Here is a 110,170-nt window from a genome sequence, read left to right on the forward strand (position 1 = left end):
CCGGCCCCTGCCCCGTCTGCCGCAACCCTGCCCCCACCGCCCCTGCGCTGATGCCTGCGGTCCCCCTCCCCCATCGGGGGGAGGAATAGTCGCGTCAACCGACCAGCCTACACCGCCCCCGGACCAGGGCGGGCAAAACGCTGCGGGAAACGGGAAGGGCGTTGAAGGCGCGCGGGATATCGGGCGGTAACTCGGATAGAGGGCCCGCCGCGGCCCATCAGAGTCCAGACTGGCCAGCAAGGAAATCTGAGTGAACGACGGCCCAACCTCGACCACGCTCCCGCTGAATTTCCAAGAACCAAACGGCACCGTCAGACTGTTACATCATAAACTACAAGTCACTTTGGAAACCTGTCGATCCCGCTTCGAACCCTGTTGGATGCAGTACGCACAGCACCACCAAACTTGTTGTTATAACCTTTGCATATAAGGGCAAATACACCATAAGCTAGCATCGTGTATAGAAATGGAAAAGCAATTTTCTCAAATAAGTTCTCGCCAGGTTGGTATACGAAAAATATTACCAGATAGAATACGGAAAGCCCAAATATTTTAATCAGCACCTTCTTCATGGACACCTCCACCCTTCGAACGCCCGCCTCGGACGACTGCCACTGGGTTAGCCTAGTGCTCGAAGGAGAGCGCCACAATGGTCGCCGCTTGCCGGCTTTGCTCGACGGCAGGTTGTGACTGGCGACCCCGGCAGGACTCCAACCTGCGACCTCGGCTTTAGGAAAGCCTTGCTCTATGCAGCTGAGCTACGGGGCCGTCGCGGGGTGACCTAGCGGGTCGCGCGAAACAGGGGAAGCGCCAGGACGGTTTCGGCATCGAAAAACCTGCGGGACCACCAGCGGCGGCGCTCTCCGATTGTGGTTAATCAGCATTAAGATACAATATGTTGCGGTGAACAAACCCCGAATCAGGGCGAGTCAGTGATTCGGTCCCGATTCGTTTCGCGCTTGTTCCACAGGCCGTGTCACGCGCGTTAATCGCCCTTCGGCGACGGGCCGGTACGATTACCCGGTTGAGTCCGGTCGTGACCCGCCCCACCTTTATCGCGTCATGAACGATCGCCTTACAGGACAGTCGGCAGCGCAGGTCGTGGCGGTGCTGGGCCCGACGAATACCGGGAAGACCCATCTGGCGGTCGAGCGGATGCTGGGCCATGCGACGGGCATGATCGGCCTGCCGCTCAGGCTTCTGGCGCGCGAAGTCTATGAGCGGATCGCGAAACAGCGGGGCGCGGCCTCGGTGGCGCTGATCACGGGCGAGGAGAAGATCGTCCCGGAGCGGCCGCGCTATTTCGTCTCGACCGTCGAGGCCATGCCCATGGACCGGGCGGTGGATTTTGTGGCGGTCGACGAGATCCAGCTGGTGGCCGACCCCGAGCGTGGGCATTTGTTCACCCACCGGCTGCTGCATGCCCGGGGTCGGTTCGAGACCATGTTCCTGGGGGCCGGGACCATGGCGCCCCTGATCCGGCGGTTGGTGGCCAATGTGGAAATCCGCGAGCGCGAGCGGCTGTCGCAGCTGGCCTATGCCGGGCCGTCCAAGCTGACCCGGTTGCCGAAGCGGTCGGCGGTTGTCGCCTTCTCGGCCGAGCAGGTCTATGCGATCGCCGAGCTGTTGCGCCGCCAGAGGGGCGGGGCAGCAGTGGTCATGGGCGCGCTCAGCCCCCGCACCCGCAACGCCCAGGTGGCCCTGTTCCAGTCGGGCGAGGTCGACTTTCTGGTTGCCACCGACGCCATCGGCATGGGGCTGAACATGGATGTCGACCATGTGGCCTTTGCCGGATTGAAAAAGTTCGACGGGCGGCGGACGCGGCACCTGCATGCGCATGAGATCGGCCAGATCGCCGGGCGGGCCGGACGGCACCTGCGCGACGGCACCTTTGGCGTGACGGCCCAGGCGCAGGACCTCGATCCCGATCTGGTCGAGCAGGTGGTCGAGCACCGGTTCGACCCGGTACGGGCGGCGGAATGGCGGAACGGGCGGCTGGATTTCGACAGCCTGCCCGCCCTGATCCGCGCGCTGGAGACGCGGCCGGACCATCCGGGACTGGTGCTGTCGGCGCCGGCGCTGGATGAGGTGCTGCTGAGGCGGGCCGCGCGCGAGGAGGATGTGCAGCGCATCGCCCGGTCGCGCGGCAGTCTGATGCGGCTGTGGGACTGCTGCCAGATGCCCGACTTTCAGAAGACCACGCCGGAGCAGCATTTCCAGCTGGTCATGCATCTGTTCGAGGCGCTGACCGGGCCGGGCGGCCGGGTGACGGAGGACTGGTTTGCGGGGCGGTTCGCGGCGCTGGATCGCGATGAGGGGCAGATCGACCGGATCTCGGCGCGCCTCGCCGGGGTGCGGACGCTGAGCTACATCGCCAACCGGCCGGGCTGGCTGGAGGCCGCGGAGCATTGGCGCGAGCGGACCCGGGCGCTGGAGGACCGGTTGTCGGATGTGTTGCACGAGCGGCTGACCGCGCGCTTCGTCGACCGGCGCACCACGGTGCTGATGCAGGCGCTGAAGGATTATGGCGAGGCCGACACCCAGGTGTCCGAGGACGGCGCGGTCTCGGTCGAGGGGCAGGCGGTCGGCCGGCTGACCGGCATCAGCTTCAAGGCCGAAGCGGGCGCCAGCGCGCTGGAGACGCGGGCGCTGGGCCGGGCGGCGCGACAGGCGGTGGCACCCGAGGTGGAGCGGCGGCTGGGGCGGCTGGCGGCCGAGCCGGATGAGGCCTTTGCCCTGTTGCCCGACGGGACGGTGCTGTGGCGCGAGGCGCGGGTGGGACAGGTGATCCCCGGCGATCCGCTGGCGCCCCGCATGCGGCTGGACGGCGATCTGGGCTCGGCCCGGGTGCGCGAACGGGCGCTTCACCGGCTGGAAGCCTGGCTGGCGGCCGAGGCGACGCGCGCGCTGCGCCCGCTGTACCGGCTGCAGCGGGCGGTCGAGGGCGGGACGCTCAAAGGCCTGCCGCGCGGCATCGCCTGGCGGCTGATCGAGGCCGGGGGCCTGATCGACCGGCGCGAGGTGGAGCGGGATCTGGCGGCGCTGAGCCAGGTTGAGCGGCGAACGCTGAAGACCTTTGCCGTGCGGGTGGGGGTGCATTCGGTCTGGCTGCCGGGGGTGCTGAAGGCGCGGGCGCAGACCTTTGCCGGGGCCTTTGCCGCGTCGCCGATGCTTCAGGCGGGCAAGACGCCGGTGCTGGCCCCCGCCGGGCCGATGACGGTACGCGCCCTGTCGGCCCGGGGCCTGCGCGCCGTGGGCCGCTGGCTGGTGCCGGCCGAGGCGCTGGAGACGATGGCCGGGCTGCGGACGCAGGCGGCCGGGCGGCTAACCGAGGAGGCTCTCGGCCAGCTGGGGTGGAGCGCGGAGCAGGCGAAACAGATCATTCCGGCGCTGAAAACCGCCCGGGTACAAAAGCCGGATGTGCCCGGCAAGGCGCGGCCGCCAAAGGATTCGCCCTTTGCGGCCTTGGCGGTGCTGACCGAACGCCCTGCGCCGGCCCGCCGCAAGCCCGCCCGCCGCCGGCGCAAGGCTGCGGGCAAGGGATCGGGCCAGGGACCGGCATGACCGACAGCGCCGATGTCTGTCGCCTCGACGTCTGGCTGTGGCGGGCGCGGTTCGCGCCGACCCGGTCCGAGGCGGCGGCCCGGGTCGAGGCGGGGCGCATCCGCCTGACCCGCGCGGGCATCCAGACGCGGATGTCCAAGCCGGGGTTCAGGGTGCGCACGGGCGATGTGCTGATGCTGATGCGCGGGCCGGAACTGGTCGAGGTCCGGATCCTGGCCCTCGGCAAAAGAAGAGGCCCGCCGGCGGAAGCGGCGGCCCTGTATGAAGACCTGAACCGGCCCCCGCTGGCGAGCCCCGACGGTTGACACTTTGGCCGTCGGGGGCCATCTGCCCGGTCCGGCCCTCCGGCTGATCCCTCGACCCCCGGTTTCGTTCATGACCTACATCGTCACAGACGCCTGCGTGCGCTGCAAATTCATGGATTGCGTCGAGGTGTGCCCGGTCGACTGCTTCTATGAGGGCGAGAATTTTCTGGTGATCGCGCCGGACGAATGCATCGACTGCGGCGTCTGCGAGCCCGAGTGCCCGGTCGACGCGATCAAGCCCGACACCGAGGACGAGCCCGACGGCAAGTGGCTGAAGATCAATGCCGACTTCGCAAAGGTTTGGCCCAACATCACGGTCAAGGGCACACCCCCCGCCGACGCTGAAGAGTTCGAGCGAGAGACCGGAAAGTTCGAAAAATACTTCTCGGAAAAGCCGGGCAAGGGCTCCTGAGGGCCTATTTGCGCAACAGGCGCGCGAGCTTTGGCCCCAATCCGGTCACAATATGCCCCTCGCCCGTGGTCCCGCTTGGGGATATTTTGAATTTTCCGCTTTTTGTGATAGATTGATCTCATTCGGTCGGATGGCCCGCGAGACGTCTCGCACCATCCGGAGTAACGATAGAACCCCGACGTAAACCGGGGCGGCCAGAGGTTTGGTGATCCGTTTCCGCATCTGAGATCGACAGTCCGCCGGTGCCGTCTTGCCGGGCAGGACAGGTCGTCTGTGATGCCGAGATGAATTGCGATCGTCTGCGTCCGTGAAAGGAAATGACATGACGAGCAAGAGTGGTCTTGAATTCAAGGTTGGCGACGCGGTCGTCTATCCGGCTCATGGTGTCGGCAAGGTGGCCGCCGTGGAGACCCAGGAAGTCGCGGGCATGAGCCTGGAAGTCTATGTCGTGACCTTTGACCACGAGAAGATGACCCTGCGCGTGCCGACCAACAAGGCCAAGACCGCCGGTCTGCGCTCGCTGGCCGCCGAGGATGTGGTCAGCCGGGCCCTGACCACGCTGAAGGGCCGCGCCCGCATCAAGCGCACCATGTGGTCGCGCCGGGCCCAGGAATATGAGGCCAAGATCAACTCGGGCGACCTGATCTCGATCGCCGAGGTGGTGCGCGACCTGCACCGCGCCGACACCCAGCCGGAACAGTCCTATTCGGAGCGTCAGCTGTACGAATCGGCCCTGGACCGCATGGCCCGCGAAGTCGCCGCCGCCAACCGCATCGACAAGGACGCCGCCGTCGAGCTGCTGGCCAAGTCGCTGAGCGCCAAGAAGGCCCCGCCGGCCCCGGCCGCCGCCGAAGCGGCCTGATTTCAGGCCACAGGCTGAAAAGAATGAGGGCCCCGGAGCGATCCGGGGCCTTTTTTCGTGTGTGGCCTCAGCCGGCCTCGAGCGATTCCAGCCAGGCGATCAGGTCGCGGATCTGGTCGGGTTGCAACTCGACCTGGGGCATGGCGGGGTGGGCGGTGGTCAGGCCCTCGGCCAGGGCTTCCTCAAGGAAGCGGACGGGATAGCGGGTGTGCAGGTCGCGGAACGGCGGAGCCTCGGCCATGGGGCTGGCGCCGGTCGGGCCGACGGCATGACAGGCGGCGCACCGTTGTTGCGCCAGGGCCTCGCCCCGCAGGACGGCTGCGGGATCGGTCTGCCGGGCGGGGGGCGGTGCCTCCGGCGCGGTCGAGCAGGCGGCGAGGACAACCCCCGTAAGGACGATGACGGTCAGACGCGGGTGCATGCGGGACATCCTTTGCGGCGATTGCGGCGTTGAGCCCGACAGCCTCGCCCGACCCTTGACGTGGATCAAGGTGGGGGTGAAGCACGTTCGGCAAGAGTGACCATGACAGCCACGGCGGCCGGACCTGGCCCCCCTGCAGGAGCATCCCATGACCTCGACCCTGACCCACATCCGTCTTGAACTGGCGCGCGAGCCCGGCTCGCCGGCCGGCAATCCGCAGGACGGCTGGGACATCGTCGCGGTTCTGGACGCGGACGGCAGGCTGGACCCCGCCGGTTGCCGCGATCAGGCCGGGCGCCTGCATGTGCGCCGCTTCGAGAGCAATCAGACGGTCGCCACCGGCACCCTGCGTCAGGGGCCCGGCGGCAAGTGGCTGCTGGATCTGGCGCCCGAGGATGCGCCCGACGCCACCGGCTTTCGCTTTGGCGAGGAGCGCTTCGTCCCGGGCGAATACGTCAGCCTGATCGACGCGGACGGCGAGACGCACACCTTCGTGGTCGCCAGGTCCGCGCCGCTGTAATCAGAAATATTCGGCGCCGGCCGGGCAGGTGGCGCTGATCCGGCGGGCATTGATGCTGGCCGGGATATAGGGCGTGCCGCGCGCCAGCTGGGCGCCGCCGTTGAAGCGGAAGCTCTCCGGCGCATACGGACCGCTGAGGCGGACGCGCACGGTGCGGTTCTTGGGATCGCGGCAGGTGCCCTCGAAGCGGGCCTGGCCATTGGCGACTTCCCGCACCGGATAGGTGCAGGTCCAGCGCCGGGTCGACAGGCCGCTGAAGAAGCGGGTGATCTCGCTGGGGCGCACGCACTTGGTCTCGGTGTCGCGGACGCCGAGGGCGCTGGTGGTATATTCCCAATACCCGGGTTGCGGCGTGCCGGAGGCCTGGGGCGAAGTCGCCGAGGACGGCACTGTCATCATCAGGCCCAGCACCAGGGCACCGCCCGCGACCGGCAGTGTCCGGGACATCCGCCGGGTCGGGCGGGGGGTCGGGATTCGTGTGTTCGTCATGTCAGCCCTCTCTGGAAGCTCCGGGGATCGATATATGACCTGACTATGTGTCCGCAATTGAACGGGGGCTGAACGATCCGTAATTGTGCGGTCGGGGCAAGCGGATTCCCCCCGCCGGAATCCCCCGCGCGCGGCCTTGACGCCCGGCCCCCTCCTCCTCTATACGACCGCCTCTCGCGCGGGACAGGGTTTCGCGTGCACCCAATGTTTCGCGCCCGGTGTCTTTTTGCACCATGGCGCCAATGAGGATCAGTCCATGTCGCGTCGTTGCGAACTCACCGGGATCGGCCCGATGGTCGGCCATTCGGTCAGCCACTCGAACATCAAGACCAAGCGCCGGTTCCTGCCGTCGCTGAAGACCGTCAAGGTCGCGTCGGACGCCTTGGGCCAGACCTTCAGCCTGCGTATCTCGAACGCCGCCCTGCGCACCCTGGACTACAAGGGTGGCCTGGACGCCTTCATCGTCAAGGCCCGCGACGAAAAGCTGTCGACCGCCGCCCAGCGCATCAAGCGCCAGGTGAAGGCCAAGCTGGCGGAACAGCAAGCTTCCTGATCCCCGCAGATCAGCCAGATTTCGGAAAGGCCGGTGGAAACACCGGCCTTTTCTTTTGTGGTCCGCCCTCTAAGGTTCCGGTCTTCCTGTGACAGGCCTGCCGGAGACGCCCGTGACCGTATCGTTCCGCCCCCTACTGGTCTCGATGGCCGCGCTTGGCCTGAGCTTTGGCGCGAGCGCCCCCGTGCTGGCGCAGGAGGCGGGCGAACAGCGGACCTCGACCGCCTTCACCATGGACACGGGCGGGCCGCGCACGCCGGAGCAGCTGGCCATGCGGTTCGACGTGGCCGATCTGGCGATCAAGGTCATGCCGGACGAGAAGGCCATCGAGGGGGTGGCCACCCTGACCTTTACCGCCACGGCACCGCTGGACCGGCTGGTGGTCGAACTGGACACCCGGTTCGATGTGTCGGAAGTCGCCATCGACGGGCGGCCGCTGTCGCCGGGGGACTGGGTCAATCCGGAAGGCCGGATGACCATCACCCTGCCAAGCCGCCTCAGCGAGGGGCAGTCGGTGGACCTGCGCATCACCTATGCCGGCCAGCCGCATGTGGCGCGCAATGCGCCCTGGGACGGCGGCTTTGTCTGGTCGCGCGCGCCGGGCGGAGAGCCGTGGATCGCCACGGCCGTCCAGGGTGACGGCTGTGACCTGTTCTGGCCCTGTATCGACCATCCGATGGCCGAGCCGGGCCGGGTCGACCTGCACATCACCGTGCCCTCGAACCTGTCGGCCCCGGCCAATGGGCGCTTCCTCGGCAAGGAGGACCATGGCGACGGCTGGACCACCTGGAACTGGACCGCGCGCCAGCCCAACAACTATGCCATTTCGCTGACGGTCGGCCCCTATGTCGAGATCGCCGGGACCTATGAGAGCCGGTTCGGCAACACCATTCCCCTGCATTTCTGGCACCTGAACAGCACCGATCCGGCCAAGGCTGCGGCCCTGTTCGCCGAATTTCCCGAGCAGCTGGCCTTCTTCGAGGCCACGGTCGGGCCGTTCCCGTTCGGCGACGAGAAGATGGGCGTGGTCGAGACCCCGCACCTGGGCATGGAGCACCAGACCATCAATGCCTATGGCAACAACTACCGCAAGGATCACAACGGCTATGACTGGCTGTTGCAGCACGAGCTAGCGCATGAGTGGTTCGGCAACCAGCTGACCAACGTCAACTGGGACGACATGTGGCTGCACGAGGGGCTGGGCACCTATATGCAGCCGCTCTATGCGGGCTGGCTGAACGGCGAGCAGTATTATCAGGCGGGCCTGCTGCAGCAGCGGCTGGGGCTGGCCAACCGGTTCCCCGTGGTGTCCGGCAGCGATCTGACCGAGGAACAGGTCTATGAGGGCGACCGCGGCCCCGGCAATGACATCTATTACAAGGGCTCGCTGATCATGCATTCGCTGCGGATGCTGATCGGCGATGAGGCCTTTTTCGAATCCGTGACCCGGCTGGTCTATGGCCGCCCCGACCCCCGGCCCGGCAATTTCGAGCCGCGCTTTGCCTCGACGCCCGACTTTCTCGCCATCATCAATGAGGTAACCGGGCAGGACCTCGGCTGGTTCTTCAACGGCTATCTGTATCAGGCGGCCCTGCCCGACCTGATCAGCCGACAACAGGGCGACCGGCTGATGCTGGAATGGGTGGTCGGCGACGGCAGCGTCTTCCCCATGCCGATCGAGGTGTCGGTCGACGGGCGCGTGCAGACGGTGCCCATGACGGGCGGCCGCGGCGAGGTCCGGGGTGTCGGTCCGCACAGCCATGTGCTGATCGACCCGCAGAACAAGGTGCTGCGCCGCCTGGACAATATCGATGAGTTCGAGGCCTGGGCTGCGACCCAGCGTCGGCGGTAGGGGTCAGGCCCCGGGCATCAGGCCAGGGGCGTCAGGGCTCGAGCTCGATATCCCAGTAGAGATAGTCGAGCCAGCTGTTGTGCAGATAGTCGGGCGGGAAGCGCCGCCCGGCGTCCTGGAGCTGCCAGGCGTTCGGCCGGCGCGGCGCGTGGCGGATCGGCATGCCGGCCTGTTGCGGGGTGCGGCCGCCCTTTCGGAGGTTGCAGGGCGGGCAGGCGGCCACGATGTTTTCCCAGGTCGTGCGACCGCCGTGCGAGCGGGGCACCACATGGTCGAAGGTCAGTTCACCCGCCTGGCCGCAGTACTGGCAGGTGAAGCCGTCGCGCAGGAAGACGTTGAAGCGGGTGAAGGCGGGCGAGCGGTCCTGATCGATATAGGTCTTCAGCGACACCACGCTGGGCAGCTGGAATTCCATCGAGGGGCTGCGGACGACCTTGTCGTAGACCGAGACCACATCGACGCGGTCCTGCCAGACGGCCTTGATCACATCCTGCCAGGGCCAGATCGACAGGGGATAATAGGACAGGGGCCGGAAGTCGGCGTTAAGCACCAGGGCAGGCCAGCCGGAGGGCGTGCGGGGCGCCGTCATCCGACCGGGCTGGACCCCGGCCAGTTCGGCACCGGAAAGAGCGGTCAGGGAGCGGGACATCATCCCCCTCCGTTCCGCACGACATATGGACAAGCGACCGGACTGAAGACGACTTCCTCCACGCTGATGGACGAAGTTTATCGTCGATTCGAGGCCACCGCCATGACGAACAGATGTCGGTTCCGTGAAGTCGCTCTCAGGGCGCGCGGACGCGGGCCGGGAAGGACGGCAGGCTCCAGCCCCAGACGAGGGCTCCGGCGCGCAGGGCGAAGCCGAGCGGCATGGCCAGCAGGGCGGCAGGCACATTGCCGAGGCCCAGCAGCTTGAACCCGACAAAGGCCACCGCCGCGAGGATGGCCGCCGTGACCGTGATCTCGCGCCGCAGCAGGATCGAGGGCTGGCCCGCCAGAAGGTCCCGCACCACGCCGCCGAAACAGGCCGTCAGCGTGCCCATGACGATACAGATGAGGGGGCTGGCACCCAGCGCCTCGGCCTTGGCCGCGCCCATCACGCCATAGGCGGCCAGTCCGACGGCATCCAGCCACAGCAGGGCGCGGAACCGCCATTCGGGCCGACCCACGATCCAGACCACCAGCGCGGCCGCAAGGCACACCGCCACATATTTCCAGTCCACGACCCAGAAGACCGGCACATCCAGCAGGACATCGCGCAGGGTGCCGCCCCCGACCCCGGTGATGGCGGCAAAGAAGCCGAGGGTGACCAGATCGTGCTTTTCCCTCGCCGCCGCGAGCGCGCCTGTGGCCGCGAACACCGCCACGCCCGCATAGTCGAGCAGATAGAGATTGGGCAGGATCGGCTGGCTGAGAGTCTGAAGGAGGGGCGCTTCGATCATGCGACGTCTTCCAGGGAAATTTCACCGCGCTTGACGGCACCATACCAGCCCCACAGCAGATGTGCCGCCACCGACCGGTGCGGACGCCAGACCTCGGCCCGGGCGTAAGCCTGTTTCTGGGTGGGCCGCGCCTCGATCCCGTCGGCCCAGCGCATGGCCTCCTGCAGGGCCACGTCGCCGCCGGGAAAGACATCCGTGCGGCCCTCGCAGAACATCAGAAAGGTCTCGGCGGTCCACAGGCCGACGCCCTTGATGGCGGTCAGCGCCGCGATGGCCGCGTCGTCGTCCAGACGCTCCAGATGGTCGAAGTCGATGCGGCCTTCGGTGTGGGCGCGGGCGATCTCGTGACCATAGCGCGCCTTTTGCCCCGACAGCCCGAAGCTCCGGAACTGCTCGGGCGAGTGAGCCAGGACGGTTTCCGGCGTGATCTGGCCGAGACCCTCGCCCACCCGGCGCCAGATGGAGGCCGCCGCGGCGACCGACACCTGCTGCTCGACGATCATGCGGAACAGCCCCTCGAAGCCGCCGGTGCGCAGCCGCCATTCGAACGGCGGCACGGCCTCGACCACGCGCGCCAGCATGGGGTCGGCGGCGGCCAGCGCCTGTCGCGCGGTCAGGATGTGGTCGGCCGTCGGTGCGGTCGGCATGGCTTGGCCTTGGTGACAGGGTCCGGACCGCGATCTAGGGTCGGCCCATGTCCAGTCTGGCCGAAGTTCGCCCTGTGATCACCCCCGAATCCGGCCTCGGCGGCCGGAATCCGCGAGCGCCCCGGGCATGACGCTGGTTACGCGCTTTGCCCCCTCGCCCACGGGTCGGCTGCACATGGGACATGCCTTTTCCGCCCTGACCGCCTGGAGGGCGGCGCGGGAGGCCCGGGGGCGATTCCTGCTGCGCATTGAGGACACGGACTTCACCCGCTGCCGGCCTGAATACACCGAGGCCGTGTTCGAGGACCTGTCCTGGCTGGATCTGGACTGGGAAACGCCGGTGCGGCGCCAGTCGGAGCATCGGGCGGACTACGACCGGGCGCTCGAACAGTTGCGCGATCGGGGGCTGCTGTACCGCTGTTTCCGCACGCGAAAGGAGCGGCTGGCGCTGGCGGGACTGGCGCCCCATGCGGATGATCCGGCGGACCTCGCGGCCTTTACCGGCGGACCCCATGACCCGGACGAGGAAGCCCGGCGGCTGGAGGCCGGAGAAGCCTTTGCCTGGCGGCTGTCGCTGGACCGGGCCCGGGCGCTGCTGGGCGATCTGTCACGCCTGCGCTGGACCGAGGAGGGCGTCGATCCCGGCACTCACAGCGCGCGGCCCGAGGCGCTGGGGGATATGGTCATGGGGCGCAAGGACATCGGCGCGGGCTATGTGATCGCCTCGGTCATCGATGACGCCGCGCAGGGGATCACCCATGTGATCCGGGGCGCGGACCTGATCCCTATGACATCGGTCCAGCGTGTCCTTCAGGCGCTATTGCAGCTGCCGACGCCGATATACCGTCATCATCCACTGTTACTGGATGAGACCGGCAAGCGGTTTGCCAAGCGGGACGGGGCCATCACGCTGGCGCAGATCCGGGCGGGGGGAACCTCACCCGCCGACCTCAGGGCCCGCCTGGGCTTTTCCGACAGATCAGGAAGTGACGCATGAGTCTGGACCGACGTTCATTGATGGCCGCCCTGGGGGCCGTGCCCGCCGTCAGCCTGCCGACTCTGGCGCGCGCTCGCACGGGCGATGCGACTGTCGAAGCCGCGCTGGACAGTGTGTTCGAACGCTTTGCCCCGGTCGGCTTGGGGGCGGCGATTATCTCTCGTGAAGGACTTGTCGGGTCGGGCGTGCGCGGACCGCGCCGCAAGGACGGGACCGAGCCGGTGCGGACCACTGACGCCTGGCATCTGGGGTCGAATACCAAGGCCATGACGGCCGTGCTGTTCGCGCGTCTGGTCGAGCAGGGGCTGGCGAACTGGGACCTGAAGATCGTCGATGCCCTGCCCGGCGCGCACGACCCGGCCTGGGCGGAGGTCAGCGTCGTCGAGCTGATGCAGCATCGCGCGGGATTGAGGGACGGTGATGCGCTGGGGCAGGCCTGGCTCATGACAGCGCGGGGCGACCCCGCGACCCTGCCCGAACAAAGGCTTGCGGTGGCGCAAAAGGCGCTCGCCTCTGCGCCCGATGGCACGCCCGGCCGGTTTCTGTACGGCAATGCCAACTATATGGTCGCGGCCGCCGCCCTTGAGGCGATCACCGGTCAGGACTGGCAGGCGATGATGGTGGAGCAGGTGTTTGACCCGCTCGGCCTCACCTCAGCCGGGTTCGGGGCACCGCCTGAACCCGCCCCCTGGGGGCACCGGGAGGTGGGAGGGCGGGTGACCCCCCTGCCGCCCTCGCATCCCGGCTCGGACAATCCGGCGGCCATGGGTCCGGCCGCGACCGTGCATATGACGCTTGAGGACTATGGCCGTTTCCTTGCCGTGTTCCTCAACGATGGGCGGCCGCTGCTGCAACGGGAGTCCATCGCACAGCTGACCCGACCGGCCGAGGGGCCACCGCCGGCCTATGGCTGTGGCTGGATCGTGCTGGACCAGCCCTGGGCCGGCGCGGACGGCACGACACCGGGCCGGGTGCTGGCCCACGATGGCTCCAACACAATCTGGTATGCCAGCGCGATGGTAGCCCCCGCACGTGGTCTGGCCCTGATCGCCGTCAGCAATGACGGGACGGCCGGGGCGCAGGCCTGTCCGGCCCTGCTGCGCGCCCTGATCGCGGGGCTGCCGGTCGCGGAAGCCGGCGGGGTCGTCTAGGCTGATCGCATGAAGCGTGATCTGGCCGACTTCTGGAATCTGTTGTGGGAGGCGGCGCTGGGTCTGTGCGCGGCCTTTGCCATGCTGAACCTCTTTGCCCCGCCGCAGGACCTGCCGTGGAAGCCGCTGGATCTGGACCGCCCGATCGGTCAGGCGACGGCGGCCAAGGTCGCCGATTTCGAAATCTCGCGCCTCGCCGCACCCGAGGAGGTCCGCGGGGTGACCGAGGCCTGTATGCAGGTGCTGCGCGACGCCGGCGTCGAGGTCGAGCGCGCGCCCGACCGGGATGACGGCGGTTTTTGCGTCGTGCGGGGGGCGGTGCGGATCACGGGGGGCGATGTCACGCCGCTCAGCCCCGGCGGGCTGGTGATGCAGTGTCCGCTGGCGGTGCGCTATGTCATCTGGGACCGGCAGGTCCTGCGCCCGGCCGCGCGGGAGACCTTCGGCAGCGAGGTGGCCAGCGTCCAGAACTTCGGCACCTATTCCTGCCGCCGTATCTATGGCCAGGAGGACCCCGGGGCGCGGCCCAGCGAGCATGCCCGCGCCAATGCCCTGGACGTCGCGGCCATCCGGCTCGAGGACGGACGGGTCGTCAGCATCGCCTCGGACTGGCGCGGAACCGGCCCCGCCGGGCCCGATAGCCGGAGCTTCCTGAAGCGGCTGCGCGACGGGGCCTGTCGCGTTTTCTCGACTGTCCTGACGCCCGATTACAATGAGGCGCACGCCGATCACCTGCACCTGGACGGGGCCCCGCGCGGCCTGTGCGCCTGATCCGCTCCCCTGTTGGGCGAATCAATTCCGGTTGACCAAAAGGCCCTGACGCGAGACAACGCTGTCGCAGCCCGGATTTGCGCGGTGTCCAAAGCCGCGGGTCGCTCCTTCGCCTGAACGAGCTTTATCCAGACGGGTTGACGGGCCCCCAGCAGGGGGTCCGCCTGGAAAGCGCGTTTACGGAGACGCATTATGGCGACCGGTACGGTCAAATGGTTCAACCCCACCAAGGGGTATGGTTTCATCCAGCCGGATGGCGGTGGGTCGGACGTGTTCGTCCACATCACGGCCGTCCAGCAAGCCGGCCTGGCCGGTCTGGATGACAACGCCAAGGTCGAATACGAGCTGGAATCCCAGCGCGGCAAGACCTCGGCCGTGGGCCTCAAGCTCCTCTAGGAGCGACTGAGGTTTCAGACCTTCGCGGGCGCGGACTCTTCGGGGTCCGCGCCCGTTTCAATTGCGCGGACGGTCCACGGCCCCGTCCGGCACCATGATCGGTCCCGCCGGTGGGGTCAGGCGGCTGGCGCGCTGGGCGAGGACGACGCCGATCAGCACCAGGACGCCGCCGATGGCCTGAACCGGGGTCAGGGCCTCGGCAAAGATCCACCAGCCGAGGAGAGCCGCGACGACCGGCTGGATCAGGATGGTGACGGCGGTGACCGAGGCGGGCAGCCGGCCCAGCGCCCAGGCAACGCCGCCCTGCCCCACCACATGCATCAGGCCGAGGCCCGCGCAGGCCATCCAGCCGCCCGGCCCGGCGGGCACAATGTCTTCCCCCAGCGCCAAAGCGATCAGGAGCAGCAGGGGCGTGCCGACCAGCGTCGCCCAGAAGGTCACCTTGAGCGCGCCCGCCGTGCGCCGCGCGGCCTTTACCGCGAGGAAATAGGCCGCGTACCAGACCGCGACCGACAGCGAGAACAGGTCGCCCAGAAGGGGGTTGGTGCCCTGCCCGCCATCGGCGCCTGCGGCCATGGCAAAGGCCCCGGCGACCGCCAGACCCAGCGCCAGAACGAAGCTGCGGCCCGGGCGCTGTTTCCAGACGATCCAGGCGAACAGGGTCACGACCACGGGCGTCAGGTTGCAGAGCACCGTGGCATTGGCGACCGAGGTCATGACAATGCCGTAGTGCCAGAAGGCCAGATCCAGCACGAAGAACAGCCCGGCCAGCAGCATCCAGCGCGAGGGTGTGCCGAGACCCCGCCCCTCCCCGCTCCCCCGCGTCGCGGTCAGCAGCGTCAGCAGCGGCAGGGCAAACAGGAACCGCCAGAAGCCCGCCGCCGCAGGACCCGTCTCGGTCAGCCGCACGAGGATGGGGGCGAGGCCCAGCACCATGGCGGCCAGCACCAGCACCGCCAGCGGAAAGGCCGCATGGCGGGTCAGGGCAACAACAGAGGCCGGGGCGCGGATCATGGCGCCCTCTATCCCTTCTCATCGGGGCCGGGAAGGCGCTATCAGAAGGCATGACCGCTCCGCTTCCCGACGCCGGCCAGAACTGGGTCGACCGCCATGCGCCCGAGGGGCTGAAGCCGTGGCTGAAGCTGGGGCGGTTCGACCGGCCGATCGGCATCTGGCTGCTGCTGCTGCCCGGCTGGCAGGGGATCATGCTGGCGGTCGCGTCGCTGGGGTCGGTTGCGCCGCCGTTGGTGCTGGCCTGGCTGGCGGTCGCGTTTGCGGTGGGCGCCTGTCTGATGCGGGCGGCGGGCTGTGCGTTCAACGACATCGTCGATCGCGACATCGATGCGAAGGTGGCGCGAACGGCGGCCCGGCCGGTCGCGTCAGGACAGATATCGGTGAAGGGGGCGTGGGCGTTCGTGATCGGCTGCTGCCTGATCAGCCTCTTGATCCTGCTGACGCTGAACCTGACCGCGGTGATGCTGGGCGTGGCGTCGCTGGCGCTGGTGGCGGCCTATCCCTTCATGAAGCGCATTACCTGGTGGCCGCAGGCGTGGCTGGGCCTGACCTTCAACTGGGGTGCCCTGATGGGGTTTGCGGCCATCTCTGGTGGCTTCGGCTTCGCGGTGTGGCTGATGGAGCTGCGCGACAGCGTGGTGCTTGCGCAAGATCTGGGCCCCGAAGGTTTCTGGATGCTTCGGGAGGGCGTGGTCACCACCGCCGCCCTGCTGCTCTACCTTGGCGGGGTGTTCTGGACGCTGGGCTATGACACGATCTACGCGCTGCAGGACATCGAGGACGATGCGCTGGCGGGGGTCAAATCGTCGGCCCGGCGGCTGGGCGGCAAGGTCCGCGACGGCGTTGCCTTCTTCTACCTGCTGGCGGCGATCTTTTCGGCCGGTGCGGCGGCGGTTGGCGGGCTGTCGCCGCCGTTCTGGATCGGCTGGCTGGCCTATGGCGCGCATCTGGTCTGGCAGGTGCGCAACGTCCGGGCGGATGATCCCGAGGGCGCGCTCCGCCTGTTCAAATCCAACCGGGAGGCGGGTGTGCTGTTGTTGATCGCGCTGGGCCTTGGGGCGGTCCCGATCGGGGGCTAGACTGGGGCGAACCCAGGAGTTTTGCATGCGTCCCTCCCCGACCCAGACCCTCCGCCTGTCGCTGATCCTGCTGGCCCTGCCGCTGGCGCTGGCGGCCTGTAACCGCGACCGCGAAGAGGCCGCCCCGGCCGAGGTGGCAGCCGATGCCGGCACGGCCGCGCTGGAGACCCCGGCGGCCTCGCCGTCGAACCTGACCTTTGCCGACAAGACCGAGCACGCCACCGTCGCCCTGACGCTGCCCGAGGGAATCAAGGCCGAGCCCGACCTGCACGCCCGGACCTATGCCGAGGAGGTCCGCGGCCTGCGCCAGTTCGAGGAGGGGGCGCTGGCCGCCCGCACCGAGGCCGAGGGCGATGAGGGCATGCCGCCGTTCGAGAAGACCGTCACCGTGACGGTCGCCGGTCAGACCGACCGTCTGTTCAGCCTGCGCCGCGAGGCCTTTGACTATTCGGGCGGGGCCCACCCCAACACCCTGACCACGGGTATCGTCTGGGACCGGTCGCTGAAGCGGGTGATCGGCGCGCCGGAGCTGTTCCGGAAGGGGGCGGACCTGACGGCGCTGGATCAGGCCCTGTGCACGGCGGTGAATGCGGCCCGCCGTGCGCGGGTGCCGGATGCCCGGACGATCACCCTGGAGGGCCGCGATGGCTGGGCCTGTCCTCGCGCGGGCGAGACGCCCTTTGTGCTGGCGCCGGGGGATCAGGCGGGCAAGGCCGGGGGGCTGATCTTTCTGATCGGGCCTTATCAGGTCGGGCCGGGCGTCGAGGGCGGCTATGAAATCGTCATCCCCCAGACCGCCTTCAAGAGCATGATCGCCACGGCCTATGCGGGGGAGTTCGCGGGCCAGCCGCGGCGGACGGGGGACGTCACGCCGCGCTGACGGTCGCGCCTACTGTGCGAGGAAGCGGTCGACGATCTGGCTGAACCGCTCGGGCTGGTCGGCCATGATGAAGTGGCGGCTGTCATCGACCCGGATCAGGGTAACGCCGGGCAGGTCAGCATAGTCGCGCTGCCACATGGAGTCCGCCGTGGTACGCGGCGCGCCGCCGTTTTCATCCGCCGCATAGACGGCCCAGACCGGCGTGGTCATGGCGGGAAGGCCGGGGCGAAGGTCGGTCAACATCACGTCACGGATGGCGGCGGCCATGGCTTGACGGTCGGAGGTCACGCTCCACTCGACCAGGGCCTTCCGGGTAGCCGGATCATTGGCGTAGCCGACCGCACCGCGTTCCTGGCCTGCGCGGAAGGTGGTTTGATCGAGAGTGAGCATGGCTGCAGCGGCCTGCTCGGCATAGGGGCGGGCAGAGTCGACCGTCATCCCGGGGCCGAACAGGGCCGAGAAGAAGGGCAGGCTGTCGACGCTCATCACCTTGCCGACCAGGGCGGGGTATTGCTGGGCCAGCATCAGGGCGCTCATCCCGCCCATGGAGTGACCGATGACGGCGGGGGTCTCAAGACCGGCCTCGTCGATATAGCGGGCCAGTTCGTCGATCACCGGCTGGACAAAGGGGCCGTCGCCGTGGACCCAGGGCTCACCCGCGAAGCCGGCCAGCTGGACCATGTGGACACGGTGGGTGGCGGACAGGCGCTCGGCCTCGGCGCGCCAGACCTCCCGCGAGGAGGCATAGCCGGGGATGAAGATGACGTCGGGGCCTGAACCCAGCACCTCGACCGACAGCCGCTCCGAGGTGAAGGCCGGTGCGGTTTGCGCGGTGGCCATACGCGGCGCCATCAGGCTGAGCAGACCCCCGGCCAGCAGCAGGGCCGAGGCGAGGAACAGGGCGCGCAGAAGAGAGCGCCCCCGAAGGGAACGGAAGTTGTGCATGGGAGTGTCCTTGAGGTTTGCCTGAACGCTCAGGCGTGCGGGTTTTCGAAGATGTCTTCCACCGGGCGGTCGAACACCACGGCGATGCGATAGGCGAGGTCGAGCGAGGGGTCGTGCTTTTCGGTCTCGAGCGCATTGACCGCCTGACGCGAGACCCCCAGTTCCTGGCCCAGCTGTTCCTGGGTCCAGCCGCGCTCGACTCGGAGCAGTTTCAGCCGGTTCTTCATCAGCGGCTGCTCCGGATGAAGATGGGCATGAAGCCCATCAGCCCCCAGAAGACGACATAGACCCACCAGCCCTCGACGTGGGGGGCCCCGGCGAACTTCTCGGCGAACCCCCAGAAGACGCTGAGGGCGAAGGTCAGGCCGGCGGCGAGGATGAAGCGCCTGGCCGTGACGCCGGCAACGAACTCGTCGCTGTCGCGGATGAAGGCCAGGGTCGCCCAGATCTGGCCGGCCACCGGCGCCGCGACCGCCGCGGCAAGGATCCAGCCGCTGACCCCGCCGATGGCATCCAGCGCGCCGCCGACGGCCAGCAACAGGGCCACGACATAGCCGAGCATGAAGAATACGGTTCGAAAGGTGTAGGCCTTGGCAGCAGATGTCATGTCACGTCCTCCTGACTGAATGTAAGGACTACCTTACACCATCGCCGTGTAATGTCAACCTGACTTTTCGTCAGGAGTGCGTGACTTTTGTCCGTTGTCGAAAAGGACGGTAGACTGGGCCATGCCCGCCGCGCCTCGCATTGCTCCGCAACAGCTGTTCGCGCCCGAGGACTGGGCGCCGTTCAGGGCGCGCAGTGTGGTGGCGGGGCCACTGCTGGTGGTGCATTGCTGGGGGGTGATCGCGCTGGCCGTGGCGCTGGGGGTGTGGATCCCCTGGCTGATCCCGCTCAGCGTCATGATCATCGGCACGCGCCAGCTGGGGCTGGCCATATTGATGCATGAGGCGGCGCACGGCGGCCTGTCGCGCAATCTGAAGCTCAATGATTTTCTCGGCCACTGGCTGTGCGCCGTGCCAGTGGGGGCGTCACTGGCCAGCTATCGCCCCTATCATCTGGCGCACCACAGGTTTGCCCAGCAGGCGGAGGACCCGGACCTGATACTGTCGGCCCCCTTCCCCGTCAGCCCCGCCTCGCTGCGGCGCAAGCTGATCCGCGACCTGACCGGCCAGACCTTCTTCAAGCAGAGGGTGCTGCTGCCGCTGGCGGCCCGCGCTCAAGCAGCGAGGCTCCGCGAGCCGAGCGATAGCGCCCCTAAAAGGCCCACCGACGACCACGCTTACGAGGCGATTGTGACGGGGCGGTCGATCCTGCCCTTCCTGCTGGTCAATGCAGCGCTGCTGGCCGGGTTTGCGGTGGCGGGCGTCTGGTGGGCCTTTTTCGTGCTGTGGCTTCTGCCGATGGCGACCTGGTTTCCGATGGTCACCCGCATCCGCAACATCGCCGAACACGCCTGTGTCGAGGGCTCGGCCGAGGATGCGTTTCGCGCCGCCCGCACGACCCGGGCGAACTGGCTGGAGCGCGCCTTCATCGCCCCCTACTGGGTCAATTTCCACGTCGAACACCACCTGTTCATGCATGTGCCCTGCTGGAAACTGCCCGCCCTGCACCGCGCCGTCCATACCCGGCCCGAGGGCGAGCGGATGGAGGTGGCGGGGGGCTATGCCGAGGTGTTGAGGGCGGCGACGGCTCGGCGGGAAGCGGACGCTGCGGTGGTCGGCTAAGGGCGGCTAGCTGACCAGCTGAATTTAACCCCGATGAACTTGGGCAGCAGGAACGCCATCACAATGTAATCGAGGATGAAAAACGGAGTTAGAACCATCGCAGGAGTGGGTATCCAGCTCCCTCCAACGAGAGTGAAAAACAGCCAGTGCACCAAGAAATATGATGCGATAGTGACCCAATAACCCACGTGCCTATACGCCTCTCTGTAAGAGATCGCCGTGACGACGATTGCGTAGCCGGAAACACTCAGAAGATACGCGACATCGACATCCAACCCACACTTCGACAGTGCAAACCATGCGCCGAAGATCAACGGGATAAGCCATAGATTATGCCGCTTTCTGAGGGTGTGAAACCGCAGATCAGTGGTAGTGTTCATGGTTCAATTCGTATCGTTCTGTGGGATTGTCCGCAACGAATTGAGAGTCAACCATGACATCTCACCCGACCCTGGTCCCTCGCCCCCTTCAGTCCCCGCGCGTATGGCCCCGCTTGGCCCGCTCCGCCAACGGCTCTAACCTTCCCCCCATGACCCGTACCCTGATCCTGTCCGGTATCGCCGTCGGCCTGGCCCTGGCCGGCGCCACGGCGGCTGAGGCGCAGAGCCTGCCGCCGCCCTATGTTGCGCCGCCGCCGCGTGCGGGGGCCCTGCCGCCGCCTGGGGGCTATGCGGCCGAGCGGCATCGCTATGAGATCGATCGCCAGCGGGCGGGGGCCGACTTGCGTCAGGCCGAGGCCGAGCGGGGCCGGGCCGAGGCCGCGCGCATCGTCGCCGATCTGGAACGCCAGCGGCAGACGCCGGTGCTGATACCGCCCGTGGCCGTGCCGCCCGGCACACCGGCACAGGCCCGTGCCCGCCGCGAGGAGGTCGAGGCCCGCACGGGCGGGATCGACCGCTGGCTGGACGGCGAGGACTGAGGCCCGGCCTCGTGGCATCCCTTTCTCGCGACCCGCGTTCGGCATAGGCTGGAACGGCAAAGCGGGAGGGCACCATGCGCTGGAGAGGCGGACAACGCGGCGGCGGCGGGATCGAGGATCGTCGGGGCATGGGCGCGGGCGGGATCGCCGGCGGCGGGCTGGGCGTCATGGTGCTGGCGGCGATCGGCTATCTGGTGTTTGGCATTCCGCCCGAAACCACGACCCAGGTGGCGACCCAGTTGGGTGCTGCGGGCAATCAGGCCGAGGGCGAGCGCGGCACGCCGGAGGATGATGCGGGCCTGTTCGTCGATGTGATCGGCGGCAATGTGAATGCCGTCTGGTCGGACCTGCTGATGGGATACCGCCCACCGACGGTGGTGCTGTACGAGGTCGGGACCGGCACGGGCTGCGGCTATGGCCAGTCGGCCATGGGGCCGTTCTACTGTCCGGCGGATCAGACCGTCTATCTCGACCTGGGTTTCTGGCAGCAGATGCAGACCCAGCTGGGCGCATCGGGCGCCGACTTCGCCAAGGCCTATGTGATCGCCCATGAATTCGGCCACCATGTGCAGACCCTGACGGGGGCCTCGGACGATGTGCGGCGGGCGCAGGCCCGGGCCACCAGCCAGGCCGAGGCCAACCGCTTTTCCGTGGCGCTGGAGCTTCAGGCCGACTGCTATGCCGGGGTGTGGGCCGCCAATGCCGCGCGCCTGTCGGGCGGCGAGGTGGCGCTGCGGCCCGGTGATCTGGAAGAAGGACTGAAGACCGCGGCGGCCATCGGCGACGATGCCCTGCAGCAGCTTGGCGGCGGTCGGGTGTCGCCCGACAGCTTTACCCATGGATCGTCCGAGCAGCGGGTCACCTGGCTGCGCCGCGGCTATGAGACCGGCGACCCGGCGGCTTGCGACACCTTCCGGGGTTACTGAACCACCGTCAGGTCGACATGGGTGGCGCGATAGAGGCCCCCGCCGCCGATGTCGAGCAGCAGGCCCTGATCCCGGAAGGCTGCCATGCCGAGCAGGGCCGAGGGGATGCCGGGCATGCCGACCGCGCCATAGACCGGCACATCGACCTCGCGGAAGGTGCGGCCCACAGCGCGCAGGTGGGAAACCGTCAGGATGTCGGCGGTGATCTGGCCGCCCAGCACCAGACTTTCGCCGGTGCCGGCCGGACGTCCGTCCAGAATGCCCGCGGCCTCGGCGGCAGGCTGGCTGAGGCTGAGGATGGAGGAGGCCCCGGTGTCGACCACGGCATCCAGCGTATGGCCCTCGACCTCCACCGGGGTGATCAGGGCGGTGCCGCGCCGCCGCACGGCCACCCGGGACCAGCGGGCGTCATGGACCACAGCCTGCCGCTCCATCAGCCGCATGCGGCGCTCGACCAGGTCGACCTCGAGCGCCAGAAGTTTCAGCAGGTCCTGCCCCAGGATCAGCGGGGCGGACAGGCCCTCTTCGTCCGCCAGCGGGCCGAGGTCGAGGATGGCGCAGCGCAGGCCGCTGAGCGACAGGCCCTCCATCGCCATGTCCAGCCGCACGCCCTTGCCCATCTGGGGCTGGCCGCCCACGCCATAGGCCAGGAGGGGGATGTCGAACAGCGGCCGCGGGCCGAGCTCGGCCTCGATGGCGCCGTGGAAGCGCCGGTCGATCACCGAATACTGGGCGCCGCTGTCGATCAGGGCATTGACCGTCTGGCCGGCGATGCGGACCGGGATGGTGGGGCTGAGCACGCGCGCGGCAAAGCCGATCCAGGGGGTGGTCGCACCCTCGGCGAACGCCAGGCCCGGCGCGCTCCACAGGACATTGTCCTTCAGCCACCAACCGCCCCCGAGGGCGCCGGCGATCACACCCGTCCGGATCAGGAAGCTGCGTCGGTTCATGAGGCTCCGTTCGGACCGAAAGGCACGATCTTGTTGTCGGCATCATGGCCGATGTCGGCCGCACCCAGATACGGGATGCCGGACCTGAGGCACCAGTAGCGGACGATTTCCTCGGGTGTCAGGCCGAACTCGGGCTCGTTCGGTGTGATGTCGCTAACCCGGCCGAGACGAAAGCCCGCGATGCGCCGGATGGAGGCCTGACCCGTCAGATGGAACATCATCCGGTCGATCCGGTAGAGAGCCTCGGACACCTCCTCGATCATGACCACATGGCCGGTCAGATCGGGCTCGATCGCCGTGCCGACCAGCTGATCGAGGATGGTCAGGTTGAAGGCGACGGTCGGGCGTCCGTCGAGGCTGGGTTCGAGCCCCGAGGTGGTGCCCTTGATCAGCCAGTCGAGCGCGCGGTCGATGGCCCCGGCACCCTCGCGGCGCGAGACATCGGCGACCATCGGCCCGTGGGCGACATGGGCGAAGCCCTCCCTGTAGAGGGTGGCCAGCAGGCTTCCGGCGTCGGAATAGCCGAGGTAGCGCTTGGCCCGGGCCTCGGGCTTCAGGCCAGCGCGCACCGCCTCGGCCACGCGGCAGGAGCCATAACCGCCGCGCGCAAACCAGACGGCATCGAAGCGCGGATCATTGGCCATCTCCAGAAAGGCCCGGGCGCGGAGACCATCATCCCCGGCGAAGTGGCCATGCCGGGCGAAACAGGCGGGATGGAAGACGACCTTGACGTCCCCGCCGGGAAAGCGGGCCTCGACATGAGCGTCCAGCCGCGCGGCGGTCGCCTTGCTGAAGCGCGACGAGGCCGCCACGACACCGATGCGGGTCACCGATCCCATAGTGTGTTTTCCCTGATGGACGGGCGGTCGGACAAATCGGGCTCCCGGCTCTGGCGTGCGGTGCGCCCCGTGCTAGTCAGGGCCTTCCTCCGACACTCCCCGGTTTCGCCTCCATGAATCAAGACGCCAATCCAGCCGGCTCCTATTTCTTCTGCGGCATCGGCGGGTCGGGCATGCTGCCGCTGGCGCTGATCCTGGCCGCGCGGGGGGCCCGGGTGTCGGGATCGGACCGGTCCCATGACCAGGGCCGGAGCCCGGACAAGTTCGCCTGGCTGGAAGGTCAGGGCATCGCGCTTCACCCGCAGGACGGATCCGGCGTGACCGATCCGGGAACCACCGTGGTGGCCTCGGGCGCCGTCGAGGACACCGTGCCGGACATCGCCGCCGCCCGCCGGGTAGGCGCCCCCGTCGTGACCCGGCCACAGATGCTGTCGGACCTGTTCAATGCCGCCGACCGGCGCGTGGGCATTGCCGGCACCAGCGGCAAGTCGACCATCACCGGCATGGTGGCCTGGATCCTCGACCAGGCGGGCCTCGACCCGACGGTCATGAACGGCGCCGTGATGACCGACTTCGTGCGCGAGGACACACCCTTTGCCGCGGCCCGCATCGGCAACCCGGACCTGTTCGTGTCGGAGGTCGATGAGTCTGACGGCTCGATCCAGCTGTACCGGCCGACGGTCGCCGTGGTCTCGAACATTTCGCTGGACCACAAGTCGATGGAGGAGTTGCGCACCCTGTTCCTCGGCTTTGCCGGGCATGCCCAGGTGGCGGTGCTCAACCTCGACAATGACGAGACGCGGGCGCTGGCGGACAGCCTGCCCGCCGACCGACGGCTGACATTTTCGCTCGGTAATGCCGAGGCTGACCTGTACGCGACGGAGGTCGAGGCGACCGCCAACGGCATGCGGTTCCGGCTGGACGGAACCGAGGTCGCCCTGCAGGTACCGGGCGCGCACAACGTCGCCAATGCGCTGGCGGCGCTGGGTGTGGCCGAGGCGCTGGGCGTCGACCGGGCCACGGCGATCAGGGCACTCGGCAGCTTTCGCGGCATCCGGCGGCGGCTGGAGGTTGTGGGACAAGCGGGCGGCGTAACCGTCATCGACGACTTTGCCCACAACCCCGACAAGATCACCGCCACGCTTCAGACCCTGCATGCCTTTCCCGGGCGGCTGCTGATCCTGTTCCAGCCGCATGGCTATGGTCCGCTGAAACTGATGCGCCGCGAGTTCATTGGCACCTTTGCGCAGCTGATGACCGCAGAGGATGTCCTGATCATGCCCGAACCCGTCTATTACGGCGGTACCACCGACCGGAGTGTGTCCAGCCCGCAGATCGTCGAGGGCGTCATCGCCGCCGGACGGCAGGCCGAGGCCCACGCCACGCGGGCCGAATGCGGCGAGCGGCTGATCGGACTGGCCCGGCCCGGCGACCGGATTCTGGTGATGGGGGCCCGCGACGATACCCTGACGACCTTTGCCCGCGAGCTGCTCACGCGCCTTTCGGCATGATGCAGGACCCGCCTGTCGTTCTCGACGAGATTGTGGTCACCGCCCCGCGCCTGCCCCCTGCGGCGGGCGACGCCGCCTTTTCCGTGATCCGGCTGGACGGCGAGACGCTGGACCGGTCGACGCGACTGGACGAGGCGCTGGGGCGGGTGCCCGCGGTCAGTTTGTTCCGGCGGACCTCCAGCCTGACCGCCAATCCGACGACCCAGGGTCTGTCGCTGCGGGCCGTGGCCCCGACCGGCGCCGGCCGGGCGCTGGTGACGCTGGAAGGGGTGCCGCTGAATGATCCTTTCGGCGGCTGGGTGATCTGGGCCGAGGTTCCGCCCGAGGGCCTGTCGAGCGCCGATGTGGTGCGCGCCGGGGGCACCGGCCCCTATGGCGCGGGCGCGCTGACCGGATCGGTGCTGCTGCGGGAGCGTGATACCGGCGGGGCCTGGACGGCGGCGCTCGGCGAGCGCGGCTCGGCCCGGCTGGCGGCCTCGGGCACCGGCGACCTCGGCCCCCTCAGCTGGGTGGCGACGGCCGGACATGAGCGGTCCGACGGCCACACGCCGGTGCGGGCGCCCGACGCCGGGGCCGCCGACCGGCCGCTGGATCTCGAGGCCAGCTCGGCCTCGCTGCGGCTGGACCTGCCGATGGGCGATGCGCTGATCTCGACCCGGGGCTCGGTCTTCCGGGAACGGCGCGGCTCGGGCGTGGAGGGCGCGGATGCCGAGGCCTCGGGCACCGCCCTGTCCCTGACCGCGACCCGCCAGCCCGGGGACGACCGGGCCGGCTGGCGCGTGCAGCTGTGGCGGCGGACCAGCGACCTTGAGAACCGCTTTGTCGCCACAGCGGCCGATCGCTCCTCGACCACCCCGGCCAATGACCAGTTCCACACCCCGGCCACGTCCTGGGGGCTGAACGCCGCATGGCGGGTTCGCCGGGGCGGGTTTGAGACCGAGCTGGGTCTCGATGCCCGCCGGGCCGAGGGCGAGACCAATGAACGCTATCGCTTCATGGAAGGCGAATTCACCCGAACCCGGCAGGCGGGGGGCGAGACGTCGGTCGCCGGGGTCTATGCCGAGGCGAGTGTCACCCGGGGACCGTGGCTGATCACCGGAGGGCTGCGCCTCGACCACTGGTCCGCCACCGACGGCCGACGGGTCGAGCGGGATCTCCAGACCGATGCCCTGGTGCTGGACGAACAGCCTGCTGATCAGTCGGGCGAGGTGGTGTCGGCCCGGCTGGGGGTGCGGCGTGCCCTGTCATCCGAATGGTCGGTGCGGGCGGCGGCCTACAGCGCCTTTCGGCCGGCAACCCTGAACGAGCTGCACCGACCGTTCCGGGTCGGCAATGATATCACCGAGGCCAATGCCGGGCTGGTGCCCGAACAGTTGACCGGCATCGAGGCCGGATTGGCGCGCGAGACCGACCGGCTGGACCTTCGGGCCACAGTCTTTGCCACACGGATCGAGGACGCCATCGTCAATGTGACGATTGGTGAGGGCCCCGGCACCTTTCCTCGCGCAGGCTTTGTCCCGGCTGGCGGGGTGCTGCGCGAGCGGCAGAACGCCGGGACAATCGAGGCCGTCGGTCTGGAACTGGAGGCCGAGGCGCGGCTGCGCGAGGGCCTGACGTTGCGGGGCGCGCTGGCAGCCACGGATGCGCGGGTGGACGGCGGGTCGCAGGCGCCGCAACTGACCGGGCTGCGCCCCGCCCAGGCCCCGATCTGGAGCGCGACGGCGGGGCTGGACTGGACCCCGGCGCCGGACTGGACTGTAATCGTCGATGCCCGCTGGGAGAGCCGCCGCTTCGACGACGATCTGAACAGCCGCGTGCTGGATCCGGCGCTGACCGTCTCGGCGCGGCTGGAGCGAGAACTGTCGCCCGGCCTGACCGGGTGGGTCGAGGGGGTGAACCTGTTCGATGCCGACGTGGAAACGGCGGAAACCGGCACGGGGGTGGTGTCCTATGGTCCGCCCCGCACGCTCTGGATCGGACTGTCGCGGCGCTGGTAGGAAACGCTACTTGCAAGCGGTTCGCATTTTTGGCACAGGCGCAGGGTGTCGACCTCCCCTGCACCCACTCCTGCCCCATCTGCCGCCCGGCTGAGCTCCGCGCGGGCCTTCTGGCTGAAGCAGTTGCACCAGTGGCACTGGATTTCGGCCTCGGTCAGTCTGGTGGGCCTGATCCTGTTTGCGATCACCGGTTTTACCCTGAACCACGCCGCCCGGATCCCGGCCGAGCCGGTGGTGGTCGAGCGCACCGCCACCCTGCCCGCGCCGCTGCTGGAGCGGCTTGCCGACTTCCCCGCCGAGACCACCGACCCGGTGCCCGACGCCTTGGCCCGCTGGGCCGAGGGGGCGCTGGACGTGGCTATCGCCGGACGGACCACCGAGACGACAGAGGCGGAAATCTATGTCGCCCTGCCTAGGCCCGGCGGCGACGGCTGGATGACGCTGGACCGGCAGACGGGCGAGGCCCTTGTCGAGGTGACCACGCGCGGGCCGATCGCCTATCTGAATGACCTGCACAAGGGGCGCGATACGGGTGCGGCCTGGTCGCTGTTCATTGATGTGTTCGCGGGGGCCTGTCTGGTGTTTGCCCTGACCGGGCTGGCGTTGCTGGTCCTGCATGCCCGCAATCGCCGGATGACCTGGCCTCTGGTGTCGCTGGGTCTGCTGATCCCGCTGATCCTTGCCCTGATCTTTATCCATTGAGTGCCCGAGTTCCCATGAAATCCCTGAGCCTCACCGCCACCCTGCCCGCCGCCGGACTGATGCTGATGGGGGCCGCCCCGGTGCCGTCGGGTGATCTGACGGTCAGCATCGGCATTCCGCGTATCAACAGCGCCTCGTATCACCGGCCCTATGTGGCGGTGTGGATCGAGCGGCCCGACCAGACCGCCGTGCGCACCCTGTCGGTCTGGTACGACACCGCCCTGCCCGCCGGAGAGGGCAAGGACTGGCTGAAGGACATCCGTACCTGGTGGCGCAAGGACGGGCGCAACCTGACCCTGCCGGCGGACGGCGTATCAGGCCCGACCCGCGCGCCGGGCACCCAGACGGTCACGGTTCCCGCCTCGCGCCTGCGCGACCTTCCCGCCGGAAACTATGTGCTCGCGGTCGAGGCCGCACGCGAGCTGGGCGGCCGCGAGATCGTGCGGGTGCCCTTCCGCCTCGGCGCCGCCAATACCGCATCGGGCACCGGAACATCCGAGCTGGGTGCCGTGCGCGTCACCGTTGCCCGCTGATCATCACAGGGACAGACCCATGACCCGCTATCGCTTCTCGCCGCTTCTGGCCTTTGTCGCCGGGGTCATCGCCCTGATGGCCGTGCCGCTGGGGGCCCATGCCCATCGCGCCTGGATGCAGCCCAGTTCCACCGTGCTGTCGGGCACCGACGCCTGGATCGGCGTTGATGCGGGCATGTCGAATGGTGTCTTCATTGCCGACCACGCGGCCATGCGGCTCGACGGCCTGACCATCACCGGGCCGGATGGGCAACTGCTGAGCCCCGAAAACATGATGCGCGGCCGCTATCGCGCGACCTTTGACGTGCATCTGACGCAGCAGGGCACCTATCGCATCGCCAATGTGCTGGGCAGCGTGGTGGCGAGCTACACCCTGAACGGCGAGCGCCAACGCTGGCGTGGCACGCCGGCGGAGTATCCACAGGGCGTGCCGGAAGGCGCGACGGCGGTCGAGGCGACGCTTTCGGCCATGCGGGTCGAGACCTTTGTCACCCTGGGCAATCTGAGCGACGACGTGTTCGTCCCGACGGGCTACGGGCTGGAGATGGTGCCGGTCACCCATCCCAATGATCTGGTCCTGGGTGAGGCAGGCCAATTCCGCCTGCTGATCGACGGTCGGCCGGCGGCGGGGCTGGAGGTGACCATCGCCCGCGGCGGCTCGCGCTACCGGACCGCTCCGGAAGAGCTGACCCTGACCACCGATGCCGACGGGGTCTATTCGGTCGACTGGCCCGAGGCCGGGATGTACTGGATGCATGCCTCGATCCAGGTGCCAGGCGGGGATGGCCGGCTGCCGCTGTCGGCCCAGTACAACGGGGTCGTCGAGGTCCTGCCCTGAGCCGTGCCCTGAGGTCCTGATGTCCGAGCCGCGTGTCCCCGCCTCCAGCCATTCGGCACCGCCGGTCATCGACCTGTCCGGGGGCGCGAACGAGCCACGTCCGGAGACGGACAATCGCGTCCTTATCCCGGCCTTTCGCAGCGCGCCGGAAAAGCCGCCGGGGACGCAGATCGCGCAGCTGGGCGGGGAGACCATGGGCACGGTCTGGACGGCCCGCATCGTGGTGCGCGACGAGGGCGAGGCCAGCCGCTGGCAAGCCCTGATCGAGGAGGAACTGGGCCGCGTCATCGCCCTGTTCAGCCCGTGGGAGCGCAACAGTGAGATCTCCCGGTTCAATGGGGCCCCCGAGGGCACCTGGGCCCTGTCCGATGCCTTCTGGACCGTCCTGACCCGGGCGCTGGAGCTGGCGGATGACACCAATGGCGCGGTCGATCCGACGCTGGGACCGCTGGTCGACCTGTGGGGGTTCGGACCGCCCGGACGCCGTTCGCCGCTGCTGCCCCTGCCCACGGACGAAGAGATCGAGACGGCGAGGGCCAGGAGCGGCTGGATGCGCCTGCGGCTGAACGTCGATGCGCGCGCGGCGGTCCAGCCGGGCGGGCTGAAGCTGGACCTGTCGGGGATCGCCAAGGGCCATGCGGTCGACCGCATCTCGCTGCGGCTGGCGCGCGAGGGGGCGACCTCGCACCTGTTCGAGATCGGCGGCGAACTGAAGGGCGTCGGCGTCAAACCCGATGGGCGCCCGTGGTGGGTCGAGCTGGAGAAGCCCGCGGGGCTTGAGGCACCACGCACCATCGCCGCCCTGTATGGTCTGGCGGTTGCCACCTCGGGCGAGGCACGTCGCCAGTTCGTCCACGGCGGCCAGACCTATTCCCACACCATCGACGGGCGCACGGGGCGGCCCGTGGCCAATGGCATGGTCTCGGTCTCGGTGCTGCACGACTCGGCCATGGTCGCCGATGCACTGGCGACCGCCCTTACGGTGATGGGACCCGAGGAGGGTCCGGCCCACGCCGAGGCCGCAGGCATTGCCGCCCTGATGGTTCACCGTACCGACGACGGGCTGGTCGAGCAGATGAGCCCCGCGCTTCTGGCGATGCTGGACGTCGGGCGGGAATGACCCTCGGGGGCGGCGAGTTCTGGGCTGCGGCGGCGGCGCTGGCCTGGGCCGGGCTGACCGCGTGGTCGTTGCGCCCGCGTCCGGCGCCGGAGGCCAACGGCGAGGCCGCGACGCTGGTCGTACACGCCAGCCAGACCGGCAGTGCCGAGGCCCTGGCCGAGGAAGCCGCGGCCGCGCTTGCCGCCACGGGCCTGTCGGTCCAGCGGCTGAGCCTGTCCCGGTTGACCCCCGAGCTCCTGACGAAGGCCGAGCGTCTGTTCCTGATCGCGGCGACCACGGGCGAGGGCGATGCGCCCGATGAGGCGACCGGTTTCCTGCGACGGCTCATGCCCACACCGCCCGACCTGTCGCACCTTCAGGTCGGGGTCCTGGCGCTGGGCGACAGCAGCTATGGCCACTATTGCGGTTTCGGGCGAGCGCTGGACGGCTGGCTGGCGCGGGCGGGGGCGACAGCCCTGTTCGACCGGGTCGAGGTGGACCGGCTGGACCCCGGCGCCCTGGCGCATTGGCGGCATCAGCTGACGGCTATGACCGGCGCCACCTTCGCCCGGGAGACGCGTAGCCGCCCGCACCGCCCCTGGCGGCTGGAGCGGCGCGCCCATCTGAACCCCGGCAGTCCCGGTCGGCCGGTCTATCGCCTGCGGCTGCGCCCCATCGGGGACTTCCCGGACTGGCGAGCCGGAGATGTAGCCGAAGTCGAACTGCCGGAAGCCATAGCCGGTCAGCCGGGTCAGTTGCGCGACTATTCCATCGCCACCGTGCCGGCGGATCGGGGTATCGATCTGATCATCCGCGAAACGGTGCGCGAGGACGGCAGCCCCGGTCTGGCCTCCGGTTGGCTTCTGGACCGTTGCCGGATCGGCGAGACGGTGCCGCTGCGCATCCGGACCAACCGGACCTTTCACGGGCCCGAGCCCTCGGTGCCGCTGGTCCTCATCGGCAATGGCACGGGGCTGGGCGGGCTTGTGGCGCATCTGTCGGAGCGGGCGCGCGCCGCGAAACCCGGACCGGCGTGGCTGCTGTTCGGCGAGCGGACCCAGGCCCATGACGCCCTGCTGGACCAACGGCTGCAAGGCTGGATCGCTGCCGGCGTGTTGACCCGGCTGGACCGGGCCTTCTCGCGCGACAAGGGCGGTGCCCGCTATGTGCAGGACATCCTGCGGGCCGAGGCTGACAGTCTGCGCGATTGGGTCGACCGGGGCGCCACGATCATGGTCTGCGGCAGTCTGAAGGGCATGGCGCCGGGCGTGGATGCAGCGCTCCGCGACATTCTCAGCGAGGACCGGCTTCTGGACCTGCGCGAGGCCGGGCGCTACCGGCGGGATGTGTACTAGGCGCCTTTCGCGACCGCCTTCATCGACACAGTCGGGTCCGCCAGCTTTTCGGCATCGACTGGCGTGGCCTTGGCAATCAGCAGACGCCCGCCCATGAACTCGGCCGGCGCATTGATCGCCTCGACGCACAGCAGCCGGTCGCCCGCCAGATGGAAGACGGCCAGTCCGGCGTCGTCGGCCACGGTGCGGACGACCTTGCGATCCGCGCCGTCGGAGAGCCCCGCCATCTGCAGTTTCAGATCGTACTGGTCGGACCAGAACCATGGGACTTCGGGCGGGGGCGGGTTACGGCCCGTGATCGCCGCGGCGGCCTGTTTGGCCTGTTCCAGCGCATTGGGCACGCTCTCCAGTCGCACCACCCGGCCATCGTGGACGGGCACCGGGCGCCGGGTCATGTCGCCGAGCGCATAGATGTCGGGGTCCGAGGTGCGGGCCGTGTCATCGACCACCACACCCCCGTCGCAGGTCAGACCGGCGGCGGCGGCCAGTCCTTCACAGGCCACGCCGCCGACACCGACGATCACCAGATCGGCCGGCAGGCTCTGGCCGTCGTCCAGGGTCACGCCGCCGACCGCGCCATCGTCGCCCGGCTGGAAGGCCACGACCGTGCGCCCGGTGAGGAGGGTCACGCCGTGCCGCGTATGCGCCGCGTGCATGAAGTCGGCCAGCACATCCGACGCCACCCGGGCCAGCAGGCGAGTCTCGCGCTCGACCACCACGACCTCGGCGCCCAGCGCCCGGGCCGAGGCCGCAACCTCCAGTCCGACATAGCCGCCGCCGACGACCACCAGCCTCGTCCCCGGCCGGATCGCCGCCCTGAGCTTTCGCCCGTCCGCGAGGGTCCGCAGTTCGAGCACGTTCGCCAGCTCCGCACCCGGCACCGCCAGCTTCCGCGCCGTGGACCCGGTCGCGAGGATCAGGGTGTCGTAAGCGACGGTTTCCCCGTCCGTAAGCATCACCGACTTGCCGGCACGGTCGATGGCCGTGACCGTCTGGCCCAGCCGCAGCTCGATGTTCTGTTCGACATAGAAGTCGGCGGGCCGCAGCAGCAGATCCTCCTCCTCGCCCTCGCCCTTCAGCAGGGCCTTGGACAGGGGCGGGCGCTGATAGGGGGCGACTGGCTCCTCGCCGATCAGCACCACCTCGCCGTCGTATCCATACTGTCTGAGAAGCGCGGCCGCACTGCCCCCGGCATGCCCCGCGCCCACGATCACGATCCTGCTCATAACCCGCACATAGGCTGCGATGGCCGGTCGCACCATAGGCAGGACGATAGCGCTTGACCGTTCCACTGTTACAGCATAGTGGAACGCGCCATGACCGACGCCCTTCCCCCCAATGCCGCCGTTCCGGCCCGCAGCCGGCTGGATCTGTACGACGCCCTGCTGTGCCTGAAGACGCGCGAGGAGGTCGACGCCTTCCTCGCCGACCTGTGCACGCCGGCCGAGGTGCGCGCCTTTGCCGAGCGCTGGCAGGTAGCGCGCCTGCTGGACGCAGGCGGGAAGTCGTACCGCGAGATCGCCGCCGAGGCGCAGGCCAGCCCGACCACGGTCGTGCGCGTGGCCCGCTTCCTCAAGGAAATGCCGCATCAGGGCTACCGCCTGGTGCTTGACCGACAGTCCGGAGTATCCGCGTGAGCAAGGTTCAGGGGCGACTTCGTATCGCCATTCAGAAATCCGGCCGTCTGGCCGAGCGCAGCCTCGACCTGATCCGCAATGCGGGCCTCCGGGTCATCAAGGGCAATAACGACCTGCTGTACAAGGTCGAGAATGCGCCGGTCGATCTGCTGCGGGTGCGCGACGACGACATCCCGACCTTTGTCGCGGACGGAGTCTGTGACCTCGGCATTGTCGGCGAGAATGTGCTGGAGGAAGCCCGTAACGGTGGTCCGTTGGCCGAGGTGGTCATGCCGCTGGGCTTTGGCCGCTGCACGCTCAAGATCGCCGCGCCCGAGAGCCTGAGCTGGGACGGGCCGGCCTCCCTCAACGGCCTCAGGCTGGCGACCAGCTATCCGCGAATTCTGGGCCGCTGGCTGGAGGAGAATGGTGTCGAGGCCGGGGTGATCACCATGCGCGGGGCGGTCGAGGTGGCCCCCCGGCTGAAGCTGGCCTCGGCCATCTGTGACCTCGTGTCGACCGGGGCGACGCTGGAGGCCAATGGTCTGGTGCCGCTGGACACGGTGTTCGAAAGCCAGGCTGTCCTGATCCGCTCGCCCCAGCCGGTCGAGGACACGCTGGAGCCCCTGCTCGAAAACCTGATCGCGCGGATCGGCGGGGTGGTGGCCTCACAGGACGCCAAATACGTGATGCTGAATGCGCCGCGCGCCGCGCTGGACCGGATCACAGCCCTGCTGCCGGGTTCGGAGTCGCCGACCGTCATGCCGCTGTCGGGTCGCGACGATGCCGTGGCCGTCCACGCGGTCTGTCAGGAGGCGGTCTTCTGGGAGACGCTGGAGCGGCTGAAGGCCGAAGGTGCCTCGTCAATCCTGGTTCTGCCTATCGAGAAGATGATGTGATGCGCCAGATCGACTGGACCACCCTTTCCGCCGAGGAGCAGCGCGCGGCGCTGGCCCGCCCGGCGCAGCGGACCGAGGCGCGCGTCAGCGACGTCGTGCGCGAGATCTTTGCCGACGTGCAGGCACGTGGCGGCGCAGCTGTCACCGACTGGAGCCTGAAGCTGGACGGCGCGGCGCCAAGACGGATTGCGATTACCCCGGAAGCGGTCAGCGAGGCCCGCGCGGCCCTGCCGCCGGCCGATACCCGGGCCCTGCGCATCGCCGCCGAGAATGTCCGCATCTTTCATCAGGCCACGCGGCCCGAAGACACCGGCTGGATCGAAACCACGCCGGGCGTGCGCTCCCGACTGGTGTGGCGGCCCATCGCCTCGGCGGGCCTCTATGTCCCGGGCGGCAGTGCGCCGCTGTTCTCGTCGCTGCTGATGCAGGCCATTCCGGCGGGCGTCGCCGGTGTGGCGCGCCGGGTGGCCGTGACCCCGCCCGCGAGAGACGGCGGTGTGCACCCGGCCATGATCGTGGCGGCGTACGAGGCCGGGCTGGAGGCCCTGTGGCTGATCGGCGGGGCGCAGGCGATCGCCGCCCTGACCTTTGGCGCGGACCTCGAGGACGGCCGGATCGGACCGGTCGACAAGCTGTTCGGGCCGGGCAATGCCTGGGTCGCCGAGGCCAAGAAACAGGCGAACGCCCGGCCCGGCGGGCCTGCGGTCGACATGCCGGCGGGACCGTCGGAGCTGATGGTCATCGCCGATTCCAGCGCCGATCCCGAAATCGCCGCCGCCGACCTGCTCAGCCAGGCCGAGCACGACGCGGATGCCCAGGTGCTGCTGGTGTCGAACAGCCGGGGCGCCATCGCCGCCATTCTGGCCGAGGTGGAGCGCCAGCTACAGACCCTGCCGCGCACCGACATCGCCCGTCGCTCGCTGGCAGAGGGACGGGCCATCCGCGTCGCCGATCTGGCCGAGGCGTGCGCCGTCGCCAATCTGTACGGGCCAGAGCACCTGGCGCTGCAGACGCTCGATGCCGAGCAACTGGTGGGCCGCATCAATGCCGCCGGCGCCATCTTCGTCGGCACCTGGGCCGCCGAGACGCTGGGCGACTATGCCGCCGGGCCCAGCCACGTCCTGCCGACCGACGGCGGCGCGCGGACCCTGGGCGGCATCACCACCGCCAGCTTCCTGACCTCGATGTCGGTGCAGTCGGTGTCGGAGGCGGGCGCCGCCGCCCTCGCCCCCGTTGCCGCGCGTCTGGCCCGGCTGGAGGGGCTGGAAGCCCACGCCCGCGCGGCCGATCTGAGGTGCCCGTCATGACCGCGCTCCCCGCGCCCTTTGCGCCGCTGGTCTCCGGTGGTGAAGGCCTCGACCGCTATCCCGCCCCGCCTGCGGCGCTCGCCGCCCGCATGGCGGAGGTCTACGGCGTGCCCGTCGATCAGGTTCTGCCGGTACGTGGGGCGACGCACGGGTTTGAGCTGATCTTCCGACTGGCGCTGCGCGAACAGCTCGGTGTGCAGGCGCCCGAGGGTGAGCCCTTCACGACGCTGACTGCCATCTATCCGACCCCGGTCGAGCCCTACGGGGTGATCCGGATCGCCGGGCGGGGCACGAACGGCGGCGGCGACGCGTCGTCTTGCGACCTGCTGGTCATGGATGAGGGCGCCATCGAGTTTGAGGACAGCCATTCCGTCGCCGATCGCGTCGCCGGCACGCCGAACCTGATCGTGGTGCGCAGTCTGTCGCTGGCCTATGGCCTCGCGGGAGCCCGCGTCGGTGCGCTGATCGCCCGGCCCGAGGTGCTGGACCGGCTGCGCGGGGTGCTGGAGCCCCACGCCCTGCCCGAGCCCTCGGTGCGGCTGGCCCTGCAGGCGCTGGACCCCTCGCGTCTGATCGAGACGGAGACGCGCATCGCCGCGGTCCGCGCCGAGCGGACACGGATGATGGAGGCCCTGGGCGCGGACGCCGCAGCCGAGCCCGGCCCGGCTGTGCGGCTGCGCGGTGAGGGTTTGGATGCGGCCATGGCGCGCCTGACTGCGCTGGGCGTACCCTTCGAAGTCGGAGACGGCCTCTACCTGCCGGTGTTCGCCAGGGCCGAGTTGAACGACCGCACCCTGTCGGCCTTTGGCGTGACCGGCGCAGCCCGCGCCGCCCGCACCGGCGAGGCCGTGCGCGACACGAAGGAGACCCGTATCGTCTGCGCCGTCGATCTGGACGCCACGGGACCCGTCCGGATCCACACCGGCGTCGGCTTCTTCGATCACATGCTGGAGCAGGTCGCGGCCCACGGCGGCTTTTCGCTGCGGCTGGCCTGCGAGGGGGACCTGCACACCGACCCGCACCACACGATCGAGGACTCGGCCATCGCTCTGGGTCAGGCGCTGAAGCAGGCCCTGGGCGAACGGCGCGGCATCGCCCGCTATGGCTTCGTCCTGCCGATGGACGAGGCCAATGCCACCGTCTCTATCGATCTGTCGGGCCGGCCCTATCCAGTGTTTGAGGGGACGTTCGCGACCCCCTTCATCGGCGACTACCGCACCGATCTCACGGCCCATGTGTTCCGCTCGCTGGCCGAGCACTTGGGGGCCGCCATCCATGTGGCGGTGACCGGCGACGACGACCACCACAAGACCGAGGCTGCCTACAAGGCCTTTGGCCGGGCCCTGCGTCAGGCGATCCGCATCGAGGGCGACGCCGTGCCCAGCACCAAGGGGGTGCTGTGATGACATTCCTCCCCTATCGGGGGAGGGGGACCGCGAAGCGGTGGAGGGGGCAACCCCCATACGTCGCCGCTCGTTTGAGCCCCCTACCCCATCCTTCGGATGGGCCCCCTCCCCCGATGGGGGAGGAACCATGACGGAGGTCACCGTCCTTGCCTATGGCGCCGGCAACACCGCCTCGGTCCAGTTCGCGCTGGAGCGGCTGGGCGCGACCGTGCGCCTGACCGACGACCCTTGCGCAGTGTCAGAGGCCGAGCGACTGGTGCTGCCCGGTGTGGGCGCAGCCGCCTGGGCCATGGGGCGGCTGGATGCGCTGGGGCTGAGCGATCCGATCCGCGCCTTTCCCCGCCCGCTGATCGGCCTGTGTCTGGGCCAGCAGCTGCTGTTCGAGACCAGCGCCGAGGGCGACGCCGCCATGCTGGGCCTGATCCCCGGACAGGTGACCCCGCTTACGCCCGGCCCCGGGCTTACGGTGCCGCACATGGGCTGGTCGGCCCTGTCCGATCTGGCGAACGATCCGCTGACCGAGGGTGTCGAGGACGGGGCCTATGTGTATTTCGTTCACGGCTTTGCCTGCCCGGACGGTCCGGCGACGCTGGCCCGCGCCCGACATGGTGCCCCCTTCCCCGCCATGGTCCGTCAGGGCAACCGCTGGGGCTGCCAGTTTCACCCCGAGCGCTCGTCGACGACGGGCGCCCGCATCCTCTCAAACTTTCTGGCGATCGACGCATGATCCTGTACCCCGCCATCGACCTGAAGGACGGCGTCTGTGTGCGGCTGATGCATGGGCGGTTCGATCAGGTGACCCGCTATGACGACGATCCGGTCGCCCGGCTGACCGCCTTTGCCGAGGCCGGGGCCGAGTGGGTTCACATCGTCGATCTGGACGGGGCCGAGGCCGGACGCGCGGTCCAGCACGACACCCTGTCGCGGCTGGCCAGGACCGGGCGGGTCCGTATCCAGTCCGGCGGCGGGGTGCGCACGCAGGATGACGTGAGCCGTCTGAGGGACGCGGGCGTCGCCCGGGTCGTGGTCGGCTCGCTGGCCGTGACTGCGCCCGACACGGTACGCGGCTGGCTGGAGGATCTGGGGCCCGAGGCCCTGACGCTGGCGCTGGATGTGCGCGTCACCGACGACGGCATCGTCCCTGCGCTGAAGGGCTGGACCGAGGCCGCGCCGCTGGATCTGTGGGCCGTGCTCGACCTCTATCCCGAGGGTGTGTTCCGCCATTTGCTGGTCACCGACATCGGTCGCGACGGCGCCCTGACCGGCCCCAATATCGACCTGCTGGCCCAGATCGTCTGGCGGCGTCCGGACCTGAAGGTCCAGGCCTCGGGCGGGGTGGCTGAGACCTCCGACCTGACGGCCGCGCGCGACGCCGGCTGTGACGGCGCCATCATCGGCCGCGCCCTGTATGAAGGCCGCTTCTCCGTCGAGCAGGCGCTCGAGGCCGTGCGATGACCGCGCGGCGCATCATCCCCTGTCTCGACGTCAAGGACGGCCGGGTGGTCAAGGGCGTTAGGTTCGAGGGCCATGTCGACATGGGCGACGCGGTCGAGCTGGCCCTGCGCTATCGCGATCAGGGCGCCGATGAGCTGGTCTTCTACGACATCACGGCCAGCCCTGAGGGGCGGACCCTGGACTATGGCTGGGTGGCGGACATCGCCCGCGATCTGGACATCCCCTTCTGCGTCGCCGGGGGCATCGCCACCGTGGAGCAGGCCGCGCGATGCCTCGATCACGGGGCCGACAAGGTCTCGGTCAATTCGCGGGCGCTGGCCCGGCCCGAGCTGATCTCCGAGATGGCGGAGCGACTGGGCCGCCAGTGCGTGGTGGTCGGCATCGACAGTCGCCTCATCGACGGCGAGTGGCAGGTGCATCAGTTCACCGGCGATCCCTCGGCCACCAAGCGCACGGGCCGCCGCACCCTGGACTGGATCCTTGAGGCCGAAGCCCTGGGCGCGGGCGAGATCGTGCTCAACGTCATGGACCAGGATGGCGTGCGCAACGGCTATGACATCGCCCAGCTGAAGGCGGCGCGCGAGCGGCTGACCATTCCGCTGGTCGCCTCGGGCGGGGCCGGGGCGCCTGAGCATTTTCGCGAGGTGTTCGAACAGGCCGACGTTTCGGGCGCGCTGGCTGCCAGCGTGTTCCACACGGGCGCCGTCGCCATCCCGGACCTCAAACGCTTTCTCGCCGACGCCGGACAGGAGATCAGGCTGTGACCCTCAATCCCGACACGCTGGATTTCGAAAAAGGCGGCGGCCTGATTCCCGTGGTGGTGCAGGACGCGGCGACGCTGCAGGTGCTGACCCTGGCCTGGATGGATCGCGCCGCGCTGGAGGAAACGCAGGCGAGCGGCGAGGCGACCTTCTTTTCCCGCTCGCGCGGCGGGCGCTGGCGCAAGGGCGAGACCTCGGGCGACCGACTGCATGTCGTTTCGCTCACCCCCGACTGCGACGGCGACGCCCTGGTGCTCAAGGTCCGGCCGATCGGCAATGCCTGTCACCTGGACCGCATCAGCTGTTTCGGCGAGGAGGATGCACCGGGCCTCGGGCGTCTGGGCCGACTGGAGGCGACCATCGCCGCCCGCGCCGACGCTGATCCGAAGACCAGCTGGACGGCCCGCCTGATGGCGGAAGGGCCGAAACGCGCCGCGCAGAAGGTCGGCGAGGAGGGCGTGGAAACAGCGCTGGCGGGCGCGGCCGGCGACACAGACGAGCTTGCGAATGAGGCGGCGGACCTCATCTATCATCTGTTCGTTCTGCTCAGGACGCGTCACATGGTGTTTCAGGACGTGCTCAACGTGTTGGCCCGGCGGGCCGAAACGGCCAAGAACCCTGACTGACGGCGTGCCGCCTCTGGCCGGTGCGCCCGGACGAAGAGACGGAGAGGCGAATGTCGGCCCTGATACTGTTCGGCGGAGGTGGCGATCTGGCGCTGCGCATGCTGCTGCCGTCGCTCTATTTCCTCGACCACGACGGTCTTCTGGATCCCGAGCTGAAGATCATCTCAGCCGCCCGCTCGGACGAAACGCGGGACGACTATATCGCGCGGGTGCGGGCTTCGGTCGAGCCCCGCGCAAAATCGGACGAGGCCTGGGCGGACGACACCTGGGCCCGGCTGGCCGCCCGGCTGGACTATGTGGCGCTCGACGCCACCAGCGCGGACGAGCTGAAGACGTTGAAGGCGAAAATCGGGGATGGCGCTGTAACCGCTTTCATGGCCGTGTCGCCGTCGATCTACGGCCGGATCGTGCCCGCCATGCACGCCGCGGGGCTGGCCGGGCCCGACACTCGCATTGTGCTGGAAAAGCCCGTAGGCTGCGACCTGGAGAGCTTCCGCGAGATCGATGATGCCGTCTCGGCCGTGTTCGACGAAAGCCAGGTGTTCCGCATCGACCACTATCTGGGCAAGGAGACGGTCCAGAACCTGATCGCCCTGCGCTTCGGCAACACCATCTTCGAGCCACTGTGGAACAATCTGACCATCGACCATGTGCAGATCACCGTGGCCGAGACCGTCGGGGTGGGCGACCGCTGGCCCTATTACGACGAGTACGGAGCATTGCGCGACATGCTGCAGAACCACATGCTGCAGCTGCTGTGTCTGGTGGCCATGGAGCCGCCGTCCGACATCGACGCGGACTCGGTGCGAAATGAGAAGGTCAAGGTGCTGCGCAGCCTGAGGCCCATCACCGTCGAGGAGGTGACCCGCGTGACCGCTCGGGGTCAGTACCCGGAGTATCTGAATGAACGGGGCGCGCCGACCGACACGGAGACCTTCGTCGCTATCCGCGCCGACATAGATAATTGGCGCTGGGCGGGCGTGCCCTTCTTCATGCGCACCGGCAAATGCATGGCCGAAAAGCGCACCGAGATCGTGATCCAGTTCAAGCCGGTCCCGCACTCGATCTTCGGGCGGGACGGGTCCAGCTATCGCGGGGTCATCCAGCCCAACCGGATGATTATTGAACTCCAGCCCGACGAGGACATTTCCCTTGAGGTGATGAACAAGCAACCGGGCCTGGACCAGCGCATGCAGCTGCAGCCCATCACCATGAGCCTGTCGTGGGGGCACAATGACCGCAAGGCCCGCCCGCCGCGGCGTCGCATCGCCTATGAGCGGCTGTTGCTGGATGCCATGTCGGGCGACTCCACCCTGTTTGTCCGCCGAGACGAGGCGGAACAGGCGTGGAAATGGGTCGATGAGGTCTCGGATGCCTGGGAGGGGGCGGACATGAAGGTCGAACCCTATGAAACCGGCAGCTGGGGCCCCGAGGCCGCCGACCTGCTGCTGTCCCGCACCGGCCGCCGCTGGAACAGTCATGAGCGTTGAGATCGAAACCTTTGCCCGTCGCGCGGACTGGGCCGCAGCCTGCGCCGCCCGCCTGACCGACGCCCTGGCCGGGGCCCTGAGCGAACGCCCGCGCGCCTTTTTCGCAGGCTCAGGCGGATCGACCCCCGGCCCGATCTATGCCGCGATGAGAAAGGCTGATCTGGACTGGAACCGCGTGACCGTCACCCTGGTCGATGAGCGACACGTCCCGGAAAACTCGCCCGAGTCGAACGCCACCCTTCTGAAGACAAGCCTGCCGGTCGGCCCCGGACAGGCCGACTTCATCCCCCTGTACAGCCCCGCCGTGACCGTCGACCGCGCCGCCGCTGTCGCCACCCACGCCCTGGCTGGCCAGACCGACCGGCTTGACGCGGCCCTGCTGGGCATGGGCGAAGACGGCCATATCCTGTCGATGTTCCCGGAAAGCCCGACGCTGAAGACGCTGCTGATCCCGACCCTGACGCCCGCCATACTCGGCGTGCCGCCCGGTCGCGATGGTATGGCGCCCAGCCGCGAGCGCCTGTCGATGAACCTGCCTTGGCTGATGGCCTGTGGCACCGTGGTCATGGCCCTGACCGGCTCGGCCAAGCGCAAGGTGTTCGAGGATCGCATCATGGCCGATCCCGCCCTTGTCCCCGTCGCGGCGCTGGCCGCCCACATCCCCCACCTGCAAGTCCTCTGGACGGAACAGTCTGAATGACCGACCTCCACCCCACCATCCGCGCGGTCACCGACCGCATCATCGCTCGCAGCCGCGACACGCGCGCCGATTATCTGCGCCGCATGGACGAGGCCGCGACCAGCCGGCCCGGCCGCGCCAAGCTGAGCTGCGCCAACTGGGCCCACGCCTTTGCCGGCGCCCCGGTCCGGGACAAGCTGACGGCCATGACCGGTAGCCAGCCGAACCTTGGCATCGTCACCGCCTATAATGACATGCTGTCGGCGCATCAGCCGTTCGAGCGCTTCCCCGAGGTCGTCCGTCAGGCCGTGCGCGAGGTGAATGCCACCGCCCAGGTCGCCGGCGGCACGCCCGCCATGTGCGATGGGGTGACCCAGGGTCGCCCGGGCATGGAGCTGTCGCTGTTCAGCCGCGACGTGATCGCCATGTCGACCGCCGTCGCCCTGACCCACGATGCGTTTGATGCCGCCCTGTGCCTCGGTGTATGCGACAAGATCGTGCCCGGCCTGTTCATGGGTTCGCTGGCGTTCGGCCATCTGCCCGTCGTGTTTGCCCCCGCCGGTCCCATGCCCAGCGGCATTCCCAATGCTGAAAAGGCGCGGGTGCGCGCCCTCTATGCCCAGAACAAGGTCGATCGTGCGACCCTGCTGGAGAGCGAGGTGGCCAGCTATCATTCGCCGGGCACCTGCACCTTTTACGGCACGGCCAACTCCAACCAGATGATGATGGAGGTGATCGGCCTGCATCTTCCGTCCACGGCCTTTGTTCACCCCGATACCGGCCTCAGGGATGCTCTGACGGCGGCGGCGGCGAAGCGGGCGGTCGAACTGGCCCGGTCGGGCGAGGGCCGGATGAGCCGCGTGGTCGACGAGAAGTCGATCGTCAACGCCATCATCGCCCTGTTGGCCACCGGCGGCTCAACCAACCACGCCATCCATCTGGTCGCCATGGCGCGCGCGGCCGGGGTGCTGATCGACTGGACCGACATGGACGAACTGAGCAGCGCGACGCCGCTTCTGGCCCGGGTCTATCCGAACGGGTCGGCCGATGTGAACGCCTTCCAGGCGGCGGGCGGTGTCGCTTTTGTGGTGCGCGAACTGGCGGAGAACGGGCATCTGCACACCGACGTCACCACCGTCATGGGTGAGGGCCTCCAAGCCTATTACCAGGAGCCCATGCTGGACGAGGACGGGCAGCTGGTCTGGCGCGACGGCGTATCTGAAAGTCTGGATACGGATATTCTGCGCCCTGTCTCCGATCCCTTTCAGAGGGATGGCGGCCTGCGTCTCGTCGAGGGCGCGCTGGGTCGGGCGGTCATCAAGGTCTCGGCGGTCAAGCCCGAACACCGGGTGGTCGAGGCCCCGGCCGCCGTATTCGACACCCAGGAGTCCGCGCTTGAAGCCTTCCGGGAGGGCAAGCTGAACCGCGACGTCATCGTCGTCCTGCGCTTCCAGGGCCCCAAGGCCAACGGCATGCCCGAACTGCACAGCCTGTCACCGGCGCTCGGCATCCTTCAGGATCGCGGCTTCAAGGTCGCCTTTGTCACCGATGGCCGGATGTCGGGTGCGTCGGGCAAGACGCCGGCCGCCATCCACCTCAGCCCCGAAGCCCTCGCGGGCGGGCCCCTTGCTCGCGTGCGCGACGGCGACCTCATCCGGCTCGACCCCGACAAGGGGGAGTTGACCCTAGTGGATTGCCCCGATTTCGCGGATCGCCCCTGCGCCGCGCGCGTCGACACCCACCTTCAGGCCGCCTCATGGGGCTATGGGCGGGAGCTGTTCGGGGCCTTCCGCCATGTGGTCGGCTCGGCCGAGGAAGGCGCCTCCGTCTGCTTTGCCCAGCCTCCTGCCGGGCCGTCGGGCATCGACACACCCCCCGACCCCAATGTGGTCGACCGCACCATGGACGCCTGAATGAGCGACGCTCCCCTGCACCTTGTCGGCGACGTGGGCGGGACCAATGCCCGCTTTGCCCTGTCGCGCACGGTCGATGGCAAGCCGCGCGTCGAGCACCATGCGAGCTTCCCCGCCGAGGACCACCCGACCTTTCTGGACGGCGTGCGGGCTTTTCTGGAGGGGTGTGACTCGCGCCCGGACGGCGGGGTCATTGCGGTCGCCGGACCGGTCACGGATGGCTTCATCGACCTGACCAATTCGCCCTGGCGGGTGTCCGAGCGCGAGCTGGCCAGCCTTGGGGTCGGTCCGATCCGCCTGATCAATGATTTCGAGGCCCTGGCCTGGGCCGCGCCGCTGCTGGAAGGCGACGACCTTGCCCATCTGGGCGGACCCCGTGCGGGCGATCCCCACCAGACGCTGGCGGTACTGGGGCCCGGCACCGGCTTCGGCGTCTCGGCGCTGGCGCGCGACCGTTGGGGCTCGGCCGTGGCCCTGGCGTCGGAGGGCGGCCATGTCGACTTCCCACCGGCGGACGCCATCGAGGACGAGGTGCTGCGGATTCTGCGGCGACGCTACACCCGGGTGTCGATCGAGCGACTGGTCTGCGGACCGGGACTGGTCAATCTGCACCGGGCCCTGGCCGAGATCGACGGTCGACCGACATCGATTAGCGATCCGGCCGAGATCACCCGCGACGCCCTGGCCGATCCGCGCGGCCCCTGCGGGGCGACGCTGGCCCGCTTCTGCGCCATTCTGGGCTCGGTGGCGGGCGACGTCGCCCTGACCACCGGCGCGCGCGGCGGGATCTATATCGCCGGGGGGATCGCCCCGCGCATTCTCGACTTTCTGAAGGCCAGTCCGTTCCGTGAACGGTTCGAGCAAAAAGGACGCTTCACCCCCTATATGCAGGCCATTCCCACCTGGGTGATCCTGCACAAACAGGCGGCCCTGCTGGGAGCCGCGACGGTCGCTGGCCGCGAGGACTGAATTTGTCATCACGGGCGCGTGAACCCTTTGCCACAATCCGGCGTTTGGGTGTCTCAACCGAGGAAGGGACTTCTCATGCGTAAACTGATCATCGCCTCCGCTTCGGCCGTTGCCCTGATGGGGGCCGCCGCCTGCACCGATAGCGCCGCCGAAAAGGAAGCGGACGCCCGCGCTGACGCCATCGAAGCGGAAGCCAATGTCGAGGCCACCCGTCTGGAAAACGCCGCCGACCAGGCCGCGACCGACGCCGAGCGGGATGCCCTGAACGACCGTGCCGATGCCGTACAGGAATCGGCAGAACGTCGCGCCGACGCCGTTGAGGACGCCGCTCGCAACAACCCGAACACTGTGCCCCCCGCACAGTAGGATTTCCGACTGCCGGGGGGTCATGCCCCCGGTCATCCTTCGGAAGGAAAGGCCTCGCCATCCCCCCGGCGGGGCCTTTTTCTGCGCCCTATCCGCTCCGCTTCGGCGGCCAGGGGATGAAGGCGCTGGTGCGGCGCACATAGTCCGCATAGCCGGGCCGCGAGCTGTGGATGGCCTTTTCGGTGATGCCGATGCCCGACCATTTGGTCAGGGTGAAGGTCAGGAAGATCGGCCCAAGGATCGAGGCCAGACCCGGGCCTGTCTCGGCCGCGATCAGATAGAGGCCCCACCAGACGCAGGCATCGCCGAAATAGTTGGGGTGCCGGGTATAGCGCCACAGGCCGGTGTCCAGCACCTTGCCCTTGGTCGAGGGATCGCGCCGAAACGCCGCCAGTTGCGCGTCGCCCACGGTCTCGAAGGCCAGACCCACGACGAACAGGGCCACGCCTGCCCAGCCCAGCCAGCCGACGGGCGGGGTCCCCGCCACCTGGCCCAGCTGCACCGGCAGGGACGTCAGCCAGGCCAGCACCGCCTGGGGCCAGAAAACGAACAGCAGGGCCACCGTCGGCCAGCTCCGGCCTGTCTTCATCTGGCGTCCGATCAGATCGGCATAGCGCCGGTCCTCGCCATGGGCCCGCCAGCGAAGAAACAGATGCAGGCCCAGCCGCACCGCCCATAGTCCGCACAGGCCGACCAACAGGGCGGAACGCAAGGCGTCGCCCTCCGTCCGGGGCCAGGTCACCAGCGCCAGGAACAGCATGGCCATGGGCCAGATGGCGTCGATGAAGCTGACGTCGCGGATCCGTACGGCGACCAGCCACAGCAGGCTCATGACGCCGAGGATCAGCACCAGATTGAGGCCCAGCAGCCATGTGATCTCGGTCAGGGTCATGGGAGCTCTCCGGCAAGGGGGACAATCCCTATACGCTCAGCACCTTCCCAGGGATGCCCGACGCCGCCGTCATCCCTCGTGGTGCTGCCCGCCGAACGTCCGGTCCAGCCGCCGCTCCAGCCGCGTCTTCACCCCGTCGATAAGGCTGAAGGCCGCCGGGATGAAGATCAGTGACAGGGCCGTCGAGGTGATCAGGCCCCCGATCACGGCGACCGCCATAGGACTGCGGAACTCGGTGCCCTCGCCGAACGCCAGCGCGATCGGCAGCATGCCGAGTCCCATGGCCAGCGTCGTCATGATGATCGGCCGGGCCCGCTTGTGAGCCGCGTCGATGATGGCCTCGCGGCGGTTCAGACCGTTCTTCATGGCGATGATGGCGTAGTCGACCAGCAGGATGGAGTTCTTGGCCGCGATTCCCGTCAGCATGATGATGCCGATCAGGGCCGGCATCGACAGCGACTTGCCCGTCACCAGAAGCAGGAAGAAGGCCCCGCCGAACGACACGGGAAGCGCCGCCAGAATGGTGATCGGGTGGAAGAAGCTGCGGAACAGCAGCACCAGCACGACATACATCAGCAGAATGCCGGTCACGATGGCGAAGATGAAGCCGGTCCCGGTCTCCTGCAGATTTTCAAGTTCGCCCGACACGGCCTGGGTGACGCCTTGGGGCAGGTTTTTCATGGCCGGCAGGGCATCGACCCGCTGCGAGGCCTGGCCCAGGGTGATGCCGTTCAGCTCTGCGGTGAGGGTCGCGACGCGCTTGCGGTCCAGACGTTCGATCTGGTTGGGACCGGCCCCGAACGTGATATCGGCGACCGAGGTCAGTGGCACGGAGGCCCCGGACGCGGTCGGGACCCGCAGATTTTCCAGGACACCCAGATCACTGCGGGCTTCCTCGCGCAGCATGACGCGAATGGGAATCTGCCGGTCGCCCAGATTGAATTTGGGCAGCAGTTGATCGGCGTCCCCCAGCGTGGCCACGCGCGCCACCGAGCTGATGTCGGCCGAGGCCACGCCCTGCCGGGCCGCCACATCGCCCTTGGGCGTGATCAGGATTTCAGGGCGAACCAGCGCCGCCGAGGAGATGACATTGGTCAGGCCGGGAATCTGGCGCATCTGGCGCTCGACCGCGGAGGCGGCCTCCTCGAGCGCATCGCCGTCGTCACCCACCAGTTGGATCGAGACCTGGCTACCCTGGCCGTCGGCCCCGAACTGGACACGGGCACCCGGGATGGCGCGCAGCACCGGACCCATTTCCTGCTCAAACGCCTGCTGGCGCAGCGAGCGCTCACTGCGCTTGACCAGGTTGACGGTGATGTTGGCCTTGCGAACCTCGCCCGCCGACCCGCCCCCGCCCGGCCCGAAGCTGACCGAGGCCGAGCCGACCGAGGAATAGACGGACCGTACCTCGGGCCGTTCCAGCAGCGCCGTATTGACGCGCTGCACCACCGAGTCCGTCTCGGCCAGGGTCGAGCCCGGCGGTAGCTGGATGGTGATGCTGGAACGCGACACGTCCTCGGCCGGAATGAATTCGAACGGCAGCATGGCTGCGAGCCCGAACGAGCCGATCAGGAACAGCGTCCCGCCGCCCATGACCCAGATCCGGTGATCGCGGAAGCGGCGCAGCACGCGCCGGCCCAGACGCGGCCTGCGCTCGCCCTCCCCGCCCCGGAAATCATTCAGCACCCAGTTGACCATGACCAGGTAGCGCCTCATCCAGGCCGGGTCGCCGTGCTCCTTGCCCTGGTCGCGCTTGAGCATATAGGCGCCCATCAAGGGGGTCAGAGTCCGCGCCACCACCAGCGAGAAGAAGACGCTGACGCAGGCGGCAATGGCGAAGCTCTTGAAGAACTGGCCGACCACACCGGGCATGAAGCCGGTCGGGGCGAACACGGCCAGCAGGGTCGCCGTGGTCGCGATCACCGCCAGGCCGATTTCGTCGGCCGCCTCGATGGCCGCCGGATAGGGTGCCTTGCCGTCGCGGATGTGGCGGACGATGTTCTCGATCTCGACGATGGCGTCATCCACCAGAATGCCGATGGTCAGCGACAGCGCCAGCAGGGTCACCACGTTCAACGACTGGCCCGTCAGGTCCATGATCCAGAAGGTCGGGATCAGTGACATGGGCATGGCCACGGCCGCGATCAGCGTCGCCCGCCAGTCGCGCAGGAATACGAAGACCACCAGCACCGCGAGGCTCGCGCCCAGCAGCAGGGCTTCGACCGAGGCATGGAAGTTGTTGATCACGTCCGAGGTGGTGTTGGCCACCTCCTCGATGGAGACGTTGTCCAGTTCCGCGTCCAGCGCCTTGATCTCGGCCCGCGTGGTCTCATAGACGTCCAGTTCGGACGACTCCTTGGAGCGGCTGATGCTGAAGCCGACGACCTCGGCGCCGTTATAGCGGGCCCGCCCGCGCGGCTCGGACCATTCATCCACCACCTCGCCCAGATCGCCCAGCCGCACCGAACGATTTCCCACCGGGATCAGGGTCGCGCGCAGGTCCTCGACCGACCGGGCCGAGCCCACGGTACGGATCGCCTGTTCCTCGCCACCGATTTCGCCGCGCCCGCCGGGCAGGTTGATGTTGGAGGCCCGCAGCTGGTTCGAAACCGCCGCCGCCGTAACCCCCTGGGCCGCCAGTTTGGCGGGGTCCAGCTTGATGCGGATCTCGCGGCTGACACCCCCGTCGCGGCTGATCTGGCTGACGCCTTCCACCGACAGCAGTCGCTTGGCGACCGTATTGTCGACGAACCAGCTCAGTTCCTCGGGATTCATACCCGGAGCGCGCACCATATAGGTCGCGATCGGAATCTGGGTGAACTCGATCCGCTGGACGATCGGCTCCTGCACATCGGCCGGCAGGTTCTGGCGAATCCCGGCGATGGCGTTGCGCACGTCATTAGTGGCCTTCTCGAGGTCCACGCCCAGCTGGAAGGTGATGGCCGTCGTCGAGACCGAGTCGTTGACGGTCGAGCTGATGTCATCGACCTCGCCCAGCCCCGCCACAGCATCCTCGACCAGACGCGTAACCTGGGTTTCCAGCTCGGTCGGGGCCGCGCCCGACTGCACCACCGTCACGGCCACGACCGGCAGTTCCACGTCGGGGAAATTGTTCACCGGCAGCCTGAAATAGCTCATCACCCCGGCGACCGTCAGGATGATGAACAGCAGCACCACCGGAATCGGGTTCCGGATCGAGGCCGCCGATATGTTGTTGAAGTTCATCGGGCCGGTCTCAGCTTGCGGTCGCGGCGCGGGCGGTCGGGGCCACCGGCGTTGCCGGCACCACGGTCACCCGGTCACCATCGGCCAGGAAGCCCGCGCCCTTGACCACCACTCGCTGGCCTTCGCTCAGGCCGGTGTCGATGGCCACATTCGGTCCCTCGCGCGCGCCGGTCCGCACCTGCACGAAGCGGACCGTGGAGTCAGTACCCACGACATAGACCCCGGCCTGACCCTCGCGATAGATCACCGCCTCGGAGGGAACGATCAGGGCCGGCTGCTGCCCCAGGGCGATTTCGGCCCGGGCGAACATGCCGCTCCTCAGTTGGCTGCTGCCCTCGATCGCGATACGCGCGATGCCCAGCCGCGTCTGGGGGTCGACCTCGGGCGTCACGATCCGCACCCGGCCGACGGTCGCGCCGTCCGCCCGGTCAGCCGTGACCACGGCGCTCATGCCGGGACGCACCAGGGCCAGATCGGCTTCGGGCACCTGGGCGTCTAGTTCCAGACGCCCGTCACGCACCATGCGGAACAGTTCAGTGCCCGGCTGTACGATCTGGCCGCGGGTGACGCTGCGGCTGATCACGCGGCCCGAGACGGGGGCACGGATCGTGGTCTGGGCCAGGCGGGTGGCGGTTTCAGACCGCGCGGCGCGGGCGGCCTCCAGCTGGGCGGCGGCCGTACGCTGATTGGCCTCGGCCGTGTCCAGAGCCGCCTGGCTGAGATAGCCCCGCTCACGCAGTTCGCGGGCCCGTGCCAGCGCCGCGTCCTGCTGGGCGACCAGGGCCTCCGCGGATTTCACCGAGGCCTCCTGCTGGGTCAGCTGGGCCCTCAGGACGTCGTCGTTCAGCTTGACCATGGGCTGGCCCTGCCGGACATAGCTGCCCTCATCGACATAGACGGCCGTCGCGACCAGCCCGCCGGTCTCGGCGCCGACCGGCACCTCTTCCCAGGCCGAGATGGTCCCCGACACCGTGAGCGTCCGCGCCAGATCGACGCGGGCCACCGTGGTCACTGTCACGGTCTGGCCGGCAACGGGCTCGGTCGCCGCCGCGTCGTCCTCGCCATGGCCCGAGCATGCGCCGAGCGCCGCCAGCCCCAGGATCGCAAAGGCGGCGGCCACCGGCTTCAGCATTGATCTCACGTCCATATCCCCTGTGCGTGGTTCCGGCCTCTGATGCCGGTACGTGAGAGGCGCATCGGCAAGTCGGAACCCGGACGCCGCCTATACCCTGTTCGCGAGCCGTTCTCAAACGAGACCTCGGCCATTACAGCATTGTAATCCGCCTCCGGGGCCTTTCGCGGCGCTTGCGCGAGTTGGCGTCGGCCCGGCCCCATGCTAACCGCGCCGCAGCATGAGCACGCCGCCTCCGACACCCCCGATCGACCGCATCCGCAACTTCTCCGTCGTTGCGCATATTGATCATGGAAAATCAACACTTTCTGACCGGTTGATCCAGTTCACGGGGGGGCTGAGCGCGCGGGAGATGCGCGAGCAGGTGCTGGACAATATGGAGATCGAGCAGGAGCGCGGGATCACCATCAAGGCCCAGACCGTGCGGCTGCACTACAGGGCGAAGGACGGGCTGGATTACGTCCTGAACCTGATGGACACGCCCGGCCACGTCGACTTCGCCTATGAGGTCAGCCGCAGCCTGGCCGCCTGTGAGGGCTCGATCCTGGTGGTCGATGCATCGCAGGGGGTCGAGGCCCAGACCCTCGCGAATGTCTATCAGGCCATCGACAACAACCACGAGATCGTCCCCGTCCTGAACAAGATCGACCTGCCCGCCGCCGAGCCCGAGCGGGTCCGCGAACAGATCGAGGATGTGATCGGCATCGACGCCTCGGACGCCGTCCTCTGTTCGGCCAAGTCCGGCCTCGGCATCGAGGATGTGCTGGAGGCCATCGTCACCCGCCTGCCCGCGCCCAAAGGGGACCCCGACGCCCCGCTCAAGGCCATGCTGGTCGATGCCTGGTACGACCCCTACCTCGGCGTGATCCTGCTGGTCCGGGTCTTCGACGGCCATCTGCGCGCCGGCCAGCGGGTGAAGTTCATGCAGAACGGCTCGACCCATCTGGTCGACCGCGTCGGCGTCTTCCTGCCCAAGAACACCCCGGTCGAGAGCCTCGGCCCGGGCGAGGTCGGCTTCATCACCGCCCAGATCAAGGAGGTCGCCCACGCCGCCGTCGGCGACACCATCACGGATGAAAAGCGCCCCACCGACACCCCGCTCAAGGGCTTCAAGGAAGTCCAGTCGGTGGTCTTCTGCGGCCTGTTCCCGGTGGATGCGGCCGACTTCGAGGACCTGCGCGCCGCCATCGCCCGCCTGCGCCTGAACGACGCCTCATTCACCTATGAGATGGAATCCAGTGCCGCCCTCGGCTTCGGCTTCCGCTGCGGCTTCCTCGGCCTGCTGCACCTCGAGATCATCCAGGAGCGCCTCTCCCGCGAGTTCAACCTCGACCTGATCGCGACCGCCCCCTCGGTGGTCTACAAGATCGGCCTCAGGGACGGCACCACCGTCGACCTGCACAACCCGGCCGACCTGCCCGACGTCATGCAGATCGAGACGATCAGCGAGCCATGGATCAAGGCCACCATCCTGACGCCCGACGAATACCTCGGCGGCGTCATCAAGCTGTGTCAGGACCGCCGCGGCCAGCAGGTGGAACTGTCCTACGTCGGCGCCCGCGCCCTGGTGGTCTATGAGCTGCCGCTGAACGAGGTGGTGTTCGACTTCTACGACCGGCTGAAGTCCATCAGTAAGGGCTATGCCAGCTTTGACTATGAGCTGACCGACTACAAACCCGGCGATCTGGTCAAGATGAACATTCTGGTCAATGGCGAGCCGGTCGATGCCCTCAGCATGCTGGTCCACCGCGCCCGCGCCGAAACCCGCGGCCGCGGCATGGTGGAGAAGATGAAGGAGCTGATCCCGCCCCACATGTTCCAGATCCCGATCCAGGCCGCCATCGGCGGCAAGATCATCGCCCGCGAAACCGTCCGCGCCCTCAGGAAGGACGTGACGTCGAAGTGTTACGGCGGCGACGCCACCCGCAAGAAGAAGCTGCTGGAGAAGCAGAAGGCCGGCAAGAAGCGCATGCGCCAGTTCGGCAAGGTCGAGATCCCGCAGGAGGCGTTCATCGCGGCGCTGAAGATGGACGAGGATTGAGGGGGGCTACTGCTCTGAGCCTGCGCTCTCGGCACCTGGCTCTTTTTCGACCGACATAGCCCCGCCCAGTGCTTGGAAGCGCCGATCCGCCAGCCATTGGATGCGCTTAGCTTGAGTAAGCAACACGCGCCGAAGGCCGGTCTGCACTTTTCGCTCTGAGATCACCTGAGCCAGTCGCGAGATGACTAACGCGCGTCTCGCAATACGAAAGTCGGGATGAGATCGAAGCTCGAAGACGCTTTCAGACACAATGCTTCCCCTAAATGAGGTTGGCACATCAACCGAGAGCTCTCCGGGCGGCGGGTCTTTCTCGTTCAGGATGGCATGGAACTGGGACTCGGCGATTGCCTTTGCGGTGATGACTCGCTCGAGAGCATTCAGGTGTTGGCAAGCATCCTTGTCCTTGCCTCCAACGCCTTCAAATTCAGGCAGCGGCCATACTTCGATTTCGAATACCTCAAACGGATCTAACACTGACATCGCCACAGCGTCGGTTCGCTGGTTAGTCAGGTGGCGTCTGATACGTGTTCGAAGCTTTTCGTTCGTCTGCCCGACGTAGATAGGCTCTCCCTCGTAATCGAAGAAAGCGTACACGCCCCATTTGAAGTCCCCAACCTTCCGCACATCGCCGTTGGGCAACGTAAAGGGCGCGTCCAGAAACTGGGAAAGCTGTTTCCTGAGTTCTTCCGTTTCGAACGGAGGTGTGTTGATTGCGTCCGGCTTCTGGTCGGCCATTCCTGTCATGCTGCCTTGCGGTGCATGAATGTCGATGATGCGACGGGTTCGAAGATGTGCTGCGCCAAATGCCTAACGACAGGCACCGCGACACCATCGCCAGTGAGGTGATAAGCTTCGTTGTAGTTTCGTGGCAATTTGTAGGAATCCTCTAGCCCCATCAGTCGGGCAGTTTCGCGTGCAGAAATTAGACGCGAGCGGAGGCTGCTTCCGTCAACCACTATGATCACCTGCCTACTCGAACCACCAGCAGGCGTCCGCAAACATCCGGCCACGTCATCAAATCGGACTTCCGCGCGCTGAACTTTATGACCACGCTCGTCAATCCGCGTCCGACGATAGATACACCCCACCATACGACGTCCAGCACGTTTCGCTTGGTTGATCTTCGCAAGATTGATTGGCGACATCATCGCCACGAGCTTCTGAGTTTCTTCCGGCGTATGCCAACTGACGCTATCGGGCCGGTCCTCGATGAGGTCAGCGAATGTGCTCAGCCGGCGCTCAGGTGTCGGCACGTTCCACCAAATGAGGTGCTTTGAAACATCCGCTGGGAGCCCCCCCACAGCGCGGTTGAGGGCACCAGTGTGGAAGGGTTCAATGGGTCCCGGTGCGAGCAAGGACGCATCCAACTCAACACTCTTGTGAGCCCCTATCACAAAAAGGCGGGGCCTCGATTGCGGCACAAAGAGATCGGCATTGATGACAAGTGCACCGAACCGATAGCCCGCTTCCGCGAATGTCTGGCAAATTGCCCGAAAGTCGCTACCACCGCGCGACGTCAGGGTGCCGCAGACATTTTCTACAGCCACGAGCTTCGGCGCTCGTCCGTCTTCGACCAAATCCGAGATGACCCGCCAAAAAGGGTAAAAAGTGCCGGAACGATCGCCCCCCAGACCGGCACCGGCACCAGCCAATGACAAGTCCTGACAGGGAAATGAGCCCCATACCAAGTCTGGGTGGCCGAGCACGTCCGATGCCTTGACGTTTGCAACATCGCCAATGGAAAGTTCGCCTTTAACCCCCCAGTTCGCTTGATACGAAAGACCCTTCTTGGCGTCGAAATCGTTTGCAAACAGGCAATCCCACCCGTCGCCGAGTCCAGCGCGAGCCATGCCGCCGCCAGCGAAGAATTCCAGAAATGATGGCATCGGTTCCTCCACCCCGAATCAGGCTGCCCCAGTTTGGGTAATGATCCCGCCTCAAGCGAGGTAGATCACCAAAAACCTACCAGCACCTGAATTTCAGCCGACCTTGTTCGCCAAATGTTCTCGTAATGTCAAGTTGCGGCATTCGCGCTAAGATGAGTCGGGCTTTGAGGAGGAGCGATGTCGGATAGAATTTTCGAAGTGAACATTCGCCGGAACCTCGATGGAGCACAGTTGGGCTGGCCCGAGCGCGGCGAGGCTATGCCCGAGTCCACTTTGGGTGGGAACCAATCCTACTGCGACCTCCGTGGCATCCGGTGGCGCGAAGTCGGTGAGGTTCTCACGCGTGAGCGGGTGTATCTGGACCGCTTGCTATCAGACCAGATCAACGAAGATGATTTGGATGAAGAACTTTGGAGTGCAGCTGACAGAGGCGAGCCTCCGTTAGAGGGGTTGGACCCTGGGGTGGCGAGCGCGGTTTTTGCTTTGTCCGCGTCAGGGGCCGTCACAGCCTACAGCTGCAACGGCGGCGCGTTTGGAAACCGGCACAATTCAAAGCACCCCGTCGTAGCATTCTTTACTCGCCAAAGGATGGTCCCTCTGCTGCTTGCATGTGCTGAGAAGGCTGACATTGGCTTAGAGAATGCAACCAATGGCATTGCAATTGCTTACGCCGACCGAGTGACCAAGTTATACGATTTTGCCGTCGAGATTTACGAAAATAGAAGCTCGTTCAATCGCTTGAAGCGAAATATTTCTGCTTCGAGCATCGATCGTAACACCTCTGAGTCAAACGCCGCAATCGCTACTGGCCGAGGCCAACGGACCCAATGTCCCCGAGCGGAATGTAGCCTTGACAAGGCAGGCTAGAGCCCGGCGATCATTCGCAGAACCAGCGCAGCCTGCGCCGCAGTCCCCAATGTCAGCAAGCCCACCAAAGCCCACTCTGTCCTGTCTCGCCCCATAGCGCGGCCCCGACGGCCCTAACGGTGAACCGTTCAGACAACCTATCCTGGTATTTCCTTAACCGCTATCGTTGAGCTTCAACCGCACCGCTTTGCGAGCCCATCCTCGGACGTCGCCACGTGAATCCCTACCGCCCTCTGGCGGGGCTCCAGAGCATGAGAGTCCTCGTCGCCTGCGAATATAGCGGCACGGTCCGCAATGCCTTCTTGGACATGGGGCATGATGCTTGGTCGTGCGATCTGTTGCCGAGCGAGGACGGGTCCAATCGGCATATCATCGGGGATGCCCGCGACCTTTTGAATGATGGGTGGGACCTGCTGATGGTCGCACACCCGCCTTGCACGAGATTATGCAATTCGGGTGTGCGATGGCTGACGAAGCCGCCTCCCGGCAAAACCAAGGAAGAGATGTGGCGCGAGCTAGAGGAAGGCGCGGCGCTGTTCTCGGACTTTTGGAACGCCCCGATTGATCGCATTGCGATTGAGAACCCGGTGATGCACAAGCACGCCAAGGCCCGGATCGCCAACTTTGAGGATTTCGCTCAGAGCATTCAGCCTTGGCAGTTCGGGCATGGGGAGACAAAGCGAACCTGTCTGTGGCTGAAGAACCTGCCACCACTGGTGCCGACGAACATCGTCGATGGCCGGGCGCAGCGGGTTCACCGAATGCCGCCGTCCGCCGACCGTTGGAAGGAGCGTTCGCGCTTCTATCCCGGGATTGCCAAGGCTATGGCCGAGCAGTGGACCGAGGCGGCGATGGCCGAGGCCGCTTAGGCACCAGCTACGTCCGATCCTGACGCAGGCACCCTCTATCCTGCCCCGCATGGATATGACCCTGCCCCCGGCTGTGCCTCTGCCGGATCCGCCGAGGGCGGATCGGCCGGCGCATTATCGTCTGTCGACCGAGACCTGGCTGCTGATCCTGAAAGAGTATCGGGAGGGGGCGACGGCGCCCTTTCTGGCCGACAAGTGGCGGGTGTCGGAGCATGCCCTGCGGCGGCGCATCACCCTGCACGGGGCGACCAAGCGCGAGTGGGGCGACAGTCAGGCGATCGCCATGGCCACAGCCCGCGAGGCCGAGCTAGAGGAGGCGCGGCGGAACAGCCCCGAGGCGGTGGCGGCGCGTCTGTTTGCCGGCCTGCCGATGCCTGCGGACGACGGGACGGTCGAGGACGGCGCTGAGGACCCGGCGGCGCTGGCGCGCATGGCGACGCTGGCGTCCGGGCGGGCCATGCGCGGGCGGCTGTGGGCCGAGGCGCGGGCGCTGGGGGCGCTGGCCGAGACCTATCAGCGGCTGGCGGCGCGGGAGGCGGAGACGGAGGCTGCGGCTGCGGGAGGGGGCGGAGGCGTGCGGGGCAGCGGGCCGGACGGGGCGCTGACGATTGCGGACCTGCCGCTGTCGCTGGTGCTGCAGGTGCTGGAGATGGGGACGGAGGAGAAGGTCGCCCTGTTCCGCTATCCGCCCGAGGGCCGACCCGACCCGGACCGGGCGGTGCGGAAGGTCTTCTGGAAGATGGACGGGCTTCACCACCGCTCTCTGAGCCGGATGCATTATCGCCGGCTGGCAACCGAGTCGTGGGTCGAGGCGCTGGAAGAGGCGATGGCGGCGGCAGGGGTGCCGCTGCCGGAGGAAGGGCATCTGCGCGGCTGGCGGCTGATGTCGGACGATGAGGTGTTCGAGGGGGCGGCGCGCGAGATGGAGGGCTGAGGCGGGGCCGGGTGGCCTCCCCCTGCCCGCTCCCTCTCGCCATTCGCGGGCGGGCGGGGTAGGTGACTGCCCTTTCCGGTTTTGCAGTACAGGACGGCTCTCATGACCGCCTCTCCGTCTCCCGCCTTTTCGCCGCTGAACGACCTCGAGGTGCTGCTGATGGCGGCCAGCTCGGGCGGGGCGGATGAGCGCGCGGCCTTTGAGGCGGCGGTGCCGGAGGGCAAGCTGTGGGCCGTGGTGGCCGAGGAGGATGCGGCGCGCGACACCCTGCGGCTGCGCACGGTGACGCCCCGGGACGGGCGGCCGGCGACGGCGATCTTTACGGCACGCGAGCGGGCGCTGGCGGTGTTCGGCGAGGATGCGACGGCCGAGGCATTTGACGGGCGGGCGCTGCTGGAGGTGATCTGCGTCAATCCGGCGGTGCTGAACCCGGGCCAGCCCTATGGGGTGTCGTGGCCGCCGGCGGCCCTGTCGGCGATGATCGGCCGGACCCTGCCCGAGCCCGGCGCGCGCTATCCGACCCATCTGGCCAGGCCGAAGGAGACGCCCGACGGGCTGGTCGAGGGGCTGACGCGCGAGTTCGAGGCCGATCCCTCGGTCAAGGCGGCGTGGCTGGCGCTGGCGCGCTGGTCGGACAGCGAGGATGCGGGCTTCTACCTCGATGTGCGGATGCCTGAGGGCGAGGCGCAGTTGCCGGGCCTGATGAACCGGGCGCTGGCCGGTGTGGTGCTGGACGCGCGTCTGGACGCGGGGGTGCGCGCGCCCGGGGCACCCGCTGGCATCGGGCTGGAGATCGTGGCGCCGCGGGACTGAGGGCCGCTGACGGATTTTCGTCATATGCCCGTTGACCGGACCCGGAGCCTGCCTTATGGGTCCGCGCCTTCCCGGACGATGTGTCGCTGATGCGTCGGCCCGAGAGCCCAGGTGGCGGAATTGGTAGACGCGCTGGCTTCAGGTGCCAGTGATCGAAAGGTCGTGGAGGTTCGAGTCCTCTCCTGGGCACCAGTTCTTCGAAACGGCGCTGCATCCTGACGATGCGGCGCCGTTCGTTTATGGTCCTCATGCACGTGAACAGGCGGGACGCATGACAGTACATCTGCACAGGGGCGATCTGCCCGACGGTCTGGACCTCGGGGCCGTGGTGGCGGTCGATTCCGAGACCATGGGCCTGCGCTATCGCCGCGACCCGCTGTGCGTGGTGCAGCTGTCGGCCGGGGACGGGGATGCCCATCTGGTCCAGCTGGACCGCGACGCCTATGACTGTCCGAACCTGAAGCGGCTGCTGGCGGACCCGGCTGTGCTCAAGATCTTCCACTTCGGCCGGTTCGACATCGCCATGTTCCAGCTGTGGCTGGGGGTGGAGACGCGGCCGGTCTATTGCACCAAGATCGCGTCCAAGCTGGCGCGCACCTACACCGACCGGCACGGGCTGAAGGATGTGGTGCGCGAACTGGCGGGGGTGGACCTGTCCAAGGCGCAGCAGAGCTCGGACTGGGGTGCGGAGACCCTGACCCCGGCGCAACAGGAATATGCTGCGTCGGACGTGCTGCACCTGCATGCCGTGCGCGAGCGGCTGGACGCCATGCTGGCGCGCGAGGGCCGCACGGGGCTGGCGGCCCAGCTGTTCGACTTCCTGCCCGTGCGGGCCCGGCTGGACCTGGACGGCTGGGAAGACACCGACATCTTTGCCCATAGCTGAATGACCGACACGCCCCCGCCCGAGGATCCGACGCCCGCGACCGCCGACAAGGCCCGGCGCTGGCGTGCCCATTCGCGGCGGGTGATGCTGTACCGGCGGGTGCTGCCGATGGTGATCCTGCTGCTGGCCGGGGGGACGGTCGCCTGGATCGTGCTGCGGACCGCCATTTCGGACGCCGAACGCCGCGCCGAACAGCGCACCGACGTGGCGCTGGACAATGCCCTCTACTATGGACAGGACGATCAGGGCCGGGCCTTCGTGATCGGGGCCAGGGGCGTGGTGCGGGTGGCGGAAACCGGCCATCTGCGCCTGGTCGGGCCGGTGCTGCGCCTCAATCTGGGAGGCACCAAGGTCACCGAAATGACGGCCGACGGCGGCACCTATGACGAGGCCGCCCGCCGGGTGATCATCGGCCCCAATGTGCGGATTTCCGACGGGGGATCGGGCTTTGTGCTGACCACGCCGGAGGCCGTCGTCGATACCCGGACCGGTGTCGTCACCGGTGACAAGGGCGTTCAGGGCACCGGACCGCTTGGCACCATGGCCGCTTCGTCCTATGTCATCCGCGACCAGGGCGAGCGTATCGAGTTTCGCGGCACGGTCGACAACAAGGTGCGGGGCACCATCAATCCCGCATCGTCCCGGAGATAAGGTCGGCCATGACCCGTTCCAGCAAACTGTCCCTGACCGTCGCGGCGGCCCTGGCGCTCAGCCTGGCCCTGCCCGGCACCGGCGTATCGCAGGACCCGTCGGCCGATCCGGTCATGTATACGGGCCTGGTCTTCAGCTACACGCGAAACGGCTTTGCGCTGGAGGGCGAGGCCGAGATCCTGCAGGGCGACAACCGGCTGCGCGCCAACCGGATCGAGGCCTTCACCAACGCCAACTCCGACCTGTCGCGGGTCGAGGCGTCGGGCGAGGTGTTCTTTGTCACCCCTACACAAACCCTGCGCGGCGACCGGGCGGTCTATAATCTCTCCAGCGCCGAGGTGGTGCTGACTGGCAATGTGATCGTGACGCAGGGCCGCAACGTCATGACCGGCAGTCGACTGGTCTATAATGTCCGCACCGAGAGCGCGCGGATGGAGGGGGCCCCCACCCCGACCGGCAACCGCGTGCAGGGGGTCTTCTATCCGAACGGCACCCCGGGCCAGGGCAACTGATCCCCGGTGGCCCGCAAGGAACTCTCGGCGCTCAATCTGGATGAACGGCCAAAGGCGGCCGCGAAGGCCGCTGTGCCCAGGGCACCGGAACCCGACCGGGGTCTGAAGGCCCGCCATCTGGCGCGGTCCTTCGGCAAGCGGCAGGTGGTGCGCGATGTGTCGCTGACGGTCCACCGCGGCGAGGTCGCGGGCCTGCTGGGGCCGAACGGCGCGGGCAAGACCACCTGTTTCTATATGATCACCGGCCTGATCCCGCCGGACAGCGGCACCATCACCATCGACGGTGAGGACATCACCCACCAGCCCATGTACCAGCGCGCGCGCATGGGCCTGGGCTATCTGGCGCAGGAAGCCTCGATCTTTCGCGGCATGACGGTCGAGGAAAATGTCCGCGCCGTCGTCGAACTGCACAAGACCGGCCAGGCCGCCGTCCGCGAGGAGACCGACCGCCTGCTGGAGGAGCTGAGCGTCAGCCACCTGAAACATGCCCCGGCCCTGGCGCTGTCAGGCGGCGAGCGGCGGCGGGTGGAAATCGCCCGGGCGCTGGCGGGCGACCCGGCCTTCATGCTGCTGGACGAACCCTTTGCCGGCATCGACCCCCTGGCCATCGCCGACATCCGGCATGTGATCCGCTATCTGGCCGACCGGGGCATCGGCGTGCTGATCACCGACCACAATGTCCGCGAGACCCTGGACATCATCGACCGGGCCGCGATCATCGCCGGGGGCGAGCTGCTGTTCGAGGGCACCGCCGCAGAAATCGTCTCCAACCCCGACGTCCGCCGGGTGTATCTGGGCGATATGTACGGGTAGTGGTTCGGACGGTCTTGCCCGCCAAGGATCGGTGTCGCCTTGACGCGTGACGCGCCGGGTGTGGCGAAGAGGTTCATCACAAAGAACACCAAGGAGGCACGAAGAGCACCAAGAGGGGGTGTCTGGCTCCGACCCCGTTGTGTCCTTTGTGAGGGCTTTGTGGCCTTTGTGATGGACCCGCTTCGCGGAACGGCCGCCTGCCCGGACCGATCCCCGGGTCAAGCCATGGGTGAAGCCCTAGTCGGCCTCGATGTCCCGGAACCAGGGCCGGTCACAAGCTACGCCCTGCGTGGCCTTTTTCATTCGGTGGGCTGCCTTGCGCTCTGCTGAGGTGTCCGGCATGCCTTCCGTCTTGGCGCAGGCTTCGTCCGCCAACAGGAATTTCAGGTTATGCCCGGCATCTGAATGGCCAAGCGAGTCAGCAAGCCGAAGCCACCGAATAGCCTGCTCCTTGTCATGAGGCTCGTCGACGTTGGGGTCACCTTCACCACCTGCGAGGGTGTAAAAATTGGAGAGGCGAAAGGCGGCGTCCGCATCGCCGGCAAGCGCCTTTTGCTCAAGCGACATCATCTCCGCCGGAGTGAGGTCGAAGACTGTGCCGGTGCTCGCCTCGGCCACTTGCTCGTCCTGATGAGGCGTTGGCTCGCAAGCAGCGAGCGACACGGCGACAAAGCACGCCGAGAGAGACAGCAACTCGCGTCCGCGCACTTCAACCCCCGTTAACCGCTTCGCGACATGATGCCTCCAGCAAGTTTCGGGCCACGGTGTCCGAACGGGGTTCGGTAGGGACGGTTGCGGTGATCGGTCAGAGACTGGAGGTCAGGCAGGGGCAGGGGCTGGTGATCACGCCCCAGCTGCAGCAGGCGATCAAGCTGTTGCAACTGTCGAACCAGGAGCTGGAGACCTTTGTCGAGGCCGAGCTGGAACGCAATCCGCTGCTGAAGCGCGATGAGGAGGCCGACCTACCCGGCGAGGCCGGCAGCGAATTGGGCGGCGAGGCCCCGGTTGAGGCGGCGTCCGACCCCCATGCCGAACTGAGCTTTGACGAGGCACGTCCCGATGCCGCCGAACAGGCCATGGATACGCGGGCCGACGATGTCTATGACGCCAGCCCCGGCGAACGGGCGACGGAAGGACCCGGCGGCGGGGATGAGGCCCAGCCCGGCCTGTCGGACTGGTCGCGCACGGGCAAGGGTGGTCCCGCCCCCGAGGGCGAAGGCATCGAACGCGCCGACAGCCGCGCGCTGACCCTGTGGGAGCATCTGCAGGCCCAGCTGTCGGGCACGCCGCTGAGCGCCGCCGACCGCGCCATCGGTCTGGCCCTGATCGACATGGTGGATGACCACGGATACCTGCGTGGTGATCTGGCCGAGATGGCCGACCGGCTGGGCTGCGGCATCGACCGGGTCGAGGCGGTGCTGGCCGTCTGTCACGGGTTCGAGCCGACCGGCATCATGGCGCGCTCGGTGCCGGAATGCCTGAAGCTGCAGCTGGTCGAGCGGAACCGGTTCGATCCGGCCATGGCGGCGCTGCTGGACAATCTGGAACTGCTGGCGCGGCACAATCTGTCGGCCCTGCGCAGCGCCTGCGGCGTCGATGCCGAGGACCTGTCGGAGATGATCGCCGAGCTGAAGGCCCTGACGCCCCGCCCCGGCGCGGGCTTTGGCGGCGAACCGGCGCAGACGGTGATCCCCGATGTGCTGGTGCGGCCCGACCCGGCCGGCGGCTGGCGGATCGAGCTGAACGCCGACACCCTGCCCCGGCTGCTGGTCGACAAGCGCTATCACGGCGTTGTCTCGGCGGGCGCCCGGTCGGATACGGAAAAGACCTTCGTCGCCGATTGTGCGGCCCAAGCCAACTGGCTGGTCAAGTCGCTGGACCAGCGGGCGAAAACCATCCTCAAGGTGTCGTCCGAGATCGTCCGCCAGCAGGATGCCTTTTTTGCTTTTGGTGTCGAATTCCTGCGGCCGCTGAACCTGAAGACCGTGGCCGATGCGATCGGCATGCATGAGTCGACCGTCAGCCGGGTCACCTCAAACAAATACATGGCCACGCCGCGCGGGGTGTTCGAGCTGAAATTCTTCTTCACCTCGGCGATCCAGTCGGTCGACGGCCAGTCCAGCCACTCGGCCGAAGCCGTCCGTCACCGGATCAAGGCGATGATCGATCATGAGGCGCGTGACGGCGACGTTTTGTCCGACGACCGGATCGTCGAATTGCTGAACGAGGCCGGCATCGACATCGCCCGGCGAACGGTGGCGAAATACCGGGAAGCCCTGCGAATTCCGTCCTCTGTCGAACGCAAGCGACGCCTGAAGGCCGGTTAACCGCGTCCCCTTCGATGACCACAAAAATGTGAAGCCCGTTGACACCGAACGGCTTCGGTCGCGTTCTGTGTGTCATGCAAGTCCAAGTCAGCGGTAAGCACGTGGATGTCGGCGAAGCGTTAGGCTCGCGCATCTCCCTGGAACTCAATGAGGGGGTCGGCAAATACTTTGAACGCGGCGGCCAGGATGCCGAGGTTGTGGTGTCCAAGGACGGGCCCGGGTTCAAGGTGGACTGCTGGGTCCGGCTGGCCTCGGGTCAGAGCCTGGTCACCACCGGGCATGGCATGGATGCGCACGCGGCCTTTTCCGACTCGCTGGACAAGCTGGAAAAACGGGTCCGGCGGTACAAGCGTCGCCTGAAGGATCACCACGCCGGGCCCAAGGGCCTGTCGCCCGAGAAGCAGGAGATGGCGGCCGCCGAAGTGGCGCGCATGACGGTCTTCCGCAATCTGGACGATGCCGATGACGAGGCCTTTGCCGACGTCGGCAAGCCGGACGGAGAGGCCCCGGCCGGTCTGGTGATCGCCGAGACCGAATCCGAACTGCGCACCCTGACCGTCGGCCAGGCGGTGCTGGAACTGGACATGACCGGTTACCCCGTCGTCGTGTTCAAGAATGCCGCGCACGGTGGTGTGGCCGTGGTCTATCGCCGTCCCGACGGCAACATCGGCTGGGTCGACCCCCGCCGGACAAGTTCACGGAACGGACACGGTTCGGTAAACGGTTCGTCGGTATAAGGCCTTTAAGGGGCCGCAAGTCGGGCCTAGAGGGCAGCCGCCCTTTGGCCCACAGTTGCGTAGTTTCGGGGATGAGTATGGAAATCGGAGATCTGGTCAGCCGGGACGGCATTGTCCTGCGCGGAAGTGTCTCGTCCAGGCGTCAGGCCCTGCAGGCCGTGGCCGAGGCGGCCGCCCATGTACTGGGCCAGACCGACGCCTCGCCGTTCATGGATGCACTGATGGAGCGCGAGGCCCTCGGATCGACCGGGGTCGGCTCGGGCGTGGCCATTCCCCATGCGCGGCTGAAGGACGTCGATCACCTGTTCGCAGTTCTGGTGCGGCTGGAGACCCCCATTGCCTTTGATGCGGTGGACGATCGCCCGGTCGATATCCTGTTCGGCCTGTTCGCACCGCCCAGCGATGGCGCCGGACACCTGCGGGCGCTGGCCGCGGCCGCGCGCGCGCTCCGCTCGCCGGAACTGCAGCAGCGCCTGCGTCAGGCCGACAGCCGCGACACCATCCACGCCCTGCTGGTACGCCAGATCGAAACGACCGCGGCCTGAGGGCCCGGTCCCGGGTCAGTGAACGGAGACGGGCTCCAGCTCGTGGGCCACGGCGGCGGCAAAGGCGCTTTCCCGGTCGGCCATGACCGCCAGACGCTCGCCGTCCGCGCTGTGGACCGCGTACAAGGTCTGGCGCGGATCCAGCCGGATGGGAGGTTGATCCGGGTCTGCGGCGCCGGCGACCTCGTCCATGATTTCGGACGCGGCCACCTCACGCACATAGACCAGATCGGGCGCACCCAGATCGGCAAAGGCCTTGTCCGTCATGTCGTCGGTCGTCATCACCTGAGTTGAGCTCCTGAAACGCGGGTATGAAGGGTCAACGCGTGACCCCTGAAAGTGGCTCCGGAGGGATCGGAGGCTAGACCAGCCTATCAGCGGGTCGTGATGGGAATGCGGCGGATCTGGGCGACCTGTTCGGGGCGCTTGAGATCGACGTGCAGCAGGCCGTGCTCGAGGGAAGCCTCCTCGACCTCCAGGCCATCGGCCAGGACGAAGGTCCTGAGGAACCCCCGTGCCGCGATGCCGCGGTGAAGATAGGCATTCCCGCCGTCCCCCTTATCGCCGCCCTCGCGCTTGCCGGAAATGGTCAGCTGGCGGCCCTCGAGCGTGATCGACAGGTCGTCGGGGGAAAAGCCGGCCACGGCCAGGGTGATGCGAACGGCGGCTTCGCCCCGCTGCTCGACATTATAGGGGGGATAGGCCTCGGAAGCCGCCCGCGCCGCGCGGTCTATCAGGCTGCGGGTATGGTCAAAGCCCAGCAGGAACGGGCTGTCGAACAGGACTGTACGCGTGGTCATCGGCCCTCCTGGAAGCGACCCGGAATGCGGATCCCCGGAAGCGGCGGATCCGTCAGGCCCCTATCTGGGATGCGGCGCGCGAGCTTTCAAGCCTTGGCCCCGGAGGCTCAGATCCACCAGGAGCGCGGATTGGGGATGGCCCGCCGTGACTTGAGCATCCAGCTGCCCCAGGCACCGCGCATCAGCACCCACAGAAGCAGCAGGAAGAGGACAAATACCCCCGCGTTGACCACGATCAGGATAACCCCAAGCACCGCGACGACGGCCGCCGTCCACAGGGTGCGGACCTGAAAGACATGGTGGCTGGCGGCGACCGCATGGCTCGGCACATCGCGCATCATGACCGCCAAAAGGCCGATCACCGCTGAGACGCCGAAAGTCGGGATGGCGAAAAGGATCAGGGCATAGACGGTATAGAGGCCCATCATGCCCTCTGGCTCGGGCAGATCGTCGACCCGCTCGCGCCGGGGCGGAGCGGTCCAGGCGGGCGCCGCCGCCGGAGGGACCACCGGAGTGACGAGCGGGGCGTTCAGGGGGTCTTCCACCGGCACGGACTCGTCAGGGCGGGAGTCGGGCGCGGGCTGGAGTTCTGGCTCGGGTTCAGGCCCGGGTTCCGGCGCGCGCGGTTGGGCCGCGAGGGATGACGGCGAGCAAAAGCCCACCTCGGCGTCCGGGTCGGCCTCGGGCCGGGGGGCGGGCTGGTCCTTGAACAGGTCGGGATCGCCGGGTTCGGCCATCGGGCTCCTCACACTTCGGGGCGACAATGCCGGGGCAGGCGCGCGGGCGCAACCACTGTCAGACGCGCGACAGGGTGATCTCGCAGCCGGCCTCGGCCGCATCCGCCAGACAGCCGGGCTTGCCGATGCGCACCGTCACCCCCTGCACGACCGGATCGGCCATCAGCCGCTGGCCCAGCCGCTGGGCAAAGGTTTCGACCAGACCGACATGGCCTTCGGCCACCAGCTCGCGCGACAGGCGGGCCACATCCTCATAGTTCAGCGTATCGCCCAAGGCCTCGACCGGGCCGGGCGCCAGTTCCAGCGCGACATTGATCACCAGGGTCTGCAGGCGGCCCTGCTCATGGGCGTGCACGCCGATGCCCGCCTGGACGACGAGATCGCGCACGAAGACGGTGAGGCTGCTGACGACGGCAGGCTCGCTCACGTGGGCTCTCCGACCCGGAGGTCGTTCAGGCTGTTGTCGGCCCGGTCCATCCAGCTGTTCCGGTCCCATGTGCGCTCAGCGTCGGTCAGGTCCGGCCCCACGATCACGGCATTGGTCGGCGTCTCCTCCAGCACCAGTTCGACGCAGCGGAAGGCAGAGGCCTCGGCGGCCAGGAAGGCATCCAGCTTGCGGCGCAGGGCGATGGCCAGGGCTTCGCTGGTCGGGTCGCCGTCGAACAGCATCAGGCGCGGCAGTCGCTCGGGCTCATGGGCCGCGAACCACTGGACGAGCGGATCGGCGCGGTTGAGCTGGAAGGCGTGGTCCACGGCCTTGTCGATGAAGCCGTGCCAGCGCCCCTTCAGCTGCTCGAACGAGGCCACATAGTTGGCCGCCCCGAAGGTGATGTCGCGATCGGCGCGCAGCGTGACATGGACAAATTCATTATGGCCATGCGGCACGGCGCATTTCGAGGCCGCATCAGTGATCAGCCGATGCGCCATCGAGAAGCGGCGGGTGAAGCGGATGTCGGGCATCGGGTCTCGGAACGTCTAGGCAGCGGGCGGGCCGGCCAGGGCCAGGGCGAAGGCCTCGGGCCCGGGAACGGCCGGTCCCGGGATCGACACGAACAGATCGGGCCGCTCGGTCAGGAAGGCGCGTAGCATGAACATCAGATCCTGGGCGAAATAAAGCTGACTGGCGCTGTCCCACAGGAATTCGTCCGAGAGGAATTTGTTGGCCACCAGCACCAGATGATCGACCCCCAGTATCCGGCGACGGATCAGTTCATCGAGGAAGGTGTAGCCGGAACTGGCCTTCTCGGGCTGGACGGGTGCACCGGCCCTGGACGCGCCCTGCAGGGTGTGGGGAAAGGCGTCGCGGAACGCCTGACCGTCCAGGGCCCGGCCCCCGGCGCGGCCCCGCACCAAGCGATCCTCGGGGATCAGCAGGGCAAAGTTCACGCGACCGACGTTCACCTCCAGATGTGCCAGCATCATCTTCCATTCGACCACCGTATCGCCCTCGCGACGCCAGGGGGCCGCCAGAAGCAGGTCAGCGTGGCACTCACCGCGGGCCAGGTTGACGAACAGACGACCGCCGCGCTCGGCCTTTGGCGCGCGCACGCGCGGGCCGGGGGCATAGAAGTCGCCGGGCGCGTCGACCACGCCGGCCAGGATCGGTGGCAGCACCTTCAGATAGAGGGTCTCGGTACGTCGCTTCAGGGCGGATACGCCGGAATCGGCGCGCCCCAGCACCACCGCCACCAGAATGACCGGCAACAGCACGCCGAACAGCTCGATGGTCGAGGACAAGAGGCTGGAGGAATCGCGCATCAACCCCCAGCCGAACAGGATCAGATTGGCCCCGACCGACATCAGCAGCAGGACCACGACCACGATCTTGGTCGAGAAGGGCAGGGTCAGGGTTTTGAAGTCGCGAAACATGTCCACCCGATCACACGCCGTCGAAGGCCACGTCGCGCGCCCGCCGGATCAGCGACTCCCCGCCATCCACCGTCAGCACCTGGCCGGTCAGCGAGGGCGTGGCGATGATGTATCGCACGGTGCGGGCGATGTCCTCAATGCTCGGGCCATGCCCCAAGGGCGCGTCCGCCCATGCCCGCTCAAAGTCGTCCTGGTCCTGCGCGCCGCTGGGCAACAGCAGACCCGGCGCCACGCCGCACACCCGTACATACGGCGCCAGGGCGATGGCCAGGGTGGCGGTCAGCCCCGCCAGCCCGATCTTGCCCGCCGTATAGGAGAAGAAGTCCGGATTGGGCGCGAACACCTTTTGGTCCAGCATGTTGATCACCACCCCGCCGGCCTCGCCCACGGTGGCCGCGAAGTCCCGGATCAGAAAGACCGGCGCCGTCAGATTGGCGTCAATATGCGCCTGCCAGCTGGCATCGTTCAGCTCTGCCAGCACATCATAGGAGAACAGGGAAGCGTTGTTGACCAGCACGTCCAGCCCGCCGAAAGCCGCGTGCACCTCCGGGATCAGGCCATCGCGCTCAAGGGGATTGGACAAATCGGCCTGAAAGGTCTCGCACCGGCCGCCCGACGCCCTGAGTTCGGCGGCAAGGGTCTCGGCCTCGTCGCGGCTGTGGCGATAGTGCAGGGCCACCCGGTGGCCGTCGGCGGCCAGCGACCGGACCAGACCCGCGCCAACGCGACGCGCCCCGCCGGTGACGAGGACGTTCAGCCCCATGGCTCAGCCCGCCGGGCGCAGGCGGAACACCTCGACCCCGGCCGCGTCGGTCTCGGCGAAGATGTCCGGCTTGACGATGCGGATGCGACAGGCGGTGACCGCAGTGTCCTCGAACACGAGGTCGCTCAGTTCGGCCAGCAGGGTCTCCAGCAGATCGGTATGCGGCCGGCTGGACCAGCCGAGGATGTGATCGCGCACCCGGTCGTAGTCGACGAAGCCGGATCCGCCCGCCGGCCAGTCGGAATACATGTCGACGTCGACCTTCAGCCGGTTCGGTCGTTCGGGGTGCCGCTCCCACGGATGCAGGCCGCACCGCACATTCACCTCGACCCCGCGCAGGATCGCCCGGGCGTGGTCGCGACCGGCTGGCGCTGCGTGCAGGGAGGTGGGTTGGTCAGTCAATCCGGCCGAACTCGAACACGTTCAGCGCGCCCAGAACGATGACGAAGCCGAAGATGATGAAGAGCGCGGTCATGGAATTCTCCCGTCGGAAATCTGGTTCTGGCCTTAAAGCGCGCCCGGCCTCTGTTCAAGGGGCGCAGGCCGGGCCATCAAGCCGCATGGCCCCCTCTCCCACCCGCAACTGGCGCGAACGCATCGAGCCGTTCACGCGCCCGACCTTTCACACCCTGGCCCGGATGACGCGCGGCATGACGCTGGGTGTGCGCGGGCTGGCGGTCGATGGCGAAGGGCGGATTCTGCTGTTGCGGCACACCTATCTGCCCGACTGGTGGCTGCCCGGCGGCGGAGTCGATCGGGGCGAGAGCCTGCACGAGGCCCTGGTGCGCGAGATGCGTGAGGAAACCGGACTGGTCCTGACCGGGCCCGCCACCCTGTTGTCGATCCATTCGAACGAGGCCCATTTCCGGGGGGATCACGTGGCCGTCTATCTGATCCGCGACTTCACGACCGGCCCCGCCAGCCAGCACGGCGAGATCGCCGAGGTGGGCTGGTTTCCTCCCGATGCCCTGCCCGACGCCCTCAGCCGGGGCAGCCGCGCGCGCCTGAGAGAATATCTGGACGGGGTGCCCGCCGATCCAAGGTGGTGAGGGCGGCGTTCCCATTCGCGCCGCCGGGTGCTAGCCAGCGCGGATGAACCCTGCACTGCTTGCCATGCTGGCCGTCGTTCTGGCGGGAGGGGCCACCGCCCTTCAGGCGCCGACCAATGCGCGGCTGGCCGAGGCCGTGGCCTCGCCGGTCAATGCGGCCTTTATTTCGTTTGCGGTCGGCACAGTGGCGCTGGGGATGCTGGCGCTGATGCTGCAGACCCGGCCGGACATGGCGGCGACGCGGGCCCTGCCCTGGTGGGTATGGATCGGCGGGCTGTACGGTGCCGTGTTCGTGGTGGCAGCCGCCTGGGGCGTGCCGCGGCTGGGGGTGGCGGTGACCATTACCCTGATGGTGGCCGGGCAGCTGCTGATCAGCCTGTTCCTCGACCATTTCGGGGCCATGGGCGTGCCCAAGCAGCCGATGAACGTCATGCGGGTGGCCGGTATCCTGATGGTGATCGGCGGCGTGGTTCTGGTCCGCAAGGGCTGATCAAACCCGGGGGCTGACCCTATATTGGGGCGGATGACTGCCCTGCCCCCTGATTCCTCCACGGTAAGGCCGCCCCTGACCGGCGCGGACCTGATCCGCGACGAGGCCCGGCGCGCGCCCGACAAGCCGGGTGTCTATCGCATGTATGGCGAGGACGGGACGTGCCTGTACGTCGGCAAGGCCAAATCGCTGAAGAAGCGCGTGCTGCAGTATGCGCAGGGGCGGGTGCACAGCCAGCGCACGGCCCTGATGGTCAACCAGACGCGGTCGATGGAGCTGGTGCTGACGGCGTCGGAGACCGAGGCCCTGCTGCTGGAGGCGACCTACATCAAGTCGCTGAAGCCGCGCTACAATGTGCTGCTGCGCGACGACAAGAGCTTTTCCCAGCTGATGATCCGGCGGGACCACCCGGCGCCCCAGATCCGCAAGCACCGGGGCGGGCGCACCATCAAGGGTGACTATTACGGACCCTTTGCCTCGACCTGGGCGGTCAATCGCACCCTGACGACCCTGCAGAAGGCCTTCCTGCTGCGGTCGTGCTCGGACAGTGTCTATGAGGGACGCACCCGGCCCTGCATGCTGCATCAGATCAAGCGCTGTTCGGCGCCCTGCACCGGCCTGATCTCGCTGGAGGACTACAACCGGCTGGTCGGCGAGGCGGCGGCCTTTCTGAACGGCAAGTCGGATGCCGTGGTCGGGCGGCTGTCGCGTGACATGCAGGCAGCGTCCGAGGCCATGGACTATGAGCGCGCGGCGCGGCTGCGCGACCGCATCCGGGCGCTGACCGCCATTTCGATGGAGTATTCGCGGCTGGCGGGCGGCGTGTCGGAGGCCGATGTGTTCGCCCTTCACACCGACGCGGGGCAGGCCTGTGTGCAGGTGTTCTTCTATCGCGCGGGCCAGAACTGGGGCGGGCGGGCCTATTTCCCGCGTATCGACAAGAGCGACAGCGATACGGAGATCCTGTCGGCCTTCCTCGCGCAATTCTATGAGGACAAGCCGGTCCCGCGCCTGATCCTGACCAATCTGCGGCCGCTGGAGTTGGAACTGTTGCAGGAGGCCTTCAGTCTCAAGGTCGGGCACAAGGTCGAGATCGCCATTCCGAAGCGCGGCGACAAGCTGAGCCTGGTGGACCATGCCCTGACCAACGCGCGCGAGGCGCTGGGGCGGCGGCTGGCCGAGACCTCGGCCCAAGGCAAAATTCTGGACGAGGTAACCGAGGCCTTTGGTCTGGAGGCCCGGCCCGAACGGATCGAGGTCTATGACAATGCCCACATCTCGGGTTCGAACGCGGTCGGCGGCATGATCGTGGCGGGGCCCGAAGGCTATCGCAAGAACCAGTATCGCAAGTTCAACATTCGCGATCAGGACCTGACCCCCGGCGATGACTACGGCATGATGCGCGAGGTGCTGACCCGTCGCTTTGCCCGCCTGCTCAAGGACGAGGAGGCCGGTCAGACGGCCGAGCGGCCCGACCTGATCCTGATCGACGGCGGCGCGGGCCAACTGGCCGAGGCCGTGCGCGTGCTGGACGAGCTGGAGATCGACGATGTGACCGTGGTCGGGGTGGCCAAGGGCCCCGACCGGGACGCCGGGCGCGAGCGCTTCTTCATGCCGGGCAAGCCGCCCTTCATGCTGCCGCAGAAATCACCGGCCCTCTATTACCTGCAGCGGCTGCGCGACGAGGCCCACCGCTTCGCCAACGGTGCCCACGCCACCCGCCGGTCGATGGACATCAAGAAGAATCCGCTGGACCAGATCGAGGGCATCGGCCCGGGCCGCAAGAAGGCCCTGCTGCAGGCCTTTGGCTCGGCCAAGGGGGTGTCACGCGCCGAGGTGGTGGACCTGGCCAAGGTGGACGGCATCAGCCAGCAGACCGCCGAACGCATCCACGCCTTTTTCCGCAAGGGGTGAGGACGGGACCGGTTGGCGATTCCCTCGGTCGCCGCTAGAACCGTCCCATGATCGATACCGCGACCGACCCCCTGCTGGCGGGCTACCGCCGCTTCCGCGACCGCAAATGGCCCGAGGCGCGGCAGGCCTATGAGACCCTGGCCCAGGCGGGACAGACGCCGCACACGCTGTTCCTCGCCTGTTCGGACAGCCGGGCCGACCCGGCGCTGATCTTTGACGCCGCCCCGGGCGATCTGTTCGTGGTGCGCAATGTCGCCAATCTGGTGCCGCCCTATGCGCCCGACGGCGGCCTGCACGGCGTGTCGGCTGCGCTGGAGTTCGGGGTCAAGGCGCTGAAGGTCTCCCGCATCGTCGTCATGGGGCACGCCCTGTGCGGCGGGGTCCAGGCCATGCGCTCCGACAGTCCGCCGCCGGGCCTTGATTTCGTCGAGGCCTGGATCGACCAGGGGCGGCCTGCGGTGCGCGAAGCGCTGCACAGCTGTGGCCACGACCATGCCGTCCAGGCCAGTGAGGAGGCCATTGTCCGGCTGTCGATCCAGAACCTGCGGACCTTTCCCTGGATCGCCGAGCGCGAGGCGGCCGGTGCGCTGACCCTGACCGGCCTGCATTTCGGCATCGCTGACGGGGTTCTGCGCGTGCTGGGAGAAGACGGAGTCTTCCAGCCGGTCTGAACGGCTCGCCAGCGCCCGCGAAGCATGGCACACCGAGGCAATCGGAGATGACCATGCCCCAGTCGGACACAGCCCCCCACCCTCACGCCAATCCCATCCCCAACATCCTGACCGGCATCCGCCTGGCGGCCGGGGTGGTGATGTTCCTGATCCTGGCCGGGGCCACGGGCGGCATACCGATCGTGTCGTCCTATCTCAGCCCCGAGGACCAGTTCGGCCTGTATCGCGCGGCCTTCTTCATCTTTGTGGTGGCGGCCTCGACCGACTGGATAGACGGCTATCTGGCCCGGCGCTGGCATGCGACCACGCGCTGGGGGGCGATCCTGGATCCGATCGCCGACAAGGTGCTGGTGACGGGCGCCATCCTGGGGGTGCTGACCTCGGGCTCGGTGCCGCAGATCGCCATTCCCTGCGGCCTGATCCTGTTCCGCGAATTCGCCGTCTCGGCCCTGCGCGAGACGGTGGCCGGCAAGGTCAAACTGCCGGTCACCCTTCTGGCCAAGTGGAAGACCACCCTGCAGCTGGTGGCGCTGGGCGCCCAGCTGTTCGCGCGCAACTGGGACGGCTTTGGTCTGGAGTTCGACTATTATCCGTACTTCCAGATGTTCGCCGACATCCTGATCTGGGCAGCCGCACTCATCACCCTGTGGACGGGCTGGCAGTATTTCTCCAAGGCCCGGCACAAGATGGCGCACCTCTAGGGCCGGGGCAGCAGGCGGCAGGGCATCGCTACTGCCTACTGCCTGTTCCCTACCCCCTCACTCGACCCCCAGCTCGGCCAGCAGGCTGTCCATGCCGTAGACGTCGCGGAGGGCCACGGTGATGGCACCGGTGGTGACGATGACGCTGCGGTTGACCTTGGGATCATAGCCATAGGCATTGCGCTGGGTCAGCACGGTCGAATCGAAATTGGCCCCGATGATCTCGCCGCGCGCATTGATGGCGGGAGAGCCCGATGAGCCGCCGATGGTGTCGGTCGAAACCGACATGTTCAGCACCGTATCCGGGTCGATCCGGTCGCGGGCGGCCAGCAGCTTCGGTGCCACATCGAAGGGCGGGGCCCCGGTCGCCCGGTCCCACAGCCCGCCGAAGGTGGTGAAGGGCTGAACCATCGCGCCCTGATATGTCCAGCCCTCGACCCGGCCCCAGGTCAGACGGAGAGTGCCGGTCGCATCGGGATAGACGCTGTCGCCATAGGCGGCGAAACGGGCGGCGGCCAAATCCTCGGACGCCTGGGCGGTGGGGGCCTCGACGGTCTCTTCCCACTCGGCGCGCACCGACCGGGTGACGTCCTGGATCGACAGGACATAGCGGATCAGCGGATCGTCCGAAGCCATGATGGCCGGGAGGCCGCCGTCCCACAGGGCCTTGCGCACGGCGGGGTCGGCCAGGGTCGTGCCGCGAATGACGCGGTCCGACAGGCCCTCGGGCGATTCACGGCCCAGCAGGGTGCGGATTCGCGGATCGTCGACCGTCAGCCATTCACGCGATTTCGACAGCCACCACTCCATGCGCAGCTGTTCCAGGTCGGCATAGACCGGGCGGTCGGCCATGAGGCGCGACTCGATGCCACCGAGGCGGGTGTCAGCATATTCGGGCAGGCGTTCGGCCGAGGGCTTCTCCCGCTCCTGGGCTGCGCGCACGAGGGTCTCGGCCCAGCCATAGAGGGTGGAGCCACCGCCCGCGCGGCCCACCAGCAGGGCATAGGCCGGGTACAGCCGCCGGACATCGTCCTGCACGGCGGACAGGGTGGTCCAGGGGTCCGCGCCGCCGGCCGCCACATGGGCCGCCAGCCAATCGCCCGAGCGCCCCCGGAAGTCGGCTTCCTGCCGGGCCTTGGTCGCCATGAAATCGGCGTCGATCAGGGCGCGCATGCGGCCGATACCGCGCTTGTAGCTGTTCTCGAGACCCACCAGCGGGTCCATGACGATGAAGGCGTTCTCGTCGCTTTCCGCGCCGAAGCGGATCATGCGGCCGCGCAGCTCGGACATGATCAGCTGGTCCAGCGGCAGCTGAACGTCGCGGACGGTCAGCAGCTGATCCATGGTCAGCAGGCGCTGGGTCGCCCCGGGGCTGCCCGAGACGAACACCGGCTCACCCGCCGTCGGGCGGTTCGGGTTCCAGGTGAAATGGGTCGGCGTCGCGACCGGCTGTCCATTTTCATAGAGGCGGATGAAGGCCGCATCGATGGAGAAGCGGGGGAAGTTGAAGTTGTCGAGGTCCCCGCCGAAGGTCGCGGCGCGATCCTCGGGCGCGAAGGCCAGGCGCACATCGGTGAAGCGACGATAGCTGTAGAGCTTGAACTGGCCACCCCGGTACAGGGACACCACCTGACAGCGGCGTTCGGGCTGGTCCTTGCAGTACTCGGCCTCGATGGCCGCTGCCTCGGCGTCCCGCGCCCGATTGAAGGCCTGACCGCTCAGGCCGCGCCCGGCCGCCTGCATGCGCGCGGTGACGTCGGTGATGTCCATCAGGATCTCGGCCGTGGCCCCCGGACAGCGCAGCTCTTCCTCGCGCGTGGCCGGGGTAAAGCCGGTCTCGGCATAGTTGATGGCCGGGGTCGACAGCTGGGCGACACAGCTGGCGACACAGTGGTTGTTGGTCAGCACCAGTCCCTCGCCCGAGACCACGCCCGCCGAACAGCCGCCGAACTTGACCGAACTGCGCTGCACCCGGTCCAGCCAGGCCTGGTCGATGGCCGTGCCCAGGGCCGCATTGGCGCGGGCGATAGGGAAGTTGTCAAAGGTCCACATCCCCTCGTCCGCAGCGGCGGACGAGGGAACGGCGGCGAGGGCGAGGACAGCCGCCGATGCGGCAAGGGCGAGGTGACGCATGGATGACTCTCCGGTCCGGATCAGCTGACGACCAGCTCGCGCAGCAGGGCGGGCTGGTCATAGACGACCCTCAGGGCCTCGGTGATGGCCGCGGTCGAGACCGTCACCGTGCGGTTGAGGTTTCCGTCATAGCCGAACGATCCCCCCAGCGAGTGGATATTGCCGTCGAAGGCCGCGCCGATCACCTCGCCCCGGGCATTGATCACCGGTGAGCCCGAGTTGCCGCCGATGATGTCGTTGGTCGAGACAAAGTCATAGACGGTGTTCGGGTTGATCCGGTCGCGGGCCGCAAGGAACCGCGGGGCCGCATTGAACGGCTCGGAGCCGGTCGCCCGGTCGAACAGCCCGCCCATATAGGTGAAGGGCGGCACGTCGACGCCGCGATAGCTCCAGCCCTTGACCTGGCCGTAGCTGAGGCGGAGCGAGAAGGTCGCGTCCGGATACTGGTCGGTGCCATAGACGGCGAACCGGGCCTGGGCGATGCGCTCGGCGGCCTGGGCGGTCGGAACCGTGACGCCCTCCTCCCACGCGCGCGCGGCCGCCACGGCATTGGCGTTATTGGCGATGATCAGCGCCAGCAGGGGATCGGCGGCGGCCATCTGCTCGGGCGTCATCATCGCGGCCTGACGACGGAATTCGGGATCATTCAGCCGGGTGTTGGCGATCAGCCGCTCGGCCAGGGCCTCGGGGCTCTCCTTGCCCAGCAGGGCCTGCACCGCCGGATTGTCGACGGTCAGATACTCGCGGGTCTTGGACAGCCAGAAGGTCAGCTGGATCTTCTCAATGCCTTCATAGATCGGGATGTCGGCCCCGACCCGGTCGGCAAAGCCGGCCAACTGGGCTTCGGTCATCGTGCTGCCGGGTGCCGCGCGCGAAATGCCGGTCCGGGAGATGGCGCGACCGATGGCATAGAGGGTGGATCCCCCGCCGGCGCGCGATTCCAGCTGATAGAAGGGCAGGAACAGCTCGCGCGCGACGGCATCGACGGCTTCCAGCTCGGCCCATGGATCGCCGATGCGTTGGGCCAGGGCCGGATCGGCGGCCACGGCGGCCCGCAGCTCGGCCTCTTCGCGGCGCTTGGTGGCCATGAAGGCCGGGTCCAGCAGGGCCTGCTGCTGGCCGAACCAGACCTTGAAGCTGTTCTCGAGGCCGAAGATGGTATCGACCGAAACGCGCTTGGCCTCCTCACCCGAGGCCGAATAGTTGAGCAGGCGGCCGCGCAGTTCCGAGCCCTGGATCAGCTGCAGCGGCAGTTGCTGGTCGCGCAGGCGCTCCAGCTGCGACACCGTCAGCAGGCGCTGGGTCGAGCCGGGATTGCCCGAGACGAAGGTCACCTCGCCCTCGGTCGGGGCGTTCGGATTCCAGGTCAGGTGGTTGGGCGTCTCGGCCGGCTTGCCGTCCTCATAGGCCCGCAGGAAGGCGGCATCGAGCGCATAGCGGGGGAAGTTGAAATTGTCGGGGTCGCCGCCGAAGAAGGCCGCCTGGAACTCGGGCGCGAACACCAGCCGGACATCGTCATAGCGCCGGAATTTGTAGAGGGCGTACTGGCCGCCGCGATAGAAGCTGATGACCTGGCAGTTCATCTTCTCGTCGCCGCCGCAGGCCTCGGTCTGGATAGCCCGGATCTCGGCGGTGCGGGCCTGGGTGAAGGCCTGGCCGCTCAGACCCTGACCGGCGGCCAGCACCCGATCGGTGACGTCGACGATCTCCATCAACACATCCGCCGTCTGGCCGGGGCAGACCTTTTCCTCTTCCCGGCTGGCGGTCATCCAGCCGTCCTGCACATAGTCATTCTCGGCGGTCGACAATTCCTGGATGCAGGACACCACGCAATGGTGGTTCGTCAGGATCAGCCCCTCGCCGGAGACGAAGGAGGCCGAGCAGCCCTGGATGCGGACGGAAGCCAGCCGCACCCGGTCCAGCCAGGCCTGATCGATATTGGTGCCGTACTGCGCATTGACCCGGGCGATCGGGAAGTTGTCGAAGGTCCACATGCCCTCGTCGGCCTGCACCGGGGTGCCCGGCATCAGGGTCAGGGCCGCACCCAGTCCAAGGGCGGCAAGCGAGGCGGTCACCGTAGCGGCGAAGCGAAGCGGGCGGAATGTCATGGGGGGTTCCTGGGGGTATTTCCTGGACGACGTCGGGCCACCGGGCCCGCCGTGCCGCAGAGTTAAACCGTCCGGAGGCCTGTCGTCCATGCCGATCATGCGGGGTGGGCGCGACCCTTACCCCGATTTAACTTGGCCTGTCGCTTCATGACCTTCAGAACCGGGCCAAGGTCAGGGGTTTGGCACCACATATGTCGCTTGCACTTTCCACACTGCTGTATGAATGGCGGCGCTATATGGCGGCCGTGATGGCGCTGGCGCTGTCCGGCCTGCTGGTGCTGGCCATGACCGGTGTCTTCATCGGCATCGGCAAGGGCTTTACCGCGACCATCGAGCGGTCAGGTGCCGACATCATGATCATGCAGCCCGGCGCCACCAGCCTGATCGGGGGACCCTCGGGCGTGCCGCGCCGCTTCATCCCGCTGGCCTATCGCCACCCCGAGGTGGTCGAGGTCAAGCCGCTGGACGGCGCCGGCGGCACCTTCCAGAGCATCAAGAACTACGACCCCACCCTGTCGCAGGCCGAGCGGGCCAGGACACGGGCCCCGCGCCAGCAGTTCGTCCAGACCTCCATCATCGATACCACGCCGGGTGCCGTCACCATTCCGCAGGACTATTCCGAGGAACTGGTCGATGCCCTGCGCCAGCCCTTCACCGTCGCGGTCGACGAAACGGCCCTGACCAAGCTGGGGGTCAAGCTGGGTGACCGTGCCCTCTACAACGGCCGGACCGTGACGGTGGTCGGCGTCACCCGCGGCTATCCCAATATGATGCAGGCCACCATCGTGATGTCGCGCGATACCTTGCGCATGGTCGGGCAGTCCGACGAAGGTCCCCGCGTCGGCCCGCTCATGATCAAGGTCAGCGATCCCGCCCGGGCCAAGATCGTCGCCGCCCAGCTGACCGCCATGGGCGATGGCCAGTGGAAGGCCTGGACCCGTCAGGAACTGGCCGACGCCAATGCCGGTGCCATGTTCGAGGAAGGCATCCTGGTGATCATCATCGGCGGCTGCGTGGTGCTGGGCACCATCATCGGCGTGGCCATCACCTGGCAGACCCTGCGCGGGGCCATCATGGCCAACATCAAGGAATTCGCCTCGCTGCGCGCGCTGGGCGTCGGCATGGGATCCCTGCGCCGCATCGTCATGGAACTGAGCTTCTGGGTCGGTCTGGTCGGCGTGGCCGCCGCCATCGGCCTGACCATGCTGGTCCAGTGGTTTGCCCTGTCGAACGCCGTCATCATCGCCCTGCCGCCTGGCCTGCTGATCGTGGTCGGGGGCGGACTGATCATCATCGCCATGCTGTCGGGCCTGCTCTCGATGGGCGTCCTCAAGAACAGCCAACCGGCGGACCTGCTGCGATGAACGCCACCAAGACCCACGGCAAGCACGGCGACTTCGCGATCGAGGCCAAGGGCCTGGTCAAGCGGTTCAAGTCCGGCAAGGCCTTCATCGACGTGCTCAAGAACGTCGATTTCGACGCCCGCCACGGCGATCTGACCATGGTCATGGGCCCTTCCGGTTCGGGCAAGTCGACGCTGATCGCCGCCCTCTCGGGCCTGCTGCGCCCCGAGGAGGGCAAGGTCAGTGCGCTGGACGTCGACAATCTGTGGAAGATGTCGTCCGGCAAGATCGACAAATTCCGTCTCGACCACTGCGGCTTCATCTTCCAGGGCTTCAACCTGTTCCCGGCGCTCTCGGCCCTGCAGCAGGTCGAGATCGTGCTGAAATTCCAGGGCCTGTCCAAGTCCGCTGCCCGCAAGCAGGCCATGATCACGCTCAAGGAAGTGGGGCTGGGTCACCGCCTGCACCAGCGCCCCTCCATCCTGTCCGGCGGTGAGAAGCAACGCGTGGCCATCGCCCGGGCGCTCGCCAAGAATCCGCAAATCCTGTTCGCCGACGAGCCGACCTCCGCCCTCGACGGCGAGAACGGCCAGATCGTCATCCAGCTGCTGCGGCGCGCCGCCACCGAACACGGTGCCGCCGTCATCTGCGTCACCCACGACCCGCGCCTCGAGGCCTGGGCCGACCGCGTCATCAAGATCGAGGACGGCATCATCATTTCCGATGAGCGTCGCGTGCCGGACCCGAACGCCGCACTCGCCCACCATTAACCCTCTCTCAGAGACCGAAAGACCGTCATGCCCGCCTTCCTGAAGAACAAATGGCTCTGGATCGGCCTTGTCGTCATCATCGTCGTCGTCGTTGGCTGGACGATGATGCAGGGCGCCAACAAGGCCAAGAAGGCTGAAATGGCCGAGGCCGTCGCCAACGCCCCCGTCAGTCCCTATGCGGCCGTCGCCAATGGCAAGGCCGACGTCGAGGGCGGCATCATCCAGGTCGCCGCCCGGCGCGGTGGTGTGGTCAAAGCCGTCTATGTCGAGGAAGGCGAACTGGTCACCGCCGGCCAGATCCTGGCCAGACAGGAAGATGACGAACCCCGCCTGGCCGTTCAGCGCGCCCGCGCAGAGGTGGCCCAGGCCCGTAGCCAGCTGGCCGCCCTGCGCGTCGATCTGAGCGCCGCGCGCCGCGAATATCAGCGTATGCAGCAGCTGGCGGACAGCAACTATATCGCCGCCCAGCGTCTGGATCAGGCTCGCGACGCGGTGGCCATGGCCGAAGCACGCCTGGCCAGCCAGGAAGCGTCCGTCCGCACGATCGAGGCGCGACTGACCGAGGCGGAATACAATCTGGAACTGACGGTCATCCGCGCACCCATGAGCGGCCGGATCGTGCGCCGTTATGCCAATCCGGGCGCTGGCGCCTCGACCCTGAACGTCTCGACCATGTTCGACCTCGAGCCCGATGCCCCGCGCATTGTGCGCGCCGAAATCGTCGAGGCCGACATCCCCAACATCACCATCGGCCAAGCCGTCGAGATCAGCCCCGAGGGCGACCCGTCCAAGGTCTATGTCGGCCGGGTGCTGCGTCGTGCCGCCGTGTTCGGGGCTCGCAAACTGTCCTCGGACGATCCCTCGCAACGCTCTGACGAGCGGGTCATCGAAGTCGTCGTCGCCTATGAAGACGCGCCCCTGCTGATCGGTCAGCGCGTGCTGGTCAAGTTCATGAAGCCGGGCGAGACCGCCGGAGCCGCCCGCGACGTGCCAGTCGGCGTCGGCCCCAACCGCGCCATGCGTCCGACCGGCGGCTGATCCGGGCTAGCTGATCGCTCAGGACCCGCTGAAGCGGCCCGGTCGTTTCTCCAGCGCGGCGGCGACGCCCTCGGCGTGGTCGTCGGTCAGATGGGCCAGGGCCTGCATGGCGGCGGTCATTTCGAGAATCTGGTCGAAGGTCAGGTCGCGGCCCTGACGCAGTAGGGCCTTGGTCATGCGCAGGGCCTGCGGAGGCTGGGCAGCGATCTTGCGGGCCAGGGCCAGGGCCTTGTCCATCAGGGTCGCGGCGGGCACCACCCGGTTGACCAGCCCCCAGTCCAGCGCGGTGGCCGCGTCGATGGACCGGGCCGTGAACAGCAGTTCGGCCGCCCGGGCATAGCCGACATTGCGCGGCAACAGCCAGGCGCCCCCATCTCCGGGAAGGATGCCCAGCTTCAGGAAGGGCGCCCCGAAACTGGCCGCGTCCGAGGCGATGCGGATGTCGCCCAGACCGGCGATGTCTCCGCCCAGCCCCATGGCAGGCCCGTTGATGGCCGTAACCATCGGCACCTCAAGCTCGTACAGGCTGCGCACGATCCGGTGCACTACCCGGCGATAACGCTCGCGGATGGCGGTGCCCGGCCCCTCGAACAGCTCGCGCCGATCACGCATGGCCTTGAGGTCGCCGCCGGCGGAAAAGGCCCGGCCTGCCCCGGTCAGCACCACGACCCGCACCTCCGGATCGGCATTGACCGCCTCACACGCGGTGGCAAAGGCCTCGCCGTCCTCCAGATCGGGCAGGGCATTCAGCCGCTCGGGCCGGTTCAGGGTCCAGATGACGATCGGCCCGTCGCGCCGCGTCTCGATCAATGCCGTCATCCGCAACTCCCAAACGAAAAGGCCCCGGCCTTTTCAGGTCCGGGGCCTTCTGATGCAAGCGGTGATCACCGACGGCGATCAGCGGCGCTTCTTGATCGGATAGGGCACGAAATTCGACGGGTGGCTGACCACGCGGTCGCCCGCCCCGTTGGTATTGCGTGTGTCCACCAGAAGCCCGCCCCAGAGGGCAAAGGACATCATGGCATGCTGGAGGTTTTTCTCTTTCCTGTTCATGGTGGCGTCTCCTTTCGCTGAACGATGAAAAGAGACGCGTCGTGCTCACAGGGGTTTTCACCCTCTCAGTCGTTTCGCGTCCTTTACAGGAAACGACAGTTTTGTGACGGACGCAAGTTTTTTCGTCTGTTGCCGGATTATATTTGCGGTTGATGTCACATATGCGCACCCCCTCTGACGGCCCTCCCAAGCCCATCAAGACCCCCTGCACCAAGGTCTGCACGGTCGATGGCGCCTCCGGTCTTTGCCTCGGCTGCCTGCGGTCGCTGCAGGAGATCGCCGAATGGAGCCGCCTGGATGACGCCACCCGGGAGGCCATTCTGGATGCGCTACCCGGCCGGGTGACCCGCCTCGATCCTGCGCTTCAGGGGCTGGTGCCGCGCTAACCTTTTGTCAGCCATGACGCTTCACCGCATCCCAACGTCCATGCCCTAGACCGGGTCAAGGATTGCCGCAGAAGCGGCGCGTATACACGGGTGTCCGAGTGAGTATCGACATGTCCGGCAGCGTTTCCGGAAGTGCTGTTCTGGCCGCAGCGGTGGGGACCTCCCTGCTGGCGGCCTGGGGCTTTGGGGCCCTTTCCGACAAATCCGCCCAGGCGGCGGCCCAGCCCGTACCGGTGGTGCGGAACAGCGAAGCCGCCACGCCCATACAGCGGGGGCCCGATGGCCATTACTGGGCCCGGGCGCGCATCGGCGACCAACCCATCGCCCTGCTGGTCGACACCGGGGCCGCCGCCGTGGTCCTGCGTCCGGCCGATGCGCGCGTTCTGGGCCTGAACCCCGAGACTCTCGACTACAGCCAGTCGATCCGGACAGCGTCCGGAATGGCGCAGGCCGCCTCGATCACCCTGTCCCATGTGACGGTCGCGGGGGTCGAGGTGCGCGACGTCGCGGCCCTGGTGGTCCAGGCCGACCTGCCGCACTCCCTGCTGGGGATGAGCTTCCTCGGCCGCCTGTCGGGTTTTGAAGCCACCCCCGAAGGTCTGGTTCTCAAACCCTGACAGAGACGGTCACCCGGAAGGGATGTGTCCGGGGAAGGGTCGAAGTCCGAAAACCGCGAGACAGGGCATGAGGGCCGGGGCATGGTTCCGGCATGGACGCCCCGCCCCCCCTGTCGGCTGAAGCCTGTTACCGCGCCGTCGTCGCACGCGACGCGCGGTTCGACGGGCGGTTTCACACCTGTGTGAAAACGACGGGCATCTATTGCCGTCCGGTGTGCCCGGCGCGGACGCCGCTGTTCGCCAATGTGGAGTTTGTCGCAAGCGCCGCCGAGGCCGAGGCGCGGGGCTATCGCCCCTGTCTGCGCTGCCGGCCCGAGACGGCACCGGACTATTCCGCCTGGCGCGGTGAGCTGGCGACCGGCGGGGCCTGGCGCGGGACGGCCAATACGGTCAGCCGGGCCTTGCAGATGATCGATGAGGGGGCGCTCGACGACGGCGATCTGGAGCGTCTGGCCGGCCGGCTGGGGGTCGGCGAACGGCACCTGAGGCGTCTGTTCCGGGCGCATCTGGGGGCGTCGCCCGTGGCGGTGGCCCAGACCCGGCGGGTGCGCTTGGCCAAGGCCCTGCTGCACCAGACGCGCCTGCCGATGGCCGAGGTGGCGCTGGCCTCGGGCTTTGGCAGTGTGCGGCGCTTCAATGAGACGTTTCAGGCCCTGTACGGACGTGCGCCGTCGGCCCTGCGGCGCGGGGCGGGCGAGGAGGCCGGGGCGGGGGTCGAGCTGTCGCTCGCCTGGCGGCCGCCGTATGAGCTCGATGCCCTGATGGCGGCGCTGGCGGGCCGGGGCGATACAGTCGGGGGCGGGATCTGGTCGCGCGCCCTGGACCGCGACGAAGACGGCACGGCAGGGCGGGTCGAAGCGCGGGCGGGCAGCGGCCATGCCTTGCGGGTGCGGGTCGAAGCCGAGCGGCTGGAGGCCCTGCCCCGGGTGCTGGCGCGGGTGCGGCGGGTGTTCGACCTGGGCCATGACCCCGAGGCCCTGATGCGAGATCTGGGCAGCGATCCCGTACTGGGGCCGAGGTTGGCCGCGCGGCCCGGGCTGCGCCTGCCGGGCCTGTGGGTGCTGGACGACGGTGCGGTGGCGCCTGCCGACCGCTGGCCCGATCCCGACACCGAAACCCTGGCCGAAGGCTGGCGCCCGTGGCGGGCCTATGCGGCCCTGTATCTGAAGATCGATGAGGAGAGACCCGATGCGAAACGCGCCTGAGCTTTGGCTGGACCGGGTGCAGTCGCCCGTCGGCCAGATGCTGGTCGTCACCGATGCAAAGGGCGTGGTCCATGCGCTGGACTTTGCCGATTTCGAGCTGCGCATGCGCCGGCTGATGCGGCTGCGGCATGGAGGCAGCGACCTGTCGGAGGGGGGCGAGACGGGGCCGGTCCGGGCGGCACTGGCGGCCTATTTCGCCGGAGACGCCACCGCGCTGCACGGGCTGGCCGTCCAGACCGGGGGCACGGCGTTCCAGCGGGCGGTGTGGCAGGCGCTGCGCGCCATTCCGCATGGCCAGACCCGCACCTATGGCCAGCTGGCTGCGGCCATCGGTCGCCCGACCGCCGTACGCGCCGTGGGGCTGGCCAATGGCGCCAATGCCATCGCCCTGATCGTGCCCTGCCACCGGGTGATCGGCCGCGACGGCACCCTTACCGGCTATGCGGGCGGGCTGGAGCGGAAGCAGTGGTTGTTGCAGCACGAGGGCCGAACCCTTGACGGGAACGGATCGTCCTAGTGAACTGGCGACGGGCAGCCGGGGAGCAAGACCATGAAGACAGCGATTGCGGCGGCGGTGTGCGCCGTCCTGTGCTCGACCGGACAGGCGGCAGCCCAGGAGGATGACTGGGAGTTCGCCGAGGACCCGGCTGAGGAACTGACAGTCGCCGCAGCGCGGTACGAAGGCGGCCAGATGATCGTGGCCCAATGTAGGCGCGGAGGTCTGACGCTGGTTGTCACCGGCCTGCCGGAGAGCCCGCAGATGCTGCGCCTGTCAGCGACCCGGGCGGATGGGCGCGCCGCGGAGCAGATCTGGATTTCGGCAGGAGCGGCCGGAGCGTATCGCAGTACGGCCCCGGGGCGGGAGGCACGCTTTATGCGGGGCGGCGGGGCCTATACTGTCCGGACGGCGGCTGGCGCTCGCACGCCCGTAAGTGCGACCTTCGACCTGCCGACCCAGTCCGCCAATCTGGATCGCGTGCTCACGGCATGCGGATGGACACTCGAGGATGAGCGGGACCTGTTACCCGAGGCCACCGTGACGCTAGACCGTCCGCGCGGCGGTTACAGACCGCCCCCCTACAGGCCACCGGCGGTGCCAGAACGGGAGATCAGCTGTGTGGTCCGGGAAATGACACTACGCGACTGTCGAACGGACCATCCCCCCTATGCGGAGGAGCCCCGGGCGATATCCATGATTGAGTATCTCGAAGGTAAGCAGGTTTATGCGCTGCCGGGGACCGATCCAGCCGCAGCCGAGGGTAGCGTCTACCATGTGATCGCCAACAATCAGGTGTTGATCCTCGTCAACCGATAGACCGAAGCGCCTTCCCCCTTGCAATTGGGTCGGAGGAGCCTAGATTGTGTCCACTTATGCTGAAAGTGAGCATAAGGAGGGCGGCCGGGGCGATCCCGCCGTCCTGTTTCAGGCCTCATATTTGCTCAGATTGAGCAAAAGGAGAGTGAGATGGCAGACGGCGCATTCGGACTGAACCCGGCGACCAAGGCGGCCACGGCTGCCATCTGGCCCAAGGTTCGGGATCATGTGACGCCGCTGGAATGGCCGGCGCAGGCCGAGCTGATCGTCGAGATCAACCGGCTGAAGGTCGAGCGGAACGCCGTCATCCTGGCCCACAACTATATGACGCCGGACATCTTCCACGGCGTCGGCGACTATGTCGGCGACAGCCTGGGGCTGGCCAAGGAGGCCGCAAAGTCCGAGGCGAAGGTGATCGTCCAGGCCGGCGTGCACTTCATGGCCGAGACCTCGAAGATCCTGTCGCCCGACAAGACGGTGCTGATCCCGGACCTGCGCGCCGGATGCTCGCTGGCGGCCTCGATCACGGGGGCGGATGTGCGGCTGATCAAGGCGCGCTATCCAGGCCTGCCGGTGGTCACCTATGTGAACACCACCGCCGATGTGAAGGCCGAGACCGACATCTGCTGCACCAGCGCCAATGCGGTGCAGGTGGTGGAATGGGCAGCGAAGGAATGGGGCGTCGACCGCGTCATCCTGATCCCCGACGAGTTTCTGGCGCGAAATGTCGCGGCCCAGACCTCGGTCGGCATCATCGCCTGGAAGGGCCGCTGCGAGGTGCATGAGCGCTTCACCGCCGCCGACATCGCCGAGATGCGCGCCGCCTACCCCGGGGCCGAAATCCTGGCGCACCCGGAATGCCCCGAGGAGGTGCTGGCGGCGTCCGACTTTGCCGGATCGACGGCGGCCATGAGCGACTATGTCACCCGGCGGAAGCCCAAGCAGGTGGTGATGGTCACCGAATGCTCGATGGCGTCGAACGTGGCAGCGGACTCTCCGGACACCCGCTTCATCGGCCCGTGCAACCTGTGCCCGCACATGAAGCGGATCACGCTGGAGAACATCCGCGACTGCCTGCTGAACATGCAGTTCGAGGTGACGGTGCCGGAGGCGCTGATCGAGCCCGCGCGGCTGGCAGTTCAGCGGATGGTCGACCTGCCGCCGCCCGAGAAGCCCGCGCGCTATGATCTGGTGCGAGCCCGCCATCATGTCGATGTGGAGCTGATCTGATGTACTATGTGGCCCCGACCCGGGTGGTGGCGAAGATCGAGCCGCGCACCCTGAAACTGATGACGCTGATTGCATTGTGGCTGGGCGTGACACGGCCCACATTGCTGAAATGAGCGACACCCTGCCTCCGACCCGTCCGACCCGCCCCGGCCCCTGGGACTCCGTCCCGACCCCAACCGCTGCAGCCCCCGGGACGCGCGCCACGACGGCCCCCGAGGACAAGGGGCAGGGGCTGGTCTGGTCGGTGCTGTCGACCCTGTTGCTGGGCGGATTCATCTGGTGGATCAGCGGCAGCTGGGTGATTGCGGTGGCGGCCATTGTCGGCCTGTTCGTGCACGAGTACGGCCATGTGCTGGCCATGAACCGGCTGGGGATGGGCCCGGCCAAGGTCTATATCATCCCCTTCCTCGGCGGACTGGCGCGTGGGCAACGCATGCCGAAGAGCGAGTGGGACGGGGTGCTTGTGTCGCTGGCCGGGCCTGCTTTCGGCCTGCTGGCCGCCCTGCCCTTTTTCGCCCTCTATTTCGGGACCGGTCAGACGATGTGGCTGAACGGCGTGTTCGCCATCGGCATCATCAACCTGGTCAATCTGGCGCCGGCGCCGCCGCTGGATGGGTCCAAGGCGCTGGGCCCGGTGCTGGCCCGTATCCACCCCATGGTTGAGTATGCCGTGATGATCGCCATCGGGGCGCTGGTCGTCTGGTGGGGCATTTCGAACGGCAGCTTCATCTTTGCCGCCTTCCTGGCCATCGCCCTGATCGGTCACCTGAGGCGGGGACAATGGCGGCCCGAGGGCCGGCGGCTGAGCTGGCGCGAGGCAGGCTACAGCGTCGGCCTGTTCGGGGTGACGGCGACCGCCTGTCTGGGGGTCACGGCCGCGGCCTTCCTGGTCCCCACCGGCGGCGATGTGGAGGGGGCCCTGGATCTGGTCGGCCGCTTCCTGTCGATCGGCCGATGAAAACCCTTCGTCATGACGGCCCCCTGGTCATCGGAGGCGGCCTTGCCGGATTGTCAGCGGCGCTGGAGGCGGCCCCGGCCCCGGTGCTCGTCGCCACGCCCGCGCCCCTGCTGGAGGCCTGTGCCTCTGCCTGGGCGCAGGGCGGGATGGCGGCGGCGCTGGCGGAGGATGACACCTCGGGGCTGCACGCAGACGATACTGTGGCGGCCGGTGCGGGACTGGTCGAGCCGGAGCGGGCCCGCGCCCTGACAGACGCGGCGCGCGAGACGATCGAGTGGCTGGACCGGCTGGGTGCGCCTTTCGACCGGGAGGCCGACGGCCATTATCACCTGAGCCGGGAAGCGGCCCATTCGCGGGCGCGGGTGGCACGGGTCGGGGGAGACGGGGCCGGACGGGCGATCCTGTCGGCGCTGGTCACGGCGGTCCGGGCCAGCGCCCATGTGACGCTGTGGGAAGACGCCCGCCTGACCGGACTGGTCCGGGACGCGGATGGTCGCGTGCGCGGGGCGATCCTGACGCGCGGGGCGCGGCGGGTGCGGGTCATCGCGCCGGCCGTCATTCTGGCGACCGGGGGGATCGGCGGCCTTTACGGGCGGACCACCACGCCGGGAGCCCTGCAGGGGGCGGGCATGGCGCTGGCCTGGCAGGCCGGAGCCGAGATTCTGGACCCGGAGTTCGTGCAGTTCCACCCGACGGCCATCCGCCTGACGACGGCAGGGCCGGACAGCGAACTGGTGTCGCCCCTGCCCTTGGCGACCGAGGCTCTGAGGGGCGAAGGGGCCCGGCTGGTGGACCGCACGGGACGTTACCTGCTGGGCGAGGAAGACAGTGCCGATCTGGCGCCCCGCGATCAGGTGGCGCGCGCCGTTCATGCCGCCGAGAGGGGCGGGCGCGGGGCTTTTCTGGACGCGACACAAGCCATCGGCACCGCCTTTCCCACGGCGTTTCCGGCGGTCTATGCGGCCTGTATGCGCATGGGGCTGGACCCGCGCAGCCAGCCGATCCCGGTCGTGGCCGCCGCCCACTATCACATGGGCGGGATCGCCGCTGATGCCGATGGTCGCACGACGATCGAGGGGCTTTATGCCGTGGGCGAGTGCGCGGCGACCGGCGTGCATGGTGCGAACCGGCTGGCCTCCAACTCGCTTCTGGAGGCCGCCGCCTTTGGCCGGAGGGCCGGGCGGATGGCGCGGACCGAAAGCCTGCCCGGGCCATCGCCGCTGATCGATATCAAAGGGGCGGACCTGCCCGAGGCGGACCTCGCCCGGGTCCGCGCGCTCATGGATCGCCATGCCGGCGTAGTGCGCGACGCGGACGGCCTGACGGCAGCCCTGGCCGGGATTGAGGAGATCAAGGCGCGTCATCCCGAGGCCCTGCCAGTCATCGCCGCCACCCTCGTGATCGAGGCGGCCTTGGCCCGCGAGGAGAGCCGGGGTGGCCACTTCCGCGCAGATTATCCGCAGACGCTCGCTGTAGCGCGCCACAGCCGGATCGTGCGCCCCCCGGCCGAGGTGCCGCAGCCGCTGCTGGCCGCTGAATGAAGGATGTGACGCCCATGGCCCCTGCCCTGCCCGACCTGTTGATCGAGCCGGTGGTGCGCGCCGCCTTGGCCGAGGACCTGGGCCGGGCGGGCGATGTGACGGCGGCCGCCTGCATCCCCGAGGACGCGCGGATGAAGGCCGTGTTCGCAGCCCGCAGGGACGGAGTGATGGCCGGGAGTGCCTGCGCGCGACTGGCCCTGCATGCGCTGGATGCCGGGGCCATGGTCGAAGTACGGGTCGCCGATGGCCAGCCCTTTGGGGCCGGCGATATCCTGATCATCGTCGAGGGCCGTGCGCGGGCCATCCTTGCCGCCGAGCGGACGGCCCTGAACCTGCTGGGCCGATTGTGCGGGATCGCAACCCTGACGCGGACCTATGTGCAGGCGATCGAGGGCACGGGCGCGCGGATCGCGGACACGAGGAAGACTACGCCGGGCCTGCGCGCCCTGGAAAAGCACGCCGTGGCCTGCGGCGGCGGCATCAACCACCGCTTCGGCCTGGATGACGCCATCCTGATCAAGGACAACCATGTGGCCGTCTGTGGCGGCGTGGCCGAAGCCGTGCGGCGTGCCAGGGCCCATGCCGGGCATCTGATGAAGGTCGAGGTCGAGGTCGACGGTCTGGATCAGCTCGACGCGGCGCTGGCCGAAGGGCCGGACGTCATAATGCTGGACAATTTCAGCCTCGAGCATCTGCGCGAGGCGGTGTCGCGGACGGCGAGGCGGGTGACGCTGGAAGCCTCGGGTGGGGTCACGCTGGAGTCGGTGCGCGGGATTGCGGAGACCGGCGTCGACGTCATCTCGGTCGGGGCCCTGACCCATTCGGCGCCCAATCTGGACATCGGGCTGGACGCGGCCTGAGGGGGCTTCAGCTTTCCGAGGCGGCGGGGGAGGCTGGAACCGGGGTCGCCTGGCGACGCGCGGGCGTTTCACCCGCAGTGGGGGTGGGCGATGCAGGAGCAGCGCGCGGAGCCGCCGGGGCGGCGGGCTGGACCGGAGCCGGAGCCGCCTCTGCCCGGACGTCGGCCTCGGTGCGGCCTTCCTGGGCCAGCAGCAGGCTGTAGGCCACCGCCTGACCGACCTGACGGACGGGCTCGGTCGGATCCAGACCGGCCTGGACCAGGCGCGGCTGATCGCCACTGGTCGAGGGGGCCGGGTCATAGGCGAAGGCGCGGCTGGAGCCCGAACGTCCGCCGAAACGATAGAAGACGTGATCGCCGACCTGACCGACGCGGATCAGGGAAGTGCGCCAACCCGGGCTGACACGGGTGGTGTGGAAATGGGTGGCGTTGCCGACGGGGGCATAGACCGAGCCCGACAGGGCCTCTGAGGCGACCTGACGCGCGCGGTTCCAGGCCCCCCGATTGATGCCTCTGCGCATGGAGCCGTCACAGGTGAAGCTGAACTGGCAACCGGTGCTGCGACCGGCGCCCTGGAAGACCACGGCGCAAACGGTCTTGGGGAAGGCGGGATGGCGCGCCCGGTTGAGCACGACCTGGGCCACTGCGCGCTGGCCGTCGCGCCCCTCGCCCCGCGCTTCATAATAGACCGCCTGGGTCAGGCATTCGAGATCCCGGCTGGCGTCCAGCGCATTGCCCAGGCGGAAGGGCTGGGCCGCCGGATGCGAGGGGCCGGTCGAGGCCGTACGCAGGCCGGGCGTCATGTTCGGGCCTGTCGGGCGCAGCTGTTCCAGACGCGCGGTCAGAAGCTCGGCCTGACGGTCGCGGCGGCTGGGACCGGCGACGGTATAGGGATCATGGCGGCGGGCGATGGCAAGGGCGCTGGCGTTGAGGCCTCCGGCCGCAGCCGCCATGGCTTCTTCGGTAAAGCCCGCCGAGGCGGCACCATCCAGCCGGATCGCCTGGGCGCGAAGGGTCGTGGCCTTGGCCACCGTCCCGCCCAGATAGGCCACACCGATCGCCAGACCGAACACGCCACCCACGAGCGCCGCGGCAACACCGGGCGTCAGTCGTGAACGGGTAGCCGAGGTGTCGGGCGTTCGGGGCGACAGGGGCGATGACAAAGGCTTTATCCAGTCCGCAGGGCGCAATGCCGCCCCTTATTTAGTCTGTCGATGGGCGAGGTTTTCGCGAAACCACGCACACGACGAGGCCGACGCACCGGCAGTCCGCCGATCATCGGGGACGCGCCTTTAACATAGCCAATGTGACCCAAATAGGGTTGATTCGCAAGAATCAGAGGGGGTGAAGCATTTTTGCCCCACCCCCTGCCGCCACTATAGATGATCCATGCGCGTTTCATGTTGTGAGGGGCAGATCATGACACGATATCTGGTCTTTCCGGCTCAAGCTCAGTTCAAATGTCGGATGGCCGCATTCTTGGTGCGCTCAAGTGCAGCGAGACTGAAACCTTGAACAACTTACTGTTCCGGGAGGATTTCTCAAAGGCTCTCACCCGCTGAGGGAACCGTGGCCCGGAGGGCCACGTTTGATCGTCGACCCTGAAGCGTGACCGGGATTGGCCCGGATCGGCTTCCGAGAAGGTAATGCCATGACCCGCAAGACCCTGATGACCACCGCCGTGCTCTCAACCCTTGGCCTGGCCCTGGCGGCCTGTGGCAGCACCATCGAACAGAAAGCCGCGACCGGGGCGGTCGCCGGAGCCGTCGTAGGTGGACCGGTCGGCGCGGCCGTGGGCGGCGCGGCCGGCACGGCAGTCGGCCAGGCCACCAAGGACGACTGACCCGAAGGCCACACGACCCGGTCGACCCGTCGCGGAGGCTGGGTCGCGACTTGATCCGCACGGGCTTGAGCCCTAAAGCCCCCCGGTCGATGCGCCCATGCCATCGACCGGGCCTGGCCAACCGTCAGGACCGAGCGGATTCCTGTACGCCCCACCCTAACCGACCGAGACTTGATGAGAGATCTGAAGCAGACCGGCTTTGCCGATCGCCTGGCCGCACAGGCCGAAGCCAAGAAGGCCCTTCTGGCCCGATTCAAGCCCAAGCCCTCCATTCCGGATCCCGATTTTGACCGGCGCGCTGAAAAGCTGGCCGCCGAGAAGGAAGCCGCGCGTCTCGAAAAAGAGCGACTGAAGCAGGAAAAGGAAGCCGAGAGGCTGGCGGCCAGGGAGAAGGCGCGCCTGGAAGCCGAAGCGAAGAAGGCCGCAGCCGAGCAGGCCAAGGCCCAGACCGCCGAGCAGATCGAGGAACAGCGCCGGGCAGAGCGCCGCGAACGCAAGGCCGCGATCAAGGCGGAACAACGCGCCCGGCGGGCCGAAAAGAAGATGCGTCGCTAAGCGGTCGCGGTTCCGGGTCAGGCGTCCAGAACCGTCCTCAGCGTGTCAATCGCGAAGGGCTTGCGCACCAGGGGCCAGGGCGCGTCGCGCAGGGCGGCATCGACGTCATCCCCCGCATAGCCGGTGGCCAGCATGATCCGCATCTCCGGATAGAGGATGCTGGCGTGGCGGGCGAGATCAAGGCCAGACATCTCGCCCGGCATGACGATGTCCGTCAGCAAAATGTCGAACCGCCCGGCCTTGAGCCGCTTCAGGGCCGTCGCCGCGTCCGACGCCGTGGTCACCGTCAGGCCCATGGTTTCCAGCAGCGCCACGGCGATGGCCTGGACCTCCATATCGTCCTCGACCAGCAGCACCGACCGGGCTCCATCCCGGACCGGCGACAAGGCCCCGGAGGAAGGCGCCCCGGTCGCGCTCTCGCCCCCGTCCACCGGCAGGTACATTTCCATGCGGGTGCCTTCGCCCGGGGCGCTCACAACATGGATGGCCCCGCCGCTCTGTTTCAGGAAGCCGTACACCTGTGACAGGCCAAGACCTGTGCCCTTGCCGACCGCCTTGGTCGTATAGAAGGGCTCGAAGATGCGATCGCGAACATCCTCCGGAATGCCCGGCCCGTCATCGCTGACGGAGATGCGGATATAGTCGCCCCCCTCAAGATCACTGATCTCGCCAGCCTTGACCCTGACCTGGCGGGTCTCGACCTCGACGCGGCCCTGGCCGGCAACGGCATCGCGCGCGTTGACCAGCAGATTGAGCAGGGCCGCCTCGAACTGGGCCGTATCGACGCGCACGCGGGCCCCGCCCCGGCGGAGACGCGTGCGGTAGGTCATACCGCCCCCCAGCGCGCCCCGGATCAGGGGCTCTCCCTCGCGGATGAGGGCATTGACGTCCACGGACTCCGGCCGGAGCGCCTGTCTGCGCGAGAAGGCCAGCAACTGATGGGTCAACCGCTCCCCACGGCGCGCCGCACTGAGGGCCGCCTCGGTCAGCTTCAGGCGTTTGGCTTCGTCGACCTTGTTGTTGAGCAGCATGTCCAGGCCGCCGATGACCACCGTCAGCAGATTGTTGAAGTCATGGGCCACCCCGCCGGTCAGGCGACCGACCGCTTCCATTCGCTGCGCATGCATCAGGTCGGCCTCGGCCTGGGCCTTGTCCATCAGTGCCTTGCCGACCCGTTCCTCGAGCAGTTCGTTGATCCGCTTGAGGTCGTCTTCCGCCTGTTTGGCATCGGTGACATCGAAGGCGACACCGACAAAGCCCCGGACCTTGCCCTGGGCATTGAGGCGCGGACGGGAAAAGGATTTCAGCCAGCGCCAGACGCCGTCCCGCCGACGATAGCGTGCCTCGAGGCTGAAGGGCTGGCCGGTGGCCTCGCCGGCCAGGGATTCCGCGATGATCCGGTCGCGGTCGTCGGGATGAATGAACGCGCGCCAGTCCGTCTTGAGGGTCGCCGCATCCTCAACCCCCATGAAGTCGATGTAAGCCTGATTGACGAACTCGCGCGTGCGGTCCTCGGCCGTGACCCAGATCAGGACGGGCGCATCATCGGCCATGGCGCGGAAACGCTGCTCGCTTTCGCGCAAGGCGGATTCGACCTGACGGACCTCGGACAGGTCGATATTGGCTCCGACCATACCGAGGAAGTTGCCTTCGGTATCGAAGCGCGGTCGGGCATGGGTCGACAGGATGCGCCACTCGCCATCCTCTCGCAGATAGCGGGCCTCGATCTCCATCGGCGTGCGGGACTCCAGGGCCTTGAGACAGGCCGTCCAGACGCGCTCCCGGTCGTCGGGATGAATGGCCTCCATCCAGGGCCCCGGATCGGCGAGGTCCGCCGGGCGGTCCCCCCAGAACCGGCGAAACTCGGCGTTGAGATAGACCCGGCCCCCGGTATCGGCCGTCCACAGCATGACGGGAGCGACATCGGCGATGTCGCGAAAGCGGGCCTCATATTCGTCGACGCGGGCCGCCGCCGCGCGAAGGTCGGCCACGGTGGTATCGAGACGGCGCATGGCCCGCCGGAGCGCCGACGCCACCCAGGTGACGAACAGGCCGACTACGATGAAATTGACCGTCGCAACCCGACCGAGGTTGCTGGCCAGCCCCACGCCGGCGGCATTCGGGCCGGCCACGTACCATCCGCCGAACAGGCACAGGATGACGGCTACGACACCGGCGATCCGTCCCCCCGCAAGCGCGGCCAGCACCACGGCCGGCAACAGGATCATGAAGCCGGTGACCTGAGCATAGAAGTTGTTGAGCCCCCAGCGCACCGCAAGGGCGGCCAGGGCTGCGAGGATACCGATCAGGACGGCTTGGAGGATCGTCGGAGGGGGTGTGCGGGCGAGCCGTGCCAGGAGAATGTCCGCGCTGAACCACGCACCGTCGACGGAGCCCTTGCTCCGATCCTGGTCCTGATTCATCGGATCGGTCCCCACCCGCGCAACTACACGCTCGCGGCACAGTGAACGCAAGCGTGGCTGTTGCGTTCCCTCCGGAGACGTGAAGCGACCCGCCGGGTTGCTCAAGCCTCGACCCACCCTATCTCTGGTTCCGACCGAGACCCGTATTCCCAGGAGACTCCATGACCACCGCCACCATCCAGACCGGCCTGAAGAAGGCCGACCGCAGCGAGGTTTCGCAGGCCCTGACCAAGGTGCTGGCCGACAGCTTTGCCGTCTATCTGAAGACCCACGGCTATCACTGGAACGTGCGGGGCCCCGAGTTCTTCACCCTGCACAATCTGCTGGAACAGCAGTATACCGAGATCTGGGGCGCGCTGGACGACATCGCCGAGCGCATCCGCGCGCTCGGGGTTCTTGCACCCCAGGGCTATGCGACCTTTGGCAATCTGACGGCGATCAAGGACGGCGATCCCGAACAGGACGCTGCCGCCATGCTCAAGGAGCTGATGCGCGACCATGAAACCCTGATCGCCACCACCCGCGATACGCTGTCTCTGGCCGATGAGGCAGGCGATGAGGCCACCGCCGACCTGATGACCCAGCGTCTTGCGGCGCACGAAAAGTTCGCCTGGATGCTGCGGTCCACCCTGGGCGGCCGCTAAGCCGGGAGTAACGCGCGCCTGCCTGCCCGAAATTCGCCGGGTTAAGCCCCTATAGGTGTAGCCCAAGCCAAGGAAAGTCTTCTATTTCGCCCCATGCGACGGATCGCGCCCATTCTCGACTGGCTGAAGGCCCGCTTTCCCGACGGACGGGGAACGGGACTGAGCCTTGTCGCCCTTCTGGCGCTGTCGGGCGTGACCATGACGGCCAGTTCCGCAGTGCGTCCGGAGATGGACCTGCGCGTCCAGTCGGTGATGGACATCACCCGGGGTGATCTGGGGTCCGGGGGGCTGGAGGCCATGGCAGCCCGCATGAGTCCGGCCCAGTTGGCACTGGCCATGCGCCATGACCCGGACGTCCAGCGGGTGGGCCATTTTGGCATGACGCCGGGGTGGGAGACCCTATCACTGGGGGGCAGGCCCTCGCTGGAGGCCGGCGAGACCGGACTGGAGGCCCACCGCCTGAACGCCGCCCGACCGGTGGCCCGGAGCCTGCTGCGGCCCGCGCGGCCCTTTACGCTCGGCAAGATCTCGACCGCGGACCGTGATCGGGCCCTGCGGTGCCTGACCCAGGCGGTCTATTATGAGGCGGCGCTGGAGCCGCGCCCCGGTCAGGAGGCCGTGGCCCAGGTGGTGCTGAACCGGGTGCGCGACCCGAACTTCCCCAACAGCATCTGCGGCGTGGTGTTTCAGGGTGCCGAGCGCGTGACCGGCTGCCAGTTCAGCTTTACCTGCGACGGTGCCCTGTCACAGGCTCCGGTGGCCTGGGCCTGGACCCGGGCCGAGGATGTCGCCCGTCGCGCCCTGGACGGCTATGTCGCCGAACGGGTCGGCACCGCCACCCACTATCACGCCGATTATGTGCATCCCTGGTGGGCCCCCAGCCTGGGCAAGATCGACCAGATCGGCGCCCACATCTTTTATCGCTGGAAGGGCTATCCCGGCGAATCCGCGGCCTTTTCCCAGGCCTATGCCGGGCGCGAGCCGGTGATCGACGAGGCCCGCTTTTCCCGACCGCGCCTGTTGCGGGCGGATACCGCACCGGACGGCACCGTGGAAACCACCCCGGACGGCACGATCGTGGGGGCCGCTCCCCGTACCGTCGAGATCAATGGCCAGACCCGGGTGGTGGGTGCCGTCAGCCTGGGCGGGCGTCGTCAGCCGACCGCCGAGGAAGTCGCCGCGATCAACCGCAACCTGGCCGAATTCGAAGGCAAGGACGCCCCCTCGGCGGCGGCCACGCCGGTGCCCGGCGTCGTCAGTCTGGACGTCGAGGAAGTCGGCCGCCCCTCGCGATGAGTGGACTTGGCAAGACCCGGGTTGAAACCGCAACGCTCTCCCCGCATTGATAGGCAATCGGGCGCACAGCGCCGCTTTTGAGATACGGATGTCCGACCCGTCGCCCGTCAGCCCATCCTGGACCGAAGCCGAACGGCTGGCCGCGCTCCACGATTACGAGATTCTGGACACGGAACCCGAGCGCGCCTTTGACGACATTGTGGATCTGGCCGCGACCCTGTTCGATGCGCCGATCGCCGTGGTCAATCTGATCGATGAGGACCGCCAGTGGTTCAAGGCCGAGAAGGGTCTGGGCGTGCGCGAAACGCCCTTGGACACCAGCTTCTGCGCCCATGCGATTCTGCAAGCCGACCAGATGGTGGTGCCCGACGCGACCCGGGACCCGCGCTTCGACTGCAACCCCTTGGTGACGGACGCCCCCGGTCTGCGCTTCTATGCCGGCCGGTTGCTGAAGTCGGCCGAGGGCCTGCCGCTGGGCACCCTGTGCGTGCTGGATACCGAGGCCCGGCCCGAGGGTCCGACCGACGTCCAGATGAAGGCGCTTGAGGTGCTGGCCGCCCAGGTCATGACCCAGCTGAACCTGCGCAGGGCGCTGAAACAGCAACAGCGCTCCGAGGCGGAATTCCGCGCCATCGCGGACTCCCTCCCGCAGATGGTCTGGGCGACCCGCCCCGACGGCTTCCACGACTACTATAACGCCCGCTGGTATGAGTTCACCGGGATGCCGCCCGGTTCAACCGACGGCGAAGACTGGAACGACGTCTTCCATCCCGAAGATCAGCAACGGGCATGGGGATTGTGGCGCCATTCACTGGCGACGGGCGAGCCCTATGAAATCGAATACCGTCTGAAACGGCATGACGGGGTCTATTGCTGGACGCTGGGCCGGGCGATGCCGGTCCGCGACAGCACTGGCCGGATCGTGCGCTGGTTCGGGACCTGTACGGACATCGACGATCTGAAGCGGATGGATCAGGCCAAGGAGCTGCTGAGCCAGGAACTGAGCCACCGCATCAAGAACATCTTTGCCGTGGTGTCGGCGCTGGTGGCGCTGTCGGCACGCCAGTATCCCGAAGCCAAACCTTTTGCCCAGGCGCTGCGGACCCGGATCAATGCCCTGGCACGCGCGCATGAATTTGTTCGGCCGCACAGCGATGTATCGCAGCCGCTGATGGGCAATATGACCCTGCACGGGTTTCTCACGGCGCTGTTCACCCCCTATACGGACGAGACGGGCGGACCCCGGGTGCGGATCAGCGGCGACGACGCCGCGTTTGACGATCAGGCCGCGACCTCGGTCGCCCTGCTGTTTCACGAACTGGCGACCAATGCCTCGAAATACGGGGCCCTGTCGGTGTCGGGAGGATATGTAGAGGTCACAACCGAACAGACCGCAGGCGGCGATTTCCATCTGGCCTGGCGGGAGCGCGGGGGACCGGAGGTCAGGGGCGTGCCCTCGACCGTCGGCTTCGGCTCGTCATTGGCAACCCTGTCGGTGGAGGGTCAGCTGGCGGGCAAATTGTCGCGCAACTGGAACCCGGATGGCCTGGAAGTGCTCATCGAGCTGCCCGGCACGGCCCTGTCCCGCCGGAAAGCAGCCCGAGACCTTACAAAGGCGTAAGGTGGCAACCGGCACGCAGATTGCACGTTCTTTTAGACAACGTCCCTCAACCCTCTTACTGGACCCCAACCCCGATTATCCCAATGCCCGCCCGTATCCTGATCGTCGAAGATGAAGCCCTTGTGGCCATGGAGTTGCGCTTCGTGCTCGAAGACCTCGGGCACGAGGTGGTGGGCACGGCTGCGGATTCGGCTGCGGCGCTGAAGATCGCCAAGGAAACCGACGTCGATCTGGCCCTTGTCGATATTCACCTGTCCGACGGCCCGACGGGGGTGACCATCGGTCACGAGCTGGCGGTCGATCACAAGGTGGCCGTGCTGTTCATGACGGCGAACCCCGGCATGGTCCGGGACGGCGTGGCCGGGGCCATTGGTGTGCTGTCCAAACCCACGGACGAACGGATCGTGCAGGACGCGGTCGCCTATGCCCTCGACCGCCGCAGCGGACAGATCCGCAACATGGCACCTCCGCAGCTACAGCTGTTCGAAGACAGTCCCCGGGCCTGAACATGCAAGACCTGAAAGGCTCGGCTATGGAGCAGCTTGTGTATGTCAGCCGCAGCGTCCGGGCCGTAAACAGCGCCATCGCCATGTCGGACATTCTGGCCGAGGCGCGCCCGAACAATGCGCGCGACGGGATCACCGGCTGCCTGACGGCGATAGATGGTCGCTTCGTTCAGGTCATTGAGGGCGAGGCCGACAAGCTGGACGACCTGATCAACCGCCTGCTCCGCGACGAACGCCATACCGAGCTGCGGGTGCTGGAGCGACGCACGGTCGCCGAGCGGGCCTTCCCGCAATGGGACATGCTGAGCCCCGTGCTGGTCACCGCCGAGATCGACGACCTGCGACGGCTGATGCGCGACGATTCGGGCGGGGGTCTGGACGACTTCATCGGCCCGCTGAAGACCGCGCTTGAGCGGCAAAGCGAGGTCTTGCACGAGGCCCGGACGCTGAGCGACAGGTCCACTCTCGAAGCGTCGAATGATGATGAGGCCGAGCGTACGGCCTGATCCCGCCTACCAGGCGCCGATCTTTTCGGCCTCGGCATGGGAGATAGGGTTACCAGCTCGCGCGTGGTCGACCTCGGCCAGATAACGGGCCGCCTCCAGCGCCGCCATACAGCCCATGCCGGCCGCAGTGACCGCCTGACGATAGACGTCGTCGGTCACATCCCCCGCCGCATAGACCCCCTCGATCGAGGTCGCCGTGGTCCCCGGCTTGACCACCAGATAGCCGCCCGCCTTGGTTTCCAGCTGACCGGCGAACAGTTCCGACGAAGGCGCATGACCAATGGCGATGAAGACGCCGTCGGCAGGCAGATCGCGGGTCTCCACCCCGTCGGTCGCGCGAATGCGGACACCCGTCACGTTCGAAGCGATGCCATCCGTCTGGCCCAGAATCTCGTCGACGACATGGTTCCAGATCACCTCGATCTTCGGATGGGCGAACAGTCGTTCCTGCAGGATCTTCTCGGCCCGGAACTCGTCGCGGCGATGGACGACCGTCACCCTTGAGGCAAAATTGGTAAGGAACAGCGCTTCCTCGACGGCGGTGTTGCCGCCCCCGACCACCACCACCTGTTTGCCCCGATAGAAGAAGCCGTCGCAGGTCGCGCAGGCCGAGACGCCGAAGCCCTGATATTTCGCCTCGCTTTCCAGCCCCAGCCATTTGGCCTGGGCGCCCGTCGAGATGATCACCGTCTCGGCCAGGATTTCCGTGCCGGAGTCGAGCGTCAGCCGAAACGGGCGCTGCGACAGATCGGCCTTTGTCACGATGTCATGGATGACTTCGGTCCCGACGTGCTCGGCCTGGGCCTGCATCTGTTCCATCAGCCAGGGGCCCTGAATGACCTCGGCAAAGCCCGGATAATTCTCGACATCGGTGGTGATGGTCAGCTGACCCCCGGGCTGAATGCCGGCGATCACCACGGGATCCAGCGAGGCGCGGGCCGCATAGATGGCGGCCGTCCAGCCGGCGGGGCCGGACCCGATGATGGCAACACGAACAGTGCGGGGCTGGGTCGGAGACAGTTTGCTCATGGTGCCTATTTAGGGGCTGATTCCCGATCATGCGATGGTTAGTGTGCCCGGGAACGGCGAAGGAGCTGGGGATGAGTGACAACAAGAACGGGGCCTTCCTGCCGCTGGGCATGGGGGCTGGCATCGCCATCGGTGTGGCGCTGGGGACCGCCCTCGACAATCTGGCGCTCGGACTGGCGCTGGGCGTCGCCATCGGCAGCGGCCTGGGCGTCGCCGGCATGGCGGCCGGCAGATCGAAAAAGAAAGACGGCGACGGATCGGCGGGTGGTCCGGCCAGCGACACCGGCGAGCGGGCCCCGAGGGACGTCGATGCCGGGGACGGCGGCGGCGATGGGGGCGGTGGGGGCGACTGACCTCAGCCGCGCCAGGCGTCGTAGCGGCGAAGCAGTTCCTGCGCGGCGCGGTCCGTTTCGGCCAGGGGCCGGCGTGCTACGTCCGGCCAGACCAGGCTGCCGTCGAAGGGCCGGGCCAAACCCCGATCCAGCAGGGATTGCCTGAGGCGATCAAACTTGGGCTGCGGCTTGCGCGCGACCATGGGCAGGAGATGCACCGGCTTGCCGGTCGAGGCCGCCTCGGTCGCCATATTGGCGCTGTCCTCGGTGACCAGCACATGACCGGCGGCACCGAGAAAGGCGAAATAGGGATTGTCACCCTGCCCGTCCCAGACCCAGCCGGGCAAGGTTTCCAGACGCTGGCGGATGATGGCTTCGGCCCTGGACGGCGTGCGGCGTGACAGGGTGACCATGACCGACCCGTTCACAGCCCTCACGGCCTTCGCGATCCGGTCGGCCAGCCACGCCGCATGGTCGGGTGGCAGGTCGTGACTGGCCGAGCGTCCGCCGATCAGCACCGCCACACGGGGATGGGGCAAGGGGTCAAGGCGATCCGCGAAGGCCGCTACGGCGTTGGCGATGCGGGTCGGCGTGATGCGATGGGGTGAGCCGAGGATCGACATGACATTGGGGCCACTCAGGCCGTCGTGCTCGGGCGCGATGATCAGATCGAAGCGGCCGGTCCGCCAGCGGGGATCCTGCGTCTGGACGACGAAGGGCCGCCCCGGCCCAGCGGCCGCGGCCCGCACGGACAGGGGCAGGGAAGCGCGGCCGGTGGCGATCCAGATATCCGGCCAGGACGCCCCGTCAGACGGCAGAACGGCGTCGGATGCGGGGTCGCGCATCCACGGCTGTTTCAGCGCCGACGGCCATTTGTCGAACCCGCGGCGCCAGCGTATGCGGCACAGCTCGATATCGGCGGGACGCAGGCGCTGGACGGCCTCGGCCAGCCCCAGCGCCTGATTCTGGATGCCGGCCCGACCGTCAGAGACGACCCGGATCCGGAGGGGATACGCGCTGTCGCGTGTCAGATCCACTCGACCTTGAGGATTTCATAGGCCTTCACGCCCCCGGGCGTGTTGACCTCGACGACGTCGCCGACCTCCTTCGAGATCATGGCGCGCGCCAGCGGGGAGGTGATGGAGATCCGCCCCTGTTTCACATCGGCTTCGTGTTCGCCGACGATCTGGTAGCGGGCCTCTTCCTCGGTGTCCTCGTCAACGACGGTGACCGTGGCCCCGAATTTCACCTGCGTCCCCGACAGCTTGGACACATCGATCACCTGGGCCCGCGACATGCGGTCCTCGATCTCGGCGATCTGACCTTCGATCCAGCCCTGGCGCTCCTTGGCGGCATGATATTCGGCATTCTCGGACAGGTCGCCGTGTTCACGGGCCTCCGAGATCGCCGTAATCACCGCGGGACGTTCCACGGACTTCAATTGCTTGAGCTGATCGTCCAGGGCGCGATAGCCCGGGGCCGTCATCGGCACTTTTTCCATAGGATGGTGAGTTTCTTGTTTCGCCCGACTGCGGAGAGGAAGGTCAACCTTGAGAGAAGGTCGCGGGGCGCGCGCGACCGGGGCAAAGAGGATAGGTCACGATTTCGCTGAACTCAAGCCGTTGGACGTATCGTTGTGCGGCGTACCTTGCGGATCAGGCTGCGGGTCAGCCACCCCAGGGCCACCAGAGCCACGACCATGAAGACGGCGGACACGAGGGCCAGCTTGGCGAACATCAGCGCGAGGCTGAAGGCGATCACCACGAGCCCGAGGGCGACAAGATAAACGACAGCGATCTTCATGCCGGGTTAACGCTCTGCCGCGCCGCGGGTTTCACCGGCATGTCCTCGCGCGGGACGGTCAGGCGTAGCTGTAGGGTCCCCCGCGCTCAAGGGCGCGCTGCCAGGCCGGGCGGGCGTGAATGGTTTCGAGGAAGGCCTTGAGCTTGGGGCGGCGGTCAAAGCCGGGAATACGCTGGGCACCCGCCTCGATCGGAAAGCTCATCATGATGTCGGCGGCGGAAAAGGCCCCGCCCGCGAACCACGGGTGGGCGGTCAGTTCGGCCTCCCAGAAGTCGATATGGGTCTGGAGCTGCGGATCGATGAAGCCGGACTGGGCCTTGCCGGCGATGGACTTGACCAGCGGTCGCACCAGGCCGGGGGCGCGTTTCGGCAGCTGACTGAACACCAGCTTGAGCAGCAGCGGCGGCATGGCCGAGCCCTCGGCATAGTGCAGCCAGTAGCGATAGCGGCGACCCGCCTCGGTGCCCGAAGGGGGTGCCAGCCTGCCCTTGCCGTGGGTCTCGACCAGATAGTCGACGATCGCCCCGGTTTCGGCGACCCGGATGTCACCGTCATCGACCACCGGCGACTTGCCGAGTGGATGGATGGCCTTGAGCTCGGGCGGGGCCAACATGGTTTTTGCATCGCGCTGATAGCGCTTCACCTCATAGGGCAGGCCCAGTTCCTCGAGCAGCCACAACACCCGTTGGGACCGGCTGTCGTTGAGGTGATGCACGGTGATCATGAGGGCGGCCTAGTAAGCGTTCTGGGGCTGGTCGGTAAAGGTCAGGCGCGTCACCTTCCAGCCGGTCGGTGCGCGGTAGGTGTCAAAGGTGAAAAACACCGGGACCTGAGGCGTGTGAACGACATAGAGAACCCTGCATACACTTTCAGCAAGACACACAGAGTCGACCTCTTCCCACCCCAGAATACCTTCGTACATCGTCACCATGCTTCGCGACTGTCCGATCAGGGTGGGCAGGACAGAATCGCGCGTCGGCATGGGGGTGTCGCCGAGCAGGCCGTCATAGGCCAGCTCGAGCTGGTCCGACTGGAGCCGGGACAGGAACAGGTCGATGATCGGGGCGATCCCCGCCCGCTGCTCTGCGGTAACAGGCGGCAGTTCATGCTCCTGCGCCAGCGCCGGTGTCGCGAAAAGTCCGAGCGCAACGGCCGCGACCAGTGCCGGCAGCGATGAATGACGCATGGATGTCCCTCCCCTGTTGATCTCCTGCCTCAGGCGTAAGCCTGCAGCGGGCGGACGTCCAGATCGTCGTTGCGGATGGCGGCGATGGCGTGGACAGCGGCAAGGGCGCCGGCGGTCGTGGTGTAGTAGGGGATCTTCATCATCAGGGCTGTGCGCCTCAGGCTGAAACTGTCCTGCAGGGACTGTTTGCCCTCCGTGGTGTTGAAGACCAGCTGGACGTCGCGGTTCTTCATGGCGTCGACGATATTGGGGCGGCCCTCCAGAACCTTTTTCACATGCCCGACGGGGAGGCCCTGCTGGACCAGCCAGGCGTGGGTGCCACCGGTGGCGATCACCTCGAACCCCTGTTTCAGCAACAGGGCGACGGGTTCAACGATGAAGGGCTTGTCGGAATCCTTGACCGAGACGAAGGCGCAGCCCTTGACCGGCAGGGTGGTGCCGCCGCCGATCTGGCTCTTGGCAAAGGCACGGGCGAAGGCCTCGGCCATGTCGGGTTCGCCCTCGCGCTTCCAGTCCAGACCCATGACCTCGCCGGTCGAGCGCATCTCGGGCCCCAGCACGGTGTCGACCCCGGCAAAGCGGGCGAAGGGGAAGACCGCTTCCTTGACAGCAATATGGTCATAGGGGCGGTGCTCCAGACCGAAGGAGGCCAGCGGCACACCGGCCATGACCTTGGCAGCGATGGCGGCGATCGGCTGGCCGATGGTCTTGGCGACAAAGGGCGCCGTGCGGCTGGCGCGCGGATTGACCTCCAGCACGAAGATGCGCGGGTTTTCCGAGTGTGGCTCCTCGATGGCGAACTGGACGTTCATCAGGCCACGCACCTTCAGCGCCTTGGCCATGGCCTCGGTCTGGCGCATCAACTCGGCCACCACCCCGGAGGACAGGGAATAGGGCGGCATGGAACAGGCGCTGTCGCCCGAGTGGACGCCGGCTTCCTCGATATGCTCCAGCACCCCGGCGACGAAGACGGTCTCGTCATCGCACAGGGCGTCGACGTCGACCTCGGTCGCGCGGTTCAGATAGTGGTCGATCAGGACGGGATCGTCGCCGGACACCCGCATGGCCTCGCCGACATAGCGGTCCAGCTGTTCGCGGTCGTGGACGATCATCATGCCGCGTCCCCCCAGCACATAGGAGGGGCGCAGCACGACCGGATAGCCGACCGCCTCGGCCTTCTGCGCGGCTTCCTCGGCCGAGCGGGCGAGCGCATTGGGCGGCTGCATCAGTCCGATGTCGTGCAGCATCACCTGGAACCGCTCGCGATCCTCGGCGAGGTCAATGGAGTCGACACTGGTGCCGAGGATCGGCACGCCGTCTTCCTGCAGGGCGTGGGCCAGCTTCAGCGGCGTCTGGCCTCCGAACTGGACGACCACACCGATTAGGTCGCCGGCCCGGCGCTCGACGTCGATCAGCTCCAGCACATCCTCGGCCGTCAGCGGCTCGAAATAGAGACGGTCCGAGGTGTCATAGTCGGTCGAGACGGTCTCGGGATTGCAGTTGACCATGATCGACTCGACGTCGATCTCGGCAAAGGCAAAGGCCGCGTGACAGCAGCAGTAGTCGAACTCGATCCCCTGTCCGATCCGGTTCGGACCGCCGCCGAGGATGATGGCCTTCCGGCGATCCGAGGGGCGGGACTCGCACTCCGGCACCTGGCCGAGCGCGCCGGTCTCATAGGTCGAATACATATAGGCGGTGGCGGAGGCGAATTCGGCGGCGCAGGTGTCGATGCGCTTGAACACCGGTCGCACGTCCAGCGCGCGGCGGGCCTTCCTGACCGCAGCCTCGGTGGTGCCGGTCAGGGCCGCCATGCGGGCATCGGAGAAGCCCTTGGCCTTGAGCTGGCGGAAGGCGTGGGCGTCGGTCGGCAGACCCCTCACCCGCAGGTGGCCCTCGTCGCGGATCAGCTCCTGGATCTGGCGCAGGAACCAGGGCTCGTACGAACAGGCGGCCTGGACTTCTTCCACCGTGAGGCCGTGGCGGAACGCCTGGGCGATGACGCGGATACGGTCGGGCGTGGGCGTGCCCAGAGCCCGCACCACGGCGGCGCGGATGGCACCCTCGTCGTCCGTATCGGTGGTGCCGTCGATCTCGATCTCGTCGAAGCCCGACAGGCCGGTCTCGAGACCCCGCAGGGCCTTCTGCATCGACTCCTGGAAGGTCCGCCCGATGGCCATGACCTCGCCCACCGACTTCATCGAGGTCGACAGCAGCGGCTCCGACCCCGGATATTTCTCGAAGGCGAAGCGCGGGATCTTGGTGACCACATAGTCGATCGAGGGCTCGAACGAGGCCGGGGTCACGCCAGTGATGTCATTGGTCAGTTCGTCCAGCGTATAGCCGACAGCCAGACGGGCGGCGACCTTGGCGATCGGAAAGCCCGTGGCCTTGGACGCCAGCGCCGAGGACCGCGACACGCGCGGATTCATCTCGATCACCACCATGCGGCCGTCGGCCGGATTGATGGCCCACTGGACGTTCGAACCGCCGGTCTCGACCCCGATTTCGCGGAGCACATTGATCGAGCCGGTCCGCATCCGCTGATACTCCTTGTCGGTCAGCGTCAGGGCGGGGGCGACGGTGATGGAGTCGCCGGTGTGCACCCCCATGGGGTCCACGTTTTCGATCGAGCAGATGATGATGCAGTTGTCCGCCTTGTCGCGGACGACCTCCATCTCATACTCCTTCCAGCCGAGGACGCTTTCCTCGATCAGGACCTCGGTGGTCGGCGACAGGTCGAGGCCCCGCTCGACGATCTCGCGGTATTCCTCCACGTTGTAGGCAATGCCGCCTCCGGTGCCGGCGAGGGTGAAGCTGGGGCGCACGATGGCCGGCAGGCCGACGAACTCCAGCGCCTCCTCGGCCTCGTCGATGTGATGGATGGCGCGCGAGCGGGGGCTTTCCAGACCCAGCTTGTCCATGGCGTCACGGAATTTCTGGCGGTCCTCGGCCTTGTCGATGACCTCTGCGCGGGCACCGATCATCTCGACTCCCAGCCGGGCCAGAACGCCCGATTGTTCGAGGGCGAGGGCGGTGTTGAGGGCCGTCTGGCCGCCCATGGTGGGCAGAAGGGCGTCGGGCCGCTCCTTTTCGAGGATTTTCTCGACGAACTCGGGCGTGATCGGCTCGATATAGGTGGCGTCGGCCACCTCCGGATCGGTCATGATGGTGGCCGGGTTCGAGTTGACCAGAATGACCCGGTAGCCCTCGGCCTTCAGCGCCTTGCAGGCTTGGACGCCCGAATAGTCGAATTCGCAGGCCTGGCCGATGACGATCGGGCCGGCGCCGATGATCAGGATCGACTGGATGTCTGTGCGTCTGGGCATCGCGGGCCTCGTCTTGTCAGTTCGTCACGACCGCACACTCCCAGCCGTCATAGTCCAGCTGGAAGGCCGCGGCCCAGGATTGCATCATGGCGGAAACGGGCGCGAACGAGGCTTCGTCCACCGCCATGGTCGTTTCCAGAATGGTCGAGTCGTCGGAACCGCGCGTGACGAAGCCGGCCCGGCGGGCCACCTCGTTCAGGTCGTCGTGATCGCCCTCGCCATAGAAGTAGAACAGAGTGTGGCGCGGGGTCAGGCCACTGTCGCCATGCTCCGCCAGGGCCGCCCGGATCATGGCATCACGCTCGTCATGCGGGATATCGGCAGCGGTCACGGAACGGCGGTCCTTTGGCGCACGAAAACCCGACGGAGGAGAAGCCCCCGGCGCGGTCACGTCTGGTTGTCGGTTAAGCGGCCGGTCTAAAGACGCGGGGGCGCGCTAGCAAGGCCTGAATCAGTCCGTGTGACGTTCAATCCGCGCCAGCCATTCCGGCAGTTCATCGAAGCAGGCAAGCGTGACATAGCGGGGGTGGCCTTCTGGGGCGTCGGCCAGTTCATGGGCCCAGGTGACCTCATACGGAATATGCACGCCCCAGGCCCCGGCCTCGATCGCCGGCAGGACGTCCGAGCGCATGGAATTGCCGACCATGACGCCCTCGTCCGGACCGGTGCCGTGGCGGGTGAAGACCCGCTCGTAGGTGGAACGGTCCTTTTCCGAAACGATCTCGACGCCCGAGAACAGGTCGCCGAGGCCGGAGGCAGCCAGCTTGCGCTCCTGATCCATCAGGTCGCCCTTGGTCACCAGCACCAGCCGGTAGGTGTCGGTAAGTTGCGCCAGGGTCTCGGCCACACCCGGCAGGGTCTCCACCGGATAGGCCAGCATTTCCCGACCGGCGGCCAGAATCTCGCGGATGGCCGAAGACGGGGGATCGCCGTCGCACAGCTCCATGGCCGTCTCGATCATCGACAGGGTGAAACCCTTCACCCCATAGCCATAGAGGCGCAGGTTGCGACGCTCGATCTCGGCCAGCCTGTGCGCGATCACCGCATTGTCGTGATCGGTCAGAAGGTCGAGAAAGCGGGCCTGGGTGAGGCGGAAGATCGTCTCATTGTGCCAGAGGGTATCGTCGGCATCGAGGCTGAGGGTGGTGATGCGCATGGGCGCTGCCTAACACCGGAATCAGGCGTTTGGGAGAGGTGATGAGCGACACATCTGCCGTGGTGATCGGGGCGTCGGGCGGGATCGGCGCGGCCTTGGTACGTCAGCTTGAAAACGCCGGGCACCATTCCAACGTCCACGCCCTCTCGCGCTCGGGCACCGGGCTAAATCTGGAGGATGAGGAGTCAATCGCGGCAGCCGCCTCGCGGATCGCCGACGGGCCGCCCCCTGCCCTGGTGATCGTCGCCACAGGGGTGCTGCACGGGGCCCATTCGCCCGAGCGGACCTATCGCGCCCTTTCGGCCGAGCACCTGATGCGGGACTATCGACTGAATGCCATCGGCCCGGCGCTGGTGGCCAAGCATTTCCTGCCCCTGATGCCGCGCGAAAGCCGGGGCGTGTTCGCGGCCCTGTCGGCGCGGATCGGGTCGATCGGTGACAACCGGCTGGGCGGCTGGCACGCCTATCGGGCATCCAAGGCGGCGCTGAACATGCTGATCCGCAACCTGGCCATCGAACATGGCCGAACGCACAAGGGCGGAATTGTCGTCGGCCTGCATCCCGGCACGGTGGCGACCGGACTGAGTGCCCCCTTCCAGGCCGGGGTACCTGCCGAAAAGCTGTTCACGCCCTATCATTCCGCCGAACAGCTTTTACGTGTAGTTTCAGTACTTGATGCGTCTGACAGCGGTGGCGTTTTCGGTTGGGACGGGCGACGAATCCCGGCCTGAAGAAAAAGACGGTGAACGGCGCATTCACCGGGTTTCTTGACCGTCCGTAGACAATCACAGGCGCATTCTGTGAGCGTCGGGGACCAACTGTCATCCGGGGGGCCTTATGGGGACCTTTCCTTATGACCCGGTGGAGTCCGCCGGGTTTGTTGATGCTACCATGGCGAGCATGAGCGGCTCGTCGCAAGCGCCGCTGCATTTCGACGCCCAACAGGCGGGCTTTGAGATGGTCACGCGCGGACGACGGGGCCTTTCGGTCAGCCTGATCGCCCAGGACATTGTCGCGCTCGACAGCGGTCAGGCGGTCTCCCGCCGCGTGCGCCGGATCATTCGACACACCGGGGGCGAGGCCGGGCTGAACCTGTTCGGTCGGGGCACGCTGGAGGGCGGGGACCTGCGCCGCATCGACCTGCAGTCCCTGCGCATCGGGCTGGACCTGCTACGCCGTACGCCGGGGCTGACCGGCGTCCTGCCGGTCTTCTGGCGGACCCTGGCCACCAGCCATGGTCGGTTCGCCCTGCTGTACGCCGGGACCAATGACGAAGCTCGCCCCGCGGGCTTGTCGATGGAGATCATGGGCGGCACGGAGACGTCACGGCTGGACATGGTGGCCGAGGTCATCGAACAGTTCCAGACAGGCCCGATCGGCATGATCCTGCACGCCGCGCCCGATATCGGCGTCGTCCGGCAGGCGGCGCTGGCGCGGGCCTCCTGCCTGTCTCTGGATTTTGCCGGCGTCGATCACCTGTCGCCCGAGGGCAAGGCCGAGGCCCGGGACCTGATCGCCGCTGCCCGACAGGTGGCGCCGACGGTGCTGCTGGTCAACCTCAGACCCGACTGGGCCCCCGCCGCCCACGAGGCCGGGGCCACCCATGCCGTCTTTGCCCCGATGGAGCCGCTCAGCCTGTAGCGGCAAAGGTTGACCGGGCGGGGTATGCCCCCTAACACCCGGCCGCTTCCGGCCCCCGTCGACACGCGACGGGTGCACGGGGGCGAACTCCGCGATAGGATGCCGCCATGACCCGAACCCTCCCCGGCGTAACCGGCGTGCTGGCGCTTGCCGACGGCACCATCCTGCAGGGCCTTGGCTGCGGGGCCGAAGGATCGGCGCTGGGCGAAGTCGTCTTCAACACCGCCATGACGGGCTATCAGGAGATTCTGACCGACCCTTCCTACATGAGCCAGATCCTGGCCTTCACCTTCCCCCACGTCGGCAATGTCGGGGTGAATGCGGAAGACGTCGAGCAGATGGGCGAAAGCGCGGCCACCTCGGCGCGCGGGGCCATTTTCCGCGATGTGCCGACGGCGCCGGCCAACTGGCGGGCGGGTCAGTCCTTCGACGACTGG

The 110,170-nt window shown here is 67.6% G+C and carries 118 protein-coding genes and 2 tRNA genes (1 of these 120 cut by a window edge); 76 read left to right on the forward strand and 44 right to left on the reverse strand.

The genetic code is table 11. The features are described 5' to 3' along the window. Positions 1-338 precede the first annotated feature (338 nt). Complete coding sequence (locus IBJ06_RS12305) at positions 339-572, reverse strand: hypothetical protein (RefSeq protein WP_292160779.1); 234 nt, start codon at positions 570-572, stop codon at positions 339-341. 119 nt (positions 573-691) lie between these two features. After that, positions 692-768, reverse strand: a tRNA-Arg gene (locus IBJ06_RS12310). Positions 769-1,062: 294 nt separating this feature from the next. Between IBJ06_RS12310 and IBJ06_RS12315 the strand changes: the two genes are divergently transcribed. The 4 genes from IBJ06_RS12315 (at position 1,063) to IBJ06_RS12330 (ending at position 5,143) form a co-directional block, all read left to right on the forward strand. Further along, positions 1,063-3,564: a helicase-related protein gene (locus IBJ06_RS12315; RefSeq protein WP_292160782.1), complete on the forward strand. Its 2,502-nt coding sequence runs from the start codon at positions 1,063-1,065 to the stop codon at positions 3,562-3,564. Next, entirely contained in the window at positions 3,561-3,869 is a 309-nt protein-coding gene (locus IBJ06_RS12320; protein WP_292160785.1) for a S4 domain-containing protein, read from the forward strand. Before IBJ06_RS12315 ends, IBJ06_RS12320 begins: the two co-directional genes overlap by 4 nt. 70 nt (positions 3,870-3,939) lie before the next feature. Beyond that, positions 3,940-4,281 carry a ferredoxin FdxA gene (gene fdxA / locus IBJ06_RS12325; RefSeq protein WP_292160788.1) on the forward strand — a complete coding sequence of 114 codons (342 nt, stop codon included), beginning with the start codon at positions 3,940-3,942 and terminating at the stop codon, positions 4,279-4,281. A 322-nt stretch (positions 4,282-4,603) separates the two neighbouring features. After that, entirely contained in the window at positions 4,604-5,143 is a 540-nt protein-coding gene (locus tag IBJ06_RS12330) for a CarD family transcriptional regulator (protein ID WP_292160791.1), read from the forward strand. A 67-nt stretch (positions 5,144-5,210) separates the two neighbouring features. Here IBJ06_RS12330 and IBJ06_RS12335 read toward each other — a convergent pair whose 3' ends face one another. Beyond that, positions 5,211-5,564 carry a cytochrome c gene (locus tag IBJ06_RS12335; protein ID WP_292160794.1) on the reverse strand — a complete coding sequence of 118 codons (354 nt, stop codon included), beginning with the start codon at positions 5,562-5,564 and terminating at the stop codon, positions 5,211-5,213. A 148-nt stretch (positions 5,565-5,712) separates the two neighbouring features. Between IBJ06_RS12335 and IBJ06_RS12340 the strand changes: the two genes are divergently transcribed. Beyond that, positions 5,713-6,084: a hypothetical protein gene (locus IBJ06_RS12340; RefSeq protein ID WP_292160796.1), complete on the forward strand. Its 372-nt coding sequence runs from the start codon at positions 5,713-5,715 to the stop codon at positions 6,082-6,084. Here the strand turns inward: IBJ06_RS12340 and IBJ06_RS12345 are convergent, their stop codons facing one another. After that, positions 6,085-6,573 (reverse strand): DUF3617 family protein, encoded by a 489-nt coding sequence (locus tag IBJ06_RS12345; RefSeq protein WP_292160798.1) that lies wholly within the window; start codon positions 6,571-6,573, stop codon positions 6,085-6,087. It abuts the gene before it with no gap. 256 nt (positions 6,574-6,829) lie between these two features. Here IBJ06_RS12345 and rpmB point away from each other — a divergent pair, with 256 nt between their 5' ends. After that, entirely contained in the window at positions 6,830-7,126 is a 297-nt protein-coding gene (rpmB, locus tag IBJ06_RS12350) for a 50S ribosomal protein L28 (protein WP_292160801.1), read from the forward strand. A 112-nt stretch (positions 7,127-7,238) separates the two neighbouring features. Continuing rightward, a complete protein-coding gene (locus IBJ06_RS12355) occupies positions 7,239-8,978 on the forward strand; it encodes a M1 family metallopeptidase (RefSeq protein WP_292160803.1) in 1,740 nt (579 codons plus the stop codon). Between the two features lie 31 nt (positions 8,979-9,009). Here IBJ06_RS12355 and IBJ06_RS12360 read toward each other — a convergent pair whose 3' ends face one another. The 3 genes from IBJ06_RS12360 to IBJ06_RS12370 form a co-directional block, all read right to left on the reverse strand. After that, a complete protein-coding gene (locus IBJ06_RS12360) occupies positions 9,010-9,567 on the reverse strand; it encodes an HNH endonuclease (protein WP_292161057.1) in 558 nt (185 codons plus the stop codon). A gap of 196 nt (positions 9,568-9,763) precedes the next feature. Then, positions 9,764-10,420, reverse strand: coding sequence for a trimeric intracellular cation channel family protein (locus tag IBJ06_RS12365; protein WP_292160805.1), 657 nt, complete (start codon positions 10,418-10,420; stop codon positions 9,764-9,766). Then, complete coding sequence (locus tag IBJ06_RS12370) at positions 10,417-11,067, reverse strand: DNA-3-methyladenine glycosylase (protein ID WP_292160807.1); 651 nt, start codon at positions 11,065-11,067, stop codon at positions 10,417-10,419. Before IBJ06_RS12370 ends, IBJ06_RS12365 begins: the two co-directional genes overlap by 4 nt. Before the next feature lie 127 nt (positions 11,068-11,194). Here IBJ06_RS12370 and gluQRS point away from each other — a divergent pair, with 127 nt between their 5' ends. The 4 genes from gluQRS to IBJ06_RS12390 all read left to right on the forward strand — a co-directional run bounded on the left by gluQRS (position 11,195) and on the right by IBJ06_RS12390 (position 14,382). Then, on the forward strand, positions 11,195-12,064 hold the full coding sequence (gene gluQRS, locus IBJ06_RS12375; RefSeq protein WP_292160810.1) for a tRNA glutamyl-Q(34) synthetase GluQRS: 870 nt from the start codon (positions 11,195-11,197) through the stop codon (positions 12,062-12,064). Next, a complete protein-coding gene (locus IBJ06_RS12380; RefSeq protein WP_292160813.1) occupies positions 12,061-13,215 on the forward strand; it encodes a serine hydrolase domain-containing protein in 1,155 nt (384 codons plus the stop codon). Before gluQRS ends, IBJ06_RS12380 begins: the two co-directional genes overlap by 4 nt. A gap of 9 nt (positions 13,216-13,224) precedes the next feature. After that, positions 13,225-13,986 carry an extensin family protein gene (locus IBJ06_RS12385; RefSeq protein WP_292160815.1) on the forward strand — a complete coding sequence of 254 codons (762 nt, stop codon included), beginning with the start codon at positions 13,225-13,227 and terminating at the stop codon, positions 13,984-13,986. 192 nt (positions 13,987-14,178) lie between these two features. After that, entirely contained in the window at positions 14,179-14,382 is a 204-nt protein-coding gene (locus tag IBJ06_RS12390) for a cold-shock protein (protein WP_292160818.1), read from the forward strand. A gap of 57 nt (positions 14,383-14,439) precedes the next feature. Here the strand turns inward: IBJ06_RS12390 and IBJ06_RS12395 are convergent, their stop codons facing one another. Continuing rightward, positions 14,440-15,396 (reverse strand): DMT family transporter, encoded by a 957-nt coding sequence (locus tag IBJ06_RS12395; protein ID WP_292160821.1) that lies wholly within the window; start codon positions 15,394-15,396, stop codon positions 14,440-14,442. Between the two features lie 50 nt (positions 15,397-15,446). Here IBJ06_RS12395 and IBJ06_RS12400 point away from each other — a divergent pair, with 50 nt between their 5' ends. Beyond that, positions 15,447-16,475, forward strand: a complete 1,029-nt coding sequence (locus IBJ06_RS12400) for a UbiA family prenyltransferase (RefSeq protein ID WP_292160824.1) — start codon at positions 15,447-15,449, stop codon at positions 16,473-16,475. Positions 16,476-16,500: 25 nt separating this feature from the next. Further along, on the forward strand, positions 16,501-17,355 hold the full coding sequence (locus IBJ06_RS12405; protein ID WP_292160827.1) for a DUF3298 and DUF4163 domain-containing protein: 855 nt from the start codon (positions 16,501-16,503) through the stop codon (positions 17,353-17,355). A gap of 9 nt (positions 17,356-17,364) precedes the next feature. Here IBJ06_RS12405 and IBJ06_RS12410 read toward each other — a convergent pair whose 3' ends face one another. From IBJ06_RS12410 to IBJ06_RS12420, 3 genes are read right to left on the reverse strand one after another with little or no spacing between them, the layout of a single operon-like run. Next, positions 17,365-18,300, reverse strand: a complete 936-nt coding sequence (locus tag IBJ06_RS12410; RefSeq protein ID WP_292160830.1) for an alpha/beta hydrolase — start codon at positions 18,298-18,300, stop codon at positions 17,365-17,367. A 29-nt stretch (positions 18,301-18,329) separates the two neighbouring features. Next, a complete protein-coding gene (locus IBJ06_RS12415; RefSeq protein WP_123287885.1) occupies positions 18,330-18,527 on the reverse strand; it encodes a helix-turn-helix transcriptional regulator in 198 nt (65 codons plus the stop codon). Next, positions 18,527-18,907 (reverse strand): hypothetical protein, encoded by a 381-nt coding sequence (locus tag IBJ06_RS12420; RefSeq protein ID WP_292160834.1) that lies wholly within the window; start codon positions 18,905-18,907, stop codon positions 18,527-18,529. The genes IBJ06_RS12415 and IBJ06_RS12420 overlap by 1 nt, the downstream gene beginning before the upstream one ends. 121 nt (positions 18,908-19,028) lie before the next feature. Between IBJ06_RS12420 and IBJ06_RS12425 the strand changes: the two genes are divergently transcribed. Beyond that, entirely contained in the window at positions 19,029-20,027 is a 999-nt protein-coding gene (locus tag IBJ06_RS12425; protein WP_292160836.1) for a fatty acid desaturase family protein, read from the forward strand. Here IBJ06_RS12425 and IBJ06_RS12430 read toward each other — a convergent pair. Next, positions 20,024-20,407: a hypothetical protein gene (locus IBJ06_RS12430; RefSeq protein WP_292160839.1), complete on the reverse strand. Its 384-nt coding sequence runs from the start codon at positions 20,405-20,407 to the stop codon at positions 20,024-20,026. The two genes, IBJ06_RS12425 and IBJ06_RS12430, sit on opposite strands and share 4 nt — an antisense overlap. Positions 20,408-20,556: 149 nt before the next feature. Here IBJ06_RS12430 and IBJ06_RS12435 point away from each other — a divergent pair, with 149 nt between their 5' ends. Then, a complete protein-coding gene (locus tag IBJ06_RS12435; protein ID WP_292160841.1) occupies positions 20,557-20,946 on the forward strand; it encodes a hypothetical protein in 390 nt (129 codons plus the stop codon). Between the two features lie 74 nt (positions 20,947-21,020). Beyond that, positions 21,021-21,872, forward strand: a complete 852-nt coding sequence (locus IBJ06_RS12440) for a neutral zinc metallopeptidase (RefSeq protein ID WP_292160843.1) — start codon at positions 21,021-21,023, stop codon at positions 21,870-21,872. Here IBJ06_RS12440 and IBJ06_RS12445 read toward each other — a convergent pair. Together IBJ06_RS12445 and IBJ06_RS12450 are read right to left on the reverse strand one after the other, a co-directional pair. Continuing rightward, the gene (locus IBJ06_RS12445; RefSeq protein WP_292160846.1) at positions 21,866-22,822 is read right to left on the reverse strand and encodes an aspartyl protease family protein; all 957 of its coding nucleotides are present in this window, start codon (positions 22,820-22,822) and stop codon (positions 21,866-21,868) included. The genes IBJ06_RS12440 and IBJ06_RS12445 overlap by 7 nt on opposite strands. Further along, complete coding sequence (locus IBJ06_RS12450) at positions 22,819-23,661, reverse strand: LD-carboxypeptidase (protein WP_292160849.1); 843 nt, start codon at positions 23,659-23,661, stop codon at positions 22,819-22,821. The genes IBJ06_RS12445 and IBJ06_RS12450 overlap by 4 nt, the downstream gene beginning before the upstream one ends. Positions 23,662-23,774: 113 nt before the next feature. Between IBJ06_RS12450 and IBJ06_RS12455 the strand changes: the two genes are divergently transcribed. The 7 genes from IBJ06_RS12455 to IBJ06_RS12485 are packed head-to-tail and all read left to right on the forward strand — an operon-like array spanning position 23,775 to position 31,696. Continuing rightward, entirely contained in the window at positions 23,775-25,172 is a 1,398-nt protein-coding gene (locus IBJ06_RS12455) for a Mur ligase family protein (protein ID WP_292160852.1), read from the forward strand. Beyond that, positions 25,169-27,169: a TonB-dependent receptor gene (locus IBJ06_RS12460; protein ID WP_292160854.1), complete on the forward strand. Its 2,001-nt coding sequence runs from the start codon at positions 25,169-25,171 to the stop codon at positions 27,167-27,169. The genes IBJ06_RS12455 and IBJ06_RS12460 overlap by 4 nt, the downstream gene beginning before the upstream one ends. A 45-nt stretch (positions 27,170-27,214) precedes the next feature. Further along, on the forward strand, positions 27,215-27,871 hold the full coding sequence (locus tag IBJ06_RS12465; RefSeq protein WP_292160857.1) for a PepSY-associated TM helix domain-containing protein: 657 nt from the start codon (positions 27,215-27,217) through the stop codon (positions 27,869-27,871). A gap of 14 nt (positions 27,872-27,885) precedes the next feature. After that, on the forward strand, positions 27,886-28,404 hold the full coding sequence (locus IBJ06_RS12470; RefSeq protein ID WP_292160860.1) for a DUF2271 domain-containing protein: 519 nt from the start codon (positions 27,886-27,888) through the stop codon (positions 28,402-28,404). A gap of 19 nt (positions 28,405-28,423) precedes the next feature. Continuing rightward, positions 28,424-29,242, forward strand: coding sequence for a DUF4198 domain-containing protein (locus tag IBJ06_RS12475; protein WP_292160863.1), 819 nt, complete (start codon positions 28,424-28,426; stop codon positions 29,240-29,242). 19 nt (positions 29,243-29,261) lie between these two features. Continuing rightward, positions 29,262-30,362, forward strand: a complete 1,101-nt coding sequence (locus tag IBJ06_RS12480) for an FAD:protein FMN transferase (protein WP_292160865.1) — start codon at positions 29,262-29,264, stop codon at positions 30,360-30,362. Continuing rightward, complete coding sequence (locus IBJ06_RS12485) at positions 30,359-31,696, forward strand: sulfite reductase subunit alpha (protein ID WP_292160868.1); 1,338 nt, start codon at positions 30,359-30,361, stop codon at positions 31,694-31,696. Before IBJ06_RS12480 ends, IBJ06_RS12485 begins: the two co-directional genes overlap by 4 nt. Here the strand turns inward: IBJ06_RS12485 and IBJ06_RS12490 are convergent. Next, positions 31,693-32,922: an FAD-dependent oxidoreductase gene (locus IBJ06_RS12490; protein ID WP_292160872.1), complete on the reverse strand. Its 1,230-nt coding sequence runs from the start codon at positions 32,920-32,922 to the stop codon at positions 31,693-31,695. The genes IBJ06_RS12485 and IBJ06_RS12490 overlap by 4 nt on opposite strands. 90 nt (positions 32,923-33,012) lie before the next feature. Here IBJ06_RS12490 and IBJ06_RS12495 point away from each other — a divergent pair, with 90 nt between their 5' ends. The 13 genes from IBJ06_RS12495 to IBJ06_RS12555 all read left to right on the forward strand — a co-directional run bounded on the left by IBJ06_RS12495 (position 33,013) and on the right by IBJ06_RS12555 (position 45,183). After that, the gene (locus IBJ06_RS12495; RefSeq protein WP_292160875.1) at positions 33,013-33,333 is read left to right on the forward strand and encodes a YerC/YecD family TrpR-related protein; all 321 of its coding nucleotides are present in this window, start codon (positions 33,013-33,015) and stop codon (positions 33,331-33,333) included. After that, positions 33,330-34,211, forward strand: a complete 882-nt coding sequence (gene hisG / locus IBJ06_RS12500) for an ATP phosphoribosyltransferase (RefSeq protein ID WP_292160878.1) — start codon at positions 33,330-33,332, stop codon at positions 34,209-34,211. Before IBJ06_RS12495 ends, hisG begins: the two co-directional genes overlap by 4 nt. Continuing rightward, entirely contained in the window at positions 34,211-35,518 is a 1,308-nt protein-coding gene (hisD, locus tag IBJ06_RS12505; RefSeq protein ID WP_292160881.1) for a histidinol dehydrogenase, read from the forward strand. Before hisG ends, hisD begins: the two co-directional genes overlap by 1 nt. Further along, complete coding sequence (hisB, locus tag IBJ06_RS12510) at positions 35,515-36,921, forward strand: imidazoleglycerol-phosphate dehydratase HisB (RefSeq protein WP_292160884.1); 1,407 nt, start codon at positions 35,515-35,517, stop codon at positions 36,919-36,921. Before hisD ends, hisB begins: the two co-directional genes overlap by 4 nt. A gap of 130 nt (positions 36,922-37,051) precedes the next feature. Further along, entirely contained in the window at positions 37,052-37,651 is a 600-nt protein-coding gene (gene hisH / locus IBJ06_RS12515; RefSeq protein ID WP_292160887.1) for an imidazole glycerol phosphate synthase subunit HisH, read from the forward strand. Beyond that, a complete protein-coding gene (hisA, locus tag IBJ06_RS12520; protein ID WP_292160889.1) occupies positions 37,648-38,379 on the forward strand; it encodes a 1-(5-phosphoribosyl)-5-[(5-phosphoribosylamino)methylideneamino]imidazole-4-carboxamide isomerase in 732 nt (243 codons plus the stop codon). The genes hisH and hisA overlap by 4 nt, the downstream gene beginning before the upstream one ends. Continuing rightward, positions 38,376-39,143: an imidazole glycerol phosphate synthase subunit HisF gene (hisF, locus tag IBJ06_RS12525; RefSeq protein WP_292160892.1), complete on the forward strand. Its 768-nt coding sequence runs from the start codon at positions 38,376-38,378 to the stop codon at positions 39,141-39,143. The genes hisA and hisF overlap by 4 nt, the downstream gene beginning before the upstream one ends. Then, entirely contained in the window at positions 39,140-39,766 is a 627-nt protein-coding gene (gene hisIE, locus IBJ06_RS12530) for a bifunctional phosphoribosyl-AMP cyclohydrolase/phosphoribosyl-ATP diphosphatase HisIE (protein ID WP_292160895.1), read from the forward strand. The genes hisF and hisIE overlap by 4 nt, the downstream gene beginning before the upstream one ends. 50 nt (positions 39,767-39,816) lie before the next feature. Then, positions 39,817-41,256, forward strand: coding sequence for a glucose-6-phosphate dehydrogenase (gene zwf / locus IBJ06_RS12535; RefSeq protein WP_292160898.1), 1,440 nt, complete (start codon positions 39,817-39,819; stop codon positions 41,254-41,256). Further along, complete coding sequence (gene pgl, locus IBJ06_RS12540; protein WP_292160901.1) at positions 41,246-41,956, forward strand: 6-phosphogluconolactonase; 711 nt, start codon at positions 41,246-41,248, stop codon at positions 41,954-41,956. The genes zwf and pgl overlap by 11 nt, the downstream gene beginning before the upstream one ends. Beyond that, positions 41,953-43,848, forward strand: a complete 1,896-nt coding sequence (gene edd / locus IBJ06_RS12545; RefSeq protein ID WP_292160904.1) for a phosphogluconate dehydratase — start codon at positions 41,953-41,955, stop codon at positions 43,846-43,848. Before pgl ends, edd begins: the two co-directional genes overlap by 4 nt. Beyond that, on the forward strand, positions 43,849-44,817 hold the full coding sequence (gene glk, locus IBJ06_RS12550; protein WP_292160907.1) for a glucokinase: 969 nt from the start codon (positions 43,849-43,851) through the stop codon (positions 44,815-44,817). Between the two features lie 75 nt (positions 44,818-44,892). After that, on the forward strand, positions 44,893-45,183 hold the full coding sequence (locus tag IBJ06_RS12555) for a hypothetical protein (RefSeq protein WP_292160910.1): 291 nt from the start codon (positions 44,893-44,895) through the stop codon (positions 45,181-45,183). Between the two features lie 88 nt (positions 45,184-45,271). Here the strand turns inward: IBJ06_RS12555 and IBJ06_RS12560 are convergent, their stop codons facing one another. From IBJ06_RS12560 to IBJ06_RS12570, 3 genes are all read right to left on the reverse strand, one after another. Next, complete coding sequence (locus IBJ06_RS12560; protein WP_292160913.1) at positions 45,272-46,075, reverse strand: DUF1295 domain-containing protein; 804 nt, start codon at positions 46,073-46,075, stop codon at positions 45,272-45,274. Between the two features lie 69 nt (positions 46,076-46,144). Further along, the gene (locus IBJ06_RS12565) at positions 46,145-49,300 is read right to left on the reverse strand and encodes an efflux RND transporter permease subunit (RefSeq protein WP_292160916.1); all 3,156 of its coding nucleotides are present in this window, start codon (positions 49,298-49,300) and stop codon (positions 46,145-46,147) included. A 10-nt stretch (positions 49,301-49,310) separates the two neighbouring features. Then, entirely contained in the window at positions 49,311-50,432 is a 1,122-nt protein-coding gene (locus tag IBJ06_RS12570; protein ID WP_292161059.1) for an efflux RND transporter periplasmic adaptor subunit, read from the reverse strand. 220 nt (positions 50,433-50,652) lie between these two features. Here IBJ06_RS12570 and lepA point away from each other — a divergent pair, with 220 nt between their 5' ends. Then, positions 50,653-52,473, forward strand: a complete 1,821-nt coding sequence (gene lepA, locus IBJ06_RS12575; RefSeq protein ID WP_292160919.1) for a translation elongation factor 4 — start codon at positions 50,653-50,655, stop codon at positions 52,471-52,473. Between the two features lie 6 nt (positions 52,474-52,479). Here lepA and IBJ06_RS12580 read toward each other — a convergent pair whose 3' ends face one another. Continuing rightward, the gene (locus IBJ06_RS12580; RefSeq protein ID WP_292160922.1) at positions 52,480-53,208 is read right to left on the reverse strand and encodes a GIY-YIG nuclease family protein; all 729 of its coding nucleotides are present in this window, start codon (positions 53,206-53,208) and stop codon (positions 52,480-52,482) included. 5 nt (positions 53,209-53,213) lie between these two features. Then, a complete protein-coding gene (locus IBJ06_RS12585; RefSeq protein WP_292160924.1) occupies positions 53,214-54,359 on the reverse strand; it encodes a DNA cytosine methyltransferase in 1,146 nt (381 codons plus the stop codon). A 1,118-nt stretch (positions 54,360-55,477) separates the two neighbouring features. Between IBJ06_RS12585 and IBJ06_RS12590 the strand changes: the two genes are divergently transcribed. The 8 genes from IBJ06_RS12590 (at position 55,478) to lptB (ending at position 60,704) form a co-directional block, all read left to right on the forward strand. Continuing rightward, entirely contained in the window at positions 55,478-56,095 is a 618-nt protein-coding gene (locus IBJ06_RS12590) for a hypothetical protein (protein WP_292160926.1), read from the forward strand. A 49-nt stretch (positions 56,096-56,144) separates the two neighbouring features. Then, the gene (locus IBJ06_RS12595; RefSeq protein WP_292160929.1) at positions 56,145-57,029 is read left to right on the forward strand and encodes a hypothetical protein; all 885 of its coding nucleotides are present in this window, start codon (positions 56,145-56,147) and stop codon (positions 57,027-57,029) included. Between the two features lie 102 nt (positions 57,030-57,131). Beyond that, on the forward strand, positions 57,132-57,842 hold the full coding sequence (locus IBJ06_RS12600) for an enhanced serine sensitivity protein SseB C-terminal domain-containing protein (protein WP_292160931.1): 711 nt from the start codon (positions 57,132-57,134) through the stop codon (positions 57,840-57,842). A 105-nt stretch (positions 57,843-57,947) separates the two neighbouring features. After that, positions 57,948-58,034, forward strand: a tRNA-Leu gene (locus tag IBJ06_RS12605). A gap of 79 nt (positions 58,035-58,113) precedes the next feature. Then, positions 58,114-58,728 carry a ribonuclease D gene (locus IBJ06_RS12610; RefSeq protein ID WP_292160934.1) on the forward strand — a complete coding sequence of 205 codons (615 nt, stop codon included), beginning with the start codon at positions 58,114-58,116 and terminating at the stop codon, positions 58,726-58,728. Continuing rightward, positions 58,729-59,379: an LPS export ABC transporter periplasmic protein LptC gene (lptC, locus tag IBJ06_RS12615; RefSeq protein ID WP_292160937.1), complete on the forward strand. Its 651-nt coding sequence runs from the start codon at positions 58,729-58,731 to the stop codon at positions 59,377-59,379. An 8-nt stretch (positions 59,380-59,387) separates the two neighbouring features. Continuing rightward, the gene (locus tag IBJ06_RS12620) at positions 59,388-59,891 is read left to right on the forward strand and encodes an LptA/OstA family protein (RefSeq protein WP_292160940.1); all 504 of its coding nucleotides are present in this window, start codon (positions 59,388-59,390) and stop codon (positions 59,889-59,891) included. A 6-nt stretch (positions 59,892-59,897) separates the two neighbouring features. Further along, positions 59,898-60,704 carry an LPS export ABC transporter ATP-binding protein gene (lptB, locus tag IBJ06_RS12625; protein ID WP_292160942.1) on the forward strand — a complete coding sequence of 269 codons (807 nt, stop codon included), beginning with the start codon at positions 59,898-59,900 and terminating at the stop codon, positions 60,702-60,704. Positions 60,705-60,941: 237 nt separating this feature from the next. Here the strand turns inward: lptB and IBJ06_RS12630 are convergent, their stop codons facing one another. Continuing rightward, a complete protein-coding gene (locus IBJ06_RS12630; RefSeq protein WP_292160944.1) occupies positions 60,942-61,322 on the reverse strand; it encodes a hypothetical protein in 381 nt (126 codons plus the stop codon). A 179-nt stretch (positions 61,323-61,501) separates the two neighbouring features. On the opposite strand from IBJ06_RS12630, the gene rpoN reads away from it, so the two are divergent. From rpoN to IBJ06_RS12645, 3 genes are all read left to right on the forward strand, one after another. Then, entirely contained in the window at positions 61,502-63,031 is a 1,530-nt protein-coding gene (rpoN, locus tag IBJ06_RS12635) for an RNA polymerase factor sigma-54 (protein WP_292160946.1), read from the forward strand. A gap of 74 nt (positions 63,032-63,105) precedes the next feature. Continuing rightward, positions 63,106-63,768, forward strand: coding sequence for a ribosome-associated translation inhibitor RaiA (gene raiA / locus IBJ06_RS12640; protein ID WP_292160948.1), 663 nt, complete (start codon positions 63,106-63,108; stop codon positions 63,766-63,768). A 77-nt stretch (positions 63,769-63,845) separates the two neighbouring features. Next, a complete protein-coding gene (locus IBJ06_RS12645; RefSeq protein WP_292160950.1) occupies positions 63,846-64,313 on the forward strand; it encodes a PTS sugar transporter subunit IIA in 468 nt (155 codons plus the stop codon). A 15-nt stretch (positions 64,314-64,328) separates the two neighbouring features. On the opposite strand, the gene IBJ06_RS12650 is transcribed toward IBJ06_RS12645, so the two are convergent. The 8 genes from IBJ06_RS12650 to IBJ06_RS12685 form a co-directional block, all read right to left on the reverse strand. Next, a complete protein-coding gene (locus IBJ06_RS12650; RefSeq protein WP_292160951.1) occupies positions 64,329-64,595 on the reverse strand; it encodes a DUF1150 family protein in 267 nt (88 codons plus the stop codon). Between the two features lie 92 nt (positions 64,596-64,687). Beyond that, entirely contained in the window at positions 64,688-65,113 is a 426-nt protein-coding gene (locus IBJ06_RS12655; protein ID WP_292160953.1) for an Hsp20 family protein, read from the reverse strand. Positions 65,114-65,220: 107 nt separating this feature from the next. Next, entirely contained in the window at positions 65,221-65,850 is a 630-nt protein-coding gene (locus IBJ06_RS12660) for a hypothetical protein (protein WP_292160955.1), read from the reverse strand. A 58-nt stretch (positions 65,851-65,908) separates the two neighbouring features. Further along, positions 65,909-66,277, reverse strand: a complete 369-nt coding sequence (locus IBJ06_RS12665; RefSeq protein WP_292160957.1) for a dihydroneopterin aldolase — start codon at positions 66,275-66,277, stop codon at positions 65,909-65,911. Next, a complete protein-coding gene (locus IBJ06_RS12670; protein WP_292160958.1) occupies positions 66,274-66,810 on the reverse strand; it encodes a 6-carboxytetrahydropterin synthase in 537 nt (178 codons plus the stop codon). The genes IBJ06_RS12665 and IBJ06_RS12670 overlap by 4 nt, the downstream gene beginning before the upstream one ends. Before the next feature lie 15 nt (positions 66,811-66,825). Then, positions 66,826-67,719, reverse strand: a complete 894-nt coding sequence (locus IBJ06_RS12675; protein ID WP_292160960.1) for a hypothetical protein — start codon at positions 67,717-67,719, stop codon at positions 66,826-66,828. Positions 67,720-67,729: 10 nt separating this feature from the next. Next, positions 67,730-68,482: an SDR family oxidoreductase gene (locus IBJ06_RS12680; protein ID WP_292160962.1), complete on the reverse strand. Its 753-nt coding sequence runs from the start codon at positions 68,480-68,482 to the stop codon at positions 67,730-67,732. A 3-nt stretch (positions 68,483-68,485) separates the two neighbouring features. After that, positions 68,486-68,884 (reverse strand): dihydroneopterin aldolase, encoded by a 399-nt coding sequence (locus tag IBJ06_RS12685; protein ID WP_292160964.1) that lies wholly within the window; start codon positions 68,882-68,884, stop codon positions 68,486-68,488. A 158-nt stretch (positions 68,885-69,042) separates the two neighbouring features. On the opposite strand from IBJ06_RS12685, the gene IBJ06_RS12690 reads away from it, so the two are divergent. Genes IBJ06_RS12690 through pgsA form a run of 5 tightly spaced genes read left to right on the forward strand, consistent with a single transcriptional unit; the run spans position 69,043 to position 73,307 of the window. Further along, positions 69,043-69,531 carry an NUDIX domain-containing protein gene (locus IBJ06_RS12690; RefSeq protein ID WP_292160968.1) on the forward strand — a complete coding sequence of 163 codons (489 nt, stop codon included), beginning with the start codon at positions 69,043-69,045 and terminating at the stop codon, positions 69,529-69,531. A 43-nt stretch (positions 69,532-69,574) separates the two neighbouring features. Continuing rightward, positions 69,575-70,021: a DMT family transporter gene (locus IBJ06_RS12695; RefSeq protein ID WP_292160971.1), complete on the forward strand. Its 447-nt coding sequence runs from the start codon at positions 69,575-69,577 to the stop codon at positions 70,019-70,021. Between the two features lie 33 nt (positions 70,022-70,054). Then, positions 70,055-71,935, forward strand: a complete 1,881-nt coding sequence (gene uvrC / locus IBJ06_RS12700) for an excinuclease ABC subunit UvrC (RefSeq protein ID WP_292160974.1) — start codon at positions 70,055-70,057, stop codon at positions 71,933-71,935. A 47-nt stretch (positions 71,936-71,982) separates the two neighbouring features. Next, on the forward strand, positions 71,983-72,606 hold the full coding sequence (locus tag IBJ06_RS12705; RefSeq protein ID WP_292160976.1) for a carbonic anhydrase: 624 nt from the start codon (positions 71,983-71,985) through the stop codon (positions 72,604-72,606). Positions 72,607-72,653: 47 nt separating this feature from the next. Further along, on the forward strand, positions 72,654-73,307 hold the full coding sequence (gene pgsA / locus IBJ06_RS12710; RefSeq protein ID WP_292160978.1) for a CDP-diacylglycerol--glycerol-3-phosphate 3-phosphatidyltransferase: 654 nt from the start codon (positions 72,654-72,656) through the stop codon (positions 73,305-73,307). Between the two features lie 57 nt (positions 73,308-73,364). On the opposite strand, the gene IBJ06_RS12715 is transcribed toward pgsA, so the two are convergent. Together IBJ06_RS12715 and IBJ06_RS12720 are read right to left on the reverse strand one after the other, a co-directional pair. Further along, positions 73,365-75,440, reverse strand: coding sequence for a S46 family peptidase (locus IBJ06_RS12715; RefSeq protein ID WP_292160980.1), 2,076 nt, complete (start codon positions 75,438-75,440; stop codon positions 73,365-73,367). A gap of 20 nt (positions 75,441-75,460) precedes the next feature. Beyond that, positions 75,461-77,548, reverse strand: coding sequence for a S46 family peptidase (locus IBJ06_RS12720; protein WP_292160982.1), 2,088 nt, complete (start codon positions 77,546-77,548; stop codon positions 75,461-75,463). Positions 77,549-77,739: 191 nt separating this feature from the next. Here IBJ06_RS12720 and IBJ06_RS12725 point away from each other — a divergent pair, with 191 nt between their 5' ends. Genes IBJ06_RS12725 through IBJ06_RS12735 form a run of 3 tightly spaced genes read left to right on the forward strand, consistent with a single transcriptional unit; the run spans position 77,740 to position 80,699 of the window. Next, the gene (locus IBJ06_RS12725; protein WP_292160984.1) at positions 77,740-78,912 is read left to right on the forward strand and encodes an ABC transporter permease; all 1,173 of its coding nucleotides are present in this window, start codon (positions 77,740-77,742) and stop codon (positions 78,910-78,912) included. Then, positions 78,909-79,661 carry an ABC transporter ATP-binding protein gene (locus IBJ06_RS12730; RefSeq protein ID WP_292160986.1) on the forward strand — a complete coding sequence of 251 codons (753 nt, stop codon included), beginning with the start codon at positions 78,909-78,911 and terminating at the stop codon, positions 79,659-79,661. Before IBJ06_RS12725 ends, IBJ06_RS12730 begins: the two co-directional genes overlap by 4 nt. A 27-nt stretch (positions 79,662-79,688) precedes the next feature. Further along, on the forward strand, positions 79,689-80,699 hold the full coding sequence (locus IBJ06_RS12735; RefSeq protein WP_292160988.1) for an efflux RND transporter periplasmic adaptor subunit: 1,011 nt from the start codon (positions 79,689-79,691) through the stop codon (positions 80,697-80,699). Positions 80,700-80,717: 18 nt separating this feature from the next. Here the strand turns inward: IBJ06_RS12735 and IBJ06_RS12740 are convergent, their stop codons facing one another. After that, on the reverse strand, positions 80,718-81,518 hold the full coding sequence (locus IBJ06_RS12740) for a crotonase/enoyl-CoA hydratase family protein (RefSeq protein WP_292160990.1): 801 nt from the start codon (positions 81,516-81,518) through the stop codon (positions 80,718-80,720). Positions 81,519-81,596: 78 nt separating this feature from the next. Then, a complete protein-coding gene (locus IBJ06_RS12745; protein ID WP_164461983.1) occupies positions 81,597-81,752 on the reverse strand; it encodes a hypothetical protein in 156 nt (51 codons plus the stop codon). A gap of 161 nt (positions 81,753-81,913) precedes the next feature. Between IBJ06_RS12745 and IBJ06_RS12750 the strand changes: the two genes are divergently transcribed. The 9 genes from IBJ06_RS12750 to nadC all read left to right on the forward strand — a co-directional run bounded on the left by IBJ06_RS12750 (position 81,914) and on the right by nadC (position 89,864). Next, complete coding sequence (locus tag IBJ06_RS12750) at positions 81,914-82,138, forward strand: DUF1289 domain-containing protein (protein ID WP_292160993.1); 225 nt, start codon at positions 81,914-81,916, stop codon at positions 82,136-82,138. A 110-nt stretch (positions 82,139-82,248) separates the two neighbouring features. Beyond that, complete coding sequence (locus IBJ06_RS12755) at positions 82,249-82,755, forward strand: TIGR02281 family clan AA aspartic protease (protein WP_292160996.1); 507 nt, start codon at positions 82,249-82,251, stop codon at positions 82,753-82,755. 92 nt (positions 82,756-82,847) lie between these two features. Beyond that, entirely contained in the window at positions 82,848-83,960 is a 1,113-nt protein-coding gene (locus IBJ06_RS12760) for an Ada metal-binding domain-containing protein (RefSeq protein ID WP_292160998.1), read from the forward strand. Next, positions 83,944-84,477 carry a methylated-DNA--[protein]-cysteine S-methyltransferase gene (locus IBJ06_RS12765; RefSeq protein WP_292161000.1) on the forward strand — a complete coding sequence of 178 codons (534 nt, stop codon included), beginning with the start codon at positions 83,944-83,946 and terminating at the stop codon, positions 84,475-84,477. Before IBJ06_RS12760 ends, IBJ06_RS12765 begins: the two co-directional genes overlap by 17 nt. A gap of 33 nt (positions 84,478-84,510) precedes the next feature. Continuing rightward, complete coding sequence (locus IBJ06_RS12770; RefSeq protein ID WP_292161002.1) at positions 84,511-85,275, forward strand: hypothetical protein; 765 nt, start codon at positions 84,511-84,513, stop codon at positions 85,273-85,275. Positions 85,276-85,425: 150 nt separating this feature from the next. Further along, a complete protein-coding gene (gene nadA / locus IBJ06_RS12775) occupies positions 85,426-86,505 on the forward strand; it encodes a quinolinate synthase NadA (RefSeq protein WP_292161004.1) in 1,080 nt (359 codons plus the stop codon). A gap of 109 nt (positions 86,506-86,614) precedes the next feature. Next, the gene (locus IBJ06_RS12780) at positions 86,615-87,463 is read left to right on the forward strand and encodes a site-2 protease family protein (RefSeq protein WP_292161006.1); all 849 of its coding nucleotides are present in this window, start codon (positions 86,615-86,617) and stop codon (positions 87,461-87,463) included. Further along, positions 87,460-89,004: an L-aspartate oxidase gene (locus tag IBJ06_RS12785; RefSeq protein WP_292161007.1), complete on the forward strand. Its 1,545-nt coding sequence runs from the start codon at positions 87,460-87,462 to the stop codon at positions 89,002-89,004. The genes IBJ06_RS12780 and IBJ06_RS12785 overlap by 4 nt, the downstream gene beginning before the upstream one ends. A gap of 14 nt (positions 89,005-89,018) precedes the next feature. Then, a complete protein-coding gene (gene nadC, locus IBJ06_RS12790; protein ID WP_292161009.1) occupies positions 89,019-89,864 on the forward strand; it encodes a carboxylating nicotinate-nucleotide diphosphorylase in 846 nt (281 codons plus the stop codon). A gap of 7 nt (positions 89,865-89,871) precedes the next feature. Here nadC and IBJ06_RS12795 read toward each other — a convergent pair whose 3' ends face one another. Continuing rightward, positions 89,872-91,026 (reverse strand): cell wall hydrolase, encoded by a 1,155-nt coding sequence (locus tag IBJ06_RS12795; RefSeq protein WP_292161011.1) that lies wholly within the window; start codon positions 91,024-91,026, stop codon positions 89,872-89,874. 488 nt (positions 91,027-91,514) lie between these two features. On the opposite strand from IBJ06_RS12795, the gene IBJ06_RS12800 reads away from it, so the two are divergent. Together IBJ06_RS12800 and IBJ06_RS12805 are read left to right on the forward strand one after the other, a co-directional pair. Then, complete coding sequence (locus IBJ06_RS12800; RefSeq protein WP_292161013.1) at positions 91,515-91,706, forward strand: hypothetical protein; 192 nt, start codon at positions 91,515-91,517, stop codon at positions 91,704-91,706. Positions 91,707-91,880: 174 nt separating this feature from the next. Next, positions 91,881-92,261, forward strand: coding sequence for a DUF6481 family protein (locus IBJ06_RS12805; RefSeq protein ID WP_292161015.1), 381 nt, complete (start codon positions 91,881-91,883; stop codon positions 92,259-92,261). A gap of 17 nt (positions 92,262-92,278) precedes the next feature. Here the strand turns inward: IBJ06_RS12805 and IBJ06_RS12810 are convergent, their stop codons facing one another. Next, on the reverse strand, positions 92,279-94,684 hold the full coding sequence (locus tag IBJ06_RS12810) for a PAS domain-containing protein (protein WP_292161017.1): 2,406 nt from the start codon (positions 94,682-94,684) through the stop codon (positions 92,279-92,281). A gap of 161 nt (positions 94,685-94,845) precedes the next feature. Here IBJ06_RS12810 and IBJ06_RS12815 point away from each other — a divergent pair, with 161 nt between their 5' ends. The 5 genes from IBJ06_RS12815 (at position 94,846) to IBJ06_RS12835 (ending at position 99,257) form a co-directional block, all read left to right on the forward strand. Next, a complete protein-coding gene (locus tag IBJ06_RS12815) occupies positions 94,846-95,328 on the forward strand; it encodes a Dps family protein (protein ID WP_292161019.1) in 483 nt (160 codons plus the stop codon). Positions 95,329-95,421: 93 nt separating this feature from the next. Beyond that, positions 95,422-96,624: a cell wall hydrolase gene (locus IBJ06_RS12820; RefSeq protein WP_292161020.1), complete on the forward strand. Its 1,203-nt coding sequence runs from the start codon at positions 95,422-95,424 to the stop codon at positions 96,622-96,624. Between the two features lie 88 nt (positions 96,625-96,712). Continuing rightward, positions 96,713-98,245: a PAS domain-containing protein gene (locus IBJ06_RS12825; protein ID WP_292161024.1), complete on the forward strand. Its 1,533-nt coding sequence runs from the start codon at positions 96,713-96,715 to the stop codon at positions 98,243-98,245. Between the two features lie 83 nt (positions 98,246-98,328). Beyond that, complete coding sequence (locus IBJ06_RS12830; RefSeq protein ID WP_292161026.1) at positions 98,329-98,751, forward strand: response regulator; 423 nt, start codon at positions 98,329-98,331, stop codon at positions 98,749-98,751. A 26-nt stretch (positions 98,752-98,777) separates the two neighbouring features. After that, positions 98,778-99,257 carry a BLUF domain-containing protein gene (locus tag IBJ06_RS12835; RefSeq protein WP_292161028.1) on the forward strand — a complete coding sequence of 160 codons (480 nt, stop codon included), beginning with the start codon at positions 98,778-98,780 and terminating at the stop codon, positions 99,255-99,257. A 6-nt stretch (positions 99,258-99,263) separates the two neighbouring features. On the opposite strand, the gene trxB is transcribed toward IBJ06_RS12835, so the two are convergent. Then, positions 99,264-100,286, reverse strand: a complete 1,023-nt coding sequence (gene trxB, locus IBJ06_RS12840) for a thioredoxin-disulfide reductase (RefSeq protein WP_292161030.1) — start codon at positions 100,284-100,286, stop codon at positions 99,264-99,266. 71 nt (positions 100,287-100,357) lie between these two features. Between trxB and IBJ06_RS13330 the strand changes: the two genes are divergently transcribed. Beyond that, positions 100,358-100,639 (forward strand): hypothetical protein, encoded by a 282-nt coding sequence (locus IBJ06_RS13330; RefSeq protein ID WP_365812738.1) that lies wholly within the window; start codon positions 100,358-100,360, stop codon positions 100,637-100,639. A 2-nt stretch (positions 100,640-100,641) separates the two neighbouring features. Here IBJ06_RS13330 and IBJ06_RS12850 read toward each other — a convergent pair whose 3' ends face one another. The 8 genes from IBJ06_RS12850 to IBJ06_RS12885 form a co-directional block, all read right to left on the reverse strand. Next, a complete protein-coding gene (locus tag IBJ06_RS12850) occupies positions 100,642-101,655 on the reverse strand; it encodes a mitochondrial fission ELM1 family protein (RefSeq protein ID WP_292161032.1) in 1,014 nt (337 codons plus the stop codon). Continuing rightward, positions 101,646-102,119: a transcription elongation factor GreA gene (gene greA, locus IBJ06_RS12855; protein ID WP_292161034.1), complete on the reverse strand. Its 474-nt coding sequence runs from the start codon at positions 102,117-102,119 to the stop codon at positions 101,646-101,648. Before greA ends, IBJ06_RS12850 begins: the two co-directional genes overlap by 10 nt. Before the next feature lie 113 nt (positions 102,120-102,232). Next, on the reverse strand, positions 102,233-102,421 hold the full coding sequence (locus tag IBJ06_RS12860; protein ID WP_292161036.1) for a hypothetical protein: 189 nt from the start codon (positions 102,419-102,421) through the stop codon (positions 102,233-102,235). Positions 102,422-102,479: 58 nt separating this feature from the next. Beyond that, positions 102,480-103,145, reverse strand: a complete 666-nt coding sequence (locus IBJ06_RS12865; protein ID WP_292161038.1) for a glutathione S-transferase — start codon at positions 103,143-103,145, stop codon at positions 102,480-102,482. 9 nt (positions 103,146-103,154) lie between these two features. Further along, positions 103,155-103,607 (reverse strand): hypothetical protein, encoded by a 453-nt coding sequence (locus tag IBJ06_RS12870; RefSeq protein WP_292161040.1) that lies wholly within the window; start codon positions 103,605-103,607, stop codon positions 103,155-103,157. Positions 103,608-103,636: 29 nt separating this feature from the next. Further along, the gene (gene carB / locus IBJ06_RS12875) at positions 103,637-106,936 is read right to left on the reverse strand and encodes a carbamoyl-phosphate synthase large subunit (protein ID WP_292161042.1); all 3,300 of its coding nucleotides are present in this window, start codon (positions 106,934-106,936) and stop codon (positions 103,637-103,639) included. A gap of 16 nt (positions 106,937-106,952) precedes the next feature. Beyond that, the gene (locus tag IBJ06_RS12880; protein WP_292161044.1) at positions 106,953-107,267 is read right to left on the reverse strand and encodes a ribonuclease E inhibitor RraB; all 315 of its coding nucleotides are present in this window, start codon (positions 107,265-107,267) and stop codon (positions 106,953-106,955) included. Positions 107,268-107,387: 120 nt separating this feature from the next. Beyond that, complete coding sequence (locus tag IBJ06_RS12885) at positions 107,388-108,092, reverse strand: HAD family hydrolase (protein WP_292161046.1); 705 nt, start codon at positions 108,090-108,092, stop codon at positions 107,388-107,390. Between the two features lie 41 nt (positions 108,093-108,133). Here IBJ06_RS12885 and IBJ06_RS12890 point away from each other — a divergent pair, with 41 nt between their 5' ends. The 3 genes from IBJ06_RS12890 to carA form a co-directional block, all read left to right on the forward strand. Then, the gene (locus IBJ06_RS12890) at positions 108,134-108,823 is read left to right on the forward strand and encodes an SDR family NAD(P)-dependent oxidoreductase (protein ID WP_292161048.1); all 690 of its coding nucleotides are present in this window, start codon (positions 108,134-108,136) and stop codon (positions 108,821-108,823) included. 160 nt (positions 108,824-108,983) lie between these two features. After that, complete coding sequence (locus IBJ06_RS12895; RefSeq protein ID WP_292161050.1) at positions 108,984-109,733, forward strand: hypothetical protein; 750 nt, start codon at positions 108,984-108,986, stop codon at positions 109,731-109,733. 107 nt (positions 109,734-109,840) lie between these two features. Next, positions 109,841-110,170: the 5' portion of a glutamine-hydrolyzing carbamoyl-phosphate synthase small subunit gene (carA, locus tag IBJ06_RS12900; RefSeq protein WP_292161052.1), read on the forward strand. Its footprint extends 828 nt past the window's final position; only the first 330 of its 1,158 coding nucleotides appear in the window; its start codon is at positions 109,841-109,843; the stop codon falls past the right edge of the window.

It is taken from the genome of Brevundimonas sp. (genome assembly GCF_016742135.1).
Classification (GTDB): domain Bacteria; phylum Pseudomonadota; class Alphaproteobacteria; order Caulobacterales; family Caulobacteraceae; genus Brevundimonas.

Coding starts and splice junctions, on each gene's coding strand:
- IBJ06_RS12870 (WP_292161040.1), bottom strand. CDS start 103,607: ATGCGTCATTCATCGCTGCCGGCACTGGTCGCGGCCGTTGCGCTCGGA.
- IBJ06_RS12610 (WP_292160934.1), top strand. CDS start 58,114: ATGACAGTACATCTGCACAGGGGCGATCTGCCCGACGGTCTGGACCTC.
- IBJ06_RS12460 (WP_292160854.1), top strand. CDS start 25,169: ATGATGCAGGACCCGCCTGTCGTTCTCGACGAGATTGTGGTCACCGCC.
- IBJ06_RS13330 (WP_365812738.1), top strand. CDS start 100,358: ATGAGTGACAACAAGAACGGGGCCTTCCTGCCGCTGGGCATGGGGGCT.
- IBJ06_RS12335 (WP_292160794.1), bottom strand. CDS start 5,564: ATGCACCCGCGTCTGACCGTCATCGTCCTTACGGGGGTTGTCCTCGCC.
- IBJ06_RS12405 (WP_292160827.1), top strand. CDS start 16,501: ATGCGTCCCTCCCCGACCCAGACCCTCCGCCTGTCGCTGATCCTGCTG.
- IBJ06_RS12435 (WP_292160841.1), top strand. CDS start 20,557: ATGACCCGTACCCTGATCCTGTCCGGTATCGCCGTCGGCCTGGCCCTG.
- IBJ06_RS12865 (WP_292161038.1), bottom strand. CDS start 103,145: ATGATCACCGTGCATCACCTCAACGACAGCCGGTCCCAACGGGTGTTG.
- IBJ06_RS12390 (WP_292160818.1), top strand. CDS start 14,179: ATGGCGACCGGTACGGTCAAATGGTTCAACCCCACCAAGGGGTATGGT.
- IBJ06_RS12425 (WP_292160836.1), top strand. CDS start 19,029: ATGCCCGCCGCGCCTCGCATTGCTCCGCAACAGCTGTTCGCGCCCGAG.
- IBJ06_RS12320 (WP_292160785.1), top strand. CDS start 3,561: ATGACCGACAGCGCCGATGTCTGTCGCCTCGACGTCTGGCTGTGGCGG.
- IBJ06_RS12555 (WP_292160910.1), top strand. CDS start 44,893: ATGCGTAAACTGATCATCGCCTCCGCTTCGGCCGTTGCCCTGATGGGG.
- IBJ06_RS12885 (WP_292161046.1), bottom strand. CDS start 108,092: ATGCGCATCACCACCCTCAGCCTCGATGCCGACGATACCCTCTGGCAC.
- carB (WP_292161042.1), bottom strand. CDS start 106,936: ATGCCCAGACGCACAGACATCCAGTCGATCCTGATCATCGGCGCCGGC.
- hisH (WP_292160887.1), top strand. CDS start 37,052: ATGACGGAGGTCACCGTCCTTGCCTATGGCGCCGGCAACACCGCCTCG.
- IBJ06_RS12485 (WP_292160868.1), top strand. CDS start 30,359: ATGACCCTCGGGGGCGGCGAGTTCTGGGCTGCGGCGGCGGCGCTGGCC.
- IBJ06_RS12415 (WP_123287885.1), bottom strand. CDS start 18,527: ATGAAGAACCGGCTGAAACTGCTCCGAGTCGAGCGCGGCTGGACCCAG.
- zwf (WP_292160898.1), top strand. CDS start 39,817: ATGTCGGCCCTGATACTGTTCGGCGGAGGTGGCGATCTGGCGCTGCGC.
- IBJ06_RS12395 (WP_292160821.1), bottom strand. CDS start 15,396: ATGATCCGCGCCCCGGCCTCTGTTGTTGCCCTGACCCGCCATGCGGCC.
- IBJ06_RS12620 (WP_292160940.1), top strand. CDS start 59,388: ATGACCCGTTCCAGCAAACTGTCCCTGACCGTCGCGGCGGCCCTGGCG.
- IBJ06_RS12495 (WP_292160875.1), top strand. CDS start 33,013: ATGACCGACGCCCTTCCCCCCAATGCCGCCGTTCCGGCCCGCAGCCGG.
- IBJ06_RS12655 (WP_292160953.1), bottom strand. CDS start 65,113: ATGACCACGCGTACAGTCCTGTTCGACAGCCCGTTCCTGCTGGGCTTT.
- trxB (WP_292161030.1), bottom strand. CDS start 100,286: ATGAGCAAACTGTCTCCGACCCAGCCCCGCACTGTTCGTGTTGCCATC.
- IBJ06_RS12660 (WP_292160955.1), bottom strand. CDS start 65,850: ATGGCCGAACCCGGCGATCCCGACCTGTTCAAGGACCAGCCCGCCCCC.
- IBJ06_RS12895 (WP_292161050.1), top strand. CDS start 108,984: ATGGCGAGCATGAGCGGCTCGTCGCAAGCGCCGCTGCATTTCGACGCC.
- IBJ06_RS12650 (WP_292160951.1), bottom strand. CDS start 64,595: ATGACGACCGACGACATGACGGACAAGGCCTTTGCCGATCTGGGTGCG.
- IBJ06_RS12765 (WP_292161000.1), top strand. CDS start 83,944: ATGCGAAACGCGCCTGAGCTTTGGCTGGACCGGGTGCAGTCGCCCGTC.
- IBJ06_RS12595 (WP_292160929.1), top strand. CDS start 56,145: ATGGATATGACCCTGCCCCCGGCTGTGCCTCTGCCGGATCCGCCGAGG.
- IBJ06_RS12645 (WP_292160950.1), top strand. CDS start 63,846: ATGGAAATCGGAGATCTGGTCAGCCGGGACGGCATTGTCCTGCGCGGA.
- IBJ06_RS12430 (WP_292160839.1), bottom strand. CDS start 20,407: ATGAACACTACCACTGATCTGCGGTTTCACACCCTCAGAAAGCGGCAT.
- hisB (WP_292160884.1), top strand. CDS start 35,515: ATGACCGCGCTCCCCGCGCCCTTTGCGCCGCTGGTCTCCGGTGGTGAA.
- IBJ06_RS12400 (WP_292160824.1), top strand. CDS start 15,447: ATGACCGCTCCGCTTCCCGACGCCGGCCAGAACTGGGTCGACCGCCAT.
- IBJ06_RS12565 (WP_292160916.1), bottom strand. CDS start 49,300: ATGAACTTCAACAACATATCGGCGGCCTCGATCCGGAACCCGATTCCG.
- IBJ06_RS12680 (WP_292160962.1), bottom strand. CDS start 68,482: ATGGGGCTGAACGTCCTCGTCACCGGCGGGGCGCGTCGCGTTGGCGCG.
- IBJ06_RS12675 (WP_292160960.1), bottom strand. CDS start 67,719: ATGTTTCGCGACTTCAAAACCCTGACCCTGCCCTTCTCGACCAAGATC.
- IBJ06_RS12725 (WP_292160984.1), top strand. CDS start 77,740: ATGTCGCTTGCACTTTCCACACTGCTGTATGAATGGCGGCGCTATATG.
- IBJ06_RS12585 (WP_292160924.1), bottom strand. CDS start 54,359: ATGCCATCATTTCTGGAATTCTTCGCTGGCGGCGGCATGGCTCGCGCT.
- IBJ06_RS12490 (WP_292160872.1), bottom strand. CDS start 32,922: ATGAGCAGGATCGTGATCGTGGGCGCGGGGCATGCCGGGGGCAGTGCG.
- IBJ06_RS12890 (WP_292161048.1), top strand. CDS start 108,134: ATGAGCGACACATCTGCCGTGGTGATCGGGGCGTCGGGCGGGATCGGC.
- IBJ06_RS12755 (WP_292160996.1), top strand. CDS start 82,249: ATGTCCGGCAGCGTTTCCGGAAGTGCTGTTCTGGCCGCAGCGGTGGGG.
- glk (WP_292160907.1), top strand. CDS start 43,849: ATGAGCGACGCTCCCCTGCACCTTGTCGGCGACGTGGGCGGGACCAAT.
- IBJ06_RS12670 (WP_292160958.1), bottom strand. CDS start 66,810: ATGCCCGACATCCGCTTCACCCGCCGCTTCTCGATGGCGCATCGGCTG.
- IBJ06_RS12730 (WP_292160986.1), top strand. CDS start 78,909: ATGAACGCCACCAAGACCCACGGCAAGCACGGCGACTTCGCGATCGAG.
- fdxA (WP_292160788.1), top strand. CDS start 3,940: ATGACCTACATCGTCACAGACGCCTGCGTGCGCTGCAAATTCATGGAT.
- IBJ06_RS12440 (WP_292160843.1), top strand. CDS start 21,021: ATGCGCTGGAGAGGCGGACAACGCGGCGGCGGCGGGATCGAGGATCGT.
- IBJ06_RS12785 (WP_292161007.1), top strand. CDS start 87,460: ATGAAAACCCTTCGTCATGACGGCCCCCTGGTCATCGGAGGCGGCCTT.
- IBJ06_RS12345 (WP_292160798.1), bottom strand. CDS start 6,573: ATGACGAACACACGAATCCCGACCCCCCGCCCGACCCGGCGGATGTCC.
- IBJ06_RS12715 (WP_292160980.1), bottom strand. CDS start 75,440: ATGCGTCACCTCGCCCTTGCCGCATCGGCGGCTGTCCTCGCCCTCGCC.
- rpmB (WP_292160801.1), top strand. CDS start 6,830: ATGTCGCGTCGTTGCGAACTCACCGGGATCGGCCCGATGGTCGGCCAT.
- IBJ06_RS12810 (WP_292161017.1), bottom strand. CDS start 94,684: ATGAATCAGGACCAGGATCGGAGCAAGGGCTCCGTCGACGGTGCGTGG.
- IBJ06_RS12750 (WP_292160993.1), top strand. CDS start 81,914: ATGCGCACCCCCTCTGACGGCCCTCCCAAGCCCATCAAGACCCCCTGC.
- uvrC (WP_292160974.1), top strand. CDS start 70,055: ATGACTGCCCTGCCCCCTGATTCCTCCACGGTAAGGCCGCCCCTGACC.
- IBJ06_RS12780 (WP_292161006.1), top strand. CDS start 86,615: ATGAGCGACACCCTGCCTCCGACCCGTCCGACCCGCCCCGGCCCCTGG.
- IBJ06_RS12480 (WP_292160865.1), top strand. CDS start 29,262: ATGTCCGAGCCGCGTGTCCCCGCCTCCAGCCATTCGGCACCGCCGGTC.
- hisD (WP_292160881.1), top strand. CDS start 34,211: ATGCGCCAGATCGACTGGACCACCCTTTCCGCCGAGGAGCAGCGCGCG.
- pgl (WP_292160901.1), top strand. CDS start 41,246: ATGAGCGTTGAGATCGAAACCTTTGCCCGTCGCGCGGACTGGGCCGCA.
- greA (WP_292161034.1), bottom strand. CDS start 102,119: ATGGAAAAAGTGCCGATGACGGCCCCGGGCTATCGCGCCCTGGACGAT.
- IBJ06_RS12705 (WP_292160976.1), top strand. CDS start 71,983: ATGATCGATACCGCGACCGACCCCCTGCTGGCGGGCTACCGCCGCTTC.
- IBJ06_RS12800 (WP_292161013.1), top strand. CDS start 91,515: ATGACCCGCAAGACCCTGATGACCACCGCCGTGCTCTCAACCCTTGGC.
- IBJ06_RS12830 (WP_292161026.1), top strand. CDS start 98,329: ATGCCCGCCCGTATCCTGATCGTCGAAGATGAAGCCCTTGTGGCCATG.
- IBJ06_RS12370 (WP_292160807.1), bottom strand. CDS start 11,067: ATGCCGACCGCACCGACGGCCGACCACATCCTGACCGCGCGACAGGCG.
- IBJ06_RS12690 (WP_292160968.1), top strand. CDS start 69,043: ATGGCCCCCTCTCCCACCCGCAACTGGCGCGAACGCATCGAGCCGTTC.
- IBJ06_RS12590 (WP_292160926.1), top strand. CDS start 55,478: ATGAGAGTCCTCGTCGCCTGCGAATATAGCGGCACGGTCCGCAATGCC.
- IBJ06_RS12450 (WP_292160849.1), bottom strand. CDS start 23,661: ATGGGATCGGTGACCCGCATCGGTGTCGTGGCGGCCTCGTCGCGCTTC.
- IBJ06_RS12760 (WP_292160998.1), top strand. CDS start 82,848: ATGGACGCCCCGCCCCCCCTGTCGGCTGAAGCCTGTTACCGCGCCGTC.
- IBJ06_RS12475 (WP_292160863.1), top strand. CDS start 28,424: ATGACCCGCTATCGCTTCTCGCCGCTTCTGGCCTTTGTCGCCGGGGTC.
- IBJ06_RS12580 (WP_292160922.1), bottom strand. CDS start 53,208: ATGGCCGACCAGAAGCCGGACGCAATCAACACACCTCCGTTCGAAACG.
- IBJ06_RS12420 (WP_292160834.1), bottom strand. CDS start 18,907: ATGACATCTGCTGCCAAGGCCTACACCTTTCGAACCGTATTCTTCATG.
- IBJ06_RS12380 (WP_292160813.1), top strand. CDS start 12,061: ATGAGTCTGGACCGACGTTCATTGATGGCCGCCCTGGGGGCCGTGCCC.
- IBJ06_RS12445 (WP_292160846.1), bottom strand. CDS start 22,822: ATGAACCGACGCAGCTTCCTGATCCGGACGGGTGTGATCGCCGGCGCC.
- IBJ06_RS12600 (WP_292160931.1), top strand. CDS start 57,132: ATGACCGCCTCTCCGTCTCCCGCCTTTTCGCCGCTGAACGACCTCGAG.
- IBJ06_RS12735 (WP_292160988.1), top strand. CDS start 79,689: ATGCCCGCCTTCCTGAAGAACAAATGGCTCTGGATCGGCCTTGTCGTC.
- IBJ06_RS12860 (WP_292161036.1), bottom strand. CDS start 102,421: ATGAAGATCGCTGTCGTTTATCTTGTCGCCCTCGGGCTCGTGGTGATC.
- gluQRS (WP_292160810.1), top strand. CDS start 11,195: ATGACGCTGGTTACGCGCTTTGCCCCCTCGCCCACGGGTCGGCTGCAC.
- raiA (WP_292160948.1), top strand. CDS start 63,106: ATGCAAGTCCAAGTCAGCGGTAAGCACGTGGATGTCGGCGAAGCGTTA.
- IBJ06_RS12365 (WP_292160805.1), bottom strand. CDS start 10,420: ATGATCGAAGCGCCCCTCCTTCAGACTCTCAGCCAGCCGATCCTGCCC.
- IBJ06_RS12410 (WP_292160830.1), bottom strand. CDS start 18,300: ATGCACAACTTCCGTTCCCTTCGGGGGCGCTCTCTTCTGCGCGCCCTG.
- IBJ06_RS12560 (WP_292160913.1), bottom strand. CDS start 46,075: ATGACCCTGACCGAGATCACATGGCTGCTGGGCCTCAATCTGGTGCTG.
- edd (WP_292160904.1), top strand. CDS start 41,953: ATGACCGACCTCCACCCCACCATCCGCGCGGTCACCGACCGCATCATC.
- IBJ06_RS12385 (WP_292160815.1), top strand. CDS start 13,225: ATGAAGCGTGATCTGGCCGACTTCTGGAATCTGTTGTGGGAGGCGGCG.
- lptC (WP_292160937.1), top strand. CDS start 58,729: ATGACCGACACGCCCCCGCCCGAGGATCCGACGCCCGCGACCGCCGAC.
- IBJ06_RS12340 (WP_292160796.1), top strand. CDS start 5,713: ATGACCTCGACCCTGACCCACATCCGTCTTGAACTGGCGCGCGAGCCC.
- IBJ06_RS12825 (WP_292161024.1), top strand. CDS start 96,713: ATGTCCGACCCGTCGCCCGTCAGCCCATCCTGGACCGAAGCCGAACGG.
- IBJ06_RS12740 (WP_292160990.1), bottom strand. CDS start 81,518: ATGACGGCATTGATCGAGACGCGGCGCGACGGGCCGATCGTCATCTGG.
- IBJ06_RS12360 (WP_292161057.1), bottom strand. CDS start 9,567: ATGACGGCGCCCCGCACGCCCTCCGGCTGGCCTGCCCTGGTGCTTAAC.
- IBJ06_RS12570 (WP_292161059.1), bottom strand. CDS start 50,432: ATGCTGAAGCCGGTGGCCGCCGCCTTTGCGATCCTGGGGCTGGCGGCG.
- nadC (WP_292161009.1), top strand. CDS start 89,019: ATGGCCCCTGCCCTGCCCGACCTGTTGATCGAGCCGGTGGTGCGCGCC.
- lepA (WP_292160919.1), top strand. CDS start 50,653: ATGAGCACGCCGCCTCCGACACCCCCGATCGACCGCATCCGCAACTTC.
- IBJ06_RS12835 (WP_292161028.1), top strand. CDS start 98,778: ATGGAGCAGCTTGTGTATGTCAGCCGCAGCGTCCGGGCCGTAAACAGC.
- hisA (WP_292160889.1), top strand. CDS start 37,648: ATGATCCTGTACCCCGCCATCGACCTGAAGGACGGCGTCTGTGTGCGG.
- IBJ06_RS12820 (WP_292161020.1), top strand. CDS start 95,422: ATGCGACGGATCGCGCCCATTCTCGACTGGCTGAAGGCCCGCTTTCCC.
- hisF (WP_292160892.1), top strand. CDS start 38,376: ATGACCGCGCGGCGCATCATCCCCTGTCTCGACGTCAAGGACGGCCGG.
- IBJ06_RS12455 (WP_292160852.1), top strand. CDS start 23,775: ATGAATCAAGACGCCAATCCAGCCGGCTCCTATTTCTTCTGCGGCATC.
- IBJ06_RS12815 (WP_292161019.1), top strand. CDS start 94,846: ATGACCACCGCCACCATCCAGACCGGCCTGAAGAAGGCCGACCGCAGC.
- IBJ06_RS12745 (WP_164461983.1), bottom strand. CDS start 81,752: ATGAACAGGAAAGAGAAAAACCTCCAGCATGCCATGATGTCCTTTGCC.
- IBJ06_RS12770 (WP_292161002.1), top strand. CDS start 84,511: ATGAAGACAGCGATTGCGGCGGCGGTGTGCGCCGTCCTGTGCTCGACC.
- IBJ06_RS12695 (WP_292160971.1), top strand. CDS start 69,575: ATGAACCCTGCACTGCTTGCCATGCTGGCCGTCGTTCTGGCGGGAGGG.
- IBJ06_RS12330 (WP_292160791.1), top strand. CDS start 4,604: ATGACGAGCAAGAGTGGTCTTGAATTCAAGGTTGGCGACGCGGTCGTC.
- IBJ06_RS12305 (WP_292160779.1), bottom strand. CDS start 572: ATGAAGAAGGTGCTGATTAAAATATTTGGGCTTTCCGTATTCTATCTG.
- IBJ06_RS12805 (WP_292161015.1), top strand. CDS start 91,881: ATGAGAGATCTGAAGCAGACCGGCTTTGCCGATCGCCTGGCCGCACAG.
- nadA (WP_292161004.1), top strand. CDS start 85,426: ATGGCAGACGGCGCATTCGGACTGAACCCGGCGACCAAGGCGGCCACG.
- IBJ06_RS12470 (WP_292160860.1), top strand. CDS start 27,886: ATGAAATCCCTGAGCCTCACCGCCACCCTGCCCGCCGCCGGACTGATG.
- IBJ06_RS12720 (WP_292160982.1), bottom strand. CDS start 77,548: ATGACATTCCGCCCGCTTCGCTTCGCCGCTACGGTGACCGCCTCGCTT.
- IBJ06_RS12315 (WP_292160782.1), top strand. CDS start 1,063: ATGAACGATCGCCTTACAGGACAGTCGGCAGCGCAGGTCGTGGCGGTG.
- pgsA (WP_292160978.1), top strand. CDS start 72,654: ATGACCATGCCCCAGTCGGACACAGCCCCCCACCCTCACGCCAATCCC.